At 68.3% G+C, this 113,999-nt stretch carries 105 protein-coding genes, 3 pseudogenes and 1 riboswitch (1 of these 109 cut by a window edge); of the genes and pseudogenes, 65 read left to right on the plus strand and 43 right to left on the minus strand.

The features are described from left to right. Positions 1–43 precede the first annotated feature (43 nt). Positions 44–889 (plus strand): SDR family NAD(P)-dependent oxidoreductase, encoded by an 846-nt coding sequence (locus tag G6N28_RS15155; RefSeq protein WP_163901565.1) that lies wholly within the window; start codon positions 44–46, stop codon positions 887–889. A gap of 4 nt (positions 890–893) precedes the next feature. On the opposite strand, the gene G6N28_RS15160 is transcribed toward G6N28_RS15155, so the two are convergent. The 3 genes from G6N28_RS15160 to G6N28_RS15170 are packed head-to-tail and all read right to left on the minus strand — an operon-like array spanning position 894 to position 2,662. After that, the gene (locus G6N28_RS15160; protein ID WP_163901566.1) at positions 894–1,685 is read right to left on the minus strand and encodes an MBL fold metallo-hydrolase; all 792 of its coding nucleotides are present in this window, start codon (positions 1,683–1,685) and stop codon (positions 894–896) included. After that, a complete protein-coding gene (locus G6N28_RS15165; RefSeq protein WP_163901569.1) occupies positions 1,682–2,146 on the minus strand; it encodes an ester cyclase in 465 nt (154 codons plus the stop codon). Before G6N28_RS15165 ends, G6N28_RS15160 begins: the two co-directional genes overlap by 4 nt. A gap of 27 nt (positions 2,147–2,173) precedes the next feature. Beyond that, on the minus strand, positions 2,174–2,662 hold the full coding sequence (locus tag G6N28_RS15170) for a DUF2834 domain-containing protein (protein ID WP_163901571.1): 489 nt from the start codon (positions 2,660–2,662) through the stop codon (positions 2,174–2,176). 73 nt (positions 2,663–2,735) lie between these two features. Between G6N28_RS15170 and G6N28_RS15175 the strand changes: the two genes are divergently transcribed. The 3 genes from G6N28_RS15175 to G6N28_RS15185 are packed head-to-tail and all read left to right on the plus strand — an operon-like array spanning position 2,736 to position 5,987. Then, on the plus strand, positions 2,736–3,350 hold the full coding sequence (locus G6N28_RS15175) for a TetR/AcrR family transcriptional regulator (protein WP_163901573.1): 615 nt from the start codon (positions 2,736–2,738) through the stop codon (positions 3,348–3,350). A gap of 53 nt (positions 3,351–3,403) precedes the next feature. Further along, complete coding sequence (locus G6N28_RS15180; RefSeq protein WP_163901575.1) at positions 3,404–4,966, plus strand: phytoene desaturase family protein; 1,563 nt, start codon at positions 3,404–3,406, stop codon at positions 4,964–4,966. A gap of 40 nt (positions 4,967–5,006) precedes the next feature. After that, positions 5,007–5,987: an NAD-dependent epimerase/dehydratase family protein gene (locus tag G6N28_RS15185; protein ID WP_163901577.1), complete on the plus strand. Its 981-nt coding sequence runs from the start codon at positions 5,007–5,009 to the stop codon at positions 5,985–5,987. Here G6N28_RS15185 and G6N28_RS15190 read toward each other — a convergent pair. From G6N28_RS15190 to G6N28_RS15200, 3 genes and pseudogenes are all read right to left on the minus strand, one after another. After that, entirely contained in the window at positions 5,984–6,145 is a 162-nt protein-coding gene (locus G6N28_RS15190; RefSeq protein WP_163901579.1) for a hypothetical protein, read from the minus strand. The two genes, G6N28_RS15185 and G6N28_RS15190, sit on opposite strands and share 4 nt — an antisense overlap. A 20-nt stretch (positions 6,146–6,165) precedes the next feature. Beyond that, positions 6,166–6,514, minus strand: a pseudogene (locus G6N28_RS15195) (UBP-type zinc finger domain-containing protein). A 56-nt stretch (positions 6,515–6,570) separates the two neighbouring features. Beyond that, positions 6,571–7,014, minus strand: a complete 444-nt coding sequence (locus G6N28_RS15200) for a nuclear transport factor 2 family protein (protein ID WP_163901581.1) — start codon at positions 7,012–7,014, stop codon at positions 6,571–6,573. A gap of 31 nt (positions 7,015–7,045) precedes the next feature. Between G6N28_RS15200 and G6N28_RS15205 the strand changes: the two genes are divergently transcribed. From G6N28_RS15205 to G6N28_RS15220, 4 genes are all read left to right on the plus strand, one after another. Beyond that, entirely contained in the window at positions 7,046–7,486 is a 441-nt protein-coding gene (locus G6N28_RS15205) for an SRPBCC family protein (protein WP_163901583.1), read from the plus strand. Positions 7,487–7,529: 43 nt separating this feature from the next. Next, positions 7,530–10,139 carry a helix-turn-helix domain-containing protein gene (locus G6N28_RS15210; protein WP_163901585.1) on the plus strand — a complete coding sequence of 870 codons (2,610 nt, stop codon included), beginning with the start codon at positions 7,530–7,532 and terminating at the stop codon, positions 10,137–10,139. A gap of 177 nt (positions 10,140–10,316) precedes the next feature. Continuing rightward, positions 10,317–11,255: a hypothetical protein gene (locus G6N28_RS15215; protein ID WP_163901587.1), complete on the plus strand. Its 939-nt coding sequence runs from the start codon at positions 10,317–10,319 to the stop codon at positions 11,253–11,255. Positions 11,256–11,286: 31 nt separating this feature from the next. Beyond that, positions 11,287–12,231 (plus strand): hypothetical protein, encoded by a 945-nt coding sequence (locus G6N28_RS15220; RefSeq protein ID WP_163901589.1) that lies wholly within the window; start codon positions 11,287–11,289, stop codon positions 12,229–12,231. 62 nt (positions 12,232–12,293) lie between these two features. Here the strand turns inward: G6N28_RS15220 and G6N28_RS15225 are convergent, their stop codons facing one another. After that, positions 12,294–15,485 carry an AAA family ATPase gene (locus tag G6N28_RS15225; RefSeq protein ID WP_163901591.1) on the minus strand — a complete coding sequence of 1,064 codons (3,192 nt, stop codon included), beginning with the start codon at positions 15,483–15,485 and terminating at the stop codon, positions 12,294–12,296. Positions 15,486–15,616: 131 nt separating this feature from the next. On the opposite strand from G6N28_RS15225, the pseudogene G6N28_RS15230 reads away from it, so the two are divergent. Continuing rightward, positions 15,617–16,695: pseudogene (locus tag G6N28_RS15230) on the plus strand (CaiB/BaiF CoA transferase family protein). A 58-nt stretch (positions 16,696–16,753) separates the two neighbouring features. Next, positions 16,754–17,215, plus strand: a complete 462-nt coding sequence (locus tag G6N28_RS15235) for an SRPBCC family protein (RefSeq protein ID WP_163901593.1) — start codon at positions 16,754–16,756, stop codon at positions 17,213–17,215. Between the two features lie 31 nt (positions 17,216–17,246). Here the strand turns inward: G6N28_RS15235 and G6N28_RS15240 are convergent, their stop codons facing one another. Continuing rightward, positions 17,247–18,419 (minus strand): pyridoxal phosphate-dependent aminotransferase, encoded by a 1,173-nt coding sequence (locus tag G6N28_RS15240; RefSeq protein WP_163901595.1) that lies wholly within the window; start codon positions 18,417–18,419, stop codon positions 17,247–17,249. Positions 18,420–18,636: 217 nt separating this feature from the next. Between G6N28_RS15240 and G6N28_RS15245 the strand changes: the two genes are divergently transcribed. The 3 genes from G6N28_RS15245 to G6N28_RS15255 are packed head-to-tail and all read left to right on the plus strand — an operon-like array spanning position 18,637 to position 23,537. Continuing rightward, positions 18,637–19,848 (plus strand): acetyl-CoA C-acetyltransferase, encoded by a 1,212-nt coding sequence (locus G6N28_RS15245; protein WP_163901597.1) that lies wholly within the window; start codon positions 18,637–18,639, stop codon positions 19,846–19,848. 12 nt (positions 19,849–19,860) lie between these two features. Further along, positions 19,861–22,008, plus strand: a complete 2,148-nt coding sequence (locus G6N28_RS15250; protein ID WP_163901599.1) for a 3-hydroxyacyl-CoA dehydrogenase NAD-binding domain-containing protein — start codon at positions 19,861–19,863, stop codon at positions 22,006–22,008. A 47-nt stretch (positions 22,009–22,055) separates the two neighbouring features. After that, positions 22,056–23,537 carry a class I adenylate-forming enzyme family protein gene (locus tag G6N28_RS15255; RefSeq protein ID WP_163901601.1) on the plus strand — a complete coding sequence of 494 codons (1,482 nt, stop codon included), beginning with the start codon at positions 22,056–22,058 and terminating at the stop codon, positions 23,535–23,537. A 7-nt stretch (positions 23,538–23,544) separates the two neighbouring features. On the opposite strand, the gene G6N28_RS15260 is transcribed toward G6N28_RS15255, so the two are convergent. Together G6N28_RS15260 and G6N28_RS15265 are read right to left on the minus strand one after the other, a co-directional pair. Next, on the minus strand, positions 23,545–23,970 hold the full coding sequence (locus G6N28_RS15260; RefSeq protein WP_163901603.1) for a pyridoxamine 5'-phosphate oxidase family protein: 426 nt from the start codon (positions 23,968–23,970) through the stop codon (positions 23,545–23,547). 45 nt (positions 23,971–24,015) lie between these two features. After that, positions 24,016–24,213 carry a hypothetical protein gene (locus G6N28_RS15265; protein WP_163896472.1) on the minus strand — a complete coding sequence of 66 codons (198 nt, stop codon included), beginning with the start codon at positions 24,211–24,213 and terminating at the stop codon, positions 24,016–24,018. Between the two features lie 138 nt (positions 24,214–24,351). On the opposite strand from G6N28_RS15265, the gene G6N28_RS15270 reads away from it, so the two are divergent. Both G6N28_RS15270 and G6N28_RS15275 read left to right on the plus strand, forming a co-directional pair. Beyond that, positions 24,352–25,764: an amidase gene (locus G6N28_RS15270; protein ID WP_163901605.1), complete on the plus strand. Its 1,413-nt coding sequence runs from the start codon at positions 24,352–24,354 to the stop codon at positions 25,762–25,764. Positions 25,765–25,775: 11 nt separating this feature from the next. Continuing rightward, positions 25,776–26,768: an LLM class F420-dependent oxidoreductase gene (locus G6N28_RS15275; RefSeq protein ID WP_163901607.1), complete on the plus strand. Its 993-nt coding sequence runs from the start codon at positions 25,776–25,778 to the stop codon at positions 26,766–26,768. Here the strand turns inward: G6N28_RS15275 and G6N28_RS15280 are convergent. Continuing rightward, on the minus strand, positions 26,749–27,789 hold the full coding sequence (locus tag G6N28_RS15280) for an NAD(P)H-dependent flavin oxidoreductase (RefSeq protein WP_163901609.1): 1,041 nt from the start codon (positions 27,787–27,789) through the stop codon (positions 26,749–26,751). The genes G6N28_RS15275 and G6N28_RS15280 overlap by 20 nt on opposite strands. Before the next feature lie 118 nt (positions 27,790–27,907). Here G6N28_RS15280 and G6N28_RS15285 point away from each other — a divergent pair, with 118 nt between their 5' ends. Continuing rightward, the gene (locus G6N28_RS15285; RefSeq protein WP_163901611.1) at positions 27,908–28,252 is read left to right on the plus strand and encodes a cupin domain-containing protein; all 345 of its coding nucleotides are present in this window, start codon (positions 27,908–27,910) and stop codon (positions 28,250–28,252) included. Positions 28,253–28,262: 10 nt separating this feature from the next. Here the strand turns inward: G6N28_RS15285 and G6N28_RS15290 are convergent, their stop codons facing one another. Together G6N28_RS15290 and G6N28_RS15295 are read right to left on the minus strand one after the other, a co-directional pair. Continuing rightward, positions 28,263–29,912, minus strand: a complete 1,650-nt coding sequence (locus G6N28_RS15290) for a DNA repair helicase XPB (RefSeq protein ID WP_163901613.1) — start codon at positions 29,910–29,912, stop codon at positions 28,263–28,265. A 138-nt stretch (positions 29,913–30,050) separates the two neighbouring features. Further along, positions 30,051–32,327 (minus strand): helicase-associated domain-containing protein, encoded by a 2,277-nt coding sequence (locus G6N28_RS15295; RefSeq protein WP_163901615.1) that lies wholly within the window; start codon positions 32,325–32,327, stop codon positions 30,051–30,053. 59 nt (positions 32,328–32,386) lie between these two features. Between G6N28_RS15295 and G6N28_RS15300 the strand changes: the two genes are divergently transcribed. The 4 genes from G6N28_RS15300 (at position 32,387) to G6N28_RS15315 (ending at position 33,994) form a co-directional block, all read left to right on the plus strand. Continuing rightward, positions 32,387–32,587 carry a hypothetical protein gene (locus G6N28_RS15300; protein ID WP_407664964.1) on the plus strand — a complete coding sequence of 67 codons (201 nt, stop codon included), beginning with the start codon at positions 32,387–32,389 and terminating at the stop codon, positions 32,585–32,587. Positions 32,588–32,670: 83 nt separating this feature from the next. Beyond that, positions 32,671–33,099: a cyclic pyranopterin monophosphate synthase MoaC gene (moaC, locus tag G6N28_RS15305; protein WP_163906281.1), complete on the plus strand. Its 429-nt coding sequence runs from the start codon at positions 32,671–32,673 to the stop codon at positions 33,097–33,099. Beyond that, complete coding sequence (locus G6N28_RS15310) at positions 33,084–33,572, plus strand: MogA/MoaB family molybdenum cofactor biosynthesis protein (RefSeq protein WP_163901619.1); 489 nt, start codon at positions 33,084–33,086, stop codon at positions 33,570–33,572. The genes moaC and G6N28_RS15310 overlap by 16 nt, the downstream gene beginning before the upstream one ends. Continuing rightward, positions 33,569–33,994: a molybdenum cofactor biosynthesis protein MoaE gene (locus G6N28_RS15315; RefSeq protein WP_163901621.1), complete on the plus strand. Its 426-nt coding sequence runs from the start codon at positions 33,569–33,571 to the stop codon at positions 33,992–33,994. The genes G6N28_RS15310 and G6N28_RS15315 overlap by 4 nt, the downstream gene beginning before the upstream one ends. A gap of 14 nt (positions 33,995–34,008) precedes the next feature. On the opposite strand, the gene G6N28_RS15320 is transcribed toward G6N28_RS15315, so the two are convergent. The 4 genes from G6N28_RS15320 to G6N28_RS15335 all read right to left on the minus strand — a co-directional run bounded on the left by G6N28_RS15320 (position 34,009) and on the right by G6N28_RS15335 (position 37,525). Continuing rightward, positions 34,009–35,340, minus strand: coding sequence for a transglycosylase family protein (locus G6N28_RS15320; protein WP_163901623.1), 1,332 nt, complete (start codon positions 35,338–35,340; stop codon positions 34,009–34,011). Between the two features lie 9 nt (positions 35,341–35,349). After that, a riboswitch (cyclic di-AMP (ydaO/yuaA leader) is annotated at positions 35,350–35,532 on the minus strand. Positions 35,533–35,785: 253 nt separating this feature from the next. Then, the gene (locus G6N28_RS15325) at positions 35,786–36,052 is read right to left on the minus strand and encodes a MoaD/ThiS family protein (protein ID WP_163901625.1); all 267 of its coding nucleotides are present in this window, start codon (positions 36,050–36,052) and stop codon (positions 35,786–35,788) included. 4 nt (positions 36,053–36,056) lie between these two features. After that, on the minus strand, positions 36,057–37,115 hold the full coding sequence (gene moaA, locus G6N28_RS15330) for a GTP 3',8-cyclase MoaA (RefSeq protein WP_163901627.1): 1,059 nt from the start codon (positions 37,113–37,115) through the stop codon (positions 36,057–36,059). Further along, positions 37,112–37,525, minus strand: a complete 414-nt coding sequence (locus G6N28_RS15335) for a YccF domain-containing protein (RefSeq protein WP_163901629.1) — start codon at positions 37,523–37,525, stop codon at positions 37,112–37,114. The genes moaA and G6N28_RS15335 overlap by 4 nt, the downstream gene beginning before the upstream one ends. Positions 37,526–37,592: 67 nt before the next feature. Between G6N28_RS15335 and G6N28_RS15340 the strand changes: the two genes are divergently transcribed. The 3 genes from G6N28_RS15340 to G6N28_RS15350 all read left to right on the plus strand — a co-directional run bounded on the left by G6N28_RS15340 (position 37,593) and on the right by G6N28_RS15350 (position 39,772). After that, entirely contained in the window at positions 37,593–38,141 is a 549-nt protein-coding gene (locus G6N28_RS15340; RefSeq protein WP_197745787.1) for an OsmC family protein, read from the plus strand. A gap of 116 nt (positions 38,142–38,257) precedes the next feature. After that, a complete protein-coding gene (locus G6N28_RS15345; protein WP_163901633.1) occupies positions 38,258–38,668 on the plus strand; it encodes a cold-shock protein in 411 nt (136 codons plus the stop codon). Between the two features lie 87 nt (positions 38,669–38,755). Further along, the gene (locus G6N28_RS15350) at positions 38,756–39,772 is read left to right on the plus strand and encodes a glutathione S-transferase family protein (protein ID WP_163901635.1); all 1,017 of its coding nucleotides are present in this window, start codon (positions 38,756–38,758) and stop codon (positions 39,770–39,772) included. Positions 39,773–39,855: 83 nt separating this feature from the next. Here the strand turns inward: G6N28_RS15350 and G6N28_RS15355 are convergent, their stop codons facing one another. After that, positions 39,856–40,338 (minus strand): DUF2771 domain-containing protein, encoded by a 483-nt coding sequence (locus G6N28_RS15355; protein WP_163901637.1) that lies wholly within the window; start codon positions 40,336–40,338, stop codon positions 39,856–39,858. After that, positions 40,335–42,044: an MFS transporter gene (locus tag G6N28_RS15360; RefSeq protein ID WP_163901639.1), complete on the minus strand. Its 1,710-nt coding sequence runs from the start codon at positions 42,042–42,044 to the stop codon at positions 40,335–40,337. Before G6N28_RS15360 ends, G6N28_RS15355 begins: the two co-directional genes overlap by 4 nt. An 88-nt stretch (positions 42,045–42,132) precedes the next feature. Between G6N28_RS15360 and G6N28_RS15365 the strand changes: the two genes are divergently transcribed. After that, complete coding sequence (locus G6N28_RS15365) at positions 42,133–42,918, plus strand: DUF3027 domain-containing protein (protein WP_163906283.1); 786 nt, start codon at positions 42,133–42,135, stop codon at positions 42,916–42,918. Here the strand turns inward: G6N28_RS15365 and G6N28_RS15370 are convergent. Together G6N28_RS15370 and G6N28_RS15375 are read right to left on the minus strand one after the other, a co-directional pair. After that, a complete protein-coding gene (locus G6N28_RS15370; RefSeq protein ID WP_163901641.1) occupies positions 42,915–43,370 on the minus strand; it encodes an SRPBCC family protein in 456 nt (151 codons plus the stop codon). The genes G6N28_RS15365 and G6N28_RS15370 overlap by 4 nt on opposite strands. Positions 43,371–43,397: 27 nt before the next feature. Continuing rightward, positions 43,398–43,646, minus strand: coding sequence for a DUF2530 domain-containing protein (locus tag G6N28_RS15375; protein WP_163901643.1), 249 nt, complete (start codon positions 43,644–43,646; stop codon positions 43,398–43,400). 30 nt (positions 43,647–43,676) lie between these two features. On the opposite strand from G6N28_RS15375, the gene G6N28_RS15380 reads away from it, so the two are divergent. After that, positions 43,677–44,495, plus strand: coding sequence for a TrmH family RNA methyltransferase (locus G6N28_RS15380; RefSeq protein ID WP_407665016.1), 819 nt, complete (start codon positions 43,677–43,679; stop codon positions 44,493–44,495). Next, the gene (locus tag G6N28_RS15385; RefSeq protein ID WP_163901645.1) at positions 44,492–44,764 is read left to right on the plus strand and encodes a DUF2537 domain-containing protein; all 273 of its coding nucleotides are present in this window, start codon (positions 44,492–44,494) and stop codon (positions 44,762–44,764) included. The genes G6N28_RS15380 and G6N28_RS15385 overlap by 4 nt, the downstream gene beginning before the upstream one ends. A gap of 25 nt (positions 44,765–44,789) precedes the next feature. Here the strand turns inward: G6N28_RS15385 and sepH are convergent, their stop codons facing one another. Beyond that, on the minus strand, positions 44,790–45,575 hold the full coding sequence (gene sepH / locus G6N28_RS15390) for a septation protein SepH (protein ID WP_163901647.1): 786 nt from the start codon (positions 45,573–45,575) through the stop codon (positions 44,790–44,792). 86 nt (positions 45,576–45,661) lie between these two features. Then, positions 45,662–46,774 (minus strand): phosphoserine transaminase, encoded by a 1,113-nt coding sequence (gene serC, locus G6N28_RS15395; RefSeq protein WP_163901649.1) that lies wholly within the window; start codon positions 46,772–46,774, stop codon positions 45,662–45,664. A gap of 171 nt (positions 46,775–46,945) precedes the next feature. Here serC and G6N28_RS15400 point away from each other — a divergent pair, with 171 nt between their 5' ends. From G6N28_RS15400 to G6N28_RS15415, 4 genes are all read left to right on the plus strand, one after another. Beyond that, positions 46,946–47,434: a CAP domain-containing protein gene (locus tag G6N28_RS15400; protein ID WP_235674583.1), complete on the plus strand. Its 489-nt coding sequence runs from the start codon at positions 46,946–46,948 to the stop codon at positions 47,432–47,434. Between the two features lie 143 nt (positions 47,435–47,577). Beyond that, positions 47,578–48,603, plus strand: a complete 1,026-nt coding sequence (locus G6N28_RS15405) for an AurF N-oxygenase family protein (protein ID WP_163901651.1) — start codon at positions 47,578–47,580, stop codon at positions 48,601–48,603. Between the two features lie 23 nt (positions 48,604–48,626). Then, on the plus strand, positions 48,627–50,309 hold the full coding sequence (locus tag G6N28_RS15410) for a 4Fe-4S binding protein (RefSeq protein WP_163901653.1): 1,683 nt from the start codon (positions 48,627–48,629) through the stop codon (positions 50,307–50,309). Between the two features lie 103 nt (positions 50,310–50,412). Further along, entirely contained in the window at positions 50,413–53,115 is a 2,703-nt protein-coding gene (locus G6N28_RS15415; RefSeq protein WP_163901655.1) for a family 1 glycosylhydrolase, read from the plus strand. Here the strand turns inward: G6N28_RS15415 and G6N28_RS15420 are convergent. The 4 genes from G6N28_RS15420 to G6N28_RS15435 form a co-directional block, all read right to left on the minus strand. Beyond that, positions 53,099–53,554: a VOC family protein gene (locus G6N28_RS15420; protein ID WP_163901657.1), complete on the minus strand. Its 456-nt coding sequence runs from the start codon at positions 53,552–53,554 to the stop codon at positions 53,099–53,101. The genes G6N28_RS15415 and G6N28_RS15420 overlap by 17 nt on opposite strands. A gap of 106 nt (positions 53,555–53,660) precedes the next feature. Further along, positions 53,661–54,476 (minus strand): glycoside hydrolase family 16 protein, encoded by an 816-nt coding sequence (locus G6N28_RS15425; protein WP_163906288.1) that lies wholly within the window; start codon positions 54,474–54,476, stop codon positions 53,661–53,663. A gap of 73 nt (positions 54,477–54,549) precedes the next feature. Next, positions 54,550–55,158, minus strand: coding sequence for a maleylpyruvate isomerase N-terminal domain-containing protein (locus G6N28_RS15430; RefSeq protein WP_163901659.1), 609 nt, complete (start codon positions 55,156–55,158; stop codon positions 54,550–54,552). Then, positions 55,155–56,285 carry a citrate synthase 2 gene (locus tag G6N28_RS15435; RefSeq protein ID WP_163901661.1) on the minus strand — a complete coding sequence of 377 codons (1,131 nt, stop codon included), beginning with the start codon at positions 56,283–56,285 and terminating at the stop codon, positions 55,155–55,157. Before G6N28_RS15435 ends, G6N28_RS15430 begins: the two co-directional genes overlap by 4 nt. Positions 56,286–56,401: 116 nt before the next feature. Between G6N28_RS15435 and pdxH the strand changes: the two genes are divergently transcribed. The 4 genes from pdxH to G6N28_RS15455 all read left to right on the plus strand — a co-directional run bounded on the left by pdxH (position 56,402) and on the right by G6N28_RS15455 (position 60,717). Further along, positions 56,402–57,052: a pyridoxamine 5'-phosphate oxidase gene (gene pdxH, locus G6N28_RS15440; RefSeq protein ID WP_276001256.1), complete on the plus strand. Its 651-nt coding sequence runs from the start codon at positions 56,402–56,404 to the stop codon at positions 57,050–57,052. Between the two features lie 103 nt (positions 57,053–57,155). Then, positions 57,156–57,815 carry a TetR family transcriptional regulator gene (locus tag G6N28_RS15445; RefSeq protein ID WP_179962089.1) on the plus strand — a complete coding sequence of 220 codons (660 nt, stop codon included), beginning with the start codon at positions 57,156–57,158 and terminating at the stop codon, positions 57,813–57,815. A 99-nt stretch (positions 57,816–57,914) separates the two neighbouring features. Then, positions 57,915–59,222: a citrate synthase gene (locus G6N28_RS15450; RefSeq protein ID WP_163901676.1), complete on the plus strand. Its 1,308-nt coding sequence runs from the start codon at positions 57,915–57,917 to the stop codon at positions 59,220–59,222. A 106-nt stretch (positions 59,223–59,328) separates the two neighbouring features. Continuing rightward, positions 59,329–60,717, plus strand: a complete 1,389-nt coding sequence (locus G6N28_RS15455; protein ID WP_179962204.1) for an MFS transporter — start codon at positions 59,329–59,331, stop codon at positions 60,715–60,717. A 41-nt stretch (positions 60,718–60,758) separates the two neighbouring features. Here the strand turns inward: G6N28_RS15455 and G6N28_RS15460 are convergent, their stop codons facing one another. Next, positions 60,759–62,300, minus strand: coding sequence for a phytoene desaturase family protein (locus tag G6N28_RS15460; protein ID WP_163901678.1), 1,542 nt, complete (start codon positions 62,298–62,300; stop codon positions 60,759–60,761). Between the two features lie 3 nt (positions 62,301–62,303). Next, positions 62,304–62,552, minus strand: a complete 249-nt coding sequence (locus G6N28_RS15465; RefSeq protein WP_163901680.1) for a DUF2630 family protein — start codon at positions 62,550–62,552, stop codon at positions 62,304–62,306. Between G6N28_RS15465 and G6N28_RS15470 the strand changes: the two genes are divergently transcribed. Further along, entirely contained in the window at positions 62,533–62,958 is a 426-nt protein-coding gene (locus G6N28_RS15470; protein ID WP_407664965.1) for an FKBP-type peptidyl-prolyl cis-trans isomerase, read from the plus strand. The two genes, G6N28_RS15465 and G6N28_RS15470, sit on opposite strands and share 20 nt — an antisense overlap. Positions 62,959–63,035: 77 nt before the next feature. On the opposite strand, the gene G6N28_RS15475 is transcribed toward G6N28_RS15470, so the two are convergent. Together G6N28_RS15475 and prrA are read right to left on the minus strand one after the other, a co-directional pair. After that, a complete protein-coding gene (locus G6N28_RS15475) occupies positions 63,036–64,382 on the minus strand; it encodes a HAMP domain-containing sensor histidine kinase (protein WP_163901684.1) in 1,347 nt (448 codons plus the stop codon). Further along, positions 64,382–65,083 carry a two-component system response regulator PrrA gene (gene prrA, locus G6N28_RS15480; protein WP_046749998.1) on the minus strand — a complete coding sequence of 234 codons (702 nt, stop codon included), beginning with the start codon at positions 65,081–65,083 and terminating at the stop codon, positions 64,382–64,384. The genes G6N28_RS15475 and prrA overlap by 1 nt, the downstream gene beginning before the upstream one ends. A 139-nt stretch (positions 65,084–65,222) precedes the next feature. Between prrA and G6N28_RS15485 the strand changes: the two genes are divergently transcribed. The 3 genes from G6N28_RS15485 to G6N28_RS15495 all read left to right on the plus strand — a co-directional run bounded on the left by G6N28_RS15485 (position 65,223) and on the right by G6N28_RS15495 (position 71,024). Continuing rightward, positions 65,223–67,115: an ABC transporter ATP-binding protein gene (locus G6N28_RS15485; protein ID WP_163901686.1), complete on the plus strand. Its 1,893-nt coding sequence runs from the start codon at positions 65,223–65,225 to the stop codon at positions 67,113–67,115. A gap of 118 nt (positions 67,116–67,233) precedes the next feature. Continuing rightward, positions 67,234–69,186, plus strand: coding sequence for an ABC transporter ATP-binding protein (locus tag G6N28_RS15490; protein WP_163901688.1), 1,953 nt, complete (start codon positions 67,234–67,236; stop codon positions 69,184–69,186). Next, the gene (locus tag G6N28_RS15495) at positions 69,183–71,024 is read left to right on the plus strand and encodes an ABC transporter ATP-binding protein (protein WP_163901697.1); all 1,842 of its coding nucleotides are present in this window, start codon (positions 69,183–69,185) and stop codon (positions 71,022–71,024) included. The genes G6N28_RS15490 and G6N28_RS15495 overlap by 4 nt, the downstream gene beginning before the upstream one ends. Positions 71,025–71,026: 2 nt before the next feature. On the opposite strand, the gene G6N28_RS15500 is transcribed toward G6N28_RS15495, so the two are convergent. After that, positions 71,027–72,139: an epoxide hydrolase family protein gene (locus tag G6N28_RS15500; protein WP_163901699.1), complete on the minus strand. Its 1,113-nt coding sequence runs from the start codon at positions 72,137–72,139 to the stop codon at positions 71,027–71,029. A gap of 65 nt (positions 72,140–72,204) precedes the next feature. Between G6N28_RS15500 and G6N28_RS15505 the strand changes: the two genes are divergently transcribed. Then, positions 72,205–72,453 (plus strand): hypothetical protein, encoded by a 249-nt coding sequence (locus G6N28_RS15505; RefSeq protein ID WP_163901701.1) that lies wholly within the window; start codon positions 72,205–72,207, stop codon positions 72,451–72,453. 6 nt (positions 72,454–72,459) lie between these two features. Here G6N28_RS15505 and G6N28_RS15510 read toward each other — a convergent pair whose 3' ends face one another. Both G6N28_RS15510 and G6N28_RS15515 read right to left on the minus strand, forming a co-directional pair. Continuing rightward, positions 72,460–73,152 (minus strand): hypothetical protein, encoded by a 693-nt coding sequence (locus tag G6N28_RS15510; RefSeq protein WP_407664966.1) that lies wholly within the window; start codon positions 73,150–73,152, stop codon positions 72,460–72,462. 55 nt (positions 73,153–73,207) lie between these two features. After that, a complete protein-coding gene (locus tag G6N28_RS15515) occupies positions 73,208–74,677 on the minus strand; it encodes an acetyl-coenzyme A carboxylase carboxyl transferase subunits beta/alpha (RefSeq protein WP_163901705.1) in 1,470 nt (489 codons plus the stop codon). 123 nt (positions 74,678–74,800) lie between these two features. On the opposite strand from G6N28_RS15515, the gene G6N28_RS15520 reads away from it, so the two are divergent. Genes G6N28_RS15520 through G6N28_RS15550 form a run of 7 tightly spaced genes read left to right on the plus strand, consistent with a single transcriptional unit; the run spans position 74,801 to position 82,620 of the window. Further along, positions 74,801–76,036 (plus strand): MFS transporter, encoded by a 1,236-nt coding sequence (locus tag G6N28_RS15520; protein WP_407664967.1) that lies wholly within the window; start codon positions 74,801–74,803, stop codon positions 76,034–76,036. Then, positions 76,033–77,028, plus strand: coding sequence for a thiamine pyrophosphate-dependent dehydrogenase E1 component subunit alpha (locus tag G6N28_RS15525; RefSeq protein ID WP_163901709.1), 996 nt, complete (start codon positions 76,033–76,035; stop codon positions 77,026–77,028). Before G6N28_RS15520 ends, G6N28_RS15525 begins: the two co-directional genes overlap by 4 nt. Continuing rightward, positions 77,025–78,044 carry an alpha-ketoacid dehydrogenase subunit beta gene (locus G6N28_RS15530; RefSeq protein WP_163901711.1) on the plus strand — a complete coding sequence of 340 codons (1,020 nt, stop codon included), beginning with the start codon at positions 77,025–77,027 and terminating at the stop codon, positions 78,042–78,044. The genes G6N28_RS15525 and G6N28_RS15530 overlap by 4 nt, the downstream gene beginning before the upstream one ends. Next, the gene (locus G6N28_RS15535) at positions 78,041–78,805 is read left to right on the plus strand and encodes an SDR family NAD(P)-dependent oxidoreductase (protein WP_163901713.1); all 765 of its coding nucleotides are present in this window, start codon (positions 78,041–78,043) and stop codon (positions 78,803–78,805) included. The genes G6N28_RS15530 and G6N28_RS15535 overlap by 4 nt, the downstream gene beginning before the upstream one ends. 23 nt (positions 78,806–78,828) lie before the next feature. Next, complete coding sequence (locus G6N28_RS15540) at positions 78,829–80,106, plus strand: ATP-grasp domain-containing protein (RefSeq protein ID WP_163901715.1); 1,278 nt, start codon at positions 78,829–78,831, stop codon at positions 80,104–80,106. Beyond that, positions 80,103–81,356 carry an ATP-grasp domain-containing protein gene (locus G6N28_RS15545; RefSeq protein ID WP_163901717.1) on the plus strand — a complete coding sequence of 418 codons (1,254 nt, stop codon included), beginning with the start codon at positions 80,103–80,105 and terminating at the stop codon, positions 81,354–81,356. The genes G6N28_RS15540 and G6N28_RS15545 overlap by 4 nt, the downstream gene beginning before the upstream one ends. Before the next feature lie 58 nt (positions 81,357–81,414). After that, positions 81,415–82,620: a sensor histidine kinase gene (locus G6N28_RS15550; protein WP_163901719.1), complete on the plus strand. Its 1,206-nt coding sequence runs from the start codon at positions 81,415–81,417 to the stop codon at positions 82,618–82,620. On the opposite strand, the gene G6N28_RS15555 is transcribed toward G6N28_RS15550, so the two are convergent. Together G6N28_RS15555 and G6N28_RS15560 are read right to left on the minus strand one after the other, a co-directional pair. Continuing rightward, positions 82,609–83,247: a response regulator gene (locus tag G6N28_RS15555; protein WP_163901721.1), complete on the minus strand. Its 639-nt coding sequence runs from the start codon at positions 83,245–83,247 to the stop codon at positions 82,609–82,611. The two genes, G6N28_RS15550 and G6N28_RS15555, sit on opposite strands and share 12 nt — an antisense overlap. A gap of 102 nt (positions 83,248–83,349) precedes the next feature. Continuing rightward, a pseudogene (locus G6N28_RS15560) lies at positions 83,350–83,709 on the minus strand (carboxyl transferase domain-containing protein); the annotation flags it as partial. A gap of 204 nt (positions 83,710–83,913) precedes the next feature. On the opposite strand from G6N28_RS15560, the gene G6N28_RS15565 reads away from it, so the two are divergent. The 8 genes from G6N28_RS15565 to G6N28_RS15600 all read left to right on the plus strand — a co-directional run bounded on the left by G6N28_RS15565 (position 83,914) and on the right by G6N28_RS15600 (position 93,792). Then, positions 83,914–85,023: a glycosyltransferase family 4 protein gene (locus G6N28_RS15565; RefSeq protein WP_163906292.1), complete on the plus strand. Its 1,110-nt coding sequence runs from the start codon at positions 83,914–83,916 to the stop codon at positions 85,021–85,023. After that, positions 85,020–87,146, plus strand: a complete 2,127-nt coding sequence (locus G6N28_RS15570) for an amylo-alpha-1,6-glucosidase (RefSeq protein ID WP_163901723.1) — start codon at positions 85,020–85,022, stop codon at positions 87,144–87,146. Before G6N28_RS15565 ends, G6N28_RS15570 begins: the two co-directional genes overlap by 4 nt. A 25-nt stretch (positions 87,147–87,171) precedes the next feature. After that, a complete protein-coding gene (locus G6N28_RS15575; RefSeq protein WP_163901725.1) occupies positions 87,172–87,906 on the plus strand; it encodes an enoyl-CoA hydratase in 735 nt (244 codons plus the stop codon). After that, positions 87,907–89,022 (plus strand): MBL fold metallo-hydrolase, encoded by a 1,116-nt coding sequence (locus G6N28_RS15580; RefSeq protein ID WP_163901727.1) that lies wholly within the window; start codon positions 87,907–87,909, stop codon positions 89,020–89,022. A gap of 153 nt (positions 89,023–89,175) precedes the next feature. Next, a complete protein-coding gene (locus G6N28_RS15585; protein ID WP_163901729.1) occupies positions 89,176–90,756 on the plus strand; it encodes a serine hydrolase in 1,581 nt (526 codons plus the stop codon). Next, the gene (locus G6N28_RS15590) at positions 90,753–93,146 is read left to right on the plus strand and encodes a cation-translocating P-type ATPase (RefSeq protein WP_163901731.1); all 2,394 of its coding nucleotides are present in this window, start codon (positions 90,753–90,755) and stop codon (positions 93,144–93,146) included. Before G6N28_RS15585 ends, G6N28_RS15590 begins: the two co-directional genes overlap by 4 nt. 10 nt (positions 93,147–93,156) lie before the next feature. Then, complete coding sequence (locus G6N28_RS15595; protein WP_163901733.1) at positions 93,157–93,345, plus strand: antitoxin; 189 nt, start codon at positions 93,157–93,159, stop codon at positions 93,343–93,345. Between the two features lie 3 nt (positions 93,346–93,348). Next, positions 93,349–93,792, plus strand: a complete 444-nt coding sequence (locus G6N28_RS15600; protein WP_163901735.1) for a type II toxin-antitoxin system Rv0910 family toxin — start codon at positions 93,349–93,351, stop codon at positions 93,790–93,792. A 107-nt stretch (positions 93,793–93,899) separates the two neighbouring features. Here the strand turns inward: G6N28_RS15600 and G6N28_RS15605 are convergent, their stop codons facing one another. Genes G6N28_RS15605 through G6N28_RS15635 form a run of 7 tightly spaced genes read right to left on the minus strand, consistent with a single transcriptional unit; the run spans position 93,900 to position 101,373 of the window. Then, positions 93,900–94,469 carry an isomerase gene (locus G6N28_RS15605; protein ID WP_163906293.1) on the minus strand — a complete coding sequence of 190 codons (570 nt, stop codon included), beginning with the start codon at positions 94,467–94,469 and terminating at the stop codon, positions 93,900–93,902. 2 nt (positions 94,470–94,471) lie between these two features. Beyond that, positions 94,472–95,143: an NAD(P)H-binding protein gene (locus G6N28_RS15610; protein WP_163901737.1), complete on the minus strand. Its 672-nt coding sequence runs from the start codon at positions 95,141–95,143 to the stop codon at positions 94,472–94,474. A 10-nt stretch (positions 95,144–95,153) separates the two neighbouring features. Beyond that, positions 95,154–96,605 carry an acyl-CoA synthetase gene (locus tag G6N28_RS15615; protein WP_163901739.1) on the minus strand — a complete coding sequence of 484 codons (1,452 nt, stop codon included), beginning with the start codon at positions 96,603–96,605 and terminating at the stop codon, positions 95,154–95,156. A gap of 4 nt (positions 96,606–96,609) precedes the next feature. Next, the gene (locus tag G6N28_RS15620) at positions 96,610–97,383 is read right to left on the minus strand and encodes an SDR family NAD(P)-dependent oxidoreductase (RefSeq protein WP_163901741.1); all 774 of its coding nucleotides are present in this window, start codon (positions 97,381–97,383) and stop codon (positions 96,610–96,612) included. Further along, positions 97,374–99,008: an AMP-binding protein gene (locus G6N28_RS15625; RefSeq protein WP_163901743.1), complete on the minus strand. Its 1,635-nt coding sequence runs from the start codon at positions 99,006–99,008 to the stop codon at positions 97,374–97,376. The genes G6N28_RS15620 and G6N28_RS15625 overlap by 10 nt, the downstream gene beginning before the upstream one ends. After that, positions 99,005–99,754, minus strand: a complete 750-nt coding sequence (locus G6N28_RS15630) for a GntR family transcriptional regulator (RefSeq protein ID WP_163901745.1) — start codon at positions 99,752–99,754, stop codon at positions 99,005–99,007. Before G6N28_RS15630 ends, G6N28_RS15625 begins: the two co-directional genes overlap by 4 nt. Then, the gene (locus G6N28_RS15635; RefSeq protein WP_163901747.1) at positions 99,751–101,373 is read right to left on the minus strand and encodes a Vgb family protein; all 1,623 of its coding nucleotides are present in this window, start codon (positions 101,371–101,373) and stop codon (positions 99,751–99,753) included. The genes G6N28_RS15630 and G6N28_RS15635 overlap by 4 nt, the downstream gene beginning before the upstream one ends. Positions 101,374–101,511: 138 nt before the next feature. Here G6N28_RS15635 and G6N28_RS15640 point away from each other — a divergent pair, with 138 nt between their 5' ends. The 11 genes in view from G6N28_RS15640 to G6N28_RS15690 are tightly spaced (at most 55 nt apart) and all read left to right on the plus strand, a layout consistent with a single transcriptional unit that may run on beyond the window. Next, complete coding sequence (locus tag G6N28_RS15640; protein WP_163901749.1) at positions 101,512–102,357, plus strand: SDR family NAD(P)-dependent oxidoreductase; 846 nt, start codon at positions 101,512–101,514, stop codon at positions 102,355–102,357. 8 nt (positions 102,358–102,365) lie between these two features. Next, on the plus strand, positions 102,366–103,736 hold the full coding sequence (locus G6N28_RS15645) for an aromatic ring-hydroxylating oxygenase subunit alpha (protein WP_163901751.1): 1,371 nt from the start codon (positions 102,366–102,368) through the stop codon (positions 103,734–103,736). Further along, the gene (locus G6N28_RS15650) at positions 103,736–105,595 is read left to right on the plus strand and encodes a flavin-containing monooxygenase (RefSeq protein ID WP_163901753.1); all 1,860 of its coding nucleotides are present in this window, start codon (positions 103,736–103,738) and stop codon (positions 105,593–105,595) included. The genes G6N28_RS15645 and G6N28_RS15650 overlap by 1 nt, the downstream gene beginning before the upstream one ends. 55 nt (positions 105,596–105,650) lie before the next feature. Then, positions 105,651–106,565 carry an SDR family NAD(P)-dependent oxidoreductase gene (locus G6N28_RS15655; RefSeq protein ID WP_235674584.1) on the plus strand — a complete coding sequence of 305 codons (915 nt, stop codon included), beginning with the start codon at positions 105,651–105,653 and terminating at the stop codon, positions 106,563–106,565. Continuing rightward, a complete protein-coding gene (locus G6N28_RS15660) occupies positions 106,558–107,715 on the plus strand; it encodes a CaiB/BaiF CoA transferase family protein (protein WP_163901757.1) in 1,158 nt (385 codons plus the stop codon). Before G6N28_RS15655 ends, G6N28_RS15660 begins: the two co-directional genes overlap by 8 nt. Then, positions 107,705–108,856 (plus strand): acyl-CoA dehydrogenase family protein, encoded by a 1,152-nt coding sequence (locus G6N28_RS15665; RefSeq protein WP_163901759.1) that lies wholly within the window; start codon positions 107,705–107,707, stop codon positions 108,854–108,856. The genes G6N28_RS15660 and G6N28_RS15665 overlap by 11 nt, the downstream gene beginning before the upstream one ends. A 5-nt stretch (positions 108,857–108,861) precedes the next feature. Continuing rightward, positions 108,862–109,779: an acyl-CoA dehydrogenase family protein gene (locus G6N28_RS15670; RefSeq protein ID WP_163906294.1), complete on the plus strand. Its 918-nt coding sequence runs from the start codon at positions 108,862–108,864 to the stop codon at positions 109,777–109,779. Beyond that, complete coding sequence (locus tag G6N28_RS15675) at positions 109,776–110,690, plus strand: Gfo/Idh/MocA family protein (protein WP_163901761.1); 915 nt, start codon at positions 109,776–109,778, stop codon at positions 110,688–110,690. The genes G6N28_RS15670 and G6N28_RS15675 overlap by 4 nt, the downstream gene beginning before the upstream one ends. Further along, positions 110,687–111,898 (plus strand): acyl-CoA dehydrogenase family protein, encoded by a 1,212-nt coding sequence (locus G6N28_RS15680; RefSeq protein ID WP_179962091.1) that lies wholly within the window; start codon positions 110,687–110,689, stop codon positions 111,896–111,898. Before G6N28_RS15675 ends, G6N28_RS15680 begins: the two co-directional genes overlap by 4 nt. Continuing rightward, positions 111,898–112,851, plus strand: coding sequence for an acyl-CoA dehydrogenase family protein (locus tag G6N28_RS15685; protein WP_179962092.1), 954 nt, complete (start codon positions 111,898–111,900; stop codon positions 112,849–112,851). The genes G6N28_RS15680 and G6N28_RS15685 overlap by 1 nt, the downstream gene beginning before the upstream one ends. Positions 112,852–112,870: 19 nt before the next feature. Then, positions 112,871–113,999, plus strand: partial view of a thiamine pyrophosphate-binding protein gene (locus G6N28_RS15690; protein ID WP_163901765.1) — the 5' portion only. It continues 584 nt past the right edge of the window; only the first 1,129 of its 1,713 coding nucleotides appear in the window; the start codon lies at positions 112,871–112,873; the stop codon falls past the right edge of the window.

Consider the following 113,999-nt stretch of genomic DNA (forward strand, 5'->3'; position numbering starts at 1 on the left):
GCCCGTACCGTGGGCGCTACCTGCAACCGCACGCGAGGGGCTCATGGGCAAACGGCGCACAACGATTAGTGGCCGCACCGCGGTGATCACGGGCGCGGCGTCGGGAATCGGACGCGCCCTGGCGCAGCGACTGGCCGCGCACGACTGCCCGGTGGCCATCGCCGACGTCGACGAACACGGCCTGAAGGAGACCGAGGCGTCGCTGCGCGGACCGACGCTGCTGCGGGTGCTCGACGTGCGTGACGCGGCGGCGCAACACGACTTCGCCGACCAGGTGCGCCAGTGGGCGCCACAACCGCTCGGCGCGGTGTTCAACAACGCCGGCGTCACGGTGGGCTCGCGTGTACTCAACGCGGCACCCGAGGACGACCAGTGGGTGTGGGACATCAATTTCGGCGGCGTGGTCAACGGCACGCGGGCGTTCCTGCCGATTCTTCTCGAGCAGAACGACGGCGTGATAGTCAACACCTCCAGCGTCTTCGGTCTCGTCGGCATGCCTGGTCAAAGCGCTTACTGCTCATCGAAATTCGCCGTCCGCGGGTTCACCGACGCGCTACGACAGGAGTTGCGGGGGACGGGGGTCCGCGCCGTCACCGTGCATCCGGGCGGCGTCGACACCAACATCGTGCGCAACGCGCGCTATCGGGAGGATCCAACCGGCCGTGGCCGTACGCAGCAACAGGTCGCCGACGACTTCGCGGCGATCACCATGACCAAGCCCGACAAGGCGGCCGAAATCATCCACCGCGGAGTGGAGGCGGGAAAGTCGCGGATCCTCGTCGGACCCGACGCCCGAATCTTCGATCTGCTCGGACGGGTGGCGCCGACCCGCTACTACGACGTGCTGAAGTGGATCGAGTCCTATCAGCGGCGCCGCTCGTCCTCGTGACGGGTCACGCCGCGGTGGCCCGCGCGTGCCTCAACAGCGTGGGATCGTGCGCGCAGAGCAGCAGCAGATCCGGTTCGTGACGGCGGTAGAGTTCGGCCAGACGAAAATGGTTGTCTCGCACACGTTTCCGGTCGTAGGCAATCGTCTTCTCGGAGGCCAGCAGCGCCCGCGGCCCCGCTGAGACGCCGGTGAGTGTGCTGTGGTGGTAGAACGCGTCACCGCAGTGCAACAGCCAGCGGCTACCGGCGTCCACGGCGACGCACGCGTGCCCGCGGGTGTGGCCCGGCAGTGACACCAACACGATGCCCGGTGAGACATCGGTGAGCGGCTTGGCCGCGGCGAACCCGCGCCACGCCTCGCCGTCGGGATCGTGCTCGACGATCTTGGGACCGTGGCTCCACTGGGCCGACCGGAACCGGATCCGCTCGCGGCGCGACGGACGATGCAGTGCCCCAGCGGCTTCGGCTGCGGTGCAGTGGATTTGGGCATCGGGAAAGTCGGCGATCCCGCCGATGTGGTCGACGTCGAAATGGGTCACGACGATGTGGCGGACGTCGTCACGGGCGAAACCCAGCCGTTCGAGCTGGCGGACGGCGGTTTCGGCGGGGTCCAACGCGGGCCGAAGGATTCGGCGCGGCAGGCCGAGGCGGCGGGCCGGATCGTTGCAGTCCGACAACCCGTATCCGGTGTCGACGAGCACCAACGCGTTGTCGGTCTCCACCAGCAGCACGTGGCAGACCAGTTCAGGGCCGCCCACGGGACGCATCGTCCCGCAGTTGAGGTGGTGGACCTTCACAGCTCGCCCGTACCGACCAGGGACAGCAACTCGCTTCGTCCGATCTGGGTGACCAAGCTGGCCGAGTCGAAGTAGATCCGTTCGTTGACGATGCGGTCACCGTCGAAGAAGAAGACTGCCGCGACCGGCACCCGGAACGCCTTTCCGGTCGGCGGCAGGCCGTAGAACTCGCCGAGATTGGTTCCCAGCAAGTCGAATTCGACCACTACCGTGTCGTCGGCGACGTGGTAGCGGACGTTGTCGTGGCGCTGGTCGGGAAACGCGGTGCGCGTCGTCCGGTAATAGCCCATCACCTCGTCGTCGCCGTCGAAGACCTGGCCGGTGGCCATGATCTCGTAATGCGGGCGTCCTTCGGAACCGGCCTTGAACGTCGCCAGCGTCCGGTCGAACTCCTTGGTCACCTCGGTGTCCATGTGCTCGCGGATCACCTCGAGGCGGCGCTGCCGTAGGTCGTCGGTCATGGTCGCACCCTACGACCGTGGCGGCGCTCAGGCGGGGGACTTGAGCTCGGCGGTGGCCAGCTGGTGGCGGCGCTGGCGCTCCATCGTGGCGAAGTAGAACGCGTAGGCGAACACGCAGCTGGTGAACAGGCTGGACACGAAGTACAGCCACGGATGACGGATGCCGCGGCGCCGCCCGTCGATGATGGTGAACAGCGGCAGCAGGATCACGTTGATGATCGTGTAGTCCGCGCTGGCCGAACTGGACGCCGGGTTGGTGTAGCCGAGCGCGATGAACTCCTGCCAACTTCCCGGACCCCAGAAGGGATTCGACGACGCGCTCGCGTATTCGTTGACGAACTGGATGTTGTGGTACCACAACAGCGGAAGCGACGCGAGGCCGACCGCCCAGAAGACGATCTCGACCGCGGAGAACCGCGGCCCGTCGGCGGGCCTGCTGAAGATCTTGGGGTTGGAGGCGATGGTGAACCAGACCACCGCCACCCCGAGCACGGCGTGCACAAGAAGCGAGACCATGACGGGCAGTCTCTCACCAAATCCCGAAGTTTTGTCAATATTGACATAAGTCCGGCTGGGGTAACTTACCCGAATGGCCCGGGCCGCCCAGACCGCGCGCAGTGAGCGCACCCGCGAAGCGCTGCGCAAGGCCGCCCTCGTCCGCTTCCTCGCCCAGGGCGTCGAGGACACCTCCGCCGAACAGATCGCCGCCGACGCCGGGGTGTCGCTGCGCACCTTCTACCGCCACTTCGCGTCCAAACACGATCTGCTGTTCGCCGACTACGACGCAGGGCTGCAATGGTTTCGGGCCGCGCTGGCGGAACGCTCGGCCGATGAACCGCTCATCGAATCCGTTCTCGCCGCGATCATGGCGTCGCCGTACGACGACTGGGCGGTGGTGCGCGCCGCGGCCCTGCGCGCCCAAGAACTCGACTCCGGCCGCATCGTGCGGCACATGCGCCAGGTCGAGGCGGAGTTCGCCGACGCCATCGAGGATCACCTCACCCGGACCGGCGCGCCGGCGCCCGCCACCGACGAGCGTATGCACATCACCGTCACCGCCCGGTGCATCGCGGCCGCGGTCTTCGGCGCGATGGAGGTCTGGATGCTCGGATACAGCGGCAGCGAGGACTCCCTACCGGAGCTCGCGCGGCTGTGCCGGGAGGCGCTGGAAACCCTGAGGAAAGGGATCGGCGACACGATCTAGAGGATGTTTTGTCAATATTGACAAAACATGGGCGTGCGTGCCAGCCTCGGCCAATGACGGACTTCGACGCGATTGTCATCGGCGCCGGCCACAACGGTCTGACCGCGGCGACCCTGCTGCAGAAGTCAGGCATGCGCACGCTGTGTGTGGACGCCAAGCTCTATGCCGGCGGAATGGCGTCCACCGTCGAGCTGTTCGACGGCTTCAAGTTCGAGATCGCCGGCTCGGTGCAGATCCCCACATCGGCGACGGTGAGCCGGGAACTGGGGCTGGACGAACTGCCGACCGTCGACCTCGACGTGATGTCGGTGTCGCTGCGCGGCGTCGGCGACGAGCCGTTCGTCTACTACACCGACCCGATGAAGCTGATGACGCACGTCAACGAGGTGCACGGCGCGGAGGCGGTCAACGGGATGGCCGGGCTGATGGCGTGGTGTCAGGCGCCGACGCGGGCGTTGGGCCGCTTCGACGCCGGTCAGCCGCCCAAGACGCTTGACGAGATGTATGCCTGTGCCACAAATGAATTCGAACGATCAGCCATCACCGATCTGCTGTTCGGGTCGGTCACCGATGTGGTGGACCGCTATCTGCCCGACCGCGAGAAGCACGGCGCGCTGCGCGGCATGCTGGCACTGCTGGCGTGCAACACCACCTACCGCGGACCCGCCACCCCCGGCACCGCTGCGGCACTGGCGTACGGGTTCGCCGTGCCGGACGAGAACGCCCTGCTCGTCAAGAAGGTGCGCGGTGGCATCGGCGCGCTCACGCAACACCTGTGCTCGATCTTTACCGCCTGCGGCGGCGAGTTGCGGTTGCGCAGCAAGGTCGAGGAGATCACCGTGGCCGACGGCCGGGTGAGCGGTGTGCGCCTCGAGGACGGCTCGACGCTGACCGCGTCCGTCGTCGTCTCCGGCATCGCACCGGATTTCACGGTCACCGAGCTGATCGCCCCCGCCGCGGTGCCCGACGATGTGCGCCAACGGTTTTCCCGCATCGACCACCGGGGCAGCTATCTGCAGATGCACTTCGCGCTCGACGGTGTCCCTGAGTTCGCGGCGCCCTACGAACTGCTCAACGACCCGGCGATGCAGTCGAACATCGGCATCTTCAGCACACCCGAGGAACTGCAGCAGCAGTGGGAGGACTGCCGCCGCGGCATCGTGCCCGCTGACCCCGCGATCGCGCTGCAGATCCCGTCGGTCAACGACCCCGGGCTGGCGCCGCCGGGTAAACACGCCGCCTCGGCGTTCTCGCTGTGGTTCCCGATCGAGGAGACCCAGTCCAGCTACGGCGAGATGAAGGTCGAGATGGGTCGGCGCGTCATCGAGAAGATCACCCGGTTGGCGCCGAACTTCCAAAGCCTCATCATGCGGCACACCACCTTCACCCCCAAGCACATGGGCACCATGTTCGGCGCGCCCGGCGGCGACTACTGCCACGGCCTGATCCACCCCGATCAGATCGGGCCCAACCGGCCCGGTCCGAAAGGCTATGCAGACCAACCTATTCCGATCGACGGGCTTTACTTGGGCAGTGCCGGCTGCCACGGCGGGCCCGGCATCACGTTCATTCCCGGCTACAACGCGGCCAAACAGGCGCTGGCCGACATGTCCTGACCTGGTTTCCTGACGTGCCCCGCCGGGAATAGCGTCAGGCATGGGGATCACGGTGGCGGTCACCGGGCCCACCGGCGAGATCGGCAAGTCGACGGTGCAGGCCCTCGAGCGCCTCGCCGACGTGGACCAGATCGTTGGGATGGCGCGCCGACCGTTCGACCCCGCCGAGCACGGCTGGTCCAAGACCACCTATCAGCAGGGCGACATCCTGGACCGCGCGGCGGTCGACGCGCTGGTCGCAGACGCCGACGTCGTGGTCCACCTGGCGTTCATCATCATGGGCTCGCGCGAGGAAAGCGCCCGCGTCAACCTCGAAGGCACCCGCAACGTGTTCGAGGCAACGGTGGCCGCCGCACGCCCGAGGCGCCTGGTCTACACCTCGTCGGTGGCGGCGTACGGCTACCACTCCGACAACCCGGTGCCCCTCACCGAGGAGGTGCCGGCGCGCGGGTCACCTGAGCACTATTACTCCGAGCAGAAGGCCGCGTGTGAAGCCGCGCTGGCCGAGATCACCGGCGGATCGGATCTCGAGGTCTATGTGCTGCGGCCGTGCATCGTCGCGGGGCCGAAGGCGCCCGCGCTGGCCGACGCGATGCCGTGGACCCACCTGCCCGGACCTATCAAGCGCATCAACCAGATCCTGCCGCTGTTGAAGCCGCCGATCCCCGATCCGGGCATACCGCTTCAGCTGGTGCATCATGACGACGTGGCCTCGGCAATCGCGTTGTCGGTCACCACATCCGCGCCGCCGGGCGCGTACAACATCGCCGGTGACGGGGTGGTGTCGGTGGGCGACGTGGTCCGTGAACTCGGTGCGCGGCCGGTGCGCGTGCCCGAGGTCGCCGCGGTCGTGGCCTCGGGCATCGTGACCCGGTTGCCGTTCGTCCCGTCGGCGCTCGAGTGGCTGCACGTCGGCCGCACCTCGGTGGTGATGGATACCAACAAGGCGAAGTCGCAGCTCGGCTGGGCACCGAAATACACTGCCGCCGAGACGTTGTCGGCGCTGGCGGCCTCGCTCTAGCTTTCGGTGTCCGCGGCGGGCCCGCTCGGGGTGGCACCGCCTTCATCGGACCAGTCGGACCGATCCTCGGAACCCTTCGCGGGATCGCTGAGCACGTCGTCGTCGGCGTCCGCCGGGCCTTTGTTGGATTCCACGGTGTCGGGGCTTTCCTTCTTCATGACACGCGGAGTACCCAAAGTCAGTGCCCGCGATTGCGAAGCCGGTTCATCCAGTCTTTGGGCACCCTGCCGCGCGGTCCGGGAACGGGCTGTTTCGCCGGGCGGCTCTCGGGTGCAGCGAGCCGCGGGCCGTCGTAGTAGTCGTTGGTGGCGTAGTTCCAGAACCAGTCCTCGCCGGGCTCGAACGACCGGATGATGGGATGACCGGTGTCGCGCCAGTGCGCCGTGGCGTGCTGACGAGTCATCGCAGCAGCCGATGTGACCGCATGCCGCGCAGCGACGCAGATGCACCCACCAGCCACCCCCGGCGTCGCACTCGACGCACCCGGTACCGCTGGGCGGAACGGTCGGGTCCACTGCGGCGTCCACGGGTGTTGAGCCTACCGAGCGGGGCGACCACGCGTAGCACTCGCGAGGCGCCGGTGTCACCGCGCCATCGTCGAATCCGGTGCGCTCCAGTCGGTCGAGACGAACCGATGCTTGATCAGCCAGTCGTCCCCGACGGGCACGAACACATCCCGATAGCGGCCGTAGTGATCCAGGCCGATCTCGGTGAGAACGGTGAAATAGCACGCGACCCGCGCCTGCTGCGGCGTCACCTCGGTGAAGCGGATGTTCGTCACGTTGTGCCGCACGATGCGCTTGACGTTCGACGCGGACGCGGCGGCGTTCGGCGCGGCGACGGCGCCGCCGAGAAACTCGACGATCCCGGCCCGGCCCCGCGCCGGCGTGCTGCCCCGCACCTCGAGTTCGCCGTCCTCGCAGAACGTGCCGGCGAGCTCGTCGAGCCGCAGCGCATCGCCCGACCAGTTGTACCGGGCGAGGGTGTCTCTGATGCGCTCGCGGGCGCAAAGCTCCCAAAGCTCCATGCCGTCAACTTAACGGGAATAGGGTCGCGTCATGGCTACCAACGATTCCCGTGAGGTCGTGATCGAGGCGAGCCCCGCGGAGATCCTCGACGTGATCGCCGATGTCGAGTCCGCGCCCGAATGGTCGTCGCAGCACCAGGGCGCCGAGGTGCTCGACCGCGACGCCGACGGCCGGCCGGGCAGGGTGCGCCTGAAACTGAAGACCATGGGCATCTCCGACGAGCAGGTCGTCCAGTACTCCTGGACCGACCACAGCGCCAGCTGGACGCTGCTGGAGTCCAGCCAGCTCAAGACACAGAGCGCGTCGTACACGCTGACCCCCGACGGTGACAAGACAAGGGTGCGGTTCGAGATCACCGTGGACCCCGCGGTGCCGATCCCCGGTTTCGTGCTCAAGCGTGCGATGAAAGGCGGCCTCGAAGCCGCCACCGAGGGGCTGCGTAAACAGGTCCTCAAGCTCAAGAAGGGTTGAGCGTTTCGCCACGCCGCCCGCGCGTGGCTCCTAACCTCAAGACGTGCGTTTTGCGTGGCCGTTAATTGGCCGTGCGCAGGAGATACAGGCGATCGAGGCGGCGATCACCGCGGCGACGCCCGGCGTCCTCATCTGCGGGTCCCAAGGCGTCGGCAAGACCTGCACCGCCCGCGCGGCGCTGGAAGCGGCCGCCGAACGCGGATGTGTGACGCGCTGGACGGCGGGCACCACCTCGGCCAGGAACATCCCGCTCGGCGCCTTCACCTCCTGGGCGCCGACGGGTGTCACCGACACCCTCACGCTGCTGCGCGGGGTGATCGATGCGCTGGTGCCCGCCGAGTCGAGCGCGCGGGTGGTGCTGTGCGTCGACGACGCCCACCTGCTCGACGACCTGTCGGCGTTCGTCGTCCACCAGATCGTGGTGCGCGGCGCGGCAACGGTGATCCTCACCGTCCGTGACGGTGAACCGACTCCCGCCGCTGTCGGGGATATCTGGGCCAAGACCCGTTTCGAGCGGATCGACATCGCCCCACTGTCTCTCGACGACACCGCGCAGTTGTTGACGGAAGTGCTCTCCGGTCCCGTAGATCCAATTGCGGCACAACGACTCTGGAAGATCACCGGCGGTAACGGACTTTATCTGCAGAACATCGTCGAGCGCGAAGTCGCAGACGGGCGGCTCGTCCGCCAGGACCGGTGCTGGCGTTGGGTCGGCGAATTGGTCGTGCCGCCGGGGGTGGTCGGGCTCGTCGAATCCCGCATCGGGGCGCTGCCGCCGCCGGTCGGGGAGGTGATCGACGTCCTCGCCGTCGGTGAGCCGCTGCAACTGGGCGTGCTGAGGCGGATCTGCGATCCGGAGGCCATCGAGGAGGCCGAGACCCGGGGGTTGATCAGCCTCGAACCGTCTGGGGCCGGTGTCGAGGTCCGGTTGGCGCATCCGCTCTACGGCGAAGTGCGTCGCAGGCGGGCCCCGCGTAGTCGGTTGCGTCGCCTGCGCGGCGTCGTCGCCACCGAGCTAGGGGCTTGCTCGGCGCCCGACGACGTCCGCATGGTGGTCCGCAGGGCGGCGCTGAGCCTGGAATCCGATCTCGACCCGGATGCCGACCTGCTCATCCGGGCGGCCTACGGCGCGGTCTGGCTCGGCGAGTTGACCCTCGCGGACCGGCTGGCCGAGGCGGCCGCCGGGTCCGGTGCCGGGCCCGAACCCCGCTTCATCCGTGCGCACGCGCTGTCGTGGTCGGGGCGCGGCGCCGAGGCGGAGGCGGTGTTCGCCGACATCGACACGGCCGCGTTGTCCGACGAGGAGCGCGCCCGGTTCGCGTTCCTGCGGTCCAGCAACGCGTTGTGGGCGCTCGGTGCACCCGAACACGCCAAGGCGCTGATGGACGCGCAGCCCGAATTCACGACATCGGTGGGCCGTGCCTACCGCAACGCCTTTCTCACCGTCTACTGGTTCGCGACGGACCAGCCCCAAGCCGCGGTGCAGGCGTCGGAAACCCTTACCTTGCAGGATATTCCGGTGGTAGGTGTGGAGATCGCGTGGGCGCTCGCCCAGATCGCGGCGGACGTCGGGCGCACCGCCGACGCCGTCGCTGACGCCGCGGTCGGTCATGCGGTCGCGACCCGCACACTCGACGCGCCGCAAATGAGGTTCAACATCGCCGACGCCGAGGTCAGCGCCCTGCTGCTGGCGGGGCGGACCGCCGATGCGCTCGGTGTCGCCGCGGACACCCGTCGCCAGGCCGCCGATCTGCCCGGCACGGCTCGACTTCTCGGCGATGCGGTCGCAGGCCGCGCCGCGCTCGGGTCCGGTGACCTGTCGAGCGCCTGCTCGCTGCTCTCACGCGCCGCCGACGGGCTGTCCGATTCGCACCCCGACGGCTGGGGATACCGCTACCGGATTCCGCAGGCCACGGCGCTGGCCATCAGCGGGCGGACCGACGAGGCGGCCGTCGTGCTCGGCGATTTGACCAAGATTCGCCGCCGATTCCGGATGCTCGACCATGAGCACAGCCTTGCGCGGGCGTGGCTGGCGGCCGGCCAGGGCGCGATCAGCGAGGCGATCGCGACGGTCCGCGACGCCGGTGAACGATGCCGCGTCAAAGGGCAGTTCGCCGCGGAAGTGCTCTGCCTGCAGACCGCGACCCAATTCGGCGATCGCAGCGGCGTGACCCGCCTGCAGGAGCTCAGCGCAGTGACCGAAGGGCCTCGCGCCGGTGTGGCAGCGCGGTTCGCTCGCGCGATGGCCGAGGGCGACGCCGCCGCGTTGAGCACCGTGTCGCAAGATTTCGAGTCGATCGGGGACCTGGTCGCCGCCCTGGACGCGTGCTGTCATGCCGCCCTGGCCTACCGGCGGCAGGACTTGCGTGGGTCAGCGCTTCGCTGCGTCGCGCGGGCGGCCGCATTGGCCGACAGATGCGCAGCCGCCACCCCGGCGCTGCGGCAGGCCAGCGAGCCGTTGCCGTTGACCGATCGCGAAGCCGAGATCGTGATGCTGATCGCCGAGGGCCTGTCCAACCGTGAGGTCGCCGAGCGGCTGACGCTGTCGGTCCGTACCGTCGAGAGCCACATCTACCGGGCGATGTCGAAGACCGGCACGAGTTGCCGCGACGAGTTGGCTGCCCTGCTGGCGCGTCCTGCCCGGACTCAGTAATGCCGACGACTTCACGCGCGGTATTGCAGTAGTGGACTACTGCATCCCTCACCTTTGCTGCGGGTGACCCTTGATGGGTCACCGTAGCGAGGAACGCAGATGTCCAGATCACCGCTAGTGCGCGCTCACCACGGAGCCGGTCGAGAAGCGCCCGCCGCCCCGCCATCACGGATGACGATGTCCGCGGCGGCCCGGACCCGGTCGAGGACCAGATGTGCCGTTGCGGTCCTCGGGGGCATCGTTCTCGCGCTGGCGCTGGTGATCGCTCCGCCGGTGCCCGCCGCCGCGGATCCCGGCCCGCGCGCGGTGCCGTCGGCGGTGCTGACGGTTTCGCCGGCGGCGGCGATGGCTGCGCTGCAACGACTGGCCGACGCAGCCGAAGGCGGGGGAACGGGACCACTGGCCGCAGACCCGCCCGGTCACCGCTCGACGGGGCATCTCGACGCGGGGCCGGCCACGGCGGCTGCATCCGCGTTGCCGCCGCTGTCGTTACCGCCCCCGAACGAGGTTTTCGCCTCGCTGCTGACGCAGTTGCTCACAAATCCAGCGATCGGCCCGATCCTCGGTCCGGTCCTGCTGTTCGGCCCGATCATCGCGATCGTCATCCTCGCCTGTCCACCCTGCGCGCTGTTCAACGTCACCGTCGGGATCATCCGCAGCATCCTCGTCAGCCTGCAACCGGCGGCCACCGCGGCCACCGCGGAGGCAACGGGCGACGAGATGGACGAGGCGGAACCAGAAGCGTCTGACCCAGTGAATGTCCCGGCGGGCGACCCTGCCGCTCTCGCAGCCGAATTCAGCACATCGACCCAGGAAGAGCCCCAAACTCCGGTTATCGCCGAAACGGCGATCACGACCGAAAGCGTTGCCGATGAAGACCTCGTCGATGAACTGCCCTCGGCGACAACGGACTCCGACACAGCGGACTTCGAGACTGTAGACGAGGTTACCAGCGACGAGGTAACCGCCGATCCGTCGGCCACCGAGACGGTCGAGTCGGCCGACGACGAGGTCGATGAAACCCTCGGGTCGGCCCCGGCAGACACCGGGGCGGCCGATGCCGTCGGCGACACCGATGCCCCCGACACCACCGGCCCGGACGAGTCGTCCGAATAATCCGTAAACCCCGCCTACGGAAGGTCTGGAAATGATTGCAACCCAACTTCGATCGCGGGTCAGGAGCGCAGTAGCGCTCGTTGGGGCCGGTGCTCTCGCGCTGGCGCTGGTGATCGCCCCACCCACCCCCGCCGCCGTGGCTGCCGGCCCGCGCGCGGTGCCGTCGACGGTGCTGACGGTTTCGCCGGCGGCGGCGATGGCTGCGTTGCGACAACTCGCCGGCCCTGGTGCTGCCGGGGCCGGGGCAGCGGGACCGGTGACTGAAAACCCACCCGGCAACGGTTCGACGGAGGCCCCCGCCGCGGCGCCGGTCAGTCCGGCGTTGCCGACCTTCTCGTTGCCGACACCGATAGAGGTGATCTGGGCCGTGGTCGGGCCGCTGGCCACCAATCCGATCACCGCGCCTCTCGTCGTTGGGGTAGCCCTCGGTGGCTTCTTCTTCCTTGTCGGGACCGCGGCGTTTGCGATCACGGTGTGTCCCGTGTGCACGCCGATTTACCAGTCGGTGTTGAACCTTGTCGTGACCTTCTTCACGGGTGCGCCGCCCCTGGGGTCCGCCGCTGCCGCGCCGACAGGGGAGGACCTCGCCGGTGTGGAGCCAGCGGCTGCCGAGATGAACGTGACGGAACCAACGGTGTCTGATCCGGTTGACGAGCCTTCCGCTCTCGCAACGGAATCCAGCACATCGACCCAGGAAGAAGCGAAAGCCGCGTCCACGGAGGAGGAGGCGAGCGCGACCGAAAACGTTGCGGATGAAGAGACTGCCGATGAATTGTCCGCAGAGACAACGGAATCAGAGGCCGCTGAGGAGGTGGCCACAGATGAGGATGTTGACGAACCCGCGGCCACGGAAACGGATGGGTCTGTCGACAACGAGGTCGATGAGGCGATCGGGTCGGTCCCGGCCGACGACGCGGCAACCGGCTCCGCGCCCTCGGACGATGATTCAACCGGTGATGACCCGGCTTCCGAATAGCCCATGACCCGTTCGGCGCCGGCCTGCGGAGGGGACAGGTTGGCGTTGAACTCCGGGTAAAGCTACTGCCGCCCCTTCACCATCGCCTCCGCCCAACCGATGTGTCCTTCGAAGCCAAGCGTCTGCGCCATCACCTGATAGCGCCCCGCCAGCTCACGGAAGGTCGCGTCGTCACCTCGGGCCCGGGCCAGGAGGGCTCGCAGCTTCATCAACCAGATGTCGCGCATCGCCTGCCCGCCGTCGTCCGGTGCGGAGGCGAGTCGCTCGACCGCGCTTTCCGCTTCGGTGAAATCCCCTTCGCCGGCTCGGTCCAGCAGGGTCTCCACCAAAACACCCGTCGCGGGGATGCCCCACGACAGCAGCTGGCCCTCGCGGACCAGCTCGTCGATGGCGGCGCGCACCAGCGCCAGCGCCGCATCGTGATCACCGCACCGAGCCCGTTCCCGCGCCAAGTAAGCGTTGAGGAGACGAAGCTCGCTCAGGCTGTGTTCGTCGCGCTGGAAAACCTTGCCGATCTCCGCCAGCAATTCCTGGCCGCGGTTACGCTCGGCGTCCGTATCACGATGCGCCAGCGCTAATCCCAGGATCACCCGGTCGAACGCCAAAGCCATGTTGTCGCCCGTTCGTTCGGCGATCCGCAACGCTTCTTCGACTTCACCCATCGCGCGGTCATGGGCCGCCAGCACGCCGAGGGGTATGCCCGGAAAATACACGTAGGCGACGGTGGTGGCGTAGGCGAACGGGTCGGCGCTCCTGGCCAGGGCCAGGCCCTGGCGCAAGTCTTCGAACCATCCGGGAAGACCCATGCAGTACCGACTGAAGGCCCGCGTCGTGAAGGCGATTGCCAGCGGCGATCCAAACAGGAAGTTGCCCATGGACGGGTCGCCGTCGGCCAGGTCGATGGCCCGCTGCGACCACTGCAGCACCTCGAGCCACGCGCCCCCGTGCCCCTTCGGATAGATGACGGGAAACGACAATCCCACCGTCAGCGTCGCGTCGTGGAGCGAGTCGATGAGGGCCCAGGCTTCCGACGCCAACCGCGACGCCTCCTTGATCCGGCCTTGAAACGCCCGATCCAACACCAACCCCGCCGTGCCGATCGCCAGCGACGCCTTGTCGCCGGCGTCGGCGCACAGCTCGCGCAATTCTTCGATGTGTTCCTCGGCGACGTTCGCGTGGAGCCGCCATGCGATGCCACACAACATGGTTCGGGGTGCGATACGCATCGCTGTCCGGTCGGGCTCGTCGGCCGGCAGTGCGTCAGCGATCGCTCCGGCGCGCTCCCAGCTCTGGCGCGCCGCAGCGATGTCGCGGGGAACGGCCCACGTCGCGGCACGCATATGCCACTGATACGCGGCGTGTAGTTCGTCAGCTGCCTCCAGGTGTTCGGCGATCAAGGCGGCGTTTTCGTCGGCCGCTGCCGGAGCAGATGCTTCGATCACGGCCGCGACCCGCCGGTGCAGTTCGGCGCGAGTGGTTTTGAGCTGAGATTCGTAGGCCACCGCGCGGATAAGCGGATGGCGAAAGGTGTATTCGGGGCTGGCCGCGAACCGGACCCGGTCGATCAGTTCGGCCGCCAGTAGTTCGTCGACTGCCGCGTCGACCTGCAACGCCGTGAGCAGATCCAGCCCGAAGCGAGCGCCGATCACCGAGGCCGCGCTCAGCGTGCGCCGCGACGACGGGCTCATCCGGTCGATGCGCGCTTCGATGGCCGCCTGCACCGTGGCCGGCACTGCCACGTCCGCGGCGGCGGTGCGGCACACGTGATGTCCGCGGTCGCCGGCCAACTCACCGCGCTGCACCAGTTCACGTACCATCTCCTCAGCGAAAAACGGGTTGCCACAGGCGCGTTCGGCGATGATCGTCGTCAACTCGCGAACCGAGGAATCATCACCCAGCAGCTCGCTGAGCAGCGCTGCCATCTCCGAGTCGCCGAGGGGAGCCAGCGCTATGGTCTGAGCGTGTTGCGCCCGCACCAGCGCGCCGCCGTATTCGGGACGCGAGGTGATCAACACCAACGACGGGCTTCGCGGGATCACGGCCAACAGGTCGCCCAGCAGCGACTCGCTGACCGAGTCGATCCAGTGCGCGTCCTCGATGACGAACAGCGCCGGCTTCGTTCGGGCGAGGGTCACCGAGTTGATCAAAGCCGTCAGTCGGCGCCGCCGCGCATCGGGATCGATCTGGGGCTGCCGAACCTCGGGATCGCCGACACCCAGCAGATCGTCGAGCAACAGCAAGTCCTGCGGGTCGGCATCCGCGGGCACCGTGGTGCGCAGGCGTGCGCGCGCAGCGTCGCCGGCGACGTCCGTCACGCCGCTGCCCGCCCGCAGCAACCGCGTCACGGCGTGGAACGGGATGTCACGCGCGTGCGATTCACAGAAGGTCCAAAACACCTCGACTCCGCGGGCGGCCGCCGTCGTCGCCACTTCGCGCGCCACGCGGCTCTTGCCGATGCCCGCGGGACCGACCACGTTCACGACGCCGCCGCGGCCACCTGCGGCACGGTCGAGCAGGCCGTCCAGTGCCGCCATCTCCCAGCCTCGCCCGACCAGGCTCGCATCAGCACGCCCCACGAGACCGTCGCCGCCGCCCACCGATACCAGCCGTCGCGCCCGTACCGGTGTGTCGGATCCCCGGACCCGCACCCACTCGGGGTCGGCCAGCGTCACCGTGCTCTCGACCAGATGGGCGGTGGACTCCGACAGCAACACCGCGCCCGGTAAAGCCGCCGATTCCATGCGTTGGGCCAATCCGATCGTCTCTCCGGTCGCGGCGTATCGTGTTGAGCACGAGCCGATTTCACCGACGATCACGCGACCGGAGTTCAAACCCACTCGCAATCGCAGCGTCACCCCGTCGTGCTTTGCCACCTCCCGTGCGAGTCGATCCGCCTCGTCCTGGATGGCCGACGCGGCCAGACATGCCCGAAAAGCGTGATCCTCCAAGGCAACCGGGGCGCCGAAGAGTGCCATCACGCCGTCGCCGGTGTACTCCACGACCCCGCCGCCGAAGCGCCGGACCATCGCTGCGGACCGCTCCACCACCGAGGTCATGACCTCGCGCAACCGCTCAGGATCGAGCGTGGCGGCAATGTCCATCGAGCGCACCACGTCGGCGAACACCACGGTGACCTGCTTGTACTCGGCGGCACGCCGGGCGCCGGGCGTCGCGGCACCGCACTCGTGGCAGAACTTGGCGTTCTGCCGTAGTCCGGTGCCGCACGATCTGCACACCGCTGCCGTCGACGTCACCGCCTCACCGCCGATCCGACGGCTCCGACCGGGCCGCCCGATGCGGCAAGGGTAGGACCCGACGCGGCTGCAGACGGACCGAAACGACGATATTGACGGGCCCGCCGACGCTCCGAGTAACGTGACGGGCCGTGACGAACAGCGGACCTCTGGCCGGGGTGAAGGTGATCGAACTCGGCGGAATCGGGCCGGGCCCGCATGCGGCGATGGTGCTGGCGGATCTGGGGGCCGACGTGGTGCGCGTGCGCCGGCCCGGCGGTTTGCAGATGCCGGCGGAGAACGTCGATCTGTTGCACCGGGGGAAGCGGGTCATCGACCTGGATGTGAAGACGGACCCGGGCAGGCTGCTGGCCCTGGCCGCCAAGGCCGACGTGCTGATCGACGCCTTCCGCCCGGGCACCTGTGAGCGGCTCGGCATCGGGCCTGAGGAGTGCACCGCGGTCAATCCGCGGCTGATCTTCGCGCGCATCACCGGGTGGGGACAGCACGGGCCGCTGGCGCACACCGCGGGCCATGACATCAATTACCTGTCGCAGACCGGGGTGCTGTCGGCCATCGGGTTCTGGGACCGGCCGCCGGTCGCGCCGCTCAACCTGGTCGCCGACTTCGGCGGCGGATCGATGCTGGTGCTGCTCGGCATCGTGTCGGCTCTGTATGAGCGGGAACGCTCGGGCGAGGGCCAGGTGATCGACGCGGCGATGGTCGACGGGGTGTCGCTCATGGCCCAGATGGCGTGGACGATGAAGTCGACGGGCACGCTTCGCGACGAGCGTGAGTCGTTTCTGCTCGACGGGGGCGCCCCGTTCTACCGCACTTACGAGACCGCCGACGGCAAGTACATGGCGGTCGGGCGATCGAACCGCAGTTCTTCGCCCAACTCCTGGAGGGCCTCGGCCTGACCCCCGACGACGTGCCCAACCAACTGGACGCTGCCGCGTTTCCCGACATGCACAAGCTCTTCGCGGAGCGGTTTGCGAGCAAAACTCGCGACGAGTGGGCCGACATCTTCGCAGGCACCGATGCGTGCGTCACGCCCGTGCTCACCTGGACCGAAGCCGCGCAGAACGAGCATCTGCGCGCTCGGTCAACCCTGGTGCAGGCCAACGGCGTCGACCAGGCCGCACCGGCGCCGCGGTTCTCCCGCACCCCGGCGCCTGCGGTCGGCGCACCGCCTCAGGCGGCCACTCTCTTCGACGAGATTTGCTGGTAGCGTTAATTTGCTGTGAAACCCGGCACACGCCGTCGATGTGTTAGCTACGCTTTGTCCCATGGCGGTCCGCGCATCGCGAGAAGTCGTCTTTGAGGCACCCAAAGACGCGATTCTTGATGCGCTTGCCGACATCGAAGCGGCGCCGTCGTGGTCGACGGTGCACAAGCACGCCGAGGTGCTCGACCGCCATCCCGATGGGCGCCCGCACCACGTCAAGGCGACGTTCAAGATCATGGGGATCACCGACAAAGAGCTGCTCGAGTACCACTGGGGCGACGACTGGGTGGTCTGGGATGCCAAGGCCACGTTGCAGCAGCGTGGCCAGCACGGCGAGTACAACCTGACCCCGGTCGGGGAGGACCGGACGCGGGTGCGCTTCGACATCATCATCGATCTGTCCGCGCCGATTCCCGAGTTTCTGCTGCGCCGGGCGAAGAAGATGGTGCTCGACGTCGCAACCGAGAACCTGCACCAACGAGTACGCGCCCAAAGGGACATTTCGGCGGAAAAGTACGAGTAGATCGCGCCAAAACGTCGATTTCGGCACGCGGTCAGGAGGTGCGCATCACCTGTAGCCGTCGAATGGCCTCGTCCAACGTGTCGTTGCGTTTGCAGAACGCGAAGCGCACCCAGTGATTCCATGCGCCGGCGTGCTCGGCGCCGGGGTTGCAGAACGCCGACATCGGGATGGCCGCGACGCCAGCCTTGTGCGGCAGCTCCGCGCAGAACGCCGCGCTGTCGTCGTAGCCGAGCGGTCGCGGATCGGCGCACAGGAAGTAGGTTCCGGAACTTTCGGCGACGTCGAAGCCGATGTCGGTCAACGCGGCGCCGAGCTTGTCACGCCTGGCCTGTAGGGATTCCCGCAGCGCGGCGACCCAGGCCTCTTCGGCGTTGAGGGCATGCGCCACCGCGGGTTGAAACGGCGCACCGCCGACATACGAAAGATACTGCTTGGCCGCGCGCACGCCTGCGATGAGATCCGCTGCGCCGCAAGCCCACCCGATCTTCCAGCCGGTGACATTAAACATCTTGGCCGCACTGGAGATCGTCACCGTGCGTTCGGCCATGCCCGGATAGGTGGCCAGCGGAACATGGCGCCGACCGTCGAACACCAGGTGTTCGTAGACCTCGTCGGTGATCACCAGCAGGTCGGCGTCGACGGCGATTTGGGCCAGCGCACGCAACTCGTCGTCGCCGGCGACCATGCCGGTCGGGTTGTGCGGCGAGTTGACGATCATCGCCTTGGTTTTCGGGGTGATTGCGCGGCGCAGGCCGTCGGTGTCGATCCGGAAGATCCCGTCGTCCTGCATCAGCGGCACCGCGCGCCGCTGGCAGCCGGCCATCGCGATGACAGGGGAGTAGGAGTCGTAGAACGGTTCGATCAGCAGCACCTCGGAGCCGGGTTCGACGAGGCCCAGGACCGCGGCGGCGATGGCCTCCGTCGCGCCGACGGTGACGAGCACCTCGGTGTCGGGGTCGTACGCGGTGCCGAAATATCGGTGGCGCTGGGCGGCGATCGCCTCGCGCAGCGGCGCGATACCCAGCCCGGGCGGGTACTGGTTGGCGCCGTCGGCGATCGCGTCCCTGGCGATCTCGAGCATCCGCGGCGGACCGTCCTCGTCGGGAAAGCCCTGGCCCAGGTTCACCGCGCCGATGCGCGCGGCCAGCGCCGACATCTCGGCGAAGATCGTGACCGCGTAGGGCTGCAGCCGGCTGACTGTCATAGCCGTCGAGCGTAGGTGCTGCGGCGAACGTGGGTTACCGACACGCATTCCCCGCGATTCGTGTGCCGGTAACCCACGTTCGGCCGGATGCGGGCGACCTAGGCCTGCCCAACCAACAGGTTGGCCGAGGCTGTTACGCTGCCAAACACAGGACTACCGTCGACAGGAGTCCAGAGGACAGGCATCCCGTCCGCCAACCTGAACAGGAAATATCCCCATGTCCGAAGAAGCGTTCATCTACGAGGCCATCCGCACGCCTCGCGGCAAGCAGAAGAACGGCTCGCTCACCGAGGTCAAGCCGATCAGCCTGGTCACAGGCCTCATCGATGAGATCCGTCGCCGCCATCCCGACCTCGACGAGAACCTGATCAGCGACGTCATCCTCGGCGTGGTCTCCCCGGTCGGCGACCAGGGTGCGGTCATCGCCCGCACCGCAGTGCTCGCCGCCGGCATGCCGGACACCACCGGCGGGGTCCAGATCAACCGGTTCTGCGCGTCGGGCCTTGAGGCCGTCAACATGGCCGCCCAGAAGGTGCGTTCCGGCTGGGACGACCTGGTGCTCGCCGGCGGCGTCGAGTCGATGAGCCGCGTGCCGATGGGCTCCGACGGCGGCGCCTGGGCCACCGACCCCGAGACCAACTACACCGTCGGCTTCGTGCCGCAGGGCATCGGCGCCGACCTGATCGCCACCATCGAGGGCTTCTCCCGCGAGGACGTCGATCGCTTCGCGCTGCGCAGCCAGGAGCGCGCCGCCGCGGCGTGGTCGGGCGGCTACTTCGCCAAGTCCGTCGTCCCGGTGCGCGACCAGAACGGCCTGGTCATCCTCGATCACGACGAGCACATGCGGCCCGACACCACGCTGGAGGGGCTGGCCAAGCTCAAGCCCGCGTTCGAAGGCGTCGGCGCGATGGGCGGTTTCGACGACGTGGCGCTGCAGAAGTACCACTGGGTCGAAAAGATCAACCACGTGCACACCGGCGGCAACAGCTCCGGCATCGTCGACGGCGCCGCACTGGTGCTCGTCGGCAGTGAAAGCGCGGGAAAGGCTCAAAATCTGACGCCGCGCGCCCGCGTCGTGGCCACCGCGACCAGCGGTGCCGATCCGGTCATCATGCTCACCGGCCCGACCCCTGCGACCCGCAAGGTGCTCGACCGCGCCGGTCTGACCGTCGATGACATCGACCTGTTCGAGCTCAACGAGGCGTTCGCCTCGGTGGTGCTGAAGTTCCAGAAGGAACTCAACATCCCCGACGAGAAACTCAACGTCAACGGCGGCGCCATCGCGATGGGCCACCCGCTGGGCGCCACCGGCGCGATGATCACCGGAACCATGGTCGACGAGCTCGAGCGTCGCAGTGCGCGACGCGCGCTGATCACGCTGTGCGTGGGCGGCGGCATGGGCGTGGCCACCATCATCGAGCGGGTTTAGGAGACATCCCCAATGAGCACCGAGAACACCATCAAGTGGGACAAGGACGACGACGGCATCGTCACCCTGACGCTGGACGACCCCACCGGCTCGGCCAACGTGATGAACGAGCATTACAAGCAATCTATGCACGAGGTCGTGAAACGCCTTGTTGCCGAGAAGGATTCGATCACCGGCGTGGTGATCACCAGCGCCAAGAAGACCTTCTTCGCCGGCGGTGACCTCAAGGGCATGATGCAGATCGGCCCGGAGAACGCCAAGGACGCGTTCGACGAGGTCGAGTTCATCAAGGCCGACCTGCGCAAGCTGGAGACCCTCGGTGTGCCCGTCGTCGCGGCGATCAACGGCGCCGCCCTCGGCGGCGGACTGGAGATCGCGCTGGCGTGCCATCACCGCATCGCCGCCGACGTCAAGGGCTCGGTCATCGGGCTGCCCGAGGTGACCCTCGGCCTGCTGCCCGGCGGTGGCGGGGTGACGCGCACCGTGCGGATGTTCGGCATCCAGAAGGCCTTCATGGAGGTGCTGAGCCAGGGCACCCGGTTCAAGCCGGGCAAGGCCAAGGAGATCGGGCTGGTCGATGAACTCGTCGACAGCGTCGAGGACCTGGTGCCCGCGGCCAAGGCCTGGATCAAGGCCAACCCGGACGCCCATACCCAGCCGTGGGACGCCAAGGGTTACAAGATGCCCGGCGGCACGCCGAGCAGCCCCGGCCTGGCCAGCATCCTGCCGTCGTTTCCGGCGCTGCTGAAAAAGCAGCTCAAGGGCGCGCCGATGCCGGCGCCGCGGGCGATCCTGAACGCGGCCGTCGAGGGCGCGCAGGTCGACTTCGACACCGCCAGCCGCATCGAGAGCCGCTACTTCACGTCGCTGGTCACCGGCCAGGTCGCCAAGAACATGATCCAGGCGTTCTTCTTCGACCTGCAGACCATCAACGGCGGCGGCTCACGGCCCGACGGCATCGACAAGACGCGGCCGACCAAGATCGGCGTGCTCGGCGCGGGCATGATGGGCGCAGGCATCGCCTATGTCTCGGCCAAGGCCGGCTTCGACGTGGTGCTCAAAGACGTCAGCCTGGAGGCCGCCCAGAAGGGCAAGGGCTACTCGGAGAAGCTCGAGGCCAAGGCGCTCGAGCGGGGCAAGACCACCGAAGAGAAGTCCAAGGCGCTACTCGACCGGATCAAGCCGACCGGCGACGCCGCCGACCTGAAGGGCGTCGACTTCGTCATCGAGGCCGTCTTCGAGAACCAGGAACTGAAACACAAGGTGTTTCAGGAGATCGAGGGCATCGTCGAGCCGAACGCACTGTTGGGTTCCAACACCTCCACCCTGCCGATCACCGGTCTGGCCACCGGGGTCAAGCGTCAGGAGGACTTCATCGGGATCCACTTCTTCAGCCCGGTCGACAAGATGCCGCTGGTGGAAATCATCAAGGGCGAGAAGACCTCTGACGAGGCGCTGGCCCGGGTGTTCGACTACACCCTGGCCATCGGCAAGACGCCGATCGTCGTCAACGACAGCCGCGGCTTCTTCACCAGCCGCGTCATCGGCACGTTCGTCAACGAGGCGCTCGCCATGCTCGGCGAGGGCGTGCAGCCGGCGTCCATCGAGCAGGCCGGTTCGCAGGCCGGGTATCCGGCGCCGCCGCTGCAGCTGTCCGACGAGCTCAACCTCGAGCTGATGGCCAAGATCGCCACCGAGACCCGAAAGGGTGTGGAGGCCGCGGGCGGCACCTACGAGCCACACCCGGCCGAGGCCGTCGTCAACAAGATGATCGAGCTCGGCCGGCCCGGCCGCGCCAAGGGCGCCGGCTTCTACGAGTACGCCGACGGCAAGCGGGTCGGCCTGTGGCCGGGGCTGCGGGAGACGTTCACGTCCGGCAGCGCCGACGTCCCGCTGCAGGACATGATCGACCGGATGCTGTTCGCCGAGGCCCTGGAGACCCAGAAGTGTCTCGACGAAGGCGTGATCACCTCGACCGCCGACGCCAACATCGGCTCGATCATGGGCATCGGCTACCCGCCGTGGACGGGCGGCAGTGCCCAGTTCATCGTCGGCTATGAGGGCCCGGCCGGCCGCGGTAAGGAGGCGTTCGTCGCGCGGGCCAAGGAGTTGGCCGCCCGCTACGGCGAGCGGTTCACCCCGCCGGACTCCCTGCTGTAGGACAACTCCCGAGCCGGCCTAGACCACGCGGTGACTATGGTCGTGGCGTGGCCGAGAGCTTCACCGAGACCTTCGCGGCCGGGCTGGCCGGCTACGGCGACCGACCGTGCATCCAGTTCGAGGGCCGCTGGTATTCCGGTAAGGAGGTCACCGCCTACGGGCGCGCGATCGCCGATGTGTTGCACGACGCCGGCGTGGCCGACGGTGCGCCGGTCGGCTTGGTGGTGCGCAACCGATTACCGCACGCAGCGGCGATCATCGGCTTTCTGGCCGCCGGTCGGCCGGTGTCCATGATCTATTCGTTTCAGTCGCCCGAGTCCATCGGCCGCGACATCGACGCGCTGCGTTTGTCGGCCGTCGTCGCCGATGTCGAGGACTGGACCGAACCCGTCATCACCGCCGCGGAACGGGCCGGCAGTGCGGGCGTGGCGATCTCGCTGCGGCAACCCACCGTGACGGCGGTGGCGGGGCTGACCCGACGCGACGCCACCCGCACGCATGCCGACGCCGAACCCGATGTGGCACTGCAGATCCTGACCAGCGGAACCACCGGCCCGCCGAAACGGCAGTCGATCAAAACCGACGTGTTACGGCGCACGGTCTTCAGCGTCACCAGCGGGGAGAAAGCGGCGGCGGATGCGCCACCGGAACTGGCCTACTGGCAGTTCGGCGGCATCGGGGTATGCCAGCTGATCGCAGGCGTCTACAACGGCAGGCGAATCGTTGTGCTGGAGCGGTTCAGCGTCGACGGCTACGTGGCGGCGATCAAGGAGCACCGCATCCCCCGCTCGGGCGTGCAACCGGCGGTGATCCGCATGCTGCTCGACGCCGACGTCGCCAAGGAGGACCTGGCGTCGCTGGACTTCCTGATCAGCGCGTCGGGCCCGCTGGACCCCGAAACCCGCGACGAGTTCGAGGGACGCTACGGCATCCCCATCGTGTTGGCCTACGGCGCAACGGAATTCGCTGGATCACTGTGCGCGTGGACCCCGGAGCTGCAAGCCGAGTTCGGCGCGTCCAAACGCCACAGCGTCGGCAGGGCGCTGCCGGACACCGAACTGCGCGTCGTCGACCCCGAAACGGGTGCCGAACTGGCGCGGGGTGAGCAGGGGCTGTTGGAAGCGAAAGTCGCCCCGATCGGCGCCGATTGGATCCGCACCACCGACATCGCCTCGATCGACGCCGACGGGTTCGTGACCCTGCACGGTAGGGCCGACGGCGCGATCAACCGCGGGGGTTTCAAGATACTGCCGGAAACCGTTCGGCGCGTGCTGGTCTCACACCCAGCCGTCAAGGACGCGTGCGTCGTGGGGGTGCCCGACACGCGGTTGGGTCAGGTGCCGTTCGCGGCCATCGAAGTCGCCGACGGAACCGCTGCGCCCTCCGAAGAAGAACTCTCCGAGTTGATCCGCGCCCGCCTGCCCGTCTACAACGTGCCGGTGGCCTTCGCCGTCGTCGACCAACTGCCGCGCAACCCGGCGTTGAAGGTCAGCCTGCCCGCCGTCGCCGCGCTGTACAAGCCGCGTTGAGAACGGCTCAGATTGTTCCGAGATCAGCGGACAACCAGTGCTGCGGCCGCAGATAGATCGCCACCGTCTCTCCGTGCTCGCGGCGGGCGGCCTCGAGGTAGGCATCCACTTTGTCGGGCGGAAGATAACGCTTGGTCATCTCGACCAGCTGGTCGTCGGTGCTGGGCTCGATGCGGCTGACCGGACCGTCCACCGCCACGTAGCGCACCGACGGTTCCAGGCGCTGCGCCATCAGCGTGAACTCACCCTGCGCCTCGATGAGGCGATGTTTGCGCGAACCGGCCCCGGTGATCACCCACGGTTCGCCGCCGGGGCTGTACTGATACCAGATCGGCACGGTCAGCGGACCGCGCCTGTCGCCCGCGCCCACCGACAGCGCGGCGATATGCGGTTCGGCGAGGAACTGTTCGCGTTCTTCCTTGGAAAGGGCCATCCCGCCAGGCTAACCGCGGGGCCCACCAAACAGCGACGATGCCCGTCAGGCCGCCACCCGCGAGAAGAACGCCATGGTGACCAGGCCGATGATGATGGCGACCTGCGTCTGCCCCATCGCCGCGGTACTCACGATGCCGGCCACGGCCGCGATGGCGATGACGACGAGAAGAAGGACATAGAACCAGCGAACGCCGGCGGCGCCGCCTGCTCGTACGGGATGCGTCTCAAATTCACGGCCCACGACCGCCTCCTATGTGACACAAATCACATGAAATCCTTCATGTGAGCCACACCATATACCACCAAAGTGTTCCTGACGAGCCAACCGCCGTCGCCGCGTTGCAACTGCGACCCTGTGTCCGATGCGAGATGAGCCAACATGACGGACCTCTGCGAGTTACCGGGCCACCAGCTTGTGCGGCTGATGTCAGAGGGCGCCGTCTCGTGCCGGGACGTCGTGCAGGCCCACCTGGCCCGCATCGACGCCGTCGATCCGGCGCTCAACGCGCTTGTCAGTGCGGCCGATCCGCAGACGTGCCTGCGAGCCGCGGCGGCCGCCGATGACCGAGCCGCGCGCGGGGCTGCGCTGGGCCGGGCACACGGGCTGCCGGTGGTCGTCAAGGACGTCATGCTGGTTGCCGGACTCGAATGCTCCGGCGGAAGCCCGGTGCTGCGTGCCCGGTCCAGCCGCGACGCGACGGCGGTGGCGAGGCTCCGCGACGAGGGCGCGATCGTGCTGGGCCTCACCAACGTCCCCGAGATGGGGCGAGGCGGTGAATCCAACAACAACCTCTACGGCCGCACCAACAATCCGTATGACCTGACGAGGACACCCGGCGGCAGCAGCGGTGGGTCGGCCGCGCTGGTCGCCGCCGGTGGCGCCGCGCTGAGCGTCGGCTCCGACGGCGGCGGCAGCATCCGTCAGCCGTGCCACAACACCGGGCTCGCCGGGCTCAAGCCCACCCACGGCCGGATCCCGAGGACCGGCAGCGTCTTCGGCGACGCGCTGGGCGTCTTCGGCCAGTTCAACTGCTACGGGCCGCTCGCCCGGTCGGTGCGAGACCTGTATCTGGGGTTGTCGATCATGAACGGCCCCGATCTGCGCGACCCTTACGCCGTGCCCGCCCCGCTCGCGGACCCGGACGACGTCGACGTGGCGGACCTGCGGATCGCCACCTACCTGGACGACGGCATCTCACCACCCGACGACGATGTCGCCACCGTGGTCACCGATGCGGTTCGGGCGCTGGCCGACGTCGCGCGATCCGTCGAGCACGACGCCCCCGCGTGCCTCGGACGCACGATGACGTTGCTGTGGGAGTCGGTCTTCCTGGGCGGTGACCGCGGGCTCGGCTTCGAGGCCGACCTGGCGGCGATGGGCGCGACCGACCCGTCCGAAGAGCTCGCGGAGTTTCTCGCACAGGCCCGCGACGTCGACTTCTCGTTGTCGGAGGCGAGGAGGCGATGGGCCGACATCGACACGTACCGCATCAAGATGCTCACCTTCATGGCCGACTACGACGTCATCGTCGGGCCCGCGATGCCGACCCCGGCCAAACCGCATCATCACGGCCTGGTCGAGGTCTCCGACTTCTCCCACCTGATGGTCCATAACCTGACCGGCTGGCCGGCCGCCGTCGTCCGCTGCGGCACATCCAAAGAGGGGCTGCCCATCGGAGTGCAGGTCGTCGCCAGGCCGTGGCAGGACGCGACAGCGCTTGCGGTGGCGGCCCATCTGGAGAAGGTTTTCGGAGGGTGGCGTTCCCCGCCGATGGTGAGTTCGGTCGCCTAGAGTCGAATGCCATGCGCTTCGGACTGTTCATCCCGCAGGGCTGGCGACTGGATCTGGTGGATATCCCCACCGAAGAGCATTGGCCGGTGATGCGTGGCCTCGCCGCACACGCCGACGACACCGCGTCCTGGGACTCGCTGTGGGTCTACGACCATTTCCACACCGTGCCGGTGCCCACCTCCGAGGCCACCCACGAGGCGTGGACGCTGATGGCCGCCTACGCGGCGACCACCTCACGCATCAAGTTGGGGCAGATGTGCACGGCGATGAGTTACCGCAACCCGGTCTATCTGGCCAAGGTCGCCGCCACCACCGACATCATCTCCGGCGGCCGCGTGCAGATGGGCATCGGCGCCGGCTGGTATGAACACGAATGGCGCGCCTACGGTTACGGCTTCCCCTCCGCGGGCGAGCGTCTGGGCCGCCTGGACGAGGGCGTTCAGATCATGCGCGACGCCTGGCGCGACGGCATGGTCACCTTCCACGGCAAGCACTACCAGGTCGACGGCGCGATCGTGGCGCCAAAACCGTTGCAGGACGGCGGTATCCCGCTGTGGATCGCCGGCGGCGGCGAGAAGGTGACGTTGCGCATCGCCGCGAAATACGCGCAGTACACGAACTTCACCTCGGAACCCGAAGGGTTCATGCACAAGTCTCAGGTGCTGGCGGAACACTGCCGCGATGTCGGCACCGATTACGACGCGATCGTGCGTTCGGCCAACTTCAACTCGGTGATCGGGGAGTCGGAGGCCGACGTCAAGTCCCGGGTGGAGCGGCTGCGTGCCCGCCAGGTCGCCAAGGCCGACCCGGCTGCGGTGGACGCCATGTTGGGATCGGTCACCGCACCCGAATCCGCCAGCGGCACACCGGAGCAGGTCGTCGAAAAGCTCACGCGCATGCGCGAGCTCGGCTGTGAGTACGCGATCCTTTACTTTCCCGAGGCCGCCTACGACCGCTCCGGCATCGAGCTGTTCGAACGCGAGGTCATTCCGGCGCTGAGCTAGCCGCAGCGAGCTCGGTGAGGATCTGCTCGGTCGGTGCCCGTCGCGTGTTGCGGTATCCGGTACCGGCCCACAGATGCAGCAACTCAGGCTCATCGGCGGCGGCGGCCGCCTTTCTCAGCGGGCTGGTGAGGTGGTGGATCGCCGGATAGCCCAGCGGCGCCTGAGACTCATAGGTGTCGATGAACGCGTTGCGCAGACCGCGGGCCGGCCGACCGGTGAACGCGCGGGTGACGACGGTTTCGGTGCGGCCCGGATCGGTGAGCGCCCGCTGATGGGTTGGTGAGGCACCGCTCTCGTCGGCGAGCAACAGGACGGTGCCCACCATCGCCGCGGCCGCGCCGGCACCAAGGACACCGGAGACGTCGGCCGCCGTCGACAAGCCGCCCGCCCCGATCACCGGCAGGCCGACCGTGTCGCTCACCGCGCGCACCAGCTCGCCGACGGCGAGTGGTTCGGGAGCCCGCTGCGGGTGTAGCGTCGCCGAATGCCCTCCGGCGAGGTGGGATTGGACGACGAGCATGTCGACCCCCGCATCCGCGGCCGCGCGGGCCTCTGGCACCGAGGTGACCGTCTGCACGACGGCGGTGCCGGCGCGCTTCAGGTCGGCGATCACGGCCGCGCCGGGGATGCCGAACGTGAAACTGGCCACCGGCACGGGCTCGGCGAGCAGCAGGTCGACCTTGGCGCGGAACTCATCGTCGTTCTCGACCGGCTCGCGGGGCAGCGTCACCCCCAACCGGTCGGCCACCGAGGTCAGCGCCTGCGCGTACCGCCGGTACGCGTCGACCGACACCGGGACAGGGTTCGGGGCAAACAGGTTGACGCCGAACGGGACCCCCGCGGCGCGGACGGCCGATATCTCGGCGGCGAGCGCTTCCGGCGTCTTGTAGCCTGCGGCGACGAACCCCAGCCCTCCTGCGCGGGCGGCGGCAATCACCATCGCAGGGGTGGTCGGCCCGCCCGACATCGGCGCGGCGAGGACCGGGCTGGTCAGGCCCAGACCCGTCAGTGGCGACGTCATCAATCCCCCTTTTTCGGATCGCGTCTTCGTCGAGTATTGACATCGGCGCGCGCTTTCGTCACCCTGCCCGCGCCGACCCGGCGGGACTTCCCTTATGTGAGGTGGCAGGATTCACGGCATGGAGAAGATGTCACTCACCGCGCTCGCTCGCGAGCAGCTGGACAAGGCCCGCGCCGCCAAGAGTGGCCGCGCCGCGCACACCGTCTACGGCGGACACGAGCATTCGCTGCGTCAGACGTTGATCGCGCTGACCGCGGGTGTGAGCCTTGACGAGCACGAGAGCCCCGGTGAGGCCACGCTGTATGTGATCCAGGGCCGGGTCAAGGTGACCGATCCGAAGAACAGCTGGGAGGGTTCGACGGGTGACCAGATCGTCATCCCGCGCACTCGCCACGGCCTGGACGCCCTTGAGGACTCCGTTGTGCTGCTGACCGTCGCGAAAGACGTTGGGCAACACACCTGATCGTCGCGGCCTATATGGCCGGGCCGAGTAGGTCGTCGGCGTCCTTGATCACGTAGCCGTAGCCCTGCTCGGCGAGGAAGCGCTGCCGGTGCGCGGCGTACTCGGCGTCCAGGCTGTCACGCGACACCACCGAGTAGAAGATCGCCCCGCCACCGTCGGCCTTGGGGCGCAGTAGCCGGCCCAGCCGCTGGGCCTCCTCTTGACGCGAGCCGAAGGTTCCCGAAACCTGGACCGCCACACTGGCTTCGGGTAGGTCGATGGAGAAGTTGGCCACTTTCGACACCACCAGGGTGGAGATCTCGCCGCGGCGAAACGCGTCGAACAGCGCTTCACGCTCCGAGGTCTTGGTCGATCCTTGGATCACCGGGGCGTTCAACTCCGCCCCGAGCTCCTCGAGCTGGTCGAGATACGCGCCGATCACCAGGGTCTGTTCGCCTTGATGCTTGTCGAGGATCGACTTCACCACCGCGATCTTGGTGTGCACCGTCGAGCACAGCTTGTAGCGTTCGTCGGGCTCGGCGACCGCGTAGAGCATTCGCTCGTTGTCGGTCATCGTCACCCGGACCTCGATGCACTCGGCGGGCGCGATCCAGCCCTGGGCCTCGATGTCCTTCCACGGGGCGTCGTAGCGTTTCGGCCCGATCAGGCTGAACACGTCGCCCTCGCGGCCGTCCTCGCGGATCAGCGTCGCGGTCAGCCCCAGCCGCCGCCGCGATTGCAGGTCCGCGGTCATTCGAAACACCGGGGCGGGCAACAGGTGCACCTCGTCGTAGATGATCAGCCCCCAGTCGCGGCTGTCGAACAGCTCCAGGTGGCGGTACTCACCTTTGGTGCGCCGGGTGATCACCTGATAGGTGGCGATGGTGACGGGCCGGATCTCCTTGCGCTCGCCGGAGTACTCGCCGATCTCGTTCTCGGTGAGCGACGTCCGGTTGAGCAGCTCGCGCTTCCACTGCCTGCCCGCGACCGTGTTGGTCACCAGGATCAGGGTGGTCGCCGAGGCTTTGGCCATCGCGGCCGCGCCGACCAGCGTTTTGCCCGCCCCGCACGGCAACACCACGACACCGGAGCCGCCGTCCCAGAACGAGTCGGTGGCCATCTGCTGGTAGTCGCGCAGCTGCCAGCCGTTCTGGGCCAGGCTGATCGGGTGCTTCTCGCCGTCGACGTATCCGGCGAGATCCTCGGCGGGCCAACCGATCTTGAGCAGCATCTGCTTGACCCGGCCGCGTTCGCTGTTGTGCACGGCGACGGTGTCGTCGTCGATGCGCGCGCCCAGCATCGGCGCGATCTTCTTGTTGCGCAGCACCTCCTCGAGCACCGCGCGGTCGAGGCTGACCAGCGTGAGCCCGTGCGCCGGATGCTTGACCAGCTGCAGGCGCCCGTAGCGCGCCATGGTGTCGACGATGTCGACGAGCAGCGGTTGCGGCACCGCGTAGCGGGAGAAGCTGACCAACGCGTCGACCACCTGCTCGGCGTCGTGGCCGGCCGCGCGGGCGTTCCACAGCGCCAGCGGCGTGATGCGGTAGGTGTGGATGTGCTCGGGTGCGCGCTCCAGCTCGGCGAACGGAGCGATCGCCGCGCGTGCCTCCCCGGCCTGGGCGTGGTCGACTTCGAGCAGCACCGTTTTGTCGGACTGCACGATCAAGGGGCCGTCGGTCATGCGCGATTCCCCGATTCTGGCTGCCTGGTCATCCCGTCCATTATCCGGATGCCCCGGACACCGGCCGTCACGAGCGTGCGTGAACTGCGGCTTTGTCGCGGCGTGTCGCCCTCAAACACGCACGCTCGCCGCCAGGGGCTAGGCGGAGACCACCGAGGTGACGCGGTGGATGGCGAACTCGCGCATCCGGCCGGTGGCCGGGTCGTAGGCGGTCAGCTGGCCGCCGCGCACATTGACCGGGGCCACCACCCGCTGGGTGGCCACCCCCGCGGGGTCGACATAACCGATCACCACCGAGGTCTGCCGGTGCGCGGCCTCCTGCAGCTGCGAGATCGCCACGGCCGGGTCGAGGCGCATGCTGCCCGCGGGGCTGGCGGCGACCTTGCGCAGCACGGCGACGATCGCGCTGAGCGTCTGGGTGGTGGGCGTGGGTGGGCGGTACGCGCGGCGGCGGCCCGACGGCGCCGGGACCCGCGCACCGCGGGCGCGGATGTCGACGATGGCGCCGGTGGAGTCCTCGGCGGCGGGCGCGAACCCGGCGGCCCGCAGCGCGGCGAGCACCTCGGCGATCGGCGCCTGCGACACCGCGACCGTCGGCGCGAGCAACCGCAGCTCCACAGCGTCGGTGGCCGGCGCGGCGACCGCCTGTGCCAGCAGCGTGGCGTCCTCGCACCGCACGAACGAGGCGGCCATGCCGACCCGCAGCTGGCCGTGCCTGCGGGCCACATCGTCGATGAGATACGTCAACCCCTGCGGCACCGGGGTTTTGGAGTGCCTGCTGAACAGCGAGTGCAGCTCGCCGGCGGTCCGGCCGGTGTCCAGGGCGCGCCGGACCGACCCCTCGCTGATGCGGTACACCATCGCCGCGCCGGCCGACTCCACGTCGGCCACCGCCGCCAGCTGCTCGGCCAGGCCGCGTTCCAGCGGACCGGGGACGACCACGGTGAGGTCGGCTTGAAGCAGGAAGTGATCGATCGGCTTGGGCAGCGCCTTCTCCATCGCCTGGACGACGTCCTCGGGGGAATCCCCCGCCAGCAGTGACCGGAACGGGGTGGCGATCGCGCCGCGTCCCATCACGCCGAGCGCATGAGCCTCGACCAGCAGGTCACCCACCGGTGCGGGCTGCAGCCGCGCGGCCCACCGCGGTCTGCGCCAGATCATCGCCAGCGACGCCTCTTTCGCCTCGACCCCCGCACCGGGCGGCAGCTCAGCCAACACGTCGAGCAGCAGTCGCCGATCCAGCGGCGCCGCGGTCGAGAACAGCGAATCAGACAGCGCCGCATACGGTTTGCCGTCTGGGCCGCGGTTGCCGATGAGCCCGGGTCTGCCCGGCAGATCGAGCCAGGTCGACGCCAGCAGATGCCACTTGGCCGCGGTCGGGGATTCCACGAACCGGTCGGAGGCCACCGTGGGGGTCCAGTACGGGCCGGCGTCGTCGGGCGGCTCGGGCTCGGGCATGCCCGCCGCGATCAGCCCGGCCGCCGCCGACAGCTCGAGGATCAGGGCGAGCCTGCGGTCCTCGATGCCGGTGTGTTTCGCCAGCCGCTTGAGGTCGCGCACCCCGAGCCCGCCGCTGCGCAGCTCGGGAACCGGATTCGCGGAAAGCGTGTCGAGTACCAGCTCGACTTCGCGCAGCAAGTCGATCACCGCTCCGGCCGCGACCGCGTCGACGTCCGCGGCGGTGGTGGTCGACACCACCGGGTCGGGCGGGGTCAGCGTGACCGGGCCGGGCAGCTCCACGCGCAGCGCCTGGCCGACCAGCCGCGGCAGGATCACCGTCTCGGCGTCCAGCTGGCGCAGCAATCCGGCCGCCAGCAGGCGCTGGACCGGACGGTCCGGCGGGGTGCCCGGCGCGGCGTCGCGGGTGCGCCCGACCGGTGAGCCGTCCAACAGCTTGCGCAGCAGCTCGTCTTGGGCCTCGTCCAACGCGGCCAGCCGATCGGCGAGATCGGCGGGGTCGGTGTCCTCGACGCTGGCCTGGCCGGGGAACCAGGGCAATCCGCCTGCGGCTTCGGCGGTCACCCGCACTGTGGTGTCACCCCACACCAGCGCACGCTCACGCAGGCCGTCGACCGCCGCGACGACGGCCTCCTGCGGTGCCCGGTCGCCGATCAGCTCCAGCAGCTTGGTCAGCGGGACACCCGCGGTGTCCGCATGCAGCACCAGCAGGGCGTCGAGCACCGCCAAGTGCAGGTAGTCGAGGTCATCGGTGGCGGCTTTGACCGATTGCCGCGCCTGCGCGCGGGCGGCCAGGGCGGCGATGGTGCCCGGCGGCGGTTGGGTCAGGTCGGGCCGCAGCTCCAGCAGCCGGATGAGCCGCTCGTCGGGCAGGTCGGCCAACCAGGCACCCAGCGGCACCACCCGTGCCGGCGCGCCGGCCGCTTCGCCGCTGCCCTCCGCCGCGTTTTCGGTCATTGCCGACAAGGGTAAGCCAGCACGCCGGTGTCGCTACTGGCCACCGCATTTGCCACAATGTGAGCGTGGCAGACAACAAGCGGCAGAAGAAGCAGTACGTCGACCCAGGCTGGCCGGCGATCGACGGTGAGGACGACCATGCGGTGAGTGAGCTCGCGGCCGACCGCACCGGCGCGCTGTCGCCGTTCGGGGACCTGGAGTTCCCGCTGCCGTCCGACGACCTGCCCTACCTACATCCGGTCACCGTCGTCAACAGGTAGCGGTGTCCAACGGCGTTGAGGGTCGTCTACCCGGCTCGGCCGGGCGTCGCCTCTCCCACGTCGACGAAACGGGCGCGGCGCACATGGTCGACGTGACCCCCAAAGAGGCCACCAAGCGCACCGCGGTCGCGGCGGGCCGCCTGATCACCACCGCCGACGTCGTCGCGCTGATCGCGGCGGGCGGGTTGCCCAAGGGCGACGCGCTGGCCACCGCCCGCGTCGCGGGCATCATGGCCGCCAAACGGACCAGCGACCTCATTCCGCTCTGCCACCAGCTGGCCCTCACCGGCGTCGACGTGGACTTCGAGATCGGCGACACCGAGGTGACCATCACCGCGACCGTGCGCACCACCGACCGCACCGGCGTCGAGATGGAGGCGTTGACCGCCGTCAGCCTGGCCGCGCTGACGCTCTACGACATGATCAAGGCCGTCGACCCCGCCGCCCGCATCGACAACGTGCGGGTGCTGCGCAAAGAGGGCGGCAAAACCGGGACATGGACGCGGCCGTGAAATCCGGGCGAGTGGTCATCGCGTCGACGCGGGCGGCGACCGGGGTGTACGAAGACCGCTGCGGCCCAATCGTCGTCGACTGGCTCAACCAACGCGACATCGCCACCCCGCCACCGGTCGTCGTCGCCGACGGGCCGGCGGTGGCCGAGGCGCTGCTCGGCGCGATCGACGAAAACGCCGACGTGGTAATCACTTCCGGCGGCACCGGCATCTCGCCTACCGACCGGACCGCCGACACCACCGCCGACATCGTCGACTACCAGATCCCGGGGCTGGCCGACGCGATCCGGCGCTCCGGGCTTCCGAAGGTGCCGACGTCGATTCTGTCGCGGGGCGTCTGCGGGGTGCGGGGCCGTACCCTGATCATCAACCTGCCGGGCTCGCCCGGCGGGGTGAAGGACGGCCTCGGCGTGCTCGACGACGTCCTCGAGCACGCCCTGGATCAACTGGCGGGCGGAGACCACCAACGATGACCGACGTGTTACGCGCAGAGGTGACCGAACACGTCATCGAGCTGGCTGACCACGAGGCGCTGGTCGCCCACGCGTCGGCAGGCGCGGTTGTCGGGTTCGCCGGGGTGGTCCGCGACCACGACGGCGGACGCACGGTGACCCGGTTGGAGTACTCCGCGCATCCGTCCGCGCAGCAGACGCTGGCCGACGTGGCCGCCGAGATCGCCGCGGACTGTCACGGTGTGCGGGCGATCGCGGTCAGCCATCGCATCGGAACGCTGCACATCGGCGACGCGGCCCTGGTCGCGGCGGTGGCCGCCGACCATCGCGCGGCCGCATTCGAGACGTGTGCGCGGCTCGTCGACATGGTCAAGGAACGGCTTCCGGTCTGGAAGCACCAGTTCTTCGCCGACGGCTCCGAGGAGTGGGTGAACTCGGCTTAGCGGCTGCCCACCGGTCAGGCCGGCGGCAGCGGCGGAGCCGGCGCGGGCGCCGGCGGGGCGACCGGAAGGTTCGGCGCCGGCCCGCCCGGGGTGTCGGGCGTGGTCAGCGGACGTTGGGTCAGTGCCAGCAATGCATCCGTGCCGGTGATCTCCTGGGTCTGGATCGCGTGCCAGATCTCCTTGAGATAGCTGACGTTCGGGCTCTGCGTCGGCAGCTCAGAACGATCCGTCGTCGTGCCGGGGGGCAGATTCTCCGGGCTGGCCAGGTGCGGCACCCCTTCCGGCGGCACCGGAACCTCGCCGCTGACGACCTGGTTGGCCGCGTTGACCGCCGGGGCGGGGATGTCCACGGCGTTGAGCGGAGCCATCGGGTCGACGGGGGCCGGCGCGGGCGCCGGTTGCAGCGCCGGGTCGACCGACGCCGGGCTCTGCGGGGCATTCAGCGACCACAGCTGTGGCTGTTCCGCAGGCACCAAGCCCTCGTCGACGCCCTCGGCGATGACGTCCCAGTCCCCGACGGTCTGCGTGACCGTGTCCTCGATCGGTGGGGCCGGAGGCGCGGGCGCCGGTGGTGGCGGTGGTGGGGCCTCGGGCAGGGGTGCCGCGAGCGCGTCAACCGGGGGTGGCGGTGGTGCCAGCGGGTCGACCGGCGGCGGCGGTGGTGGGGCCTCGGGCAGCGGGGCCGACAGCATGTCGACCGGCGCCGGGGGTGGCGGTGGTGCCAGCGGGTCGACCGGCGGCGGTGGTGGGGCCTCGGGCAGCGGGGCCGACAGCATGTCGACCGGCGCCGGGGGTGGCGGTGGTGCCAGCGGGTCGACCGGCGGCGGTGGTGGGGCCTCGGGCAGCGGGGCCGACAGCATGTCGACCGGCGCCGGGGGTGGCGGTGGTGCCAGCGGGTCGACCGGCGGCGGAGGCGGCAGCACGCCGTTGAGAGCCGGCGCGTCGAGCGGTTGTGGCTCGTCCTTGACGACGTTGCGGGGCGTATGCCCGGAAAGCGGTCCCCCGCAGGACGGCCAGGCGCCCTTGCCCTGGGTCGCCAGCACGCGCTCTGCGACCGCGATCTGCTCTTCCTTGGTGGCCAGGTGCGCAGCCGGCGCGAACTCCTTGCCGCCGTGGCCGGCCCACGTACCGGGCGCGAACTGCAGACCGCCGTGATATCCGTTGCCGGTGTTGATGGCCCAGTTGCCGCCGGATTCACACCTGGCGACCTGATCCCATTCGTGGTCGGTGGCTGCGTTCGCGTGCCCGGCGAGAACAATGCTTCCGCCGCCGATGACTGCGCCGGTGAAGGCGACTTTCGCGACGTTTACGGCTGATGCAGTGGGCTTGCGGTGTCGTCCACTCATGCGTGCGCTAGGTCCTCTCGTCGGCGCCCGCGAGGTCAGCTGTCGGGTTCGGGCTGGAGAGGTCGCCCGGCCGGCATCGTCGGTGATGACGACGACGGCTTCACCCCAAGGAGCCGAAAGGCTCCGAGTCCGCTGCTGTTCGGCGGACCGGTTGGGTCCCCCGCCTCCATCCGAGTTGGTCGGTCGTGGTGCCGTGCGCCAGCGGATGGAGTTCGGCGCGGCTGAGCACGGCGGGCCGATCGATTTCGTGGTCGACGGCTTGGGCTGAACCGTAACGGCTCGCCGCGGACCCGTCATCTTTTGTCGATAACGGCGTTTCCGGAGGCGGCAAATATTAAAAGGGCTCTAAAGGCCCAGCAAAGTAGCCCGTTTTCGCAGGACTGTACGGCGATACATCCGGCCGTAGCCAGCCTGTGACCATTTCGTTATGTGAGGTAAATCACGGCTAACCGCCGGCGAACGGGGGAAGGACGTCGACGGTTTGCGCGTCGCGCAGCACCGTCGACGTATCCCGCACGGCGATCCCGTCGCACAGAAAGGTGCAGCGCAACAACACTTTTGCCAATTTCGCATCGCGCGTACCGAGCCGGTCGACCAGTTCGGCGACCGTCGTTCCGGGTCCGATCCGGATTGTCTCCGCATCGTTACCTGCCGCGGCCCGTGCGGCCGCGAAATAGCGCACGGTCACCTGCACCGTCGTGGTCGACGTCATCGCGCTACCCGCCGATCGCGCTCATCGGCCGGTCCGGCTGTATGAAACCGGGATCGTTGATGCCGTGGCCGGCGGCCTTGACCCACATCGCGGCGCGCCACGCGGCCTCGATCGCGTCGTCGTCGGCGCCGGTACGGAGCAGCCGGCGCAGGTCGGTCTCCTCCCGCGCGAACAGGCAGTTGCGGACCTGGCCGTCGGCGGTCAACCGGGTGCGGTCACAGGCCGAACAGAAGGCGTGCGACACCGAGGCGATGACGCCGACCTTGCCCACTACCCCGGTGTCGCCGGTGACCTGCCACAGTTGCGCCGGAGCCGAACCCCGCGGTGCGGGATCCGGTGTCAGCTCGAAGTGCCGCCCCAAGACGTCGAGTACCTCGTCGGCGCTGATCGCCCGGTCGCGTTGCCACTGGTGTTCGGCGTCCAACGGCATCTGCTCGATGATGCGCAGCTGGTATCCGTGCTCGAGGCAGAACCGCAGCAGCGCGACCGCGTCGTCGAGGCCGGTGACGGGGTCGAGCACCGCGTTGACCTTGACCGGGTTCAGCCCGGCGGCCTTGGCGGCCTGCAGCCCGGCGAGCACGTCGGGCAGCCGGTCGCGGCGGGTGATGCGGGCGAAGCGCGCCGCGTCGACGGTGTCCAGCGATATGTTGATCCGGTCCAGGCCGGCCCGCTTCAACTTCGCCGCCCGCTTGTCGAGCCCGATTCCGTTGGTGGTCAATGTGATCTCCGGGCGGGGCCGCAACGCAGCCGTCGCGGCGACGATGTCTTCCAGGCCTTTGGCCACCAACGGCTCGCCGCCGGTGAAGCGCACGTTGGTGATACCGAGCCGCGTCACGGCGACAATTAACAGCCGGATCAGCTCGTCGGGGGACAGCAGCGCGTCGGTGGGCAGCCAGTCCATGCCGTCGGCGGGCATGCAGTAGGTGCAGCGCAGGTTGCATCGGTCGGTCAGCGACACTCGCAGATCGGTGGCCACCCGGCCGAAGGTGTCGATCAGCGGACCGGAGGTGGGCGCGGGTCGAGCCGGTCCCAGCGACGGCACGCCCAGATCGATGAGGGTCATGCGGGCGCTCGCGTTGCGTTGAAGGCCGAGTGCACCTGGTCGACGGGCACGATCTCCTTACCGAGCGGCACCAGCGAGACCGGAACCATCTTGAGGTTGGCCAGCGCCAGCGGGATGCCGATGATGGTGACCGCCATGGCCGCCGCGCTGACGATATGACCGATGGCCAGCCAGATCCCGAACAGGATCACCCAGATGACGTTGCCGATCAGCGCGCCCGGCCGGGTGCCCGGCTTCTCGACGATGGTGCGGCCGAACGGCCACAACGCATAGGAGGCGATCCGCAGGGCGGCGAACCCGAACGGAATCGTGATGATCAGGACGAAGCAGAGCAGGGCCGCCAGCAGATAACCCAGCGCCAGCCACAGGCCGCCGAAGATCAACCAGATGACGTTCAGGATCAGGCGCATTTCACCTCCAGCGGTCGTTCCAGCCTACCCAGTCGGGAGTACGGTTGCCCTGGAGTAGGTGATCGCAATGGCATCCCAGTCAAGGACATTGGTCGGTGATCGGCAGGATCCGCTGCGGGTTCGCTATCAAACCGAACCCGGGCCCGCGCAGATCACCGATCGGGCCAGGGCCGTGCGCGGTGCCGAACTCGACCCGTTCCACGGCCGCGTCGTTGCGGGCACCCGCGGCGGCGAATCCGTGCTGAGCATCGGGGCGCATGCGGCCGTCGGCGGCTACCACGACGACCCCAACCCTGGGGACATGCTCTGCGCGGCGCTGGCGGCCTGTTTCGATTCCACGTTGCGAATGATCGCCAACCGGCTTGGCGTGCGGCTGACCCGGCTCGACGTGGAGGTGGCCGCCGACGTCGACGTCCGCGGCGCGCTCATGGTCGACCGCGACGTTCCGGTCGGATTCAGCGCGATGCGGTGCACCGTCGATTTGGCGACGGCCGAGGGCACACCGGCGAACCTGACGGAAGCCATGGTCGCCTCGGCAGAGAACTGCTGCATCGTGATGAACACATTGCGCGCCGGTGTACCCGTGACGACCGAGGCGCATTTCACCGACCAGTGAGGGCTAATGAGGATGCTGGGGCGCAAGGCCGCCGAGTAAGATCACTCCATCGCGTCCCGATGCAGGCGGGACGCGTTCGTCATGTGAGAGCTTCCGAAAGACAGTAGGTGAGACCAGTGCCGACCGGCCGCGTGAAATGGTACGACGCCGAGAAGGGCTTCGGGTTCCTGTCGCAGGAGGACGGCGAGGACGTCTACGTCCGGTCCTCCGCGCTGCCCGCCGGCGTCGAGACCCTCAAGGCCGGCCAGCGGGTGGAGTTCGGCATCGCCTCGGGCCGTCGGGGCCCGCAGGCGCTGAGCGTGACGATCATCGACCCGCCGCCGAGCCTGACCCGCACCCGTCGCGAGGCGGCCGCCGCGGAGCGCAAGCACAGCCCCGACGAACTGCACGGGATGATCGAAGACATGATCACGCTGCTGGAGAGCGCGGTGCAGCCCGACTTGCGCAAGGGCCGCTACCCGGACCGCAAGACCGCGCGGCGGGTGTCCGAGGTGGTGCGCGCCGTGGCCCGCGAACTGGAGCGCTGAGCCCCCCGGGCGCCGAATCTGAGCTTGTGCACGAAGCGCCCTGGGATTCCGGTGCATAAGTTCAGGATCGACGGGTAGAACCGAGGGGTGAGCTATGTCGCCGACAAGTCCAAGTCAGCAGGCGAGTTCAACCGCGACACCGACTACATCACGACCCGCATCACCGCCGACGGCCGCGACGGCTATCCCGTCGAGCCCGGCCGCTACCGGCTGATCGTGGCGCGGGCCTGCCCGTGGGCCAACCGCACCATCATCGTGCGCAGGCTGCTGGGCCTGGAAGACGTGCTGTCCATTGGTTTTTGCGGCCCCACCCACGACGAGCGCAGCTGGACCTTCGACCTCGACCCCGACGGGGTGGACCCGGTGCTGAAGATCCCTCGCCTGCAGGACGCCTATTTCAAGCGGTTTCCCGGCTACCCGAAGGGCATCACGGTGCCCGCGATCGTCGACGTGCCGACCGGGCAGGTGGTCACCAACGACTTCGCGCAGATGACGCTGGACTTCTCCACCGAGTGGACGCAGTACCATCGCGACGGCGCGCCGCAGCTGTATCCCGAACCGCTGCGCGACGAGATCGACGAGGTGGCCCAACGCATCTACACCGAGGTCAACAACGGCGTGTACCGCTGCGGGTTCGCCGGGTCCCAGCAGGCCTACGACAAGGCCTACGACCGGTTGTTCGCCGCGCTGGACTGGCTGTCGGACCGGCTGAAGGACCAGCGGTATCTGGTCGGCGACACCATCACCGAGGCCGACGTGCGGCTGTTCACCACGCTGGCCCGCTTCGACCCGGTGTATCACGGGCATTTCAAGTGCAACCGGCAGAAGCTTTCCGAGCTGCCGGTGCTGTGGGCCTACGCACGCGATCTCTTCCAGACACCGGGCTTCGGCGACACCATCGACTTCGTGCAGATCAAGCAGCACTACTACATCGTGCACACGGACATCAACCCGACGCAGGTGGTGCCCAACGGGCCCGACCTGTCGAACTGGTTGACGCCGCACGGTCGGGAAGCGTTGGGCGGCAGTCCGTTCGGCGATGGCACCCCGCCGGGCCCGACGCCGCAGAGCGAACGCGTCCCCGAGGCCCACACCGCCGGTTGAGCTGCGCACCTCTTCGCCCAAAGGGACAAACGGGCGAGAAAGTGCGAGTAGAACGCGCCAATACGTCGATCTCGGCGTGGGGATTACGGCCAGACCGTGCGCACCGACCACTCGGCGTGCGGCACCGGGAACTCGTTGCCGTCCTCGTCGCGCACCAGCGTCGGCAACTGCACGACGAAGCCGAACAGCTTACCGCGGTGCGGGTCGACGGTGGGGATGGTGACCGCGTTGCGGCTGCCGGGCCGGAACTCGTCGACGACGTCCTCGCCCTCGTAGGTGCGCACCAGCACCCACGGGGCGCGGGAGATCGCCGGCGGCACCGACAGCTGCACGGTGTGTTCCGCGTCGACGGTCAGTTCGCCTCCGGCGCGCGGGATTTCGCAATCGGTCGGGTTGAGCACCTGGCAGTACTGGTACGGGCCGACCCTGGTGAGCTGACCGTCGGTGTAGGCGCTGATCTCCGGATGTGCGGGCCGCGGGTCCTGGCCCAGCCGCCAGATCAGCACCCCGGTCCCGATCGCAGCCAACACCGCCACGACCGCCAACCCGGCGACGACGCGTTTCACCGACGCCTCACCGCCGCGGGATCCGGTCGGCCTCCCTCCTGCTCGGCCAGCACGGGACGGTTGCCGCCGAAGCCCGGGATCAGCGAGTCGCCGCGGTAGCTGACCACCGTCTGGGCCAGGCCGAGAATCAACAGCGCGGTGATCGCGGTGAACCCGGCCCACAGTTCGGTGTAGATCAACACGCCCATCGCGCCACCGGCGACCCAGGCCAACTGCAGCAACGATTCCGAACGCCCGAACGCCGACGCGCGGGAGCGCTCGGGCAGGTCGTCCTGCAGCGACGCGTCCAGGGAGGCTTTGGCGATCGCGCTGGCGCCCGATGTGATCAGCGTGGCGGCCGCCGCCACCAGCAGGTTGCCGCTGACCGCGGTGAGCAGGGCGCCGACGGTGACCGCGGTCGCGCAGCGCACCACCAACTGCGCCGGGTGGCCGAGCCTGAGCCGGGCGCTGGTGAAGTTCCCCGCGAAGTTGCCGATCGCCGCGGCGGCCCCGATCAACCCGAGGATCTGTAGCTGCTCCCATCCGCTGGCGTCGTGCGACTTGGCGACGAACGCCGGATACAGGAACAGGAAGCCGACCATCACCTTGACCGTGCAGTTGCCCCACAGCGCGGTGATCGAGTTGCGGCCCAACGGCTGCCGCGCCGCGCCGCTCGCGGGCTGCGCCTCAGAGTCGCGGCGCAGCTCGCCGGTGCGGCCGTGGTAGCTCAGCGTCGCGGGCACCTCACCCTCGGTGACCTCGACCCACTTCGGTATCCGCATCGCCAGCACCGCACCGGCCACCGTCGCCACGACCACGATGTACAGCGCTCCGGGCGCGTCGAACAGGTTGAACAGATACTCCGCACCCGCGGCGATCAACCCGCCGGCCATGGTCCCGCCGAGCAGCCCGAAGATCGTCAGCCGCGAGTTCACCCGCACCAGATCGATCGTCGGCGGCAGCACCCGCGGTGCCACCGCGCCGCGCAGCACGCTGAATGACTTGGACAGCACCATCATTCCCAGCGCGCACGGGTACAGCACCCACGACGGGAAGCTGCCGGTCGCCCCGTCGTAGTTCATGATCAACACCAGCGCCAACACGGTGCGCAACAGAAACGACATCGCCAGCGCGACACGGCGGCCGTGCTGCAGCCGGTCGAGGGCAGGACCGATCAGGGGAGCGACGACCGCGAACGGTGCGATGGTGATCAGCAGGTAGAGCGCGACCCTGCTCTTGCTCTCCGCGGTGGCCGCCGCGAAGAACAAGGTGTTGGCCAACGCGACGGCCATCGCGGCGTCGACGGCGAAGTTCGCGACCACCGGCCAGGTCAGCGCGGTCAGCCCGGACTTGTCGGCGCCGTCGGCTGTCGCGGCCCGGTGCACCAGGCCATACATCTTGGACCCGACTTCGCGGCTGCGCGCGGCGGCCGCTCGCGTCACGGTGATCTTCTCGCCGGCCGCGGCACCCGTTCCCGGCGGCGGGGTCGAGTAGCGGTACCGGCGCTCCGACTCGTCCAGCGGCGGCAACCACCGATTCGCGCTCGGGGTGGCGTCGGCCCGCCGCGCCCGGCGATAGCCGCCGTCGCTGGGATAGTTGGCCATCCCCGGGTGCTCGCCCGCGCGCGGATCGGCCCAGTCGTCTTCCGCCGCGGGCGGGCGCGGCGGGTAATAGCGAGGGTCACGCCGACCCGCCGGGTCCCGGTGGTCACGCCGCGGTCCGGTCACGAAGTCGATTGTCCACCATCGGTGCGACAGTGGCCGGGTAGCCGACCGGTGTGGCTACCGGTGTCCCGGTCAGGCAGTATGAATGGCGATGGACAGCGTGACCGAATCGCCCGGGCACGGCGCGGCGGCACCGGCCGAACGCCCGGACCTGGAGACGGTGCTGATGGGTGCCGTCGATCTGGCGCGCGCGGCGATCGTCGAGCACAGCGGCGAAGACACCGTCGGGGAGTATCTCGGGGCCGGCTTTGAGGACCCCACCGCGGCGACCCACCGGTTCCTCGCGGACATGCCCGGTTACCGGGGCTGGCAGTGGGCCGTCGTCGTCGCGGCCGCGCCGGGCGCCGAGCAGGCCACGATCAGCGAAGTCGTCCTGGTACCGGGGCCGACGGCGTTGCTGGCACCCAAGTGGGTGCCCTGGGAGGAACGCATCAAACCGGGTGACCTGAGCCCCGGGGACCTGCTCGCCCCGGCGACCGACGACCCCCGCCTGGTGCCCGGCTACATGTCCAGCGGTGACCCGCAGGTCGACGAGGTCGCCGCGGAGATCGGCCTGGGCCGACGGCATGCGCTGAGCCCGTGGGGACGCCGGGCGGCCGCGCAGCGCTGGCACGACGGCGACTTCGGCCCCAACTCGGCGATGGCCCGGTCGACGCGGCGGGTGTGTCGGGACTGCGGCTTTTATGTTCCGCTGTCGGGATCGCTGGGCGTGATGTTCGGGGTGTGCGCCAACGAATTCTCCGCCGACGGACACGTCGTCGACTCCGAATACGGCTGTGGCGCCCACTCGGACACCCCGCAGCCGCCGGGCAGCGGCTCTCCGCAGTTCGCGCCGTACGACGACGGTGTGCTGGATCTGACCGAGCCGGCCGACTAGCGTTCGGCGACGGCCTTGATCCGGGCCAGGGTCTGGTTCATGCCGTCGACGAGTTCACGTTCGAAACTCTCCACGCCGCCCATGAACGCGTTGGTGAGCTTGGTGGAGATGGGTTTGACGCCGTTCTGGGCGTGCCGGGTCTCCACCAGCCGGGTGCCGGTGTCGGTGGGTTCGAGCTCGTAGCTCCACACCGTTCCGTTCTCGTTCACCCGGAACGCGAGCTTCTTCTCCGGAACGAACTCCGTGATACGGCTCGTGGTGGGCCAGAACTGAAAGCCGCGGCGGTTGAAGTTGATGGTGCGGCTGCCTACCCGCGGTGCACCGCCCAGGACGATCATGCGCCGGCACTGCGGGCTCCACTCCGGCATCCGACGCAGATCCGAGATCACCTCCCAGACCTTCGAGACCGGAGCGTTGATGTCGATCTCGGCCTGTAGCACCGGAGCTGCCATGGCGATCCCCTTGTCTGGTTTCGGAATTCAGTCCAGTCCGTGCTGTGCGCCACGAGCACCGCGGCGCACAGCGTGACGCTGCCACAGAAATATCGATGTGCCAAGGGCGCCGACCCCGAGCCCGGCCACCGCGTACGGCCGCCACTGCGCCAACTCGGGCATGGTGAACGACAGCACCGCGGCGATCACCCAGCCCGCCCCGATCACCACGATGACCGGCCACGGGTTGAGCAGGGCGGGCGGTAACAGCGGGGGTGGCGGAACCTTGGGTGACATCGCTGCTCAACCTAGCCGATCGCTAGTCTGCTGCACGTGAACGTCGTTGACGTCGCCGACCCCGCCGACCCGCGGCTCGACGACTTTCGCGATCTCAACAGCGTGGATCGCAGACCCGATCTGCCCACCGGCAAGGGGCTGGTCATCGCCGAAGGGGTACTGGTGGTCCAGCGGATGTTGGCGTCACGCTTCACTCCGCGCGCGATGATGGGCACCGACCGGCGCCTCGCCGAACTCGCCGCCGACCTCGACGGCGTCGACGCCCCGTACTACCGGGTCTCCGCCGAGGTGATGGCCGACGTCGTCGGGTTCCATCTCAACCGCGGCGTGCTGGCGTCGGCGTCGCGTCCCGGCGAGTTGACGCTCACACAGGTGCTTGCCGGCGCCCGCACCATCGCCGTGCTCGAGGGCGTCAACGACCACGAGAACCTCGGGTCGATCTTCCGCAACGCCGCGGGCCTCGACGTCGACGCGGTGGTGTTCGGTGCCGGATGCGCCGACCCGCTCTACCGGCGCGCGGTGCGGGTGTCGATGGGTCATGCGCTGCTGGTGCCGTACGCCTGGGCTTCCGACTGGCCGTGCGATCTGTATCTGTTGCGCGACAACGGGTTTCGACTACTGGCCATGACGCCCGATCCGGCGGCACGCACAGTGGCCGACGCGATGACCGCCGTCGCGCACGAGAGGGTGGCCATCCTCGTCGGGGCGGAGGGCCCGGGGCTCACCAAACGCGCGATGGCGGCCAGCGATCTGCGGCTGCGGATCCCGATGTCGCGGGGCACCGACTCGCTCAACGTCGCCACGGCTGCCGCCCTGGCGTTCTACGAGCGGGCTAGGTTGAACCCGTGACCGACGAGTCGACGCCGTGGGCGATGGGGTTGACCGTCGCCGCGTTCGTCGCGGCGGTCACCGCGGCGGCGGTGGTGGTGCTCAGCCTGGGGTTGATGCGGGTCCATCCGCTGTTGGCCGTCGGTCTGAACCTGGTCGCGGTCGGCGGGCTGGCGCCGACGGTGTGGGGCTGGCGCAGGCTGCCGGTCTGGCGCTGGTTCGTGCTGGGTTCGGGTGTCGGAGTGGCCGGGGCGTGGCTGGCGCTGCTGGCCATCGCCGTCGGCGGGTGACGGTTTCCCTCGCCGAGCGGCCGTGCTACCGGCTGTTGGAGCGCACGCCCAACAACACGTCCTCCCACGCCGGCACCGGCGGCTTGCCCTTGCGGGGCCGGGCCGACTTGGTGGGGGCAGGCGGCTCGGGTTCGGGCGCGGCCTGCGACACCGGGGCCTGCTGCTCGGGCGGCGTCGGCTCCTCGTGGTCGAGCTCGGCGACGGGCGCGACGGGCCGCAGCGGCCGGGCGAAGTCCGGATCGATGAGCTCACAGGCGGCGTCGTCGAACGCGGTCACCGTGCCGCCGTGGGCGCCGGGAGTGAACCGGAAGTGCGCCACGTTGTCGGACATGCCGGCCTTCCACGCCAGCTGCACGGTCCAGCGGCCGTCCTCGTTGCGCCACGCGTCCCAGTTGGTCGCGTCCGGATCCAGGCCCCTGGCGATCAGGGCCGTCGTCACCGTCTCGAGAAGAGTCAGCACCGAGGGGCCGTCGGCCAGCACCGGATGGGCCGCGGTGGCCAACTCGGCGGCGCGCGCACGTTCCAGCAGGACGGGGTGCGCGAACCGTTCGACGCGTTCGACGTCGACGCCGGCGGCGGCCGCGACCTGTTCGACGGATGCGCCCGCTCGAATCCTGGATTGAATCTCTTTGGGACGCAGCACGTTCGGAACCTCTGAATCGCTTCGTGGTTGGCTCGACGCGGCCTTGTCGCCGCGCACGGCGGCCCGCAGCCGGTCGTCTGACAAAAGGGCGAACTTCTCGCCGGAGTCGGCCTCGCAGACGATGTGTTTGCCGTCGACGTCAAGCCCAACGACTTTGAGTTCTCGCATGCCGACCTCCTCAGGGCTAGCGCCAAGCCCGATCAACCGGACCCTACTGCGTTATCTCCCCGTTACCGCGTAGACACGCGGTGAGGTCAGAGCCGTTCCACCACCCAGTCGACGCAGGCGGTCAGCGCGCTCACGTCGTCGGGCTCGACGGCGGGGAACATCCCGATGCGCAGCTGGTTGCGGCCGAGTTTGCGGTAGGGCTCGGTGTCGACGATCCCGTTGGCGCGCAATGTGGCCGCCACAGCGCCGGCATCGATGTCGTCGGAGAAGTCCACGGTGCCCACCACCTGCGAGCGCAGCTGCGGATCGGTGACGAACGGCGTGGCGAACTGCGAGGCCTCGGCCCAGCTGTACAGCCTCTGCGAGGAGTCCGCGGTGCGCTTGACCGCCCAGTCCAGGCCGCCGTTGCCCAGCATCCAGTCGAGCTGCTCGGCGAACATGATCAGGGTGCCGATCGCCGGGGTGTTGTAGGTCTGGTTCTTGCTGCTGTTGTCGATCGCGATCGGCAGCGACAGGAACTCGGGCACCCAGCGTCCCGAGGAGGCGATGGCCTCGACGCGGGCCAGCGCGGCCGGTGACAGGATCGCCACCCACAGGCCGCCGTCGCTGGCGAAGTTTTTCTGCGGCGCGAAGTAGTAGGCGTCGACCTCGCGGATGTCCACGGGCAGCCCACCCGCCGCCGATGTGGCGTCGATCGCGACCAACGCGTCCCCGGAGCCGCCCGGTCGCTGCACGGGAACCGCGACGCCCGTTGAGGTTTCGTTGTGCGCCCAGGCGATGACGTCGACGGACGGGTCAGCCTGGGGCTGGGGGGCGCTGCCGGGGTCGGCCTTGACGACGACGGGGTCGCCGACGAACGGGTTCTTGGCCACCGCCGAGGCGAACTTGCTGCTGAACTCGCCGTAGGTCAGGTGTAGCGAGCGTTTGTCGATCAGGCCGAACGCGGCGGCGTCCCAGAACGCGGTGGTGCCGCCGTTGCCGAGGACGACCTCGTAGCCGTCGGGCAGCGAGAACAGCGCACGCAGTCCGTCGCGGACCCGGCCGACGAGGTTTTTGACCGGGGCCTGCCGGTGCGAGGTGCCGAACAGATCGCCGGCGTCGGCCAGCGCGCGCAACTGTTCGGGGCGAACCTTGGAGGGACCACAGCCGAACCGTCCATCGCCGGGCTTGAGGTCGTCGGGAATCGTCAGTTCGGCCATGCGGTCAAGAGTAATGACCGGTCCTGCGGGGTTCGCCCGAGGGAGGGGCCCGGGTAGAAACGCCGAGAAGTTAGAAAATGTAGCCAAACCGTTATGCATCGGTGTCCGATCGGTCATACTTGGACGCGGGTCGGGGGACCACAATTTCAAGCCCGTTCTGGGGGGCACCTGATGACGCGGAAGATTTTCGGTTCCCCGCCGACCTGTGTGGCGGCCGCGATGCTTTGTGTCGCGACGCTCGCCGTGGGATCGCCGGCTCAGGCCAGCGGCGACGAGGGCGACGCGGTGCTGGACCTGATCAACGCCACCCGGGCCGCCAACGGCTGCGGCCCGCTCGCGCTAAACCCGCAGCTGACGGCCGCCGCCGCGCGGCACGCTCTCGACGTTCTGCACAACGGCGCCGAAGGCCATGTCGGCACGGACGGGTCGTCGATCTCGCAGCGGGTGCGCGACGCCGGCTACGCCACGAACGGCTCGGTCGGCGAGGTCGTCTTCTGGGGTACCGGCGCGGCGCGTAACCCGGCCGCCGCGGTGCAGTGGTGGATGAACAGCCCGGGCCATCGCGCGATCATCACCGACTGCGGCTTCACCGAGGCCGGGTTCTCGGCGGTGAGCAACGGCCGCAAGATGTCGGCGGCAGGCGATTTCGGTAAGCGGTAGACACGCTTTCCTTGTGACCCACGTCACGTTGTGGCGGTGCCTGCTGGCCGGGTCACTTCGCGCGAGCGGGCCTATCAAATATGCGATACCTGCGGTACTGTGTACATCTGCCCGGTTGATGTAAACCGCACAGGAGGCTTCGTATGGCCCGGACACGGATCGTCAGGCGTTGGCGTCGCAACATGGAGATCGGCGACAGCCCCGAAGACAAGGCGTACGCCGAGTTGCTCAACACGCTCTCCGAGGGGTCGGTGCGACGCAACTTCAACCCGTACACCGACATCGACTGGGATTCCCCGGAGTTCGAGGTCATCGACAACGACCCGCGCTGGATCCTGCCGGCCACCGACCCGTTCGGGCGCCATCCCTGGTATCGGTCACAGCCGATCGAGCGGCAGATCGAGATCGGGATGTGGCGGCAGGCCAACGTCGCCAAGGTGGGGCTGCACTTCGAGTCGATCCTGATCCGTGGGCTGATGGAGTACGCGTTCTGGACGCCCAACGGATCGCCGGAATACCGGTACTGCCTGCACGAGGCGGTCGAAGAGTGCAACCACACCATGATGTTTCAGGAGATGGTGAACCGCATCGGCGCCGACGTGCCCGGTATGCCGCGGCTGCTCAAGTGGGTTCAGCCGGTGATCCCGTTGGTCGCCGGGCCGCTGCCGATCCCGTTCTGGTTCGGCATCCTCGCCGGGGAAGAACCGATCGACCACACGCAGAAGAATGTGCTGCGGGAGGGCCGCAAGCTGCACCCGATCATGGAACGGGTGATGGCGATCCACGTCGCCGAGGAGGCCCGCCACATCTCGTTCGCCCACGAGTACCTGCGCAAGCGGGTCCCGCACCTGCCGCGCCGCAAGCGGTTCTGGTTGTCGCTGTATGTTCCGCTGGTCATGCGGATCCTGTGCTCGGCGATCATCGTTCCGCCGCGGGCGTTCTGGAAGGAGTTCGACATTCCGCGCTCGGTGCGTAAGGAAGTGTTCTTCCGCTCGCCGGAGTCGCGCCAGATGCTGCGCGACATGTTCGGTGACGTTCGGATGCTGTGCCACGACACCGGGTTGATGAACCCGGTCGCGAAGCTGATGTGGCGGATCTGCAAGATCGACGGCCCGCCAAGCCGCTACCGCAGCGAGCCGGCCCGCCAGCACGTCGTCGCCGCCGCGTAACCCCAAGGACGCGGGAGACTTTCGTGCCCCATGTGATCACCCAGTCGTGTTGTGGCGACGGGTCGTGTGTCTTCGCCTGCCCGGTGAACTGCATCCACCCGACACCGGACGAACCCGGCTTCGCCACCGCCGAGATGCTCTACATCGATCCGGCGGCGTGCGTCGACTGCGGCGCATGTGTGTCGGCCTGCCCGGTCGGAGCGATCGTGCCGCACACCCGATTGACACCCGAGCAGCTGCCGTTCGTCGCGCTCAACGCCGCGTTCTATCCCGAGCGCGAGGGCAAGGTACCCCCGACGTCCAAGCTGGCGCCCGTGCCGGACGCGCCGAGGATCGATCCGCGGCCCGGTGGGCCGCTGACGGTCGCGATCGTCGGTTCCGGGCCCGCGGCGATGTATGCCGCCGACGAGCTGCTCAGCCAGCGCGGTGTGCGGGTCAACGTCTTCGAGCGGCTGCCCGCCCCGTACGGCCTGGTGCGCGCGGGCGTGGCGCCCGATCACCAGAGCACCAAACGGGTGACGCGGTTGTTCGACAAGATCGCCGACCGCCGCGGGTTCACCTTCTACCTCAACGTCGAGGTGGGATCGGACCTCACCCACGCCGAGTTGCTGGCTCACCACCACGCGGTGCTCTACGCTGTCGGCGCACCGAACGACCGCCGCCTCGACATCCACGGGATGGGATTGCCCGGCACCGGCACCGCCACCGAGATCGTCGCGTGGTACAACGGGCATCCCGAATTCGCCGGGTTGCCAGTCGATCTCGGACACGAGCGGGTGGTCCTCATCGGCAACGGCAACGTCGCGCTCGACGTCGCCCGAATCCTCACCACGGACCCCGAAAGGCTTGCGCGTACCGACATCGCCGATCACGCGCTGGCCGCGCTGCGCGACTCGAAGGTCGCCGAGGTGGTGGTCGCCGCCCGGCGCGGTCCCGCGGATTCGGCGTTCACGCTGCCGGAGTTGATCGGGCTGTCGGCGACCTGCGATGTGGTGCTCGACGCCGCGGACCACGAACGTGTCGCCAAGGATCTGGCCGCGGCGACCGATTCGTTGACGCGCAACAAGTTGGAGGTCTTGAGCCGGCTCGGTGACGCCGCCGCCGCGGCCACCCGGCCGCGGATTCGGTTGGCCTACCAGTTGACGCCGCGACGGGTGCTCGGCGAGCGGCGCTCTGAAGGTGTCGAGTTCACCGTGACGGGCAGCGACGACGTCCGCCGGCTCGACGCCGGGTTGGTGCTGACCTCAATCGGCTACCGCGGCAGGCCGATTCGCGATCTCCCGTTCGATGATGCCAAGGGTGTGGTGCCCAACGACGGCGGCCGGGTGCTCGACCCGTCGACGGGTGCGCCGGTGCGCGGCAGCTACGTGGCCGGCTGGATCAAACGCGGGCCGACCGGGTTCATCGGCACCAACAAGTCCTGCGCCGCCGAGACCGTGCACCACCTGGTCGCCGACTACAACGACGGCCTGTTGCCCGATCCCGCCCGGGCCAAACCCGCCGCGCTGGACCGGCTGGTCCGAAGCCGACGGCCCGACGTGGTGGACGCGGCGGGGTGGAAGGCGATCGACGCCGCGGAGATCGCGCGCGGTGGCGAGCAGCGTCCGCGCCGGAAGTTCACCGACGCCGCCGACATGGTCGCGGTCGCGGCCGACGCGCCGCCACCGCCGTTGCGCGAGCGCGTGCTGGCCGGTTTGCGGCGCTGACACGGCGCTTATTTGGCGCTTATCTGGCGCCGAAAGTTCGGTTCGTGACGGAATTCCGCCGATTCTCGTCATAAACCGTACGTTCGGCGGTATAGCAAACAGCATGAACGCTTCGGCATACGTCGGTCGGGTCGGAAGTCTGGCAGTGGCGCTGGGGGTCGGTCTCGCGGTGGCCACCGGGTACGGCTCGGGAACCGCGTGGGCCGATCCGTCCGAGCCGGGCGCGTCGAGCGCAGAGTCGGCGGCGTCGGAAGTGTCGAATGCCGGCAATGCGGAAGCGGCGGAACCGGCCGCGACGGAGGACGTCGACGCAGACGCCGAGCCGGAGGCCGAAGACGAGCCTGAGCCGGACCCCGAGGACGCATTCGAGCCGGAGCTCGATGACGAGCCCGAACCCGAGTCGGGCATCGACGACGAGGTCGAAGCTGAGCCCGAGCCGGAGAGCGACGTCGAGCCCGCGATCGAGCAATCCGACGGCAGCGACGGGACGGTCCCCGAAGAGCCCGACGAAGCGCACCCGGCCGCGATGAACAACACCGGCCGGCTCGACGTCGACGACGACATCGCCGACGAGGTGTCGGTCGATGAGCCCGCCGACGTCTCGATGCCCGCCACCGCCGAAGTGTCGATCACGTCGTCTGCCGCCCCGACCGAGTCGCCGAGCGCAGCGACGACCAACCCGCTGAACGCACCCGCGTTTCCCTCGCTTCGGCTGTGGCCCACCGCGTTCGACCCGGCCACCGCCATCACCTATGTGACGGGCATCGCGGTCAGCCTCGTCAACGCCGTGCTGGCGCCGTTCACCGCCGGCCTGCCCGCACCGCCCAGCGGCCCGCCGACCGTGTGGACGCTGCTGGCGTGGGTGCGGCGCGAACTCTTCAACACCACGCCCAATATCTCGGCCGAACTGCCGCCCTACACACAGAGTCTCGTCGACGGCGAGGTGATCATCACCGGCAACGTCGGCATCACCGATCCCGACGGCGACCCGATGACCTTCACCGTCGTCGGCAGGCCGCTCAACGGCGGTGTGGTCGACGTCGACGCCGAGGGCAACTTCACCTACCGGCCGATGAACGCGATGGCCGCGGTCGGCGGCTGGGACTCGTTCACGGTGGTGGCCGACGATCAGGCGGCGGGCCTGCACGTCCACGGTCTCGGCGGGCTGTTGCAGTTCGTGCCGATCGTGGGCAACCTGGTGTACCCCGGTGGCGGGCACCGCGCGACCCGAACCATCACCGTCAACGTCACCCGCGTCGAGGGAGTCGATCTGTCCTTCCCTGACGAATTCCATTGGGGCGTCGCACATTCGGGGTTCCAGGCTGAAGGAGGGCCCGGGGTTCCGATGGACGTGAACTCCGACTGGTACCGGTGGACGCACGACCCGTTCAACCAGCTGTTGGGGTTGACCAGAGGGGTGCCGGAAGACGGGCCGGGTGCCTACCTCAAGTACGACGACGACGCCGAGCTGGCTCGCGAAGAGCTCGGCATGAACACTTTCCGGATGGGTATCGAGTGGAGCCGCATTTTCCCGAATTCCACTGCATCGGTGGATATTTCGGATGAAGGTGGCACGATCAGCCTGGCCGATCTGGAGGCGCTCGACGCGCTGGCCAACCAGGACGAGGTCGAGCATTACCGCAACGTGCTGGCGTCACTGCGCGCGCACGACCTCGAGCCCATGGTCACCGTCACCCACTTCACCATGCCGGTGTGGGTGCACGACCCGGCCACGACGCGGCTACTGGTCCAGTTCGGGTTGCCCGCGCACTCGGCCGGCTGGCTGTCGCCGTCCACCCCCGTCGAGTTCGAGAAGTACGCGGCCTATCTGGCTTGGAAGTACGGCGATCAGGTCGACCACTGGGTGACGCTGAACGAACCGTTCCCGCCGATCCTCACCCAGTACCTGTCGCCGCCGATCCCCGGCAGCCCGATCCCGTACTGGCCACCGGGGATCGTGCGGCCCGACCTGGCCGCCACCTTCCTGGTCAACCAGGCCACGGGGCACGTGGCGGCCTACGACGCGATCCACAGTTGGGACACCACCTCGGCGACCGATGGGCAGCCCGCGGCGTTCGTCGGGTTCAGCAACAACATGATTCCCGCGCGCCCGGCCAACCCGAACAACCCGCTCGACGTGCAGGCCGCCGACGCGTGGAACCAGTACTACAACCACTGGTTCCCCAACGCCGTGATCGACGGGTGGGTGGACGCCAACTTCGACGGCATCAAGACACCTGACGAAATCCACCCCGGGTTCATGGACAAGGTCGACTTCCTGGGCGTGCAGTACTACGGCTCCTCACCGATGCAGGGCTTCGGGCTGGCGCCGATCCCGGGAATCCCGTTCCTGCAAGGCATTCCCGTCCAGTGCTCGCCGAGCTCGCCCTCGTGCAGCGACTTCAACCAGCCCACCGACCCGGGTGGGTTCCGCGAGGTGCTCGAGGTCGCGGCGTCCTACGGCAAGCCGCTCTGGATCACCGAGAACGGCATCGCCGACGCGGGTGACTCGAAACGACCGCCGTATCTGACCAACCACATCGCGGTCGTGCAGGACCTCGTCGCGCACGGCACGGACATCCGCGGCTACACGTACTGGTCGTTCGTCGACAACCTCGAGTGGGCGCACGGCTACGACCTGCACTTCGGGCTCTACGGATCCGATCCGACCACGCCCGAGCTCGAACGCACGCCGAAACCCGACAGCATCGCGGCCATCAGCGCCATCACCGGCACCAACGCGCTGCCGATCGGGCTGCTGGAGATGTACGTGCCCGGCGGGGCCGCGGCTACTGCATCTGCTTGACCGCTTGGTCGATCTCCTCCTGGCTGACTTCGCGCACCGGCTGACCCAGCGACCACATGTGACCGAACGGGTCGCGCACCTCGCCGTACCGGTCGCCCCAGAACATGTCGTCGAGCGGCATGACGACGGTGGCGCCGGCGTCGACGGCCTGCTGGAACTTGGCGTCCACATCCGTGACGGTGAGGTGGATGGTGACCGGCGAGCCGCCCAACGCCTCCGGCGTCACCGACTTGCCGTCGTTCATGTCGGGGAAGTCGTCGTTGAGCATGACCATCGTCCCGTTGATCCGCAGCGCGGCGTGGAACAACCGCTTGCCGTCGGGCGCGGGCACCCGGCCCAGTTCCTCGGCGTCGAACGCCTTGACGTAGAAATCGATCGCCGCCGCGCCGTCGCTGACTGTGAGCATCGGGGATACGGCGGGCTGAACTTCAATTGCCATGGGCACTCCTAGGTGTGTGATTTCGTGCGGGCGACGATGTGCAGACCCGCCGCGCCGGCGGATCTCATCGCGCCCCGGCCCATGCAATCACCGGGCACCGACAAATTCAGCCGGCGAAGACGCGCACCCAGTCCACGAGCATCTCGGCGGGGTAGTTGCCACCTGCGGGGTCACCGCCGCCGGAGCCGGCGACCGCGAGGTTGAGCACCGGGAACATCGAGTACCCCGGATGATTGAACGGCCAGTGTTCGATCGAGTAGGCGGGCACCTCGAAGTACGGCTCTTTGCCCGGGGCGTAGTCCTGCCAGAAGTACATCCCCGCGTCGGTCCAGCTCATCCGCCAGGTGTGCCAATTGCTGTCCACCGGATAGGGCTGGGTGGCGAACGAGGTGCCGTCCAGCAGCGCGTGCACCGTGGACCCCGAGGGCCAGTCCTGGTTGCCGTACCACTCGACCAGGTCGACCTCCCCGCCGACCGCCGGATGGTCGTTCATCAGCCACCACGCCGGCCAACAGCCGTTGGTCAGGCAGTTGAACTTGATGCGGGCTTCCCAGGTGGTGTTGATCGGTCCCCACCACCGGCCCTGGACCTTGCCCGACACGTACTTGCCGTCGTCGTTGCGCGTCGCGCGGATGACGAGGTTGGAGTTGCCGTCGAGAAAGACGTGCTCGCGGCTGTCGCGGTACTGCCCCATGTTCTCCGGCCGGTCCCAGAACACCGGGTTCTTGATCGTTTCGCGGGCCTTGGCGATCGACCACTTCGACGGGTCGGGGGCTGAACCCGCAGGTCCATCGAACTCGTCGACGAACAGGAACGCCCCGGTCTGGCCGGCCGGCGCCGGTTGCGCGTGGACTCTGGGCAGGGGCACAGCCGTCGCCAACAGGCCGAATCCGGTCATCAGCATCATCTTGCGGCGGTCAATCTGCGGCATCCGACCACCTTAGAAGCCCGGGCAGGGGTTTTGCGGAATTTCGCCGCGCCCAAGTGTCGCCGGGTCACACCACCGAGAACGACGGCGGCAGGCCCGCGCGGCCCGTCAGCGCCAGCAGCACCGCCTCACCGTGCCCGGTCGCGACGGCCACCTGCGTCGCCAACTCCGCCGCCTCGGTGAGCACCTCGGGCGGCAGCACCAGCGGAATGTCAACGGCGCGAGCGATATCCAACCCGTGCACGGCCAGCTCGAATACCCGGGTCGGCAGATAGGTGTACAGCCGGATGCCCAATCCGCCGATCACCTCGATCAGCGGGTCGTCGACGGTCTGCAGGTCGCGCAGGGCCTGTGTCATCAACGCGTCGACCGCACCGGCCGGGTCGTCCCCGAGGGCCCTGCCGGCCTGCCGTCCCCGTTCGGCGACCGCGGCCGGGTCGATGCCCAGCGCCGACGCGCTGACCCGCACGTAGTACTCCGCGGCGGTGGTGACGTCCTCGGATTTCGCGGTGGTCTTCAGGTAGCTGCTGACGGTGCTCAGCGAACGCGAGGCGTGTCCGACGAGCGCGCGGACATCCCAGTCGCCCAGGCCCAGCGTGTCCCATGCGTCGGGCGGGATCTCCCGGACCAGATCCACGAAACACCTTGCCGCCGAGGCGAAGACCGCTGTCCTCACGGCGTCACGACTTGGTCCCACCCCTCCACCGACTCCGGGGACCGCGGTGGGGGCCCGACGTAGATCGCCGACGGCCGCACCAGCTTGCCGAGCCGCTTCTGCTCGAGGATGTGCGCACACCAGCCCGCGGTGCGTCCGCAGGTGAACATGGCGGGCATCATCTTGGTCGGCACCTGCGCGAAGTCCAGGATCACCGCCGCCCAGAACTCGACGTTGGTCTCGATGGCCCGGTCGGGTCGGCGCTCCCGCAGCTCGGCCAGCGCGGCCTGCTCCAGCGCGGCGGCCACCTCGTAGCGCGGCGCCTCCAGCCGTTTGGCGGTGGCCCGCAGCACCCGCGCCCGCGGATCCTCGGCCCGGTACACGCGGTGACCGAAGCCCATCAGCTTCTCGTTGCGGTCCAGGATGCCTTTGACCACCGCCCGCGCGTCACCGGTCTTCTCGGCTTCCTCGATCATCGGGATCACCCGCGCCGGCGCACCGCCGTGCAGCGGACCGCTCATCGCACCGATCGCCCCGGACAGCGCGGCGGCCACATCCGCGCCGGTCGACGCGATCACCCGCGCAGTAAACGTCGACGCGTTCATCCCGTGCTCGGCGGCCGACACCCAGTAGGCGTCAATGGCCTCGACGTGTCTGGGGTCGGGCTCACCCTGCCAACGGGTCATGAAACGCGCTGTCACCGTGGCGCATTCGTCGATCGTGCGCTGCGGAACGGCGGGCTGGTAGATGCCGCGCGCCGACTGCGCGACGTAGGACAGCGCCATCACCGACGCGCGGGCCAGTTGGTCGCGCGCGGTCGCGTCGTCGATGTCCAACAGCGGGGAATACCCCCAGATCGGGGCGAGCATCGCCAGCCCGGCCTGCACGTCCACGCGCACGTCGCCGCTGTGGATCGGCAACGGAAACGGCTCTGCGGGCGGCAGACCCGAACCGAACTTGCCGTCGACCAGCAGCCCCCACACGTCGCCGAACGTCACCCGGTGGCCCACCAGATCCTCGATGTCCACCCCGCGGTACCGCAGCGCACCACCGTCTTTGTCCGGCTCGGCGATCTCGGTGGTGAAGGCCACGACGCCTTCGAGTCCAGGTACGAAGTCCTCGGGCACCAGAGGGGACTGGCTAGTCATGGGGCGATTCTCGCACTCGCGTCGCCCCCGTCGTCTACCGGTTCAGCGCACCTCGGCGAACCCGCGCGGCGTAGCGTGATCGCGTGACACAGCAGGACGACGAGCACTTGGCGAGGATGCGGGTGGAGTACGGCTCAGTGGAGAAAGACGGCAGCCCGGACCTGGACAGCGACTGGCTCGGTGCCGATCCGACGACCGGATGGGTCGAACTGCTGCGCAACTGGTTGGCCGACGCCGAACGCGCAGGCGTTGCGGAACCCAACGCCATGGTCCTCGGCACGGTCGACGGCGACGGCAGGCCGGTGACCCGGGCGGTGCTGTGCAAGAGCATCGACGAGACCGGCATCACGTTCTTCACCAACTACGACTCGGCCAAGGGCGAACACTTGGCCGCCACCCCGTATGCGTCGGCCACCTTTCCGTGGTTTCTGCTCGGCCGCCAGGTCCACATCCGCGGCCCGGTGCGCAAGGTCTCGACCGAGCAGACGATCGCCTACTGGGCCCTGCGGCCCCGGGGCTCACAGCTGGGTGCATGGGCGTCACAGCAGTCCAGGCCGATCGCCTCGCGTGCGGAGTTGCTGGAACAGATGGCCGAGATCACAGCGCGGTTTACTGACCAGGCCGAGATTCCGGTCCCGCCGAACTGGGGCGGATACCTGATCGCTCCCGAGGTGGTGGAGTTCTGGCAAGGGCGTGAAGACCGGTTGCATAACCGGATTCGGGTCATCTTGGGTGCCCAGGCACGCGTCGAGCGGCTGCAGCCCTGACACCGCCGCCGCTATCAGATGGCCGACACTGCCAAACGGTTTCCGGGGTCGAACTTCGGGCGGCGCCAACTTTCTAAGGGCGCTCATATCTTTGCCGGATAGCATGCCTTTCGTGGCTGATGGGACGGGGGAACCGCGGCTCGGCCTGCGTGAGCGCAAGAAGCAACGGACCCGCGCGATGTTGTTGGACGCCGCCATCGAGCTGTGCCGGCGGCAGGGCTTCGAGCGAACAACCGTCGATCAGATCGCTGCGATCGCCGATGTCTCACCGCGCACCTTCAGCCGATACTTCGCCACCAAGGACGCCATCGCGTTCGCGTTGATCGACGAGGCGATCGACGTCGCCGCTGTCGAACTGGCCGGCCAGCCCACGACCATCAGCCACCTCGAGGCCCTGCACAGGGCATACGTGGGGATGTACAAGAACGCCGCGAGCGCCGGGCCGGGTGGATTGTCCGCGGACCGGCTGCTCTGCAGCGTGCGGATCATCATGACGTCGCCGGCCCTGCGCCAGGCCGCGCTGGAGTACCGCCCCCATGCCGTCAACGTCGAACTGGCCAAACGCATGGGCGTGGACACCGAGGACCGCACCCTGCGGTTGCTGTCCTCGGTATGGGGAGCGATCGTCATGACCGCGCTGGCCGACCTCGCCGACGAGCAACTCGACTGGGAGCAGCTCGGCATCGACGACATCGTCGTCCGCCTCGAAGACACGTTCGCCGAGTTCACCGGCCTGATGTCTGAGGTTGTGGAACTCGTGTGAGTGTTGCCGCCCCCGCCCGGGCAGGACAGCTCGGATGGGACTACCTTTTGTAGGACATACTGTCTGTCGTTCATGCCCCGCAGCGAAGAAGGGATCCCCGTGGCCGATAACCCAAGTAGTGGAGGCCAGAAAGCCGCCCTCTCCTACCCCGGCGGCGAGATTGACCTCGACATCGTTTCTGCAACCGAGGGGGCGGACGGCGTCGCACTGGGCTCGCTGCTGGCGAAGACGGGCTACACCACCTACGACGAGGGCTTCGTCAACACCGCGTCCACCAAGAGCTCCATCACCTACATCGACGGCGAGGCCGGGATCCTGCGGTACCGCGGCTACCCGATCGAGCAACTCGCGGAGAAGTCGAACTTCATCGAGGTTAGCTACCTGCTGATCTACGGCGAGTTGCCGACACCCGAGCAGCTCGACAAATTCACCGGCCACATCCAGCGGCACACCCTGCTGCACGAGGACCTCAAACGGTTCTTCGACGGCTTCCCGCGCAACGCACACCCGATGCCGGTGGTCTCCAGCGCGGTCAACGCGCTCAGCGCCTACTACCAGGATTCGTTGGATCCGTTCGACGACGAGCAGGTCCAGCTGTCCACCATCCGGCTGCTGGCCAAGCTGCCGACCATCGCGGCCTACGCCTACAAGAAGTCGGTCGGCCAGCCGTTCCTGTATCCGGACAACTCGATGAGCTTGGTCGAGAACTTCCTGCGGATGACGTTCGGCCTGCCCGCCGAGCCCTACGAGGTCGATCCGGAACTGGTGCGGGCCCTGGACATGTTGTTCATCCTGCACGCCGATCATGAGCAGAACTGCTCGACGTCGACGGTGCGGCTGGTGGGCTCCTCGCAGGCCAACCTGTTCACCTCGATCTCCGGCGGTATCAACGCGCTGTGGGGCCCGCTGCACGGCGGCGCCAACCAGGCCGTGCTCGAGATGCTGGAGAAGATCCGTCTTGCCGACGGCGACGTGCACGACTTCGTCAAGAAGGTCAAGAACCGAGAGGACGGTGTGAAGCTGATGGGCTTCGGGCACCGGGTCTACAAGAACTACGACCCGCGGGCACGCATCGTCAAGGAGCAGGCCGACAAGATCCTCGGCAAGATCGGCGGCGACGACGAACTGCTGCACATCGCCAAGTCGCTGGAGGAGGTCGCGCTCACCGACGACTTCTTCATCGAGCGGAAGCTCTATCCGAACGTCGACTTCTACACCGGCGTGATCTACCGGGCGATGGGCTTCCCGACGCGGATGTTCACCGTGCTGTTCGCGCTGGGCCGGCTGCCGGGCTGGATCGCGCACTGGCGCGAGATGCACGACGAGGGCAGCGGCAAGATCGGCCGTCCGCGCCAGATCTACACCGGCTACACCGAACGCGACTACGTCGGCCTCGACAACCGCTGACATCCCTTCGCGAGCAGACACTTAGCCCCCCTTTTCCGGGCGTTTCAGGGGGTTTACGCGTCTGCTGGACGACATCGTGACCGCACGGCGCAAGGCCATCATCTTGATGTCCTGCTGCCTGAGCCTGTTGATCGTGTCGATGGACGCGACGATCGTCAACGTCGCGATCCCCAGCATCCGCGCTGACCTCAACGCGTCGGCGGCGCAGTTGCAGTGGATCATCGACATCTACACCTTGGTGCTGGCGTCGCTGCTGTTGCTCTCCGGTGCCGCCGCGGACCGCTTCGGCCGCAAGCGCACCTTCCAGCTCGGCTTGACGGTGTTCGCGCTGGCATCGCTGCTGTGCAGCGTCGCGCCGAACATCGAGACGTTGATCGCCGCTCGGCTGTTGCAGGCCATCGGCGGTTCGATGCTGAACCCGGTGGCGATGTCGATCATCACGCAGGTGTTCACCGGCCGCGTGGAGCGGGCCCGCGCGATCGGAATCTGGGGCGGTGTGGTCGGCATCTCGATGGCGCTGGGTCCGATCGTCGGTGGTGCGCTGATCGAATACGTCGGCTGGCGTTCGGTGTTCTGGATCAACCTGCCGATCTGCGCGGTGGCCATCGTGTTGACGGCAATCTTTGTGCCCGAGTCGAAGTCGATGATGATGCGCGACGTCGACCCGGTCGGTCAAGGCTTGGGCATGGCCTTCCTGTTCGGCATCGTCTACGTGCTCATCGAAGGGCCGGTGATGGGGTGGACCGACGGCCGCACCATCGCGGTACTGGCCGCGGCGACGCTGGCGTTCATCGGCTTTCTGATGTGGGAGGGCCGCCGCCGCGACCCGTTCATCGACCTGCGGTTCTTCCGCAGCGTCCCGTTCACATCGGCCACCGTGATCGCGGTGTGCTCCTTCGCCGCGTGGGGGGCGTTCCTGTTCATGATGTCGCTGTACCTGCAGGGCGAGCGCGGTTTCTCCGCCCTGCACACGGGGTTGATCTACCTGCCGATCGCCATTGGCGCGTTGGTGTTTTCACCGCTGTCCGGCCGGCTGGTGGGGCGATTCGGGAGCCGACCGTCGCTGCTTGTCTCGGGCGCGCTGATCACGCTGTCGGTGCTGATGCTGACCCGGCTCAGCGCGACCACCCCGGTGTGGCACATGCTGGTCGTCTTCGCCGTGTTCGGTATCGGCTTCGCGATGGTCAACGCGCCGATCACCAACGCCGCGGTCAGCGGGATGCCGACCGACCGGGCAGGCGCGGCGTCGGCGATCGCGTCGACCAGCCGGCAAGTCGGGGTGAGTGTCGGTGTGGCCCTGTGCGGTTCGGTCGCGGGGCCCGCACTGGCGGGTGTGGGCGCGGACTTCGCCATGGCGGCCCGCCCGTTGTGGTACATCTGCACGGCCTTCGGGTTAGTCATCGTGGCACTGGGCCTGTATTCGACGTCCGAACGGGCGTTGTGTTCGGCCGAGCGGCTCGCCCCGCTGATCGCCGAACCCGATGCCGCGAAATAGCATTCCGGGCCGTTGATCACCGGATTTCGCAGCCCTGGCTGCTATTTGGGCGGGAGTTCGAGCACCGCCATCGCGGCGTTGTGTCCGCCGATGCCCGACACCGCACCGCCCCGACGGGCCCCCGACCCGCACAACAGGATCCGTTCGTGCGCTGTCGCCACACCCCAACGTCGCGCCGGGCTGTCCAGAGGTTCGTCGTCCTCGGCGAACGGCCAGGACAATGCACCGTGGAAGATGTTGCCAGCGGTCATTCCCAGTGACCGCTCCAAGTCGGCCGTCGTCTTGGTCTCGATGCACAGCCGACCCGCCGAATCCTCCATCAGCACATCCTGAATAGGTTCGGCCAAAACGGAATTCAACGAGTTCAGGGCGGCAGAGGTCAGCGCGTCGCGCATCCGGTCGGGCCCACCGGAGGCGATCAGGCTGTGCGGGGTGTGCAGCCCAAACACCGTCATCGTCTGCGCACCCGAAGCGCGCAGCTCGTCGGACAGGATCGTCGGGTCGGTCAGCGAATGGCAATAGATCTCGCACGGCAGCGGATCGGGAACCAGCCCGTGGCTGGCGCGCAGGTACGCCGAATCCAGTTGGCGCAGAGTCTCGTTGATGTGGAACGTCCCGCCGAACGCCTGCTCGGCAGAGACGGCGTCGTCCCGCAGCCGGGGCAGCCTGTGCAACATCAGGTTGACCTTGACCTGAGATCCCGGCGTCATGTCCGGCTCGGGCTCGCCGAGCAGCCGTGCCAGTACCGCCGGTGTCACGTTGGCCAACACCACATCGGCATGGGCCACATGCTCGTCGCCGTTGCGCCGGTAGCGCACCTGCCCGTCGGGGTCTATCGTGTAAACATCTGCGCCGCAGATGATTTCCGCACCGTGACCCGCTGCGGCAGCAGCTAACGCGCCGCTGACGGCGCCCATCCCGCCGACGGGCACATCCCAGTCGCCGGTGCCGCCGCCCAGCAGGTGATAAAGGAAGCAGATGTTCTGGATCAACGACGGATCGTCGGTGCGGGCGAACGTGCCGATCAGCGCGTCGGTGGCGATGACCCCGCGCACCAGATCGTGAGAGACCGCCCCGCTGATCGCATGCCCGATCGGCTCGTCGACCATCATCTGCCAGGCACCCTCGTCGCCGACGAGCGTGCGGGCCTGTCCGCGCGTCATCATCGGCTGCAACAGCGTCGGCCACAACCGTGACGTGACGGCGCCGCAGCGGCGGTAGAACTCCGCGAACCCCGCCTCGTCGGCCGCCGCGTCGACCGCGTCGAACGTCGACGCCGGCCCGACCAGCAGGCCCGTCCGCCCGCCGGTCGCCGGGTCGGGCGTGTAGGACAAATAGCGGCGACGCACCAGACGCACCCGCGCGGAAAGGTCCTCGATGATGCGGCGGGGCAGCAGGCTGACCAGATACGAGTAGCGCGACAACCGGGCGTCGACGCCGTCGAAGGCATGCGCGGATACCGCCGCGCCGCCAACGTGGTCGAGCCGCTCCAACACCTGTACTCGCCGCCCGGCCCGTGCCAGATACGCCGCGGCCACCAGGCCGTTGTGCCCGCCCCCGACGACGACGGCATCGTATGTCACAGCTCAGCCGAGGTAGCCCTCGACCTCGTCCGGAGGCCGGACCTGGGCTTCGCGAGGATCGCCGCCGGCGTCGCGCAGCGCGCGTCGTTGCCGCAGCAGATCCCAGCACTGGTCGAGCGCGATCTCCACGGCGCGCAGCCGCCGGTGCTCCTCGGACTCGTCGATCTCGCGGTGCTGAAGCTTGCTGCGCAGCTCTTGCTCCTCGGCGACCAGCTTGTTGACCTGAGCGAGAATGTCTTGGTCCGTCGTCACTCGTCCAGTCTGCCCGACTAGCTTGGACGCGGTGAGTGCAACTTCAGGGCAGAAGCCCGAGATCGAGTTTCCCGACGGACCACCGCCCGCCGACCTGGTCGTCACCGACCTGGTCGTCGGCGACGGCGCGGAGGCGGTGCCCGGCGGCACCGTCGAAGTGCATTACGTCGGCGTCGAGTTCGACACCGGCGAAGAGTTCGACAGCTCGTGGAACCGCGGCGAGTCGATCGAGTTTCCGTTGCGCGGACTGATCCAGGGCTGGCAGGACGGCATCCCCGGCATGCGGGTCGGCGGCCGCCGCCAACTCGTCATCCCGCCTGAGCAGGCCTACGGTCCCGCCGGCGGTGGGCACCGGCTGTCGGGCAAGACGCTGATCTTCGTCATCGACCTGCTGGCCACCCGCTAGGTCCCCGCCGAACGTTCCTTACCGCTCGAATATCCGTCGAAATTTCGAGCGGTAAGGAACGTTCGCGCAAAAGTGATTCAGTCCCGCACGCCGGGCAGCTTCAACAGCAACCGAGCCCCACCGAGCGGGCTCTCGGTCAATGTCGCTGTACCACCGTGCAATTCGGCCTGCTGGGCGACGAGCGCCAGGCCGAGCCCCGAGCCGGAGTGCGACGCCGTAGACCCGCGGGAGAATCGGTCGAACACGACGTCGCGCTCTTCCTCCGGAACGCCGACCCCGTCGTCGTCGATGGCGATCTCCACACCCTCGCGCGAGCTGACCGCCGAAAGCTGTACCCGTGTCGCGCCGCCGTGCTTGACCGCGTTGGCGATCGCGTTGTCCACCGCGAGCCGCAGCCCGGCGGGCAGCCCGACGATGATCACCGTCGGCGCCGGCACCAGCGACACGTCGAGGTCGGGATACACCCGCATCGCGTCGTGGGCGGCGCGGTCGAGCAGTTCGGTGATGTCGACAGGCACGTGGTCATCCGACGTCGACAGCTCGCCCTGCGCCAGCCGCTCCAGGGCGCTGAGCGTGGCCTCGATACGCGACTGGGTGCGGATGACGTCGTTGACGACCTCCTTGCGTTGCTCCTCGGGCAGATCCAGCGTGGCGAGCACCTCGAGGTTGGTGCGCATCGCGGTCAACGGGGTGCGGAGTTCGTGCGCGGACACCGACGCGAAATCCCGCGCCGACGCCAGCGCCGCCTTCGTTCGGTCCTGCTCGTTCCAGATGCGTTGCAGCATGCCCTTCATGGCGTCGGCGATCTCGACGGCCTCGGTGGCGCCCCGGACGTCGATGTCCGGGTCGGCGTCTCCGGCGTCGATGGCCCGGGTCTGCTGGGCCAGCCGTTTGAACGGCCGCACCGCGAACGCGGCCAGCACCCACCCGCCGAGCGTCGCCGCGCCGATCGCCAGCGTGCAGATGATGATCACCCGCCGATGCAGGTTGTTGATGTCGGCGATGGTCGCGTCGTAGGTGGCGCCGACGGCCACTGACATGGGGCCGGGGTAGTAGGGGATGTCGACCGTGCGCACCCGGTAGCGCACCCCGTCGACGTAGGTGTCGGCGTAGCCGGAGTCCAGCGGCGGCAGCACGACGTTGGAGTTGGACGCCACCTGGTCGCCGCGGCGCACGGTGATCACGACATCCTGGTTGTTCGGCGACTTGGGGATCTCCTCGAGGCCCTGCGGCAGCAGCGGAATCACGAACCCGGCGGCCTCATCCAGGCGGCGGTCCAGCCGTTCGTTCCACGCATCGGTGATGCCGAACCACACCACGGTTCCGGCGATGACGACGACGATCGCGCCGGCGATCGCACTGGTCAATGCCACGCGCTGGCGCAGTGACGGGGTCCGCCGGAAGATCCGGGACAGCAGGTCCATCACTGTGTCCGCAGCACAAACCCCACGCCGCGCACGGTGTGCAGAAGCCGAGGTGCGCCGCCGGCCTCGAGCTTGCGGCGCAGGTAGCCGATGAACACGTCGACGACGTTGGTGTCAGCGGCGAAGTCATAGCCCCACACCAGCTCGAGCAGCTGTGCCCGCGACAGCACCGCGGTCTTGTGCTCGGCCAGCACGGCCAGCAGGTCGAATTCACGCTTGGTCAGGTCGACGTCGACACCGTTGACGCGCGCCCTGCGGCCGGGGATGTCGACCTCCAGCGGGCCGACCTGGATGGTCTCGGAGGAGAACGTCGCCGTTGACCCGCGCCGGCGCAGCAGCGCCTTGACCCGCGCGACCAGCTCGGCCAGCACGAACGGTTTGACCAGGTAGTCGTCCGCCCCGGCCTCCAGCCCGGCGACCCGGTCGTCGACCGAACTGCGCGCCGACAGCACGCAGACCGGGACGTCGTTGTCCATCGCGCGCAACGCGGTGACGACGCTGACGCCGTCCAGCACCGGCATGTTGATGTCGAGCACGATCGCGTCCGGTCTGGTCTCCGTCGCGCTGCGCAGCGCTTCCGCGCCGTCGACGGCGGTCGCCACGTCGAACCCGGACAGCCGCAGGCCACGCTCGAGCGAGGCCAGCACGTCGGGGTCGTCGTCGACGACGAGCACCCGGGGCGATGCAGCAGCACTTTCCATATCCACAATCTTGCCTGAAATGGCGGGCGAACCGCGGGAAGCTGCGCATTCGGCCCTGCTGATCTGCTCAGATGCGGCCCGCCACGCCGCCCGCCGGAACATTTGACCTCATCTTTTGTTGAGGTTCTACGGTGAATTCATGACTATCGAGACGGTCGCCCGGCAAACGCTGTACCGGCAGACGCACGCTCGCGGTGGCGACCTGCGCTCGCTGGCCAACCGGGCGCTGCTGCGCCGGATCTGGCGGTTCGCGCAGCGCCATCACCGCAAACTGTGGGTGTTCGTCGCCGCCAGCGTGGTGAGCGCGCTGCTCACCGTGGCGACACCGCTGCTGGCCGGCAAGGTGGTCGACGCGATCGTCGCCGGGGCCGCGCCGCGCGTCGTGGTGCTTCTGGCGGCCGTGATCGCGCTGGTCGCTGTCGCCGAGGCGGCGGTGACGTTGGGGACGCGCTGGTTGTCGTCGAACATCGGCGAAGGACTGATCTTCGACCTGCGCACCGCGGTGTTCGACCACGTGCAGAAGATGCCGATCGCGTTTTTCACCCGCACCCGCACCGGCGCACTGGTCAGCCGGTTGGGCAACGACGTGATCGGTGCGCAGCGGGCGTTCTCCGACACCCTTTCGGGCATCGTGTCCAACGTCGTGACGTTGACGTTGACGCTGGCGGTGATGCTGTCGATCTCGTGGCAGGTCACGTTGCTGTCGCTGCTGTTGATGCCGCTCTTCACGGTGCCCGCGCGACGCATCGGCGCCAAGATGGCGGATTTGTCGCGTGAGAAGACAATTCACAACGCGACGATGAACACCCAAATGACAGAACGGTTTTCCGCACCGGGCGCCACGTTGGTGAAGCTGTTCGGCAGCCCGGCGACCGAATCGTACGAGTTCGGTGTCCGTGCCGGGCGGGTGCGCGACATCGGGGTGAAAACCACGATGCTGCAGTCGGTGTTCATGAACTCGCTGACCCTGATGTCGGCGTTGGCGTTGGCGCTGGTGTACGGGCTCGGCGGGTGGCTGGCTATCGGTGGGCATCTGCAGGCGGGCGCGATCGTCGCGCTGGCGCTGCTGTTGACACGGCTGTACGCGCCGTTGACGGCGCTGGCCAACGCGCACGTCGAAATCGCCAGTGCGCTGGTGTCTTTCGAGCGGGTCTTCGAGGTGCTCGATGTCGTTCCGCTGATTCAGGAGCGGCGCGACGCCGTCGACGTGCCCGACGGCCCGGTCACCGTGGAGTTCCGTGACGTGCGGTTCTCCTACCCATCGGCCGACAAGGTGTCGCTGGCCTCGCTGGAGGAGGTCGCGGTGCTGGACACCCGCGGCGGAGACGAAGTGCTGCACGGTGTTTCGTTCACCGCGCACCCTGGACAGGTGGTGGCTTTGGTCGGCTCCTCGGGTGCGGGCAAGTCGACGATGGCGTCGCTGATCGCGCGCCTTTACGACGTCGACTCCGGTGCGATCACGCTGAACGGCGTCGATGTGCGCGACGTGAGGTTCGCGTCGCTGCAGGACACCGTCGGCGTGGTCACCCAGGACGGGCACCTGTTCCACGAGTCCATCCGGTCGAATCTGCGGCTCGCCGCAGCCGACGCCACCGACGTCCAGCTGTGGGACGCGCTCGAACGCGCCCGGCTGGCCGACGTCGTCGCCGCCATGCCCGATGGGCTCGACACCGTGGTGGGCGAGCGCGGTTACCGGCTCTCCGGCGGGCAGCGGCAACGGCTCACCATCGCGCGCCTGCTGCTGGGCTCGCCGCGGGTGGTGGTGCTCGACGAGGCCACCGCATCGCTGGACTCGTCGTCGGAGGCGGCCGTCCAGCAAGCACTCGACGCGGCGCTGGCCGGGCGCACATCGATCGTGATCGCCCATCGGCTGTCCACGGTGCGCGCGGCCGATGTGATCCTGGTCGTCGAGGACGGCCGCATCGTCGAGCAGGGCAGCCACGACCAGCTGCTGGCGCGGGGTGGACGCTACGCCGAGCTGTACGAGACCCAGTTCGGCGAGCAGGCCGCGCGGGAGTGGCCCGCTGCATGACCCCACCGTGTTGCGCCGAGATCGACGTTCGGCACGTTTCTACTCGACTTTTCCCGCCCGTTTGTCCCTTTCGGCGAGGAAGGGTTAACCGGTTGCCGCCCATGGGAAGATCTACTAAGTGGTTGACGCCGTAACCCTGCGCTCTGCGCCCGCTATCGCCCCGCCGCCGCAGCGCCGACGCACCAGCTCGGACCTGTGGCGGCTGCTGCCGTACCTGCTGCCGTACCGGGCGCGCTGGATCGCGATGGTCACCGTCGCGATCGCCAGCCTTTCGGCGACGATCGCCGTTCCGCTGATGACCAAGGCCGTCATCGACGGGCCGGTCCGCGAGCAGGACCCGCAGGGGCTGTGGCTGCTCGGCAGCGCGGCCATGGGCATCGGCGTGTGCGAGGCCGTGCTGTGGTTCATCCGCCGCTGGCTGGCGGCCCGCGCCACGATGGGGGTGGAGGCCGACATCCGCAAGGACCTCTACGCCCGGCTGCAGATCCTGCCGATGAGCTTTCACGGCCGGTGGCAGTCCGGCCAGCTGCTCTCGCGAATCATGAACGACCTCGGCACAATTCGTCGGTTCATGTCGTTCGGTCTGCTGTTTCTGCTGCTGAACACGCTGCAGATCACCGTGGTGACCGCGATCCTGCTGGTGATGTACTGGCCGCTGGGCGTGGTCGTGATGCTGTCGATCGTCCCGATCGCCGGCACCGTGCTGCACTTCCAGCGCGAATACACCCGGCTGTCGCGGCTGGCGCAGGACCAGTCCGGCCACGTCGCAACCCATGTCGAGGAGTCCGCGCTCGGGGTGCGGGTGGTGAAGTCGTTCGGCCGCGAGGACTACGTCTACGACCGGTTCGACGAGCAGCTCACCAGCCTCTACGACACGCAGGTCAACCGGGTGGTGGTGTCGGCGAAGTTCTGGACCCTGCTGGAGGTCATCCCGAACCTGACGCTGATCGTGGTGCTCGGGTTCGGCGCCTACGCCGCCGGCCACGGCTACGTGACGATGGGCACGCTGGTCGCGTTCATCACGATGATGCTGTCGCTGGTGTGGCCGATCGCGTCGCTGGGCTTTCTGCTGTCGATGACGCAGGAGTCGTTCACCGCGGCCAATCGGATCGCCGAGATCTTCGACGCACCAATAGAAATCACCGACGGCCCGCACCGCGAGCCGCCCCGCGGAGCACGCTTGGAGCTCATCGACGTGGGCTTCCGGTTTCCCGATACGCCCGCTACCCCCGACGACTGGGCGCTGCGGCACGTCAACGCCGTCGTCGAACCCGGCGAGACGATGGCGCTGGTCGGCGCCACCGGGTCGGGCAAGTCGGTGCTCACCGCGCTGCTGTCGCGGCTCTACGACGTCACCGAGGGCGAGATCCGCATCGACGGCCGCGACATCCGCGACTTTTCGCTGTCGGCGCTGCGCCGCACCGTGGCCACCGCGTTCGAGGACCCGACGCTGTTCTCGATGTCGGTGGCGGAGAACCTGACGCTGGGCCGGTCCGTGGACAACCCGGCCACTGACGAGGAGATCGCCGAGGCCGTCGAGGTCGCCGCGGCGCAGTTCGTCTACGACCTGCCGTTCGGCCTGGACACCCGCATCGGCGAGCAGGGCATGAGCCTGTCGGGCGGGCAGCGGCAACGGCTGTCGCTGGCCCGGGCGATCCTCGCGAAGCCCAAGATCCTCGTGCTCGACGACACCCTTTCGGCGCTGGACGTGCACACCGAGGCCGTCGTCGAGGAGGCGCTGACCCGGGTGCTGCACGACGTGACCGCCATCGTCGTCGCGCACCGCGCGTCGACGGTACTGATCGCCGACAAGGTCGCGCTGCTGCAGAAGGTCGACGGCTACGGCACCATCACCCACATCGGCACGCACGCTCAGCTGCTCGCCACCGTCCCGGAGTACCGCTACCTGCTGGCCGCCGACGACGAGCTCGACGACGGCGCCGAACGCGTCGGCGCCTGGCAGGACGACGAGGACCGCAGCCGGCTCGGCCTGGCCTACGAGGAGCAGGAGGCGCTGGACCGCGACCGCGTCACGCAGCGGTTCGTCACCACGGAATCCGAGGGCCGATGACCGCCGTGGCGGGCCGGGCCGACCCCGGATGGCGCGGCACGTTCGACGAGGAGCAACCCGACGACCTGCCGATCGACGAGAGCGTGCCGCGGCGCCGCGAGGCCCGGCTGCTGCTCTGGTCGCTGTTGCGGCCCTACCGCGTGACCGTCGCGCTGCTCGCGGTGGTCGTCGTGGTGGAAAACGTTGCCCGCCTTCTGGTTCCGCTGCTGGTGCAGCGCGGCATCGACCACGGCATCCCGCCGATCGTCGAGGGCGGACCCGCGCACACGCTGCTGACGATCGTCGCGGCTCTCGGGGTGGTGGTACTGATCCAGGCCACCAGCCGGATGTTCTTTCTGCGCCGGTCGGGTCGCATCGGGCAGAGGGTGCTGCTGGAGTTGCGGCGCCGGGTGTTTCGGCACTTCCAGCGTCTCGATATCGCCTTTCACGAGCGCTACACGTCGGGGCGGGTGGTCAGCCGCTCCACCAACGACGTCGAGGCCATCCAGGACATGCTGGAAACCGGTTTCGACAGCCTCGTCACCGCCGTGCTCACCCTCTTCGGCACCGCGATCCTGCTCGTGACGCTGGACTGGCGCCTGGGCCTGATGTGCCTGGGCGCCTTCCCCGTCCTGGTCGCGTTGGTGTGGTGGTTCCGCGAGGAGTCGGCCAAGACCTACCGCAAGGTCCGCGAGAGCGCCGCGCTGGTGATCGTGCAGTTCGTCGAGACCATGACCGGCATCAAGGCCGTGCAGGCGTACCGTCGCGAACCGCGCAACCAGCAGATCTTCGAAGACATCGCCGATCGCTACAAGGACGACAACGAAAAGACCTTCCGTCTGCTGGCGATCTTCATGCCCGGCGTCAAACTGGTCGGCAACATCACCACCGGCGTCGTCCTGCTCTATGGCGGCTACCGGGTGCTGGGCGGCCAGATGACGATCGGTACCCTGACCGCGTTCCTGCTGTACCTGCGGATGTTCTTCGAGCCGATGCAGGAGATCAGCCAGTTCTTCAACACCTTCCAATCCGCCGCCTCCGCGCTGGAGAAGCTCGCCGGTGTGCTCGCGCAGCGGCCCGGCATCAAGGACCCCGAGCACCCCGTCCCGATCGATCACGTGCGCGGCGAGATCTCCTTGGTCGACGTGCGATTCGAGTACGTGCCGGGCCGCCCGGTGCTGCCCGGCCTGAGCCTCGACGTGCCCGCCGGGCAGACGGTCGCGCTGGTCGGCACCACGGGCGCGGGCAAGACGACGATCGCCAAGCTGATCGCCCGGTTCTATGACCCGACATCTGGCGCGGTGAAGCTGGACGGTATCGATCTGCGCGACGTCTCGCAGTCGCAGCTGCGCCGCCACGTCGTGATGGTCACCCAGGAGAACTTCATGTTCGACGGCACCATCGCCGACAACATCCGGTTCGGCAGGCCCGACGCCAGCGACGCGGAGGTGGCGGCCGCGGCCGCGGCGGTGGGCGTCGACGGGTTCATCGAATCGCTGCCCGACGGCTACGACACCGATGTCGCCACGCGCGGCGGCCGGCTCTCGGCGGGGCAGCGTCAGCTCGTCGCGTTCGCGCGGGCGTTCCTGGCCGACCCCGCGGTGCTGATCCTCGACGAGGCGACGTCGTCGCTGGACATTCCCAGCGAGCGGATGGTGCAGCGTGCCCTGGAGACGGTGCTCGCCGATCGCACGGCGCTGGTGATCGCGCACCGGTTGTCGACCGTGCAGATCGCCGACCGGGTGCTGGTGCTCCAACACGGCCGCATCGTCGAAGACGGCGCTCCCGCGGACCTCATCGCCCGCGACGACGGCCGCTACGCCGCGCTGCACCGGGCGTGGGTGCAGTCACTGGCCTGACCTCAATGCCGGAAGCCGTCGAAGAACGTCGCGACGTCGTCGACGAAGAGCTCGGGCTGTTCGAACGCGCCGAAATGGCCGCCGCGCGGCATCGTCGTCCAGTGCGTGACGTTGTAGTTGTTCTCACACCAGCTACGCGGGGAGCGCAGGATCTCCTTGGGGAACGCCGCGACACCGGTGGGCACCTGTACCGGCTCGCTGTCGCCGAAGCTGGCGAAGCTCTCCCAGTACAGCCGCGCGGACGAGGCGCCCGACGCGGTCGCCCAGTAGAGCATCACGTTGTCGAGCAGCTCGTCTCGGCTCAGCACGTTCTCCGGATGGCCGTCGCAGTCCATCCACGACCAGAACTTCTCGACGATCCACGCCAGTTGCCCCACGGGCGAGTCGACCAGCCCGTAGCCCAGCGTCTGCGGCCGGGTCATCTGTTGCTTGGAGTAGCCCGAATCCCACTTCTGGTAATAGTCCAGCCGCTCGAGCGCGGCCAGCTCGTCCTCGGTCGGGTTGGAGAGATCACCGGGCTGCCCGAGCGGCATGTTGAGGTGGATCGCGACGCACCCGTTGCCGCCGGCGGCGTCGCGGCCGAGCTGGGTGGTGACGGCCGCTCCCCAGTCGCCGCCCTGGGCGCCGTACCGCTCGTAGCCGAGCCGGCCCATCAGCGTGGCCCACGCCGCGGCGATCTTCTCGACGCCCCACCCGGTTCGTGACGGCTTTCCGGAGAAGCCGTAGCCGGGCAGCGACGGGCACACGACGTCGAACCCGCGCTCGGTGAGCGGCTCGATCACCTTGTGGAACTCGACGACCGAACCGGGCCAGCCGTGGGTGATCAGCAGCGGGAACGCGTCGTCGCGGCCCGACCGCTGGTGAATGAAATGGATTGTGAGCCCGTCGATCTCGGTGGTGAAGTGGTCGAAGCGGTTCAGCGCGGCTTCGCGGGCCCGCCAGTCATAGGTGTGCGCCCAGTAGTCGGCCAGCTCGCGGGTGTAGGCCAGCGGAATCCCTTGGCTCCAGTCGTCGACAGTTTCGGCCTCCGGCCACCGCGTGCGGGTCAACCGCTCGCGCAGGTCATCGAGGTCGGAGTCGGGCACGGCGATGCGAAACGGAGTGATTGCGGCCATGCCGCATGCTCCCACGAATACGGCTGTGTGGTGTCGCCGTTTCCCGGCCCGGGTATCCCTGTGCCATGACCATCTCGACCGACGATGTGCGCCGATTGCTGCACGCCGAGGACAAGAACGCCGTCTTGGTGTTGGTGGAGGGCCGCACCGAGGTGATCGGCGCGGGGCAGCTGGCATCGGAGAAATACCGCGGCGCGTTGGAGGTGATCTCGCGTGAGGACCTGCTGGGCCGGGTCAGCGCGGAGGCCTCCGAGCGCGAGCTGAGCGAGCAGGCCGCCATCCTGGACTCCGCGGTCTCCGAGCTGGGCGGCTGAACCCGCCTACGCCTCGATCTCGCCTGCGATCCGGCGCTCGATGCTGGCCCTGGTCACCGCCGGCAGCACGACCAGGCCGTCGAGTTCCTTCTGGGCCCGGGCATAGGCGCTCTTGCGTTCCTCCTGGGTGGCCCCGCGGTCGGTCGCCAGCCGCAGCAGGTGCTGGGCCCGGTCCAGCCGGTCCTGGTCCTCGGCGGAGAAGTCGCTGCGCCGCCGGCGTATCGCCTCGGCTTCGGCCACGTCGAACGCTGCCACGTAGTCATGCACCGCGTCCCGGTACTCGAGCTGGGCGGCGCGGTCACCGAGGATGTCGTCGACGGTGTCGGGTCGCAGCAGGTCGGCGCGGCTGCGGGCCTTGTGGAAGGCGATGGTCAACGGATCACGCAGATCGGTCATCAGCGGGAAGTCCAACAGCTTGGCGATGTCGATCTCGTAGTCCAGCCAGCGGGCGTCGGTGCGGTCGTGGCGCTGCAGCACCTTCGTCATCTCGCGACGGTTGATTCCTTCGTTCTCCCGTGTCCTTCCGGCCGCCTCGGCCAGCGCGATCTTGGCCTGCTGTTTGATGCGGTAGCGCTCGAGCCGGCGCTCCGCACGGCGCTCGTTGGCTGCGGCGATCGCCCGCACGCTGCCCCCGATCGCCCCGCCGAGCGGAAAGATCAGCCACCAGAAGTTCCCCGCGAAATGAAGCAGAGATTCCACAAACGCCAGCATGCCACTTGTCGCCGACTGCCAGCATCGGCCAAATCGCGACGCCTTACAGCCCGATGTTCCGGTACCGCCGCAACCGGGTGTTCAGCCTTTCGGCGTCGGGGATCGATCGCAGCGTGTGAAGTTCGTTGGCGATGGTGGCCGACAGCCGTTGGGTGAACTCCACCGGCTCGTCGGCGGCATCCATGCGTTCGGGCACGATCGCGTCGACGATCCCGTGGCGCAGCAAGTCTGCCGAGCGAATCCCTTGTGCCGCAGCCAGCTCCGGTGCATGGGCGATGTCGCGGAACACGATCGCGCTGGCTCCCTCCGGCGGCAGCGGCGCCAACCAGCCGTGCAACGCGGCCAGCACCCGGTCGGCGGGCACCATCGCCAACGCCGGCCCGCCGCTGCCCTGGCCCAGCAACACCGACACCGTCGGGGTGTCCAGCGTGACGAGTTCGGCCAGACACCGTGCGATTTCGCCGGCCAGCCCGCCCTGTTCGGCTTCGACGGTGAGCGCGGGCCCCGCGGTGTCGATGACCAGCACCAGGGGAAGCTTCAGGCCGGCGGCCAACGCCATGCCCCGGCGGGCCTCCCGCAATGCCGCGGGTCCGACCATGCCGCCGACCACCCGCTGCTGGCCGAGGACGACGGCGGGCTGGCCGGCGAAGCGGGCCAGCGCCAGCAGCGTCGTGGCCGCCTCGCCGTGACCGGTCCCCGACAGCAGCACCTGGTCGGTGGTCCCGTGCCGCAACAGATATCCGACGCCGGGCCGGTCGGGCCGCCGCGAGGCCTGCACCGACTCCCACGCCGGCACGTCGGGCAGCCGTTCAGGCTCGGGTGCGGGCGGTGGCGGTTCCGCCGGATCGGCGACCACCCGCAGCGTGCGGTCGAGCGTCGCGCGCAGCGCGTCCAGCGGGACCACGGCGTCGACGACCCCGTGCCGTTCGAGGTTCTCGGCGGTCTGGATGCCCGGCGGGAACGGTTCGCCATAGAGATGTTCGTAGACCCGCGGGCCGAGGAAGCCGATCAGCGCTTCGGGCTCTGCGGCGGTGACGTGGCCCAGCGACCCCCACGACGCGAACACGCCGCCGGTCGTCGGGTTGCGTAGGTATACCAGGTACGGCAGGTGCGCTTTCTTGTGCAGCTCGACGGCGGCCGCGATCTTGACCATCTGCAGAAACGCGACCGTTCCTTCCTGCATGCGGGTGCCCCCCGAACTCGGCGATGCCACCAACGGCAGCCGCTCGGCCGTGGCCCGTTGCACCGCCGTGGTGATGCGCTCAGCGGCCGCCACTCCGATCGAGCCGGCGAGAAAGTCGAACTCGCACATCACCAACGCGACACGGCGGCCGAAGATCGTGCCCTCGCCGGTGACCACCGACTCGTCGAGGCCGGTCTTCGCCGCGGCGGCGGCCAGTTCGCGACGGTAGGAGTCGGTGGTCGCGATCTGCAGAGGCTGGGTGTCCCAGCTGTGAAACGAGCCGTCGTCGAGGACGGCATCGCGCAGGGCAAGGGCGCCGATACGGCTCACCCGATGAGGCTAACGCGGGCCGCTCGCGCCCAGCGGGTCCTCCGATTGTAGGAGGGCGCCTCATCACCTACTGGGCGTGATCACAGGATGTTCGCGCAGGTGAGCGCTTTTTACGGTCATTGCGTGACCACAACACTCGCCACCACGAACCAGGGCCCGGCGCCGGAGATCACGGCGGACGAAGGCTACCCGCCGGCGATCTGGGTGCTCCTGGGAGGCAATTTCCTGGTGCGCGCCCTGGGGTTCGCGTACCCGTTCATGGCGTACCACGTCGCTCATCGCGGGCATGGGGCCACCGCGGTCGGCGCGGTCCTGGCGGCCTTCGGCGTGGGCTGGGTGGTCGGGCAGCTCGTGTGCGGCTCGCTGGTCGACCGCATCGGCGGACGCACCACCCTGATCGCCTCGATGCTGGTCACGGCGGTGCTGCTGACGTTGCTTGCGGGGGCCCACAGCGTGTTCGCGCTGCTGGTCGGGGCCGTACTGGCCGGCGTGGTGTACGACGCCCCACGTCCGGTCGTCTCCGCCGCGATCACGGAGCTGATTTCCGATCCCGAGAAGCGCGCGAAGGTCGACGCCTTGCGGTACGGATGCGTGATGAACGCCGGGGCCGCCATCACCGGCGGGCTGGGCGGGCTCCTTGCCGACCGGATCGGCACCCCGACGCTCTATCTGGTCAACGCGGCCGCGTGCGCGGCTTTCGCTCTGGTGGCGCTGGCCTACATTGCGCCCGATGTGCGCCGCCCCGCGCCGCCGACGAAGTCCACGTACCGTGACGCGTTCTCCGACTCGCGACTGCTCCTGCTGCTGGCGTCGAGTGTGGGGACGCTGACCGCGCTCTGGGGCCTGTACGCCGCGATGCCGATGCTGATGACCGCCGCCGGGCTCGACGTCGGTTCCTACGGTCTCGCCCAGCTGGCCAACGCGCTGGCCGTCGTCGTGCTCACCCCGCTCATCACGCCGTGGCTGAGTGCGCGCGTGGCCTCGCGTCCGCGACTGGACATCTTGGCGGTCGCGACGCTGTGGGTGACCGTGTGCATGGCGATGGCGAGCTTCGCCCACACGTCCACCGAGTTCAGTGTGGCCGCGGCGGCCTGTGCCCCCGGGGAAATCGCCTGGTTCGTCGTCGGCGCCGGCATCGTGCACCGCATCGCCCCGCCGGCGCTGCGCGGGTGCTACCACGGCCTGTGGGGAATGGCGTTGGCCGTCGCAGCGGTCACCGCACCGATCCTGGCGTCGTACAGCCTGAGCCGCGGTGGACCGTCCCTCATGGCGATCGCCGTCCTGGTCGTCGGTGTGACCGGCGCGGCACTGTGCGCGCCGCTCGCTCAAGCACTGGAATTAAGGAGTCATGCGAAATGATCGGCACCACAACACGATTCATCGATGAGAAAACCGACCTGCTCGAACTCTATCGCCGCATGTGCGTCCTGCGCGAGCTCGACATCGTGCTGGAGGAACTGCGCGCCGAGGGCCTGGTCAAGGGGCCGATGCATGTGGGATTCGGCCAGGAGGCCGCGGGTATCGGCGCCACCGCCGCGCTACGTGACGGCGATATCACCACAGCGACGCATCGGCCCCACGCCCAGTATGTCGGCCTCGGCCTTCCGCTCGGTCCGACGGTCGCCGAGATGATGGGCCGCGCCGACGGCCAGTGCGGCGGCCGCGGGGGACACATGCTCATCGCCGATCCGGACTACGGGCTGCTCGCTCCCTCGGGCATCATCGGCCATTCGCTGCTGTTGGCCGTCGGTCATGGATACGCGCAGCGGCTGGCCGGCGACGGCCGCGTCACGCTCTGCGTCACCGGGGATGGGGCCGTGAACTCCGGCGCTTTCAACGAGGCGGTGAACATGGCCGCGCTCTGGCGGCTGCCCGTCGTGATCTTCGTCGAGAACAACCAATACGCGTTGAGCGTGCGCCTCGACCGGCACGTGCGGGAGACCGAGTTGTACCGCCGCGGTTGGGGATACGGCATACCCGGGGTTCGGGTCGACGGCAACGACGTCGAAGCCGTGCACCGTTGCGTGGCCAGGGCCGTGGCACGAGCCCGCGCCGGTCAAGGACCCACGCTGGTCGAAGCCGTCACCTACCGCGCCGCGGTGTTCTCCGGGGCCGACCGTGGCGGGTACCGGGACCCCGCCGAGGGGGCCGGGTTCACCGATCCGCTGCGCCTGGCACGCGGCCGGCTGATCGATGAAGGCACCAGCCCTGATCGCGTCGACGCCACCGAACGCGCGGCTCGCCGAGAGGTCGACGACGCCGTCGCGTTCGCCAAGGCCAGCCCGTGGCCAGACCCCGCAGAACTCAGCGACATCGCAACGAAATGGGACGGAAGGGAGCCCCGGTCATGAACCGCATGACATACGCGCAAGCGCTGAACGATGCGCTGCGCCTGGAGATGCGACGCGACGAGCGTGTCATCGTGCTCGGCCAGGACGTGGCGGTGTACGGCGGAATCTTCGGCGCCACCCAGGGTCTGCTCGACGAGTTCGGCCCCACCCGCGTGGTGGACACCCCGATTTCCGAGAACGGCATCGTCGGCGCCGCGATCGGCATGGCGATGTCGGGCCTGCGACCGGTCGTCGAGATCATGTACAGCGATTTTCTCTGCCTGGCCATGGACAGCCTCGCCAACGGAGCGTCGGTTTTCCCCTTCGTCACCCAGGGTCGTGTCACCGTGCCGCTCGTGGTGCGCACGCAGGGCGGTCCCGGCGGGAACGCGGGACCTCAGCACTCGAAGTCCCTCGAGCAGTGGACGGCGCACCTGCCGGGAATTCACACCGTCCTGCCCAGCAGCCCCGCCGACGCCAAGGGCCTGCTCACCTCGGCGCTGCGGTCGCCGGACCCGGTCATTCTGTTCGAACACAAGAAGCTGTACGGCACTGAGGGTTTGGTCCCCGAGGGGGAGCACGTCACGCCCCTGGGAACGGCGGCCGTCGTGCAGGAGGGGACCGACGTCACCATCGTCGCGGTCTCCGGCATGGTGCGGCACGCACTGGACGCGGCGGCCGAGCTGTCGACGCGCGGCGTGAGCGCCGAGGTGGTGGACGTCCGCTCGCTGCGGCCTCTCGACACCGCCACGCTCGTCGCCTCGGCGCGCAAGACCGGCCATGTCGTGGTGGCCGCCGAGACCTGGCTGCGGTACGGGCCTACCGCGGAGATCGCCGCCGTCATCATGGCGGAGGCGTTCGAGGAACTGCGCGCGCCCGTCGCCCGTGTCGGTGCGGCGGCGGTGCCGTATCCGGCGAGTCCCGCCCTCGAGCCCGCGGTGCTCGGCGGTGCCGACGACATCGTGCGCGCCGCCCACACCCTCTTGACGACTCGCATGATGCGCACCCACCGAGCCGAATTGAGGCGCAGCGCATGACCGGTCGCTTCGCAGACAAAGTCGTCCTGGTCACCGGTGCAGGCACCGGGATAGGACGGGCAACCGCATGCCGCTTCGCGCAAGAGGGCGCGACGGTGGTCGTCGCCGGCCGACGGCTCGAACCTCTGCGGGAAACGGTGTCGCTCATCGAGTCTGACGGCGGAAAGGCCCAGGCTTTTCAGGTCGACGTGACCCGCGAAGACGATGTCGCTCGCCTCATCGACACAATCGTCATCCGCAACGGCGGGTTGGATGCCGCCTGCAACAACGCCGGAGTACCGGGGTCGGGGAAGGCGTCCGACCGCTACGACCTGGACCACTGGCGGCGGATCGTGGACACCAACCTGCAAGGCGTTTGGCTGTCGATGAAGCACGAAATCGCCCATATGCGCGCCAATGCCGGGGGTGCCATCGTCAACGTGGCCTCGATTGCCGGCATCGTCGGCTATTACCACTCGGCCCCCTACACCGCCAGCAAGCACGGCGTGGTGGGGCTCAGCCGGGCAGCCGCCATCGATCACGCCACGGAGGGGATCCGCGTGAATGCCGTCTGCCCGGGGCCGATCTCGACCCCGATGCTGATCGAAGCCAAGGCCGCACGGGGACCGGCGGCCGACGACTTCTACCTATCCCACATTCCGATGGGACGACTCGGCCGACCGGAAGAGGTCGCCCATGCAGTGGTGTGGCTCGCTTCAACCGAAGCGGCCTACGTGACAGGCCAGGCATTGGCCGTAGACGGAGGATGGACAGCCCAATGATGACACCGAACACAACAATCCCGATGAACCACAACCGCTCTCGACACATCGTGCTGGTCGACACCTATGGGGCGGCGTCGCGCCTTGCGCCGGCCTTCCAGGCCGTGGGGTACACCCCCATCCGGGTGCAGAGCACTGCCGAGGTCCCCACGGTTTACCGCGGCCGTCCCGACCGGTTCCCGTTCGTCGCCGACATCGTCCACCGCGGCGACCTCGCCGACACGGTGAACGCGCTGCTGCCGTTCGAACCCGTCGCCGTCATTCCCGGCTGCGAACCGGGCGTGGAATTGGCCGATGCGCTGAGCGAGGCGCTGAACCCGCTGACCGGCGCGCCGACCAACGGCACGGCGCTGAGCTCGGCGCGGCGCAACAAGTTCGAGATGATCGAGCGGATCAAATCGCAAGGGCTGCAAGGAGCTCGCCAGATCCTCGTCGAGAGCGAGGAACAGCTACGCAAATGGCACACCCAGCTCGGCGGCATGGCGATTCTCAAGCCGCTGCGCAGCTCGTCCAATGACGGCGTCACCTGGTGCGCCACCCCGGACGACTCCGTACGGGCGTTCCGCAGGCTCAACGGGCGGGAGAACATCAACTCGGAGGCCGCCGACGGTGTCGTCGCACAGGAATACCTCGTCGGTGCTGAATACCTGGTCAACACGATGAGCCACGACGGCCGGCACCACGTCACCGACATCTGGCGGACCCATCGCATCAGTGCGAACGGCGCGTGCGACCTCATGGTGGCCTGCCAGATCATGCCCGCCACCGGCGAAGTGCAGGACAAGCTCATCCCGTACGCGTTCGACGTGCTCGATGCGCTCGGCATCCGCCATGGCGCAGGACACGTCGAGATCAAGACCACGCCCGCCGGCCCCTCCCTCGTCGAAGTGGGGGCGCGGATGGCCGGGCAGGACATCCCCGGGTTCGCGGCTCTCGCGATCGGCGAGTCGCAGGTCGACTGGATGGTGGACGCCTATGTACGCCCACAACGGTTCAGGCAACGCTGCGGGCGCCCGTATCACCTGCAGCGAAGCTTCGCCTGGGCCAAGATGGTCGCCCCGCGCAGTGGAACGTTGGTTTCCTATCGCGGTCTGCAAGCCATCAAGGAGCTGGAGAGCTTCCGCGACATCGCGTTTCAGGTTCACCCCGGACAACAACTGCAACGAACCGTCGACGACAGCACCTACCCCGTCACGGTGACGCTGATGCACGAGGTGGACGACATCCTGCTTCGTGACCTCTGGACGCTGCGCTACATCGACGGTGAGCACTTCTACGAACTGAAAGGAAACGCATCATGATCGTCGTCCTGTCCCTGTACCGTCCGCGGTTGGAGAATTTTCTCGACGCCCAAGGCGAAAAGATCCTCGCCCTGATTCCGGATTCCATGCGCACCGCGCGCGAAGCCGGCGACCCGGGCTATCCCATCAGGACTATCGACCAATGGGATAACTACAACGAGCTCACCCGCCTCGCAGGAGAATTCGAAAGCCTCGGGGTGACGGCCGTCGCCACCATCGACGAGCCGTGTATCCGCGCCGCCGCCTTTCTGAGAGACCTGTTGGGGCTGCCCGGTCAGGACCACCAAAGCGCGGTCGCATGCACCGACAAGTCGGTGATGAAGCGGCGCCTGGCCGCCGCCGGCATCCCGGTTGCCGAGCACCGCATCGTGCACAGCGTCGCCGAGATCCGTGAATTCCTCGACGAGATCGGCGACGCCATCGTCGTCAAACCTCGGAGTGGTTTCGGCACGATCAACACCCACCGGGTCGGTCCGCACGATTTCGACGACCTCGCCGCGGCGGGCGCGTTCGCACCGCCGCGCGACCTGCCGGCGTACTTCTGGTCCACGTCCATGACCTCAGACCTCGGCTCGGTCAGCTACCTGGTCGAGCGTTACGTCGACGTGGTCGCCGAGTACCACTGCGAGCTGATGCTGCACGAGGGCGAGGAAGTGCACTGCCTGGCGGCCCGCTACGCCAACCCGGTCCTGGCGGACCACGCGGTCGGATCGGTGTGGCTGCATCACCGCTCCGACGAGGCCGCCGAGGTGCGCAAGCTCACCCGCGCGGCGGCTACGGCGTTGGGCGTGACACACGGTTTCGGGCACTGCGAAGTCTTGCGCGACCGAAGCGGCCGGTGGTTTGTCGGTGAGTTCGGCTCTCGCCCCGGCGGATCGATGATTCCCCGCTCCCTGAAGCTGAGTTACGGGATCGACAACCTGGCGCTGCTGGCCGATCAGCTCTCCGGGCGCAGGCCCCGCAACCAGACACCGCCAAGGCGTGTTCCCGGCGCGATTGCGTGGCTCGCCATACCCGTCGAATCCGGCGTGATCACCGACATGCCCGATGAGGCACAGCTGCTCAGCCTGCCGGGAGTCATCGATGCCGAAATCGTCATGCGGCCGGGGGATTCCACCAAGGGCCTGACATCCGGCGCGATGTTTCACGCCGCCTACATCTTCTGTGTCGGCGAAAACGCGCAGGAGGCCGAAGACCTCGCCAAACATGCTCAGCGGGCGTGCCGTATCGCGGTCGACCCCGCGGCGTGACGGTCGGCGATACCGTAGAACCCCGGTAAAGGCGGTCGAGTTTTGCGAGGGTGACGCGATGACGGCTATCAGCGCTGACGTCGATGGCAGTGACGTGCGCGAAATCCGGGAGAACCATCAACTGCTATCGGTGCGGGCCGCCGCGTTGCTTCGGCTGGCGGTGGTCGGGCTCATGGCCGGCGCCATGGTGCTCGGCACCCACGCGCACGAATGGTGGGCGCAATCGGTCCTGCTCGTCACCTACGGTGCCGGCGCCATCTGGGTGGCGGTGTTGGCGTTCCGGAAGGGAACGTCGGCAGCCCATCCCACCACCCAGACGGTCGTCGCGGTCGTCGACGTCGCCGCGATCTGCATCTTCGAGCTGCTGTCGGACGGTGGATACACCCCGCTGGCGGTGATGGTCTTGCTGGCGCTGCTGGTGGTGCTGGAGGTGTCGGCACGCCGGGCCGCGGTCATCCTCGCTGTCAGCGCGGTGGCTTTCGCCGCCGTCGTGGTCTTCGACCCGGTGATGTTGCCGGATCTCGGTTGGGCCAAGACCCTTTTCGTCTGCGCGCTGTTCGCGTTTCTGTGCTGCACCGTTCTTGCCGTCGTCGCCACCCAGCAGCGCCACCTAGGTGAAATCGAGCGGCTCAGCGCGTCACGTCGGGCGCTGCTCGCCGACACCATGACGGCCTATGACAGTGAGCGGCGGCAGCTCTCGGAGACCCTGCACGACGGACCGCTGCAACTGGTGATGGCCGCGCGGTTCGACATCAGCGAAGCGGCGAAAGCATCCACCGACGACCGTTTGCACCGCGCGTTGAGCAGCCTGCGTGAGGTCATCGGCCACATGCGCGAGGCGACGTTTCTGCTCCATCCGGCGGTGCTCGACCGGGCCGGTCTCGCCGAAGCCACCCAGAAACTGGCGTCGATCACCGAAAACCGCTCCGGCATTGACATCTCGGCAGTGGTTGACTACCCGGTCCGCTCCTCGATCGACCCCCTGGTCTTTGCCGTGATGCGCGAGCTGGTCTCCAACGTGGAGCGACATTCTGGTGCGGCCAAGGCCCGCATCGAGCTCCGCGCGGTCGACCGCATGTGTCGCCTCGATGTGGTGGACGACGGCGGGGGAGTCTCGCCGGAGACGTTGAGCCGCCGGCTGGCCGAAGGGCACATCGGCATCGCATCGCACCGGACGCGCGTCGAAGCCGCAGGCGGCAGAATGACATTCATACCGACAGCGGTGGGCACCCACGTGCGGGTCGAAGTGCCGTTACTCCAGTAGTCGGCGCCGCATCGCCTCCGCGACGGCGGCGGCGCGGTCCGACACTCCCAGCTTCTCGTATAGGTGCTGCACGTGGGTACGGACCGTGGTCGGTGCGAGGTGCAGTTTGGTGGCGATCTGAGGTACCGACAGCCCGTCCGCCATCATCCGGACGGTTTCGAGTTCCCGGGGCGACAGCAGGGCGGCATCCCCCTTGGCCCGCTGCTTGATTTCGTTCGCGAGCCCGCTGGCCAACTGCGTCGGAACGTATCCGTCGCCCTTGGCGCAGCTGACGATCGCCGCAACGATCTCGCTGCTGTCCGACTCCTTGGTGAGATAGCCGCTGGCGCCGGCGGACAGGGCCTTGTACACCAGCGGGGCGTCATCGAATGCGCTGAGCAGGACGACTTGGGTCGGCAGATCGTCGCGTGCCACCGCGTTCGCGACGTCGAGGCCGTCGAGCTCCGGCATCTGGAAGTCGAGCAGCGCGACCGCCGGCCGGTGCTCCCGGATGGCGGCAAGCGCGCCACGGCCGTCGCTGACCTCGGCAACGACCTGTATCCGGCCGCTCTCTTTCAACGCCCGCACAACGCCGGTCCGATACACCGGGTGGTCATCGGCGACGACGACGGTGATGTCCCCGATCATGGCGCAATTTTGGCACCGGTACGGCGACTTTTTTGCGTTTGCACTGATTGCGTGCTGGCCGGCCCGCGCGCAGCGATCGCCGGTCGTCGGGTTGCGAAGCTATACTAAGTACGGCAGGTGCGCTTTTTGTGCAGCTCGACGGCGGCCGCGATCTTGACCATCTGCAGAAACGCGACCGTTCCTTCCTGCATGCGGATGCCACCCGAAATCGGCGATGCCACCAACGGCAGTCGCTCGGCCGTGGCCCGTCGCACCGCCATGGTGATGCCATGGTGATGCGCTCAGCGGCCGCCACTGCGATCGAGCCGGGCGAAAACCCGCACGTCACCAATGCCACGCGGCGATCAGGTCGCGACGATACGAGTCGGTGGTCGCGATCTGCGGAGGCTGGGTGTCCCAGCTGTGAAGCGATCCGTCGTCGAGGACGGCATCACGCAAGGCAGTGGCGCCGATACGGCTCACCCGATGAGGCTGACGCGGGCCACCGCCGTCCCAGATCAACCGATTCGCGAACTACGCGGCGACGAGCCATAATTAGCACTCGTGAGGCAAGAGTGCTAACGCCGCGGGGAGGGCAGAGAGACTAGAGGAGGAACAGTGAGCCCCACCAATTTCGTCAACGAGCGTCAAGTCGACGAACCGGCCATCGAGTCAGCCATCGAGCCGATGCGCATCGTGCTCGTCGCACCGCCTTACTTCGACGTTCCACCGAAAAGCTACGGGGGCACCGAGGCCGTCGTCGCCGACCTGGCTGACGCCCTGGTGAAACGCGGACACGACGTGACGCTGCTGGGTGCAGGCGAGCCGGGCACCGCGGCCGAGTTCGTTCCGCTGTGGGACCGCACGCTTCCCGACCGTCTCGGCCAGCCGTACCCGGAGATCATGCACGCGCTCAAGACGCGGCGCGCGATCGAGCAGATCGTCAAGAACGACGGCATCGACATCATCCACGAGCACACGTTCGCCGGTCCGCTCAACGCCGCGCTGTACCGGACGCTCGGGTTGCCGACCGTGGTCACCATGCACGGGCCGATCGACGAGGATCTGTATCCGTTCTATCGTGAGCTCGGCGAAGACGTCGGCCTCATCGCGATCAGTGACCGACAGCGTGAGCTGGCCCCCGATCTGAACTGGGTTGGCCGCGTCCATAATTCACTGCGCATCGACGATTGGCCGTTCCGAAGCGACAAGGGCGACTACGCGTTGTTCCTCGGGCGGTACGCCCCGTACAAGGGCGCCCACCTGGCGCTGGACGCCGCACACGCGGCCCGGATCCCACTGGTGCTGGCGGCCAAGTGCGACGAGCCCGCCGAGCAGGCGTACTTCGACGAATACGTGCGCCCACGGCTGACCGAGAACGACCACGTATTCGGCCAGGCCGACGCCGACGACAAGCGCAAACTGTTGGCAGGCGCGCGCTGCGTGCTGTTCCCGATCCAATGGGAGGAACCGTTCGGGATGGTGATGATCGAGGCCATGGCGTGCGGCACCCCGGTGGTGGCGCTGCGCGGCGGCGCGGTGCCGGAGGTGATCGCCGACGGTGTGACCGGGTTCGTGTGTGATCGGCCCGACGAGCTTGCGCAGGCCATCGCAGAGGTCGACACGCTGGATCCGGCCGCCTGCCGCCGACATGTCGCCGCGCACTTCGGGTTCGGCCACTTCGGTTCGGGTTACGAACGCATCTACCGCGAGGTGGTCGACGCGGCGCGCGGTCAGCAACCGCTCGCGATGCGTCAGATCGTCACGCCGACCAGGTCGAGGCGCGGACGCATATGACCGCCCCGTCCGCTCTCAACGCAGGCGAACCGGCCAGTCTGGGGTTCGGCGGCGACGCGGTGACCCTGGTGGAGGGCGCCACCTTCTGCCGGTCCGACTACGACGGCGACGTGCAGGAGGGCCGCTCACACGGGCTGTTCTTCCGCGACTCCCGGGTGCTGTCCCGGTGGGAACTGCGCGTCGACGGCCGGCCGCCCGAGCCGTTATCCGTCGAAATGCCCGAGGCGTTCGCCGCGCATTTCGTTTCGCGTCGGGCACCGCTGGCCGGGCTGGCCGACAGCACGCTGCTGGTGGTGCGCGAACGGTTGGTGGCCGACGGGATGCGGGAGACGATCTCGCTGCAGAACCTCGGCACCGAACCCACCGTGGTGGCCGTGGAACTGCACGCGGACGCCGACTTCGCCGACCTGTTCGCGGTCAAGGAGGGCCGCCCGGCCCCCAGCAGCGCCGAGATGACCGTCGTCAGCGGCGAACTCGTCCTTCGGGACCGCACCGACCACGTGCGCGGTCTGGTCGTGTCGGCGTCGGGGGACCCGACCGTGGTACCGGGGACGTTCAGCTGGCGCATCGTCATTCCGCCGCGCCAGCGGTGGCAGACCGAGGTCGTCGCACAGCCGACGTGGTCCAACCAGAGCGTCAAGAGCCGCTTCCGGTCGGGCGAGCTTCTCGAGTCCAGCGCGCCCGCACAAAAGCTGCAGGCATGGCGCGGCACCGCCACCAAGGTCGACCCCGACCACAGGGTGCTCGCAGAAGTGTTGCGGCGCACCGAAAGCGACCTCGGCGCGCTGTTGATCCACGACGAAGCCGGCGAGAAGAGACCGTTCGTCGCGGCGGGTGCCCCCTGGTACATGACGCTGTTCGGCCGCGACAGCATCCTCACGGCGTGGATGTCGTTGCCGGTGGACTACGGGTTGTCGCTGGGCACTTTGGAGCAGCTGGCCGAGACCCAGGGCCGTGACGTCGATCCGGTCACCGAGGAGCAGCCCGGGCGGATCATGCACGAGTTGCGCCGCGGACCGCTCAGCGCCGCGGTACTCGGCGGCCCCGTCTACTACGGCGCGGTGGACGCGACGCCGCTGTTCGTCATGCTGCTCACCGAAAGCTGGCGCTGGGGTGCCGACGAGCACGTGATCCGGTTGCTGGTGCCGGCCGCCGACGCGGCGCTGGACTGGGCCGCGCGGTACGGCGACCGCGACGGTGACGGCTTCATCGAGTACCAACGGGCGACCGACCGCGGGCTGGTCAACCAGGGCTGGAAGGACAGCTTCGACGGGATCAACTACGCGAACGGGCGAATCGCCGAACCGCCGATCGCGCTTTGTGAGGTCCAGGGCTACCAGTACGCCGCCCTGCTGGCCCGTGCCGAGCTGGCCGAGGCGTTCGGTGAGGCGGCGACCGCCAAGCGGTTGCGCACTCGGGCGCAGACGCTGCGGGCCAAGTTCCTCGACGCGTTCTGGCTGCCCGACCGCGGTTGGTACGCGCTCGCGCTGGACGGCGACAAGCGGCCCGTCGACTCGCTGACCAGCAACATCGGTCACTGCCTGTGGACGGGCATCGCCGCGGACGAGCACGTGGAGTCGATCGTGAAACAGCTGGGGACCGACGAGATGGACTCCGGCTTCGGCCTGCGCACCCTGGCCACCTCGATGGGCGCCTACAACCCCATGAGCTACCACAACGGTTCGGTGTGGCCGCACGACACCGCGATCGTCGTCGCGGGCCTGATGCGCTATCGGCACGTGCCCGGCGCGGTGGATCTCGCCGAACGATTGGCGACCGGGCTGCTCGACGCGGCCGCCGCGTTCGGCGGCCGACTACCCGAATTGTATTGCGGTTTCTCGCGTTCGGAGTTCCGCTCACCGGTGCCCTATCCGACGTCGTGCTCACCTCAGGCCTGGGCCAGCGCCGCACCGCTGCTGCTGGTGCGGGCATTCCTCGGGCTGGACCCGCACGTGCCGGACCGGCGGATCGTGGTGACCCCGAAGCTCCCGGAGTCCTGGGGCCGCATCTCGCTGACCGAGCTGACGCTGGGCGAGGCGACCGTGAACATCGAAGCCCAGGGCGACGAGGTCAAGGTCAGCGGCGTGCCCGACGGCTGGGACGTGGTCACCCCGCAGGGTTGACCACTCCGCTCGCTAGGGTGGCGACATGATTGGTGTGACCCGCGACGGCCAGGTGTTGACGCTGGAGATGCAGCGCGCCGAAAGCCGCAACGCGCTGAACGGCGAGCTCGTCGACGGCCTGCGTGAAGCGATCGAGAAGGCCGCAACCGAGGAAGTCCGCGCGATCGTGTTGACCGGGCAGGGCGCGGTATTCAGCTCGGGCGCCGACCTGTCCGACCCCTCCGGGGTAGCCGACGAGCTGCCCGACAAGGCCAAGGCCCTCAACCTCGCCATCGACAAGGCCCCGGTTCCGGTCATCGGCGCGATCAACGGGCCCGCGATCGGCGCCGGTGTCATTCTCTCGATGATCTGCGATCTTCGGGTCGTGGCGCCCGAGGCGTACTTCCAGTTTCCAGTCGCGAAATACGGTCTGGCACTGGATAACTGGAGCATCAGGCGGTTGACATCGCTGGTCGGTGCCGGCCGGGCACGGGGCATGCTGCTGGCCGCCGAGCGGCTCACCGCCGACGCCGCGCTGCACACCGGGATGGCCAATCGCATTGGCACACTGGCCGATGCGCAGGAATGGGCCGCGGAGATCGCGGGCTACGCCCCGCTCGCGTTGCAGCACGCCAAACGGGTACTCAACGACGATGGCGCGTACGAGGACCCGTGGCCGGAACATCAGGAGCTGTTCGATCGCGCCTGGGCGAGCCAGGACGTCATCGAGGCCCAGGTCGCGCGGATCGAGAAGCGGCCACCGAGGTTCCAGGGAGCCTGAATGATCCGCACGGCGTTGCGCTTCGGGCTCGGGACGGCCTCGCTGCTGGCCGGGAGCTGGGTGTTGCGCGCGCTGAACGGTGCACCCGTCGCGCTGGGCGCCTCACCCACCGAGATCGAGGCCGTGGCCAGGCGCTCGCCGAACTACCGCGACGGCGTCTTCGTCAACCTCGATCCCGCCTCGACGATCAACCTCGACCGCGAGCAGCAACAGCTGCTGCTGCGCGAACTGCTCGGCTCCCGCGACACCGGGAAGCCCGCCCGCCCCGTGCCGGTGGTGGAGCCCGCCGCCGCCGGCGACGAGCCGCTCGCGCTGGCGGTGTCCTGGTTCGGCCACTCCTCGGCGCTGATCGACATCGACGGCTACCGGGTGCTCACCGATCCGGTGTGGAGCCGACGCTGCTCGCCGTCGCGGCGAGTGGGGCCGGAGCGGCTGCACGAAGTCCCTGCCCCGCTGGAAGCGCTGCCGTCCGTCGACGCGGTGCTGATCAGCCACGACCATTACGACCACCTCGACATCGAGACCATCGTCGGGTTGGCCCGCACCCAGCGGGCACCGTTCGTGGTGCCGCTGGGCGTCGGCGCTCACCTGCGCAAGTGGGGCATCCCGCAGAGCCGCATCGTCGAGCTGGACTGGTACGACAGCCACCAGATCGGTGAGCTGCGGTTGGTGTGCACCCCGGCGCGGCACTTCTCGGGCCGGCTGTTCGCCCGCGACACCACGCTGTGGGCGTCCTGGGTGATCACCGGCCCGCAACATCGCGCGTTCTTCGGCGGCGACACCGGCTACACCAAGAGCTTCCCCGAAATCGGGGTGGACCACGGGCCCTTCGACCTGACCCTGCTGCCGATCGGCGCCTACCACCCGGCCTGGCCCGACATCCACATGAACCCCGAGGAGGCCGTCCGCGCCCACCTCGACGTCGCCGAGGCCGACTCCGGCCTGCTGGTGCCCATCCACTGGGCGACGTTTCGGCTGGCCCCCCACCCCTGGGCGGAGCCGGTCGAACGGCTGGTCCAAGCGGCGGGCAGCGAGCGCGTCCGGATCGCCGTGCCCAAGCCGGGCCAACGCGTCGATCCCGCGACGACGTCCTTCGAGCCGTGGTGGCGGCTCTGATCCGCGCTGCCCGGCGTCGGTCTGCGCCGCGATTTCTGCCTCAGGGCTGTTGTTCGTCGGCTACCCACGACCCTGCTGCAGAAATCGATGCGGCGGACGCCCGCTGGCGCGTATGACGGGCCCAGCGGGAAGGCACCCGTTACGGTTCACGTCATGAGTTCACTGGTCAGAGCCGTGGTCGCGGTGTTGCTGTTGACGCTGGGGGTGGGCTGCGCGTCGGAATCGACTCCGCAGGCGCCGTCGGCTCCCGCGCAGGCCGACGTGCCGCCACCGCTGGTCCCGGCGATGGCATTGCCGGAGAACGCCGTCGAGGATGCCGTCGCGAAACTCGACGGCATCGCCGAGCGGTTGCTGTCCGAGTCCGGGGTCCCTGGCATGGCGGTGGCTGTGGTGCACGCCGGAGAAACCGTGTACGCGAAGGGCTTCGGCGTCAAGAAGGTAGGGGAGGACGGCGCGCAGAACCAGGTCGACGCCGACACCGTGTTTCAGCTGGCGTCGCTGTCCAAACCGCTGGCGGCGACGGTGGTGGCCCACCAGGTCGGTGTCGGCGCGATCGGCTGGGACACCCCGATCGTGACCGAGCTGCCGTGGTTCGCGCTCTCGGATCCGGTCGTCACGCAGATGGTCACCATCGGCGACATGCTCGCGCACCGCTCCGGCCTGCCCGATCACGCGGGCGACCAGCTCGAGGACATCGGGTACGACCGCAGGCAGGTGCTCGAGCGGCTGCGGCATCTTCCGCTGGACCCGTTCCGGATCTCTTACGCCTACACCAACTTCGGGTTCACCGCGGGGGCCGAGGCGGTGGCCGAAGGTGCTGGCAAGCCGTGGGAGCAGCTCGCCGACGAGGTGCTGTTCGAGCCGCTGGGCATGGCGTCGACGAGCTACCGGTTCGCCGACTACGCCGACCGCCCGAACCGGGCCGTCGGCCACATCCACGCCGACGGGCGCTACCAACCGACCTACGTCCGCGACGCCGATCCGGAAGCGCCCGCGGGCGGGGCCAGCGCGTCGGCCAACGACATGACGCGCTGGCTGGCGATGGTGCTGGCCAACGGATCCCACGCCGGCAAGCAGCTCGTCGCCGCCGAGGCACTGCTGCCCGCGCTGACACCGCAGATCGTCTCGAGCCGGGCGACCGAGCCCGCGATGCGGTCGGGCTTCTACGGGTACGGCTTCAACGTCGGCACGACGTCGGGCGCGCGGACGGAGCTGAGCCATTCCGGCGCGTTCCTGCTCGGGGCGGCCACCAACTTCCTGATCCTGCCGTCGGCAGACGTGGCCATCGTCGCGCTCACCAACGGCACACCCTCCGGCGTGCCGGAGGCGCTGACCGCCGAGTTCGCCGACCTCGTCCAGTTCGGCGAGGTCCGCGAGGACTGGTACGGGCTCTACAGCAAGGTTTTCGCCGAGATGATCAACCCGGAGGGCTCGTTGGCGGGTAAGCAACCACCCGCCGATCCCGCACCTGCCGCGCCGCTGTCGTCGTACGTCGGCACCTACCACAACGACTACTGGGGTCCGGCCACGGTCACCGAGGTCGACGGCGGCCTGCAGCTCACCCTCGGCACCAAGTTCGATGCGCGACTGTCACATTGGGACGGCAACACCTTCACCTACACCTGGGTGTCGGAGAACTTCCCGCCGGGTTCCGTCGGCGAGGTCACCTTCGACGGCGACACGCTCACCATCGCGGACTACGACGAGTTCGGCATGGGAGCATTCCTCCGGTGACCGCTGTGATCGCCGCAGGGCTGACCGAAGCCGAAGTCGCCCAGCGCATTGCGGACGGGAAGACCAACGACGTCCCGACCAGGGCCGCGCGCAGCGTGGCCGACATCGTGCGCGCCAACGTGTTCACCCGCATCAACGCGATCCTCAGTGTGCTGCTGATCATCGTGCTGTCCACCGGATCGGTGATCAACGGTGCGTTCGGGCTGCTGATCATCGCCAACAGCGCCATCGGCATGATCCAGGAACTGCGGGCCAAACAGACACTGGACAAGCTGGCCATCGTCGGGCAGACCAAGCCGCTGGTGCGCAGGCGGTCCGGCGGGGTCTCCGCCGCGAAACCCTTGCCGCCCAACGAGGTGGTTCTCGACGACATCATCGAACTCGGGCCCGGCGACCAGATCGTCGTCGACGGCGAAGTCGTCGAGGAGTCCAACCTCGAAGTCGACGAGTCGCTGCTCACCGGTGAAGCCGACCCGATCGCCAAAGACCCCGGCGACCCGGTGATGTCGGGCAGCTTCGTGATCGCCGGCACCGGCGCGTACCGGGCCACCAAGGTCGGCCGCGAGGCCTACGCGGCCAAACTCGCCGAGGAGGCCAGCAAGTTCACGCTGGTCAATTCCGAACTGCGCACCGGCATCAACAAGATCCTGCAGTTCATCACGTATCTGCTGATTCCCGCGGGCCTGCTGATCATCTACACGCAGCTGTTCACCACCGGTGCGGGGTGGAACCAGGCGGTGCTGCGGATGGTGGGCGCGCTGGTGCCGATGGTGCCCGAGGGCCTGGTGCTCATGACATCGATAGCGTTCGCGGTGGGGGTGATCCGGCTGGGGCGCCGGCAGTGCCTGGTCAACGAGCTGCCTGCCATCGAGGGACTGGCCCGCGTGGACGTGGTGTGCGCCGACAAGACCGGCACCCTGACCGAAAACGGTATGCGGGTAGCCGATCTCAAGAAGTTCGACGAACGCGCGGCCGCCGACGTGCTGGCCCAATTGGCCGCGGACGACCCCAGGCCCAACGCCAGCATGCAGGCGATCGTGGAGGCCTACCGGATGCCGCCGGGGTGGACCGCCACGGCCATCGCGCCGTTCAAATCGTCCACCAAATGGAGCGGGGTGTCCTACGGCGAGCACGGCAACTGGGTGATCGGCGCGCCCGACGTGCTGCTCGAACCGGGCTCACCGGCGGCCGAGCAGGCCGAAGAGATCGGTGCGCGCGGACTGCGGGTGCTGCTGCTGGGGTCCAGCGACCTGCCCGTCGACCACCCCGAGGCACCCGGATGTGTCACGCCCGTGGCGTTGGTGGTGCTCGAACAGCGGATCCGCCCCGACGCCCGCGACACGCTCGAATACTTTGCGTCGCAGAAGGTTTCGATCAAGGTCATCTCGGGTGACAACGCGGTGTCGGTCGGCGCGGTGGCAGAGTCGCTCGGCCTGCACGGGCAGGCCATCGACGCCCGCGAGCTGCCCGACGAACCCGAGCGGCTGGCGGACAGCCTCCAGGAATACACGACGTTCGGCCGGGTGCGGCCCGATCAGAAGCGCGCGATGGTGCACGCCCTGCAGTCGCGGGGTCACACGGTCGCGATGACGGGCGACGGGGTCAACGACGTGTTGGCGCTCAAGGACGCCGACATCGGCGTGGCGATGGGTTCGGGCAGTTCAGCGACGCGGGCGGTGGCCCAGATCGTGCTGTTGGACAACAAGTTCGCCACGCTGCCGTACGTCGTCGGCGAAGGCAGGCGGGTGATCGGCAACATCGAACGCGTCTCCAACCTGTTCCTGACCAAGACGGTGTACTCGGTGCTGCTGGCCATCCTGGTGGGCCTGGCCGGGCTGTCGTCGAGGTTCTTCGGTTCCGATCCGCTGCTGTACCCGTTCCAGCCCATCCACGTCACGATCGCGGCCTGGTTCACCATCGGCATCCCGGCGTTCATCCTGTCGCTGGCGCCCAACAACGAGCGCGCACAACCCGGTTTCGTGCGCCGGGTGATGACGGCGGCGCTGCCGTCGGGTCTGGTGGTCGGCATCGCGACGTTCAGCTCGTATCTGGCTGCCTACCAGGGTCGGGAGGCCACCCCGGCGGAACAGACCCAGGCGTCGACGGCGGCGCTGATCACGCTGCTGGTGTCGGCGGTGTGGGTGCTCGCCGTGGTGGCCCGGCCCTACCAGTGGTGGCGGGTCGCACTGGTTGTGGTGTCGGGTGCGGCGTATGTGGTGATCTTCGCGATCCCGCTGGCCCGGGAGTTGTTCATGCTGGACCCCTCGAACGTCAAGACGACGTCGATCGGGCTGGTGATCGGTCTGCTCGGGGCGGCCGCGATCGAGGTGATCTGGTGGGTGCAGGGTGCGGTGCTCGGAGAACGCCGACGGTTGTGGCTCTCGGAGTAGGGTGGAGTCCATGGCATTTCTCGACAAGGTGAAGAATCTGCTGGCCCGCAACGCGGACAAGGTGGACACCGCGATCGACAAGGCCGGTGACATCGTCGACCAGAAGACGCAGGGCAAGTACGCTCAGCACGTTGACAAGGCGCAGGACACCGCCAGGAAGTACGTCAACAAGAGCAATCCGCAGAACCCGCAGAATTGACGTATGGCGAAACTTTCTGTTTCCGTGGACGTTCCGCTGCCACCGGAGCAGGCTTGGCAGTGCGCATCTGATCTGTCCCGCTACCGGGAATGGTTGAGCATTCACCGGGTGTGGCGCAGCAAGCTGCCCGAGACGTTGGAGAAGGGCACCACGCTGGAATCCATCGTCGAGGTCAAGGGCATGCCCAACCGGATCAAGTGGACCATCGTCCACTTCAAGCCGCCGGAGGCGATGACGCTCAACGGCGACGGCAAGGGCGGCGTCAAGGTCAAGCTGATCGGCAAGGTCAAACCCGCGCCGAACGGTACGGAGGCGTCGACGGTGACGTTCGACGTGCACCTGGGCGGGCCTGCGCTGTTCGGCCCGATCGGCATGGTGGTGGCCGGCGCGCTGCGCGGCGACATCCGCGAGTCGCTCGAGCGGTTCAAGCTGGTGTTCGCCGCGTAACCATCTCCCCGGCGAGAAGACGCGTATACCCCCCGAGACCGCGGATTTCAGGGGTTTTCGCGTTCCCCTACCTGCGGTGTGGGCTCAGCTCGCGGGCCGAACTGCTTTCAGCGGTGCAGCCGGCGGCGGACCAACTTGGTGAACTCGACCGCCGACCGGCGCACCGACTCGAACTCCAACGACACCAACAGCGTGTCCACCATCGCGAACGGCAGCGTGGTGGCCACGGCTCCGCGGCCGTATTCGAGGTGCCAGGAGCCGGGATGAATGGTCAGCCCCCTGGCGTGCCCTTTCTCCAGGCACGCGTGCTCACCGGGGCGCAGCGTCGTCCCGACGAGGTCGTCGGACTCCAGGTCGTAGGAGTCGATCTGGCCTGCCAGCAGGAACTTGTGGATCTGCACCCGCTTGTAGCGGCCCGAAAAGCCTTGTGTGCCTGTGGGCGACCCGAAGATGACGATGTACTCGCGCGGGCTGAAGTACAGGAAGCGGACCTTGCCGAGTATCCCGCCGGCCCGGCTGCCCACCCAGCGGCTCGGCGTCGGATCGATCAGGTCGGGGTATTCGGCGGCCAGCAGTTCGATGGCGCGGTTGATCAGCTCACCGCCGTCCAGCGGCAGGCCGACGACCTCCTTGGCGACCTTGGCGAGCACGTCGGGATCGAGCTTGTAGGCAACCATCGTCACCCACTCAGGCCACAGGCTTGTTGCACGGCTTCGCGGATCGGCGTATCACCCGAAATCACTTCGAAAGTCCGGCAAGCCGTGCCCGGCGTGTCGAGCACCGCCAGCAGCACCGCGGCCACATCCTCACGGGGGATGCGCCCCCGGCCGGTGCGCTCGGCGATCGTCACCGTCCCGGTGCCGGGGTCGTCGGTCAGCAACCCGGGCCGCACCACCGTGGTGTCCAGGTTGGTGCGGGCGCGCACATTGTCGTCGGCGGCGCCCTTGGCGCGCAGATAGGCCACGAACACCGGATCGCCGGCATCGTCGGGGGCCTCGGCGTCGGCGCCCATCGCCGAAATCATCACGTAGCGACGCACTCCGGCGGCCTCGGCCGCATCGGCCAACAGGATCGCCGCAGCCCGGTCGACGGTGTCCTTGCGCGCGGCTCCGCTCCCGGGGCCCGCACCGGCGGCGAACACCACCGCGTCGGCGCCGCGCAGCTGTGCCGCGACGTCGTCGACCGAGGCGTGCTCCAAGTCCAGCACCACCGGTTGCGCGCCGAGCTGTTCCAGCGCCGCGGAATGATCCGGGTTGCGGATGATGCCCGCGACCGAGTCGCCGCGCTGGGTGAGCATGCGTTCCAGGATTCGGGCGATCTTGCCGTGGCCGCCGGCGACGATGACGTGCATACCGGCGATCCTAGGTGGCCAGCCGGGCGCGCAGCTCGCGCTTGAGCACCTTGCCGTAGCTGTTCTTCGGCAGCTCGTCGATGAACTCGTAGCGTTTGGGCCGCTTGAACCGGGCGATGCGCTCGAGCAGGTGCGCGTCCAACTCGCCCGCCGAGGCCGACCCGACGATGAATGCGACCACGACCTCGCCCCACTCCTCGTCCGGGGCTCCGACGACCCCGGCCTCGGTGACCCCGGGGTGTTCGAGCAGCGCCTCTTCCACCTCGCGCGGATAGATGTTGCTGCCGCCGCTGATCACCACGTCCTTGGAGCGGTCCCGCAGCGTGAGGTAGCCCCGCTCGTCGAATGAGCCCATGTCGCCGGTGTGCAGCCACCCGTTCTTCAGCGTCGCCCCGGTGGCCTCCGGGTTGTTCCAGTAGCCCGACATGACAACGTCACCGCGGCAGACGATCTCGCCGATCTCACCGGTGTCGGCCCGGGTGCCGTCGGCGCGCAGCACCGCGACGTCGACGCCGGAGCGCGGATAGCCGACGGAGCCGAGGATCGCGTCGTCGGCGTCGATGTGGTCTTCGCGGCGCAGGCCGGTGATCGTCATCGGGGCCTCGCCCTGCCCGTAGAGTTGCACGAAGATCGGGCCGAACGCGGCCATCGCCTTCTTGAGGCTGTCGACGTACATCGGTCCGCCGCCGTAGACCACGGTGCGCAGGTTGCGCGGGCAGGCGCGGCCCGTCTGCACCAGCCGCTGGACCATGGTGGGCGCCAGGAACGCGCTGCAGCCGGGATGGTGCTCGCAGAGGTCGAGGAACTCGTCGGGTTCGAACGCCGCGGACTCCGGCAGCACCTGCCGGGCGCCGCGCAGCACGTACGGCGGGATGTAGAGTCCCGACCCGTGCGACATCGGCGCACCGTGCACCAGGCTGCAATCGGCATCCGGGGAGTCGAAATCGGCCAGATGCGCGACGGTCATCGCCATCAGGTTGCGGTGCGACAGCATCGCGCCTTTGGACCGCCCGGTGGTCCCGCTGGTGTAGAAGAGCCACGCCAGCGCCGCCGGGTCGGTGTCGGTCGGCGCGGCGATGGGCGACGCGTCCAGGCGCTGCGAATAGCTTGTGCCGCCGATGACTTCGACGTCTGACAGCCCTTCGGAAAGCTTGGGCGAGGCGAACACGAGCGCTGCCCCGGAGTCCTCGAGGATCTGCTCCATCTCGCGCGGGTGCAGCTTGTAGTTCAGCGGCACGTAGACACACTCCGCCGCCCAGACGGCGAACATCAACTCGATGATCTCCGGGCGGTTCTCGCTGGCGACGGCGACGCGGGTGCCGGGCGGCCCCAGCGTCGTGGCCAGGCGCAGCGCCCGGTCCCTCAACTCCTTCCAGGTATGCAGTTGGCGCTCACCGCAATACACCGCACCGCGGTCAGCGTGCCGGCTGGCGGCCTGGTCGAGCAGTCCGAACAGGTTCACGGCCTCACCTCGCCACCCACTCGGAATTCAGCGCGAAGTCCGACAGGTACTTGGTCGAACTCCATCCGCCGTCGACAACGATGGTCTGCCCGTTGATGAAACTCGCGCCGTCCGAACACAGGAACGCCACGGTGCTCGCCACGTCATCGACCTCGCCGAGCCGCGGATACGGCGTCATCTCGGTGTTGATCTTGCGGAACCGCTCGTCCTCGAGACGGCTGGCCACCATCGGGGTCAGCGTCACCCCGGGCGCGACGGCGTTACAGCGGATGCCCTGCGGGCCGTACTGACAGGCGATGTGCTGGGTCAGCGACGTCAGCCCGCCCTTGGCCGCCGAGTACGCCCCGCCGCGCAACCCACCGACGACCGCGAACGTCGACGTCACGTTGACGATCGCCGAGCCGGGTTTCATGTGCACGATCGCGTCGCGCGCCAGCCGGAACGGCGCCCGCAGCATCAAACCCAGGAAATAGTCCAGTGTTTCGTCGTCGGTCTCGTGCAGCGGCTTGGGGCTGCCGACCCCGGCATTGTTGACGAGGAAGTCGATGCGGCCCCACCGGTCCAGGGCGGTCTGCACGATCCGCTGCGGCGCGTCATCGGTGGTCAGGTCGACGGCGACGGTGGCCACCCGGTCCGGATCCCCGATCGCGGCTTGCAGTTCGGCGAGCCTGCTCTCGTCGCGGCCGGTGCCGACGACGGCGATGCCCGCCTCGGCGAGCTTGGTCGCGCAGCCGAAGCCGATGCCGCTACTTGCCCCCGTCACGATCGCTACCTGCATGTCGATCCACCCCCGCTCGTGAGCGTTGCCTGAATTTGATGTTTGAGAATCTTGCCCGCGTCGTTCTTCGGCAGGTTGTCCCACACCACGACCTGCTCGGGAATCTTGAACTTCGCCAGCCCTTCACGCAGCAGCAGGTCGCGCAGCCCATCCAGGTCCGGCGGCGGCTGATCCGATGCGACGATCACCGCGCACGCCCGCTCGCCGGTGCGCTCGTCGGGCACACCGACCACGGCGATCTCGGCGATGCCGGGATGCGTGGCGAGGAGGTCCTCGACCTCCTTGGGGGAGATGTTCTCGCCGTTGCGGATGATGATGTCCTTCGCGCGGCCGGTGACCACCACGTGATCGTCGACCCAGCGACCCAGATCCCCTGTGCGGAAATAGCCTTCGTCGTCGAACGCTGCGACCTCGTCGTCGGCATGCAGATAGCCGACGAGCATCTGCGGGCCGCGCGCGCGGATCTCGCCGTCGACCAGCTTGACGTCGGCGATGCCGGGTCGGCCGTCGGTGTCGGCCGCGTGCTCGACGCTGTTCAGCGAGCCCACGGTCGTGACCGGCACCTCGGTGGAGCCGTAAACCCGTGACACCGCGGCGCTCTCGAGGTAGTCGGTGGCTCGCCGGATCAACGACGGCGGCACGGAGGCGCCTCCGCAGATGAACACCTTCAGGTCGGGCAGCCGCGTGTCGGCCTTCTCCGCCGCGGCCAACAGCCCGACGAGAAACGGTGTGGCCCCGGCCATGTGCGTGATGCGCTCCTTGTGCATCAACGACACGGCTTGATCGGGGTTCCAGCGATCCATCAACACCGCCGTGCTGCCCAGCAGCAGCGGGCATTCGAACGCATAGATCGACCCGCCGATATGCGCGATCGGCGACGGCACGAGGAAGGTGTCACCGGGCTCGACGCGCCAGTTGTCGCCGATCTGGCGGATCAGCGCGTGAATCGAGTTGTGGGTGTGCAGAACCCCTTTGGGCCGGCCGGTGGTGCCCGACGTGTAGAGGATCATGCGCACGGCGTCGGGGTTGAGCACCGGTAACACCGTCGTGCCCGGCTCTTCGAGCAGCGAGGTGTACGGTGTGTGCCCGCGAACGTTCCTTACCGCTCGAAGTTCCGGCGATTCTTCGAGCGGTAAGGAACGTTCGGCGCCCCCACCAGCGCCCCCATCCCGCACCACAACCACTTCCGGCGGTGCGGCCATCGCCGCGGTGACCCGCTCCAGCATGGCGGCGTAATCGTGGTTGCCGAATACCGAGGGTATGAAGATCGCCCTGGTGTCGGCGTCGGAGAGGATGAACTGCAGTTCCCGGTCGCGCAGCGAGGGCAGGATCGGGTTCACCACCATGCCGGCCAAGGTCGCGCCCAGGTAGACGACGGCCGCCTCGTGCCAGTTCGGCAGCATGAACGACACCACGCTGCCCGCGGGCATGCGCGAGGTGAGCGCATGCGCCAGCGCGGTGGCCTGCTCGTGCAGGCCCTGACAGTCCAGCCGAATATCGCCGTCCACCAACACCGTTCGCTGCGGTGTGGTCTTGGCCGCGTTCCGAAGGGAGTCGGCCAGGGTCTCGTGCACCCACAGCCCACGCCGATAGGCGTCGGCCGCGCGGGCCTCGTCGACCCTCACGGGGCGGCCTGCCCCTTGATGCGGCGCATGGTCATCGTGTGCCGGTAGCGCGATGACGGATGGGTGTTGATGGTGACCTGCGCGATCTCCCCGTCCGACGTCTTGTACGTGCGCCGCATCTCCAAAGCGGCGGTGCCTGCTCGCATCCGCAGCGCGTCGGCCAGGGTGTCGGTGGCGGCGACGGCCGAGATCTCCTGGTGCACCTCGACGATGCTCACCCCGAACAGGTCCTCGATCAGGGGGAAGATCGGTCCGGAATGGCGTTGCAGCAGTCGGCCCACCGCGGCGAACGCGCGGTTGATGTAGTACTCGGTCACGCAGACCGGGGTGCTGCTCGCGTCGGCCCGCCGGTGCCCGCGCACGGCGAGCCACTGCGAGCCGGCCGCCAACCCGGTCTTGTCGGCGAGTTCGTCGTCGATGGTGACCATCGCGTTGAACTCGATCTCCAGCTGCGCACCCGCGGCGAACGCGAGCAGGTCGTCGATCGACATCACGTCCTGGGCATAGGAATTCGCCGCGGGACGCGGCACCACGAGCGTGCCCGCGCGCGGCCGGGATGCGACCAGGTTGTCGTCGCGCAGCCTGCGCAGCGCCTCGCGGATGGTGTAGCGGCTGACCTCGAACCGCTCGCACAGCTGCTGCTCGGTGGGAAGTTGTGATCCCACCGGATACACCCCGTCGACGATCTCCTTCCGCAGGGTGCGTGCCACCTGCAGGTACCGGTGGTCGGCGGGGTTGACGGTCATGTCCCGGTCCGGCGCAGCGCCAGCACACTTCCGTCGCCGTCGGCCGCGACGTACAGCGTGCCGTCGGCTCCCATGGTGATGCCCGCGAACGGACCCTGAGGTCCCGAGAACGGCGGCATTCCCTTGAGCGGCTTGGGCTCCACGCCGGGCGGAGCGCCGACCGGAAGGCCCGAGGCGATCGTGGTGCGCACCTTGCTGCCCAGGTCGAACGCGACGAGCTCTTTGGCTCCGGCGTCGACGATGTAGAGGACGCCGTCAGCGACATGGATTCCCTGCGGCCGCTGCAGCCCGTCGACGACCGTTTCGGACGAATCGGTCAGCCGCACCACCCGGCCGGCGCCGGATTCGGCGACCAGCGGGCGCCCGTCGCCGTCGAACACGACCCCCACCGGATCCTGTAGCCCCGACGCCAGCACCTCGGTGCTGCCTGACCGCAGCGAGTGCACCCGGCCGGTGCCGAGTTCGGCGAACACGATGTCGCCGTCGGGCCCGACCGCGACGCCGTAGAGCTGGTCGAATCCATCAGCGAGATAATCGGTCTCGCCGTCGGCGGGGCGGTACCGGCCGATCTGGCCGCCGGAGGTGGCGACTACGAAGGCGCCCGCCCCAACGGGTGCCAATCCGCGCAGGAAGCCGGGATAGCCCGGCGTGAACAGCATTCCGACGGTCCGTAGCGACCCGTGGGATTCGACGGCATAGAAGTAGGTGCCGTCGGCGACGTAGAGGGTGCCGTCGTCGCCGACCGCCAGATCCAGCGGCCAGTTCAGGCCACCGGGCAGCACCGTACGGGTCTGGCCGGTGCTGGAGATCTCGGTGAGCTCACCGGTGAAGTTGGAGACCACCACCCGATCGCCGACCAACGTGAGGTTGTCCAGCCCCGGGGTGAGCTGCGCCAGCAGCGTCTTGTCACCCGTGCGCGGGTCGATGCGCAGCACCTGCCCGCTGGCCACCTGGGTCGACACGATAAAGCCCTGCGGGTCGAACTTCACCGCATCCGGAACGCCCAGATCCGCGGTAACCCGTTGCGGCTCAGCATGTTCACCGGCGTTCGGGTCGACGCGCCAGATCTCGTTGGCTGTCATCAGCGGGTAGTACAGCCAGCCGTCTGGGCCGACCTCCATCGCGTTGGGCGAGGCGAGATCGGTCAGCAGAATCTGTGCGGCGCCGGTGGCGCGATCGAGTTCCATCAACCGCCCGCCGTCACGGCACTCGTTGATGAACAGCCGGTCCTGATACACGGTGATGCCGTTGGCGCAGGGCAGGTCGTCGCGCAGCACGCGGGTCTGGCCGCGGGGATCGCGCACGCTGACCCGTCCGTCCATCACCTCGGTGGCGTATAGGTTGCCGCTGGTGTCGAAGGCGACGTCGTCGGGTGCCACGATGTCGCCGCCCTTGGCGCTGATGGTGGCCAGTTGGCCGGTGCCCAGATCTAGGGCGCTGATCTGGCTTCCGGTCACCTGAGCGACGTAGACGCGTCCGTCGGGTCCGGTGCGCAGACCGTTGGCGCCGAACAATCGGCTCGGGGCGGTGAGGCGCTGCAGCTGCCAGCCCTCGGTGACGGTCGGATTCGGCCCGGTGTAGCGGGCCTGTGGGAGCGACCCCGTCGCGGATGGCGTCATGACCTCGGACGTTATCAAGCTCTATTAGTCCAGACAATAGCCTTCATTACCAGCTCAGCCACTCTTGACTGACAGATCGGCCCTGCGGAATAGTGTTCTGCAATATGCAGAGCACCGTATCTTGTCCGGACAAATAGCGTGACCGAGCTTCTGAGGCTGGACGGCCGCATCGTCGTGGTGTCGGGGGCCGGTGGCGGCGGCATCGGCACCACCGTGACCCGGATGGCCGCGCAGGCCGGCGCCACGGTGGTGGCGGTCAGCCGGTCCAAGGAGAACCTCGACGAACACGTCGCGCCGCTGGCCGCGCAGGGGCTGGCGGTGGTGCCGGTGGCCGCCGACGCGTCGACCGACGAGGGCATCGACACCGTGCTGGATCAGGTGCGCCGCACCGAGGGCACCCTGTACGGCCTTGTCAACATCGCGGGCGGCGCGGCGCCCGCGACGTGGATGCCCGCCACCCGGGTGACCCGCGACGACTGGCGGGCGTTGTTCGCCGCCAACCTCGAAACGGCGTTCTTCATGGGCCGGGCCGTCGCCGCCGAGATCCGACAACAGGGCAACCCCGGGTCGATCGTGTCGGTGTCGTCGATCAGCGGCATGAACACGGCGCCCTTCCATATCGCCTACGGCACCGCCAAGGCCGCCGTCGCCGCGATGACGCGCACGATGGCCGTCGAGCTGGCGCTCGACAACATCCGCGTCAACGCCGTGGCGCCGGGAGTGACCGAAACGGCCGCGTCGCGCACCTACGTCGACGAGGACCCAGACCGTGACCGTCGCGCGATCGCGATGGGCCGTCGCGGCCGGCCGGAGGAACAGGCGGGCGCGATCCTGTTTCTGCTGTCCGACCTGTCGAGCTACATCACCGGTCAGACATTGCTCGTCGACGGTGGGCTGAACCTCAAGTGGACGCATCTGGACGCCGACAACACCTCGTTGTTCCTCAAAGACGAATCCTTCCGCACCGAGATCAAGCGGTTTTAGGAGAACCCATGACCGATCTGGAAACACAAGTCGCCGACGAGCTTTCCGAGCCGATGACGATTCCCGTGGAGGCCTACATATCCGAGGAGTACGCCCGCGCGGAACGCGACAGGCTATGGCGCAGGGTCTGGCAGCAGGTCGGCCGGGTCGAGGAGCTTCCCGAGGTGGGCAGCTATCTGACCTACGACATCCTCGACGACTCGATCATCATCGTGCGCACCGGGCCCAACGAGTTTCGGGCGCACCACAACGTGTGCATGCACCGCGGCCGCCGGCTCGTCGACACCCCGGAGGGCGCGAAGAACGCCTGCGGGCGGGCCCGCAAGTCCTTCGTGTGCGGATTCCACGGCTGGACATACGGTCTCGACGGCGCCTGCACCCACATCCGCGAACAGGACGACTGGAAGGGCGCACTGACACCGCAGAACACCCACCTCGTTCCCGTTCAGGTGGACACCTGGGGCGGGTGGCTGTTCATCAACATGGACCCCGACTGCGAACCGTTGGCCGACTACCTGTTCCCCGCGGCCAAGATCCTCGACCCGTTCGGGCTGGAGAAGATGCGCTACCGCTGGCGCAAGTGGCTGTACTTCGACTGCAACTGGAAGGTCGCGCTGGAGGCCTTCAACGAGACCTACCACGTGTTCACCACCCACCCGGAGTTCAACAAGTTCGGTGAGTTCAGGGGCTGGGCCAAGGCGCAGGGCAAGCACAGCAACATCGGCTACGACGCGCCGAAAGACATGGAGGCCACCAAGTCCAAGATCCGGTTGGGCACCGGTGACGATCCCCGCGTCTCCACCGCCGAGATGCAGATGTACACCTGGGAGCAGACCAACGCCACCACCACCGAGACTCTGGTCAACGCCGCCAAGCGTCTGGTGGACGAACTGCCCGAGGGCACCCCGCCGGACAAGGTCCTCGAGCACTGGCTGGCCTCGGCCCGTCGCGACGACGAGGCTCGCGGGGTGATCTGGCCGACCATCCCGGCCGACATCCTCGGGCAGGCGGGCACCGCGTGGCAGATCTTCCCGAACTTCCAGATCGGCCAGGGTCTGACCACCGCGCTGTGCTACAGCGCGAAACCGCATCCCAGCTACGATCCCAACAAGTGCATCTTCGAAGTCGCCACGTTCGAGCTGTTCCCTAAAGGCCAAGAACCGCAGACCGAGTGGGAGTACACGCCCAAGGACAGCCCGAACTGGCTCTCTGTGCTGCCGCAGGACTTCTCCAACATGGCCGCGGTGCAGCAGGGCATGAAGTCGCTCGGCTTTCCCGGCACCAGGCCCAACCCCTATCGCGAACGCAGCACCGTCAACCTCCACTACCAACTGTCCAGATACATGGGCACCGGCGAACCACAGGAGCTTTCAGACTGATGACCGAGACACTTGGTACCTCCGCACAGCCGTGCGGTCCGACGGACACCCCCGACGACGTCGACATCGATGCGCTGCGGGAGAAGTACGCCCAGGAGCGCGCCAAGCGACTGCGTCCGGAAGGCTCCAAGCAGTACGTCGAGCTGACCGACGACTTCGCGGGCTACTACGAAGTCGACCCCTACACGCCGGTCACGCCGCGTGACCCGATCACCGAGGACATCGACGTCGCGGTGCTGGGCGGTGGCTTCGGCGGACTGCTGTCCGCGGCGTACCTGAAGAAGGCCGGGGTGGACGACGTCCGCATCATCGAACTCGGCGGCGACTTCGGCGGGGTCTGGTACTGGAACCGCTATCCGGGGATCCAGTGCGACAACGAATCCTATTGCTACATCCCGATGCTCGAAGAGCTCGACTTCATGCCGTCGAAGAAGTTCGCCGACGGCACCGAGATCTACGAGCACTGCCGGCGCATCGGAAAGCACTTCGGGCTCTACGACGGCGCGATCTTCTCCACCCAGGTGCGCAACCTGAGCTGGGACGAGGAGATCAACCGGTGGCGGATCAGCACCAACCGCGACGACGACATCCGCGCCCGCTTCGTCGTCATGGCCTCCGGTCCGTTCCACCGGCCGAAACTGCCTGGCATCCCAGGCATCAAGGACTTCAAGGGGCACAGCTTCCACTCGTCGCGGTGGGACTACGACTACACCGGCGGTGACAGCACCGGAAACCTGCACAAGCTGGCCGACAAGCGGGTCGCGGTCGTCGGCACCGGCGCCACCGCCATCCAGATCGTCCCGTATCTGGCCAAGGACTGCCAGCACCTGTATGTGTTTCAACGCACCCCGTCCACGGTCGACGAACGCAACAACGCGCCGACGGATCCGGAGTGGGTGAAGTCGCTGAAGCCCGGCTGGCAGAAGGAGCGGCAGCGCAACTTCCACGCCTGGACCTTCGAGGGCATGGCGTTGGGCCAGCCGGATCTGGTGTGCGACTTCTGGACTGAGCTGGGCCGCAACACCGCCGCACGGGTGATGGCGCTCGAGGATCCGGCGTCGCTGACCCCCGAGCAGTTCATGGCGATCCGTGAGGAAGAGGACTACAAGATCATGGAGCGGCTACGCCGCCGGATCGCCGAGATCGTGAAGGACCCCGACACCGCGGAGGCGCTCAAGCCCTACTACCGCTTCCTGTGCAAGCGACCGCTGTCCAACGACGAGTATTTACCCACCTTCAACCGGCCCAACGTCACCCTGGTCGACGTGTCGGAATCCAAAGGCGTCGAACGGATCACGGAGAAGGGCCTGGTCGCCAACGGCCAGGAGTACGAGGTCGACTGCATCATCTACGCCAGCGGCTTCGAGATCACCACCGACATCAGCAGGCGGTATTCGATCGAGGCCATCGAGGGCCGCGACGGGCTGTCGCTCTACGACTACTGGCGCGACGGGTACAAGACCCTGCACGGCATGACCAGCCGTGGCTTCCCCAACCAGTTCTACACCGGTTTCACGCAAGTCGGCATCTCGGCGAACATCGCGTCGAACTACGAACTGCAGGGTGAGCACATCGCCCACATCATCGCCGAGGCGCTGAAGCGCGGCGCCACCACGGTGGAGCCGACGCAAGAGGCTCAGGACCAGTGGTGCCAGACGATCCGCGACACCGCCGTCGACACCTCGGCCTTCGACGCGTCCTGCACGCCCGGCTACTACAACAACGAAGGCGGTGGCGGCGGGGAGGGGCTGCGGTCCCATCTCGGCGAGCCCTACGGCCCGGGCTTCTATGCGTTCGGCGACCTGCTCAAAGAGTGGCGCGACAAGGGTGACCTAGATGGGCTCGTCCTCGGAACCTAGCGATTTGTGTGCGTCTGAGCGCGCTGAGCCCTCGTCTTCGCACCCAAATCGCAGGTTGAGATTCGACGGCCGCGTCGCCGTCGTCACCGGAGCCGGTCGCGGACTGGGTCGCTCCTACGCCATGCTGCTGGCCGAGCGCGGCGCCAAGGTCGTCGTCAACGATCCCGGCGGCAGCATCACCGGCAGCGGTTCCGACGCGGGGCCCGCCGAGGACGTGGTGCGCGAAATCGCCGCGTCCGGCGGGGAAGCGGTGGCCAACACCGACTCCGTCGCCACGCCGGACGGCGGCAAGGCGATCATCGACGCCGCACTCGAACGCTACGGCCGTGTCGACATCCTCATCCACAACGCCGGCAACGTCCGTCGCGCGGCGTTGCGACAGATGAGCTACGACGACTTCGACGCCGTCGTGGACGTCCACCTGCGTGGTGCGTTCCATGTGGTGCGGCCTGCGTTCCCACACATGTGCGACGCCGGCTACGGCCGTATCGTGTTGACCTCGTCCATCGGCGGCTTGTACGGCAACCATCAGGTTGCCAACTACGCGGCGGCCAAGGCCGGGGTCATCGGGCTGTCCAACGTCGCCGCGATGGAAGGCGCCGCCGACGGCGTCACCAGCAATGTCATCGTGCCCGCCGCCGTGACCCGTATGGCCGAAGGCATTGACACGTCGGCATATCCGCCGATGGGACCGGAGCTGGTCGCCCCGGCGGTGGGCTGGCTCGCGCACGAGACGTGCTCGGTCACCGGCGAGGTGTTCATCGCGTTGGCCGGACGGGTCGCCAGGGCGTTCATCGCCGAAACCCCCGGCGTATACCGGGCGTCGTGGTCCGTCGAGGATGTCGCCGAGCAGATCGCGACCATCCGCGACACCTCCAACCCGCTGACCTTCCCCGTGGTGCCCGACGGGCACGGGGATCACATCCGGTACAGCTTCGCGATGGCCACCCAGGGAGCGCTTCATGGCTAGCGGTCCGCTCAAAGGTATCCGTGTCGTCGACCTCACCGCGATGGTGATGGGTCCCTACTGCACCCAGATCATGGCCGACATGGGTGCCGACGTGATCAAAGTCGAGCCGCCGCAAGGCGATAACACCCGATACATCTCGGTGGGCCCGGCACCCGGGATGAGTGGTGTGTTCGTCAACGTCAACCGCGGCAAGCGCAGCGTCGTCATCGACCTGCAGACCGACGCGGGCAGGACCGCGATGCGTGCCCTGATCCAAACGGCCGACGTGTTCATCCACTCGATGCGGTCGAAGGCCATCACCAAGCTGGGGCTCGACTATCAGAGCGTCGCCGAGATCAACCCCTCGATCGTCTACACCAACTGCTACGGCTACAGCAGGCGCGGGCCGGAACGCGACCGGCCCGCCTACGACGACACCATCCAGGCCGAGTGCGGAATCCCCGCCGTGCAACAACAACTCACCGGCGAAGCCGACTATGTCGGCACCATCATGGCCGACAAGGTGGCCGGCCTGACCGCGCTGTACGCGACGACCATGGCGCTGTTTCATCGCGAGCGCACGGGAGAGGGGCAGGAGGTCGAGGTCGCCATGTTCGAGACCATGGCGGCGTTCATGCTGGTCGAACATGCCAACGGCGCCATGTTCGACCCACCCCTCGGGCCGGCGGTGTATCCCCGCACGGTGGCGCCCAACCGCAGGCCCTACCGCACCCGGGACGGCTACATCGCCGCGCTGATCTACAACGACAAGCATTGGGATGCGTTCGTCGACGCGGTGAAGCCCGCATGGGTCAACGATTCTTACGCGACCCTGGAGTCACGGGCCCGCGACATCGACACCGTGTACGGGTTGCTGGCCGAGACGATGAAGGAACGCACCACCGCCGAATGGTTGAAGTTGTTCGGTGAGCTGGAGATTCCGGCGGCACCGCTGAACTCGCCCGACGCGTTGTTCGACAATGCGCACTTGAACGAGGTGGGGTTGTTCGAGACCGTCGACACGCCGCACGGTCCGGTGCGCTTTCCCGGTGTGCCGACGTGGTTTTCGCGCACGCCGGGCGCCGTCGCGGGCCCGGCCCCCGAACTCGGCGCGGACACCGCGGAGGTGCTCGAGGAACTGGGTTTGGCAGGTGCCGACCATGCGCTTTGACATGGGCGAGAAGGCCGCGGCGCTGCGCGCCGAGCTGCGTTCGCTGGTGACGGACAATGTGCCGGAACACTATCTGGGCGCGTTCACCGACGACCCGGAGGATCTGGAGGTCGCGCAGCGGTTCTGCAGGCTGCTTGCCGAGCGCGAACTGCTGTGTCTGGCATGGCCGAAGGAGTTCGGCGGCGGCGGAGCATCGGTGTGGGAACAGACCGTGGTCCGCGAGGAGATGTGGGCGCACCACGAGCCCAGGGGCGCACAGTACATGGGTGTCAACTGGGTGGGTCCGATCATCATGCGCCACGGCACCGAAGAGCAGCAGCGCAAGCATCTGCCGCCGATCGCCCGCGGAGAGGTGATCTGGTGCCAGGGCTTCTCGGAACCGGAGGCGGGTTCGGATCTGGCGTCGCTGCGCACCAGCGCACGCCGAGATGACGACGGCTGGCTGGTCAACGGGCAGAAGATCTGGACGTCGTACGCGACGATGGCGCAGTGGTGCTTCCTGTTGGCGCGCACCTCGCACGGCGAACGTAAACAGCAGGGGCTCACGATCTTCCTTGTCCCCATGGATGCTCCGGGGATTCAGGTCCGGCCGATCCGCACCATGTTGGGTCCGCATCATCTCAACGAGGTGTTCTTCGACGATCTGCGGGTCACCGAGGACGCCGTGCTCGGCACGGTGGACCAGGGCTGGTCGGTGGTGCAGGACGTGATGGCTTTCGAACGGGTCGGGATCGCGCGGTACGCGCGATGTGAACGGCTGCTGGCCGCCGCGCCCGTCGTGCTCGGCGACGGCTGGGAAGACCTGCCCGCCGAGCTGCGAGGCAGATGGGTGCGGATGCTGACGCACTGCCGCCGCGCGCGGCTGATGGCGTATCGCGTGGTGTCGCTGCAGAGCAGCGGTCGGATCCGACCCGGCGACGCCGCGGCGTACCGGATCGCGGTCACCAAGCTCGACCAGGACAGCGCCGAGGTGCTGATGGACATCGCCGCCGAGGTGCCGCGCGATGCCCCGCGCGCCACCTGGTTCCTCGGCGAGGTCGACGATCACTGGCGCTACTCGCAGGCGTCGACGGTCTCATCGGGAAGCATCGAGATGCAGCGCATCCTGCTGTCCCGTGCGTTGTTGGCGGCGGCGAAATGAGCGAGATGATCCTCGACCTGTCCGACGACGCCAACGAATTCGGGCGTCAAGCGCAGCGGGCCTTCGAGGCAGCGGGCGGCGACGAGTTGCTGCAGCGGGCCGAGGCCAAACCGGATACCCGTGAGGCACTCGTGAGCGCCGTCCTCGACGAACTCGGCGCCTGGGACCTCGATCCCCGCACCGACGCCGACGGGCTCGAGGCCGCCGCGGCGCTGTGCCGCAGCGCCGGCTACTGGGGGCTGCCGTACCCGCTCGCGGAGCGGCTGGCCAAGCCGACCGACCTCGATGCCGACGGGTTGATCGTGGTGGCCGGGCCACGCCCGGCGGGGCCGGTGGCCGAACTCCAATCCCGCTGGATCGCAGTGACTCTGGACGGTGTCCGGCACCGGGTAAGCGGATTGGGCCCGGCCGGACCGGGGTTCGTCAGCGAGCTGGAGTTGGTCCGCGAGGACGACGGCGGCGCGGCCGACCTCGCCCTCGGGCTGGTGCTGCCGTGCTGGACGCTGCTGGGCATGCTCGACCGGGCGATCGAGCTGACCGTCGCCCACATCAGCCTGCGCAAGCAGTTCGGGCAGACCCTCTCGAGCTTCCAGGGTGTGCAGTTTCAGCTCACCGACGCCGAAGTCGAACGCAGCGGGCTCGACATCCTGGCCAAGTACGCTCTGTGGAGCATTCAAGATGCCCGGCCCGAGGTGGTGAACGACGCCCTGGCACTGAGGATGTCGGCGCTGGAAGCCGCCGAGGTGGTGTTCCGGGTCTGCCACCAGCTGCACGGCGCGGTCGGCTTCTGCGACGAGACCACGCTGTCGTGGCTGTCGCGGCACAGCCAGCCGTTGCGGCGGCTGCCATTGGGCCTGTCGGCAACACGTGACGAGCTGACCCGCAGCGCGGGCCGGGCCGGACTGACGGGGCTGTACGCATGAAGGTCGTCGTGATCGGCACGGGCTTCGGCAAGCACGCCGCGGCCCCGGCCTATCAGAGCGTGGGCTTCGACGTCGAGGTGGTCAGCCCCCGCGACGAGGCCGCGGTGAAGGCGGCGCTGGCGGCCGACGTCGATCTGGTCTCCGTGCACTCGCCACCGTTTCTGCACCTGCAACACGTCACGGCCGCGGTCGAGCACGGGCGTGCCGTGTTGTGCGACAAGCCGTTCGGACGCAACGCCGACGAGGCGATCGCGATGCGCGACCAGGCTCGGCGCGCCGGCGTCGCCAACTTCCTGAACTTCGAGTTCCGCTTCAACGAGTCATGGTCGATGCTCAAGAAGCTCGCCGACGACGGAACCATCGGCGCCCCCACGCATCTGCACTGGAGCTTCTTCGGCAGCGGGCTGCGCGGCCGCAAGCTCGGCTGGATCAACGACCGCGAGCTCGGTGGCGGCTGGATCGGTGCCTACGGCTCGCATCTGATCGACTTCACCCGCTGGCTGTTCGGCTGCGACATCGTCGACTGCGGCGGCGTCACCCGCACCGACATCCCCGGCGCCACAGCCGAAGACGGGTACTCGGCCTGGTTCCGGACCGCCGACGGGGCCACCGCCACCCACGACACCGGGTTCGCCGCCGCCGTGCCGTCGACGCCGCGCGTCACGCTGATCGGCAGCGAGGGCACCGTCGAGCTGACCGGCGACACCACGCTCGTGGTCCGACGCCCCGGCGAGGATCCCCAGACCACCGAGTTCGACCCGCCGCCGCGGCGCACCCCACCCCCGGCGCTGTCCACCTACTTCGGCAAGGTCGCCGAGGCGCTGCGCACCGGTGCCCCGATCGCCCCGTCGTTCGACGACGGCGTGGCCGTCGCGCGCGTCATGGATCAGCTCAAGGCCAACGCCTCATGACCGCCGAATCTGAACTTATGCACGGAATATCGCGGGATACGCCTGCACAAGCTGAGTTTCGGCGGCGGGTGCGGCAGTGGTGCGCCGAGCATGTCCCAGCCGATTGGCGTGCGAGCCAGACGGGCGCCACCGACGAGGAGTTCGTCGCCTTCCAGAAAGCCTGGTTCGCCGAGCTGCACCGCGCGGGGTTCGCCGTGCCGCACTGGCCGCAAGAATGGGGCGGCGGCATGTCGGTCGCCGATCAGGTCGTGCTGTATCAGGAGCTGGCCCGCCACGACGCGCCGCGGCTGGTGCTGGCCTTCGTCGGCATCCACCACGCCGCGTCCACGCTGCTGGCGGCGGGCACCGAGGAACAGCGGCGCAGGCATCTGCCCGCCATCCTCGACGGCGAGATCTGGGTGCAGGGCTTCTCCGAACCCGAGGCCGGCTCGGATCTGGCCGGCCTGCGCACCACCGCACGCAAGGTCGGCGACTCCTATGTGGTCGACGGCCAGAAGCTGTGGGCCAGCGGCGGAATGCACGCCGACTGGTGCCTGCTGCTGGCCCGCACCGATCCGGATGCGCCGAAACGCAAAGGCATCTCGTACTTCCTACTCGACATGACGACACCCGGCGTCGAGGTGCGCCCGATCCGCAACGCCGTCGGCGACTCGCACTTCTGCGAGGTCTTCCTCAACGACGTCGAGATCCCGGCGGCCAACCTCGTCGGCCCCGAGAACGCTGGCTGGCAGGTCGCCCAGGCCACGTTGGGCGCCGAGCGGGGCATGACCATGCTCGAGCTCGCCGAGCGGCTCGGCAACGCCGGCTTTCGCTGGCTGGTGGAGGCCAGCCCGGTCGACGACCCGATCGTCGCCGACCGGTTGGCGCAGTTCGAGACCGAGATCGCCGGGCTGCGGGCGCTGTGCCGAAAGCTCGTGGAGGACAGCACAACCGAGCAGCCCACGACCGGGCCCGCCGACGCATCGATCGTCAAGCTCTACTACAGCGAGCTGTTGCAGCGGATGACCGACTTCGGCGCCGAGGTCGGCGGCCTGGCCGCCCACACCGAGTTGGCCAAGCCGATGTCCAGCGGCTGGGAATCGGGTTGCTGGGTGCTGGACTTCATCGGCTCGTGGGAATGGACCATCCCCGGCGGGTCGAGCGAGATCCAGCGCACCATCATCGGCGAGCGCGGCCTCGGCCTGCCGCGAGAACCGAGCAGCGCATGATGGCCGAGTTCTCCGAGTTTCACGACGAGCTGCGCTCGGTGGCGCGCGATCTGCTCGGCAAGGACCGCACGGTCGACTGGGCGGCGCTCGTCGAGGCCGGCTGGGTGGGGCTGGAGGTGCCCGAGGAGTTCGGCGGCGCCGGTGCGACGTTCGAAGAGACCGCGATCATCTGTGAGGAGATGGGCCGCGCCGCCAGCGCCACCAGTTACCTGGGCAGTGCGGTGTTGGCCGTCGGCGCGCTGAACGCACTGCAGCCCAGCGACGTCCGCGACCAGTTGCTGCGCGACATCGCGTCCGGTTCGGCCCGGGTGGCCGTCGCGTTCGAGCCGCTCGAGTTCGTGCCCGACGCCGAAGACGCCGACCGGGTACTCGTGATCACCGACGGCGGCCTCGCCGAACCGGCGGTGACCGTGACCCCGCGGCCCGTCGTCGACGAGACCCGCAGGCTCGCAACGGTATCCCCAACGGAGCGCGACGGCGACGTGCTGTGCTTCGCCGGGGATTCCGCCGCCATTATCGCCAGGCTGCGCGACCGGGCCGCGGTCGCGATCGCCTGCGACAGCCTCGGGCTGAGCGAGGCGATGCTCTCGGCGACCGTCGACTATGCGAAGGTGCGCCAGCAGTTCGGCAGGCCGATCGGCTCGTTCCAGGCCGTCAAACACGCCTGCGCCGACATGCTCGTCAGCATTGCCGTCTCCCGCCGGCTCGTCGCCGCCGCGGTGCACGCCGTCGCCGCCGACGACCCGGACGCCGGCGTCGCCGCGGCGATGGCCAAATCGCACGCGTGCGGCGCGGCCGTCGACATCGCCGGCAAAGCCATGCAGCTGCACGGGGGCATCGGTTACACGTGGGAAAGCGGCGTCCACGTCTACCTCAAACGCGCCGCGCTCAACCGTTCCCTGTTCGGTTCGCCGACAGCACACCGTCAACGACTCGCACAACGCTATCGCTAACGCAATCAAGGAGTTTCACATGGGCGTACCGGTCTACAAGCGCATTCTCGACCTCTTCGAGGCCGAGGGGGTGAACACCCTGTTCGGCATCCCGGACCCCAATTTCGTGCACATGTTCGCCGAGGCCGACGCCCGCGGGTGGTCGGTGGTCGCGCCGCACCACGAGCTCAGCGCGGGGTTCATGGCCGAGGCGGCCTCGCGGATGACCGGCAAGCCGGGACTGTGCATCGGCACCCTCGGGCCGGGCATGGCCAACATCGCGGGGGCGATCCAGTGCGCGCTGGTCGAGAACTCGCCGGTGATCTTCCTCGGCGGGCAGCGCGCGCGCATCACCGAGCGGCGCGTTCGGCGCGGCCGTATCCAATTCGTGCAGCAGGAACCGCTTTTCGAGGCGTCGGTCAAGTACAGCAGTTCGATCGAGTACGCCGACCAGACCGACGAGATCATCCACGAGGCGATCCGGCGCTCGATGTCGGGCACACCCGGACCCAGCTACATCGAATTCCCCTCGCATGTGATCCTCGAAGAGCTCGACGTCGCAGACGCCCCGCCGCCCAACCGGTACCGCCTCGTCAACCAGGGGGCCGGGGCGCGTGAGGTGGCCGAGGCGGTGAAGCTGATCCGCGAGGCGAAGAGCCCGATCCTGCTCGTCGGCCACGGCGTACACACGTCGCGCACCCAGCAGGAGGTCAAGGAGTTGGCCGAGCTGATGGCGTGCCCGGTCATCCAGACCTCCGGAGGCACCTCGTACATCCCGGGGCTGCAGGACCGGACCTTCCCCTACCTGTTCTCCCCGGCCGCCAACGAGGCGGTCGAGGAATCCGACCTGTGTGTCGCGCTGGGAACCGAACTCGGCGAGCCCATGCACTACGGCCGCACCCAGCACTGGGCCGGCAACGACGCCAACCGCAAATGGGTGTACGTCGAGCAGGACCCGGCGGCCATTGGCGTCAACCGCTCGTTCGATGTGCCGCTGGTCGGTGATCTGCGCGGCGTCGTGCCGCAGCTTGTCGAGGCGCTGCGCGACACCCCGCGCGAACCGTCGGCCAACCTCGACAAGCTGGTCAAGGCCGACGCCGAAGAGCTTGCCCAACTCGCCGAGAACGCGCCGTCGGGGCGCACGCCGATTCATCCGGCGCGGTTCGTCG

The sequence above is a fragment of the Mycolicibacterium pulveris genome (genome assembly GCF_010725725.1).
GTDB classification, from domain to species: Bacteria; Actinomycetota; Actinomycetes; order Mycobacteriales; family Mycobacteriaceae; genus Mycobacterium; species Mycobacterium pulveris.

Bases quoted from the DNA above. Each gene is read 5' to 3' on its own strand.
- G6N28_RS15155 (WP_163901565.1), top strand. From the start codon at position 44: ATGGGCAAACGGCGCACAACGATTAGTGGCCGCACCGCGGTGATCACG.
- G6N28_RS15165 (WP_163901569.1), bottom strand. From the start codon at position 2,146: ATGACCGACGACCTACGGCAGCGCCGCCTCGAGGTGATCCGCGAGCAC.
- G6N28_RS15170 (WP_163901571.1), bottom strand. From the start codon at position 2,662: ATGGTCTCGCTTCTTGTGCACGCCGTGCTCGGGGTGGCGGTGGTCTGG.
- G6N28_RS15175 (WP_163901573.1), top strand. From the start codon at position 2,736: ATGGCCCGGGCCGCCCAGACCGCGCGCAGTGAGCGCACCCGCGAAGCG.
- G6N28_RS15180 (WP_163901575.1), top strand. From the start codon at position 3,404: ATGACGGACTTCGACGCGATTGTCATCGGCGCCGGCCACAACGGTCTG.
- G6N28_RS15185 (WP_163901577.1), top strand. From the start codon at position 5,007: ATGGGGATCACGGTGGCGGTCACCGGGCCCACCGGCGAGATCGGCAAG.
- G6N28_RS15190 (WP_163901579.1), bottom strand. From the start codon at position 6,145: ATGAAGAAGGAAAGCCCCGACACCGTGGAATCCAACAAAGGCCCGGCG.
- G6N28_RS15200 (WP_163901581.1), bottom strand. From the start codon at position 7,014: ATGGAGCTTTGGGAGCTTTGCGCCCGCGAGCGCATCAGAGACACCCTC.
- G6N28_RS15205 (WP_163901583.1), top strand. From the start codon at position 7,046: ATGGCTACCAACGATTCCCGTGAGGTCGTGATCGAGGCGAGCCCCGCG.
- G6N28_RS15215 (WP_163901587.1), top strand. From the start codon at position 10,317: ATGTCCGCGGCGGCCCGGACCCGGTCGAGGACCAGATGTGCCGTTGCG.
- G6N28_RS15220 (WP_163901589.1), top strand. From the start codon at position 11,287: ATGATTGCAACCCAACTTCGATCGCGGGTCAGGAGCGCAGTAGCGCTC.
- G6N28_RS15235 (WP_163901593.1), top strand. From the start codon at position 16,754: ATGGCGGTCCGCGCATCGCGAGAAGTCGTCTTTGAGGCACCCAAAGAC.
- G6N28_RS15240 (WP_163901595.1), bottom strand. From the start codon at position 18,419: ATGACAGTCAGCCGGCTGCAGCCCTACGCGGTCACGATCTTCGCCGAG.
- G6N28_RS15245 (WP_163901597.1), top strand. From the start codon at position 18,637: ATGTCCGAAGAAGCGTTCATCTACGAGGCCATCCGCACGCCTCGCGGC.
- G6N28_RS15250 (WP_163901599.1), top strand. From the start codon at position 19,861: ATGAGCACCGAGAACACCATCAAGTGGGACAAGGACGACGACGGCATC.
- G6N28_RS15260 (WP_163901603.1), bottom strand. From the start codon at position 23,970: ATGGCCCTTTCCAAGGAAGAACGCGAACAGTTCCTCGCCGAACCGCAT.
- G6N28_RS15270 (WP_163901605.1), top strand. From the start codon at position 24,352: ATGACGGACCTCTGCGAGTTACCGGGCCACCAGCTTGTGCGGCTGATG.
- G6N28_RS15275 (WP_163901607.1), top strand. From the start codon at position 25,776: ATGCGCTTCGGACTGTTCATCCCGCAGGGCTGGCGACTGGATCTGGTG.
- G6N28_RS15280 (WP_163901609.1), bottom strand. From the start codon at position 27,789: ATGACGTCGCCACTGACGGGTCTGGGCCTGACCAGCCCGGTCCTCGCC.
- G6N28_RS15285 (WP_163901611.1), top strand. From the start codon at position 27,908: ATGGAGAAGATGTCACTCACCGCGCTCGCTCGCGAGCAGCTGGACAAG.
- G6N28_RS15290 (WP_163901613.1), bottom strand. From the start codon at position 29,912: ATGACCGACGGCCCCTTGATCGTGCAGTCCGACAAAACGGTGCTGCTC.
- G6N28_RS15295 (WP_163901615.1), bottom strand. From the start codon at position 32,327: ATGACCGAAAACGCGGCGGAGGGCAGCGGCGAAGCGGCCGGCGCGCCG.
- moaC (WP_163906281.1), top strand. From the start codon at position 32,671: ATGGTCGACGTGACCCCCAAAGAGGCCACCAAGCGCACCGCGGTCGCG.
- G6N28_RS15310 (WP_163901619.1), top strand. From the start codon at position 33,084: ATGGACGCGGCCGTGAAATCCGGGCGAGTGGTCATCGCGTCGACGCGG.
- G6N28_RS15315 (WP_163901621.1), top strand. From the start codon at position 33,569: ATGACCGACGTGTTACGCGCAGAGGTGACCGAACACGTCATCGAGCTG.
- G6N28_RS15320 (WP_163901623.1), bottom strand. From the start codon at position 35,340: ATGAGTGGACGACACCGCAAGCCCACTGCATCAGCCGTAAACGTCGCG.
- G6N28_RS15325 (WP_163901625.1), bottom strand. From the start codon at position 36,052: ATGACGTCGACCACGACGGTGCAGGTGACCGTGCGCTATTTCGCGGCC.
- moaA (WP_163901627.1), bottom strand. From the start codon at position 37,115: ATGACCCTCATCGATCTGGGCGTGCCGTCGCTGGGACCGGCTCGACCC.
- G6N28_RS15335 (WP_163901629.1), bottom strand. From the start codon at position 37,525: ATGCGCCTGATCCTGAACGTCATCTGGTTGATCTTCGGCGGCCTGTGG.
- G6N28_RS15340 (WP_197745787.1), top strand. From the start codon at position 37,593: ATGGCATCCCAGTCAAGGACATTGGTCGGTGATCGGCAGGATCCGCTG.
- G6N28_RS15365 (WP_163906283.1), top strand. From the start codon at position 42,133: ATGGACAGCGTGACCGAATCGCCCGGGCACGGCGCGGCGGCACCGGCC.
- G6N28_RS15370 (WP_163901641.1), bottom strand. From the start codon at position 43,370: ATGGCAGCTCCGGTGCTACAGGCCGAGATCGACATCAACGCTCCGGTC.
- G6N28_RS15375 (WP_163901643.1), bottom strand. From the start codon at position 43,646: ATGTCACCCAAGGTTCCGCCACCCCCGCTGTTACCGCCCGCCCTGCTC.
- sepH (WP_163901647.1), bottom strand. From the start codon at position 45,575: ATGCGAGAACTCAAAGTCGTTGGGCTTGACGTCGACGGCAAACACATC.
- serC (WP_163901649.1), bottom strand. From the start codon at position 46,774: ATGGCCGAACTGACGATTCCCGACGACCTCAAGCCCGGCGATGGACGG.
- G6N28_RS15400 (WP_235674583.1), top strand. From the start codon at position 46,946: ATGACGCGGAAGATTTTCGGTTCCCCGCCGACCTGTGTGGCGGCCGCG.
- G6N28_RS15405 (WP_163901651.1), top strand. From the start codon at position 47,578: ATGGCCCGGACACGGATCGTCAGGCGTTGGCGTCGCAACATGGAGATC.
- G6N28_RS15415 (WP_163901655.1), top strand. From the start codon at position 50,413: ATGAACGCTTCGGCATACGTCGGTCGGGTCGGAAGTCTGGCAGTGGCG.
- G6N28_RS15420 (WP_163901657.1), bottom strand. From the start codon at position 53,554: ATGGCAATTGAAGTTCAGCCCGCCGTATCCCCGATGCTCACAGTCAGC.
- G6N28_RS15435 (WP_163901661.1), bottom strand. From the start codon at position 56,285: ATGACTAGCCAGTCCCCTCTGGTGCCCGAGGACTTCGTACCTGGACTC.
- pdxH (WP_276001256.1), top strand. From the start codon at position 56,402: ATGCGGGTGGAGTACGGCTCAGTGGAGAAAGACGGCAGCCCGGACCTG.
- G6N28_RS15445 (WP_179962089.1), top strand. From the start codon at position 57,156: ATGCCTTTCGTGGCTGATGGGACGGGGGAACCGCGGCTCGGCCTGCGT.
- G6N28_RS15455 (WP_179962204.1), top strand. From the start codon at position 59,329: ATGTCCTGCTGCCTGAGCCTGTTGATCGTGTCGATGGACGCGACGATC.
- G6N28_RS15470 (WP_407664965.1), top strand. From the start codon at position 62,533: ATGTCTTGGTCCGTCGTCACTCGTCCAGTCTGCCCGACTAGCTTGGAC.
- G6N28_RS15475 (WP_163901684.1), bottom strand. From the start codon at position 64,382: ATGGACCTGCTGTCCCGGATCTTCCGGCGGACCCCGTCACTGCGCCAG.
- prrA (WP_046749998.1), bottom strand. From the start codon at position 65,083: ATGGAAAGTGCTGCTGCATCGCCCCGGGTGCTCGTCGTCGACGACGAC.
- G6N28_RS15485 (WP_163901686.1), top strand. From the start codon at position 65,223: ATGACTATCGAGACGGTCGCCCGGCAAACGCTGTACCGGCAGACGCAC.
- G6N28_RS15495 (WP_163901697.1), top strand. From the start codon at position 69,183: ATGACCGCCGTGGCGGGCCGGGCCGACCCCGGATGGCGCGGCACGTTC.
- G6N28_RS15500 (WP_163901699.1), bottom strand. From the start codon at position 72,139: ATGGCCGCAATCACTCCGTTTCGCATCGCCGTGCCCGACTCCGACCTC.
- G6N28_RS15505 (WP_163901701.1), top strand. From the start codon at position 72,205: ATGACCATCTCGACCGACGATGTGCGCCGATTGCTGCACGCCGAGGAC.
- G6N28_RS15525 (WP_163901709.1), top strand. From the start codon at position 76,033: ATGATCGGCACCACAACACGATTCATCGATGAGAAAACCGACCTGCTC.
- G6N28_RS15530 (WP_163901711.1), top strand. From the start codon at position 77,025: ATGAACCGCATGACATACGCGCAAGCGCTGAACGATGCGCTGCGCCTG.
- G6N28_RS15535 (WP_163901713.1), top strand. From the start codon at position 78,041: ATGACCGGTCGCTTCGCAGACAAAGTCGTCCTGGTCACCGGTGCAGGC.
- G6N28_RS15540 (WP_163901715.1), top strand. From the start codon at position 78,829: ATGAACCACAACCGCTCTCGACACATCGTGCTGGTCGACACCTATGGG.
- G6N28_RS15545 (WP_163901717.1), top strand. From the start codon at position 80,103: ATGATCGTCGTCCTGTCCCTGTACCGTCCGCGGTTGGAGAATTTTCTC.
- G6N28_RS15550 (WP_163901719.1), top strand. From the start codon at position 81,415: ATGACGGCTATCAGCGCTGACGTCGATGGCAGTGACGTGCGCGAAATC.
- G6N28_RS15555 (WP_163901721.1), bottom strand. From the start codon at position 83,247: ATGATCGGGGACATCACCGTCGTCGTCGCCGATGACCACCCGGTGTAT.
- G6N28_RS15565 (WP_163906292.1), top strand. From the start codon at position 83,914: ATGCGCATCGTGCTCGTCGCACCGCCTTACTTCGACGTTCCACCGAAA.
- G6N28_RS15570 (WP_163901723.1), top strand. From the start codon at position 85,020: ATGACCGCCCCGTCCGCTCTCAACGCAGGCGAACCGGCCAGTCTGGGG.
- G6N28_RS15575 (WP_163901725.1), top strand. From the start codon at position 87,172: ATGATTGGTGTGACCCGCGACGGCCAGGTGTTGACGCTGGAGATGCAG.
- G6N28_RS15580 (WP_163901727.1), top strand. From the start codon at position 87,907: ATGATCCGCACGGCGTTGCGCTTCGGGCTCGGGACGGCCTCGCTGCTG.
- G6N28_RS15585 (WP_163901729.1), top strand. From the start codon at position 89,176: ATGAGTTCACTGGTCAGAGCCGTGGTCGCGGTGTTGCTGTTGACGCTG.
- G6N28_RS15595 (WP_163901733.1), top strand. From the start codon at position 93,157: ATGGCATTTCTCGACAAGGTGAAGAATCTGCTGGCCCGCAACGCGGAC.
- G6N28_RS15600 (WP_163901735.1), top strand. From the start codon at position 93,349: ATGGCGAAACTTTCTGTTTCCGTGGACGTTCCGCTGCCACCGGAGCAG.
- G6N28_RS15605 (WP_163906293.1), bottom strand. From the start codon at position 94,469: ATGGTTGCCTACAAGCTCGATCCCGACGTGCTCGCCAAGGTCGCCAAG.
- G6N28_RS15610 (WP_163901737.1), bottom strand. From the start codon at position 95,143: ATGCACGTCATCGTCGCCGGCGGCCACGGCAAGATCGCCCGAATCCTG.
- G6N28_RS15620 (WP_163901741.1), bottom strand. From the start codon at position 97,383: ATGCAGGTAGCGATCGTGACGGGGGCAAGTAGCGGCATCGGCTTCGGC.
- G6N28_RS15630 (WP_163901745.1), bottom strand. From the start codon at position 99,754: ATGACCGTCAACCCCGCCGACCACCGGTACCTGCAGGTGGCACGCACC.
- G6N28_RS15635 (WP_163901747.1), bottom strand. From the start codon at position 101,373: ATGACGCCATCCGCGACGGGGTCGCTCCCACAGGCCCGCTACACCGGG.
- G6N28_RS15645 (WP_163901751.1), top strand. From the start codon at position 102,366: ATGACCGATCTGGAAACACAAGTCGCCGACGAGCTTTCCGAGCCGATG.
- G6N28_RS15650 (WP_163901753.1), top strand. From the start codon at position 103,736: ATGACCGAGACACTTGGTACCTCCGCACAGCCGTGCGGTCCGACGGAC.
- G6N28_RS15660 (WP_163901757.1), top strand. From the start codon at position 106,558: ATGGCTAGCGGTCCGCTCAAAGGTATCCGTGTCGTCGACCTCACCGCG.
- G6N28_RS15665 (WP_163901759.1), top strand. From the start codon at position 107,705: ATGCGCTTTGACATGGGCGAGAAGGCCGCGGCGCTGCGCGCCGAGCTG.
- G6N28_RS15670 (WP_163906294.1), top strand. From the start codon at position 108,862: ATGATCCTCGACCTGTCCGACGACGCCAACGAATTCGGGCGTCAAGCG.
- G6N28_RS15675 (WP_163901761.1), top strand. From the start codon at position 109,776: ATGAAGGTCGTCGTGATCGGCACGGGCTTCGGCAAGCACGCCGCGGCC.
- G6N28_RS15680 (WP_179962091.1), top strand. From the start codon at position 110,687: ATGACCGCCGAATCTGAACTTATGCACGGAATATCGCGGGATACGCCT.
- G6N28_RS15685 (WP_179962092.1), top strand. From the start codon at position 111,898: ATGGCCGAGTTCTCCGAGTTTCACGACGAGCTGCGCTCGGTGGCGCGC.